This is a genomic window from Microbacterium alcoholitolerans (assembly GCF_050408615.1).
Taxonomy (GTDB): Bacteria; Actinomycetota; Actinomycetes; order Actinomycetales; family Microbacteriaceae; genus Microbacterium.
This window is the reverse complement of record NZ_JBNTKD010000001.1, coordinates 621825-734813: the sequence shown is the minus strand read 5'-3', so window position 1 is coordinate 734813 and position 112989 is coordinate 621825. Positions and strand designations below refer to the sequence as shown.

Here is a 112989-nt window from a genome sequence, read left to right as displayed (position 1 = left end):
CGCGACCACTGCGCCTCGGCGAACTGGATGTCGCGGGCCGTGATGTCGTTGACCGCGGTGTAGCCCCACACGGCATCCAGTGCGTCTTCCGCTGCCACGTCCTTGGCGGGACGGCCGATGACCACGCCGAGTTCTGCCTCGTAGTCGATGGACTCGCTGAGCGAGCGCGGCCACGAGGTCGTGTGCCGGTGCCCGGTCAGGGAGTTCGGCCAGAGCGTGAAGACGGTCGGCGCGGTATCGGTCTTCAACCCGAGCTCGCTGGAGTGCGCCGCGTAGTTCAGTCCGACGGCGAGGATCGCGGGAGGTGCGATGACGGCCGAGCCGAAGGAGAATCCGCCGATCGGATGCCGCGGCGCGATGTCGTCGGCGAATGCGGCGCGCAGCCGGTCGAGCATCTCGTCACCGCCCTCGATCAGCTCCTGCAGCGTGCTGGGCGCGGGGGAGAGGAGGTCGCTGACGAGAATCGCGTCCTCACCGTCGATGACGGCCAGGTGCAGAGTCTCGGACGCATTGGTGCTCAGATGGGCGAACCGCATGCCTCTACGCTACCGGGCGGGATGTCGGAGTCGGTCGAGGCTCCCTCTAGGCTTTTCGCATGAGCTTTGGAGGACAGCCCGCAGCGGGCTTCGCGTCCGCCTTCGATCGGCCCGCCGCATACGCCCCGCCCGCGCCGCAGGCGCCGTCGCCGGCGCCGGCGATGCCCGCGCTGGTGCTGCCTGTTCGCAAGGGTCGCACCGTGTCGGTGTGGGTGTTCGGCGTGCTGGCGTTCGTGCTGATCGCGTTGATCGCCTACTTCGCGATGTTCATCGGCACCGGGGCATCCGTCATGGGGCTTCTTCTCGCGCTCGTGCCGCTGGGCATCGTGCTGCTCGGTGTGCGTCTGATCGATCGCTGGGAGCCGGAGCCGAAGAGCATGATCATCTTCGCCCTCGGCTGGGGTGCGGTCGTGTCGGTCGGCATCGCGCTGCTCGTGGACCTGTTGTTCGCTCTGTCGGTGGGGCCGCGCAGCGCCGTCTTCAGCGGCGTGATCCAAGCGCCGATCGTGGAGGAGATCGCCAAGGGCTTCGGAGTCTTCCTGATCTATCTGATCGGGCGTCGCGCCTTCGACGGGCCCGTGGACGGAGTCGTGTACGGTGCGCTGGTCGGCGCCGGGTTCGCCTTCACCGAGAACATCCAGTACTTCGGCGTGAGCCTGCTCGCCGGGGGAGCCGGCGAGCTCACGGTGACGTTCATCATGCGAGGACTCGTCTCGCCCTTCGCACACGCCATGTTCACTGCGCTCACGGGTTTCGCGATCGGCCTCGTCGCGCGTCGGAGTGCCAGTGCGGGGCAGGCGCTGGGTGCGGCTTCGATCGGTGCGATCGGCGCGATCCTGCTGCACGCGTACTGGAACGGCTCGTCGCTGCTCGGCGACTTCATCGTGCTGTACATCACGACCCAGGTCCCGCTGTTCGTCGGTTTCATCCTGGCGATCATCGCGTTGCGCCGGGAGGAGGCGCGGCTCACCAGGCAGCGGCTCGGCGAATACGCCGCCGCGGGCTGGTTCACCCCGCAGGAGGTCACAATGCTGGCGACGCCGGCGGGCCGGAAGGCCGGTCTGCAGTGGGCATCGGGTCTGCGCGGCGATCGCCGCGGCCTGATGCGCTCCTTCATCAGGGACGCCGCAGCCCTGGCCGCGGTGCGCCAGCGCGCGATCACCGGGCGCGACCCGCACGCCGCCGCGGACGAGTACGCGCTGCTGACCAGCACGCGTGCCACCCGCGCGCAGCTGCTGGCCTACTGACGAGCATCCGGTTCGGAGAGCGCACCGCTGAGTACAGACTCAGCGCCCGGTGCTGCGGCGATGCCTGCGAGTCTCCCGGGCGCTGAGTTGATCTACAGCCAGGGTGCACCGGTCCACTTCGGAAGTCAAGACTTCTGAGGGAAAGCCCAGGTCACATCGGCTCGACGATGACGTCCAGCGCCACACCCTCGCAAAACGTTCGCGGCAGTTCGGCGAGTCGTCCACCACGCACCGAGTCGCCGGTCGCGCATCGTGGGTCGGTTGACACCACGACCCGTCCGACGCCGTTCGTGAGCGTGACCTGCTGTCCGAGGGCGGCGAAGCGCGGCGTCAGCTCTCGCTCGACTTCGGCGACGAGCAGGTCGAGGCCTGCGACGCCGAGTGCGCGTCCGTCGGCGATCGCCGGCACGGCGATGGTGATCGTGTACTCGTCGCTGCAGAGGTAGTCGACGTAGGGGCCGGCGACGTGCGGGAGCAGGGTGCTCATGGGCACCCGGTACCACTCCAGTTCGCTGTAGTCGATGTACTCCTTGTTGATGCTCTGCGAAGCGAGCACGAGCTTGCGGGGCTCATCGCCCTGCCACCACGCGAGATGGCTGTGTGCATCGGCGAGCAGATCGAGCGCGGCGATGAAGCCGGCGCCGTAGACGGGCACGTCGGCGAGTCCCAGGGTGCGTGACGCATAGGGCTCGACGATGGCGTCGAGCCTGGCACGGGTGAGCGAGCCTGCGCGCAGGGCTTCGGAGAGCTGCTGCGCGCAGGGGTCGACCCACCCCAGCAGTGTCCTGATGGGGGAGCCGAAGTAGTCTTCGACGATGTTCGCCGCCGCTGATGCAGCGGTGGTGCTGGTCGTGGTCGGGGTGGTCATCGCGTCCTCCAGTGCACGTCGATGGATGCTGCGTTCACGATGAGCTCTCGGGTGAGCTCTGCAGGTGGATCAGGTCGTCTATCACGTCGGTGACCATGTTCTCGGTGCGGCGTCCGGCCTCATCTGGATCTCCCGCCTCAACGGCATCGATGATGCCGGTGAGGGTCTCGGCCTGCCGGCGGAGGCCCGGGGAGTCAGGGGCCGCGAGCCGCAGGTGCGGCGAGAACTCGGCCTGCAGCTTCATCTGCTCGCGCGTGAGGCGTGCGGACTGGCTGAGTGAGACCAGCTCGACCTGCACGTCATCGAGCACCTGCCGCTGCTGGTCGACGTCGAGATCCCCGAGTCGCTCGAGTCGCTGACGGACGCGTCGCGCCTCGGTGGGATCCGCGCGCCGCGCCGCGAGTCGCACGGCCGCGGCGGTGATCGCGGCGTAGTGCGCTCCCATGTCGCGCAGTGCTATCCGCGACGTGTTCATGAGCGCGGCGCGTGCGAAGGCGATCGGATCGGCATCCTCGACGACGAAGCTGCCGCCGTTGCGTCCGCGGCGGGTGATGATCAGACCACGGCTGCGCAGCGTCAGGAGCGCCTCCCGCACTGTCACCGGCGCCACGCCGAAGCTGCGGGCGAGCTCTGATTCCGACGGGAGCCGCTCTCCGGCGCGCAGGTGCCCGCGGTGGATGGCGTCGACCAGGCGGCGCTCGACGAGCTCGGCTCGACCCTCGTCGCCGATCGACTGGAAGAGCGCGCCGTGCAGGCGGTGCGGCTGACTGGGTCGCCGCTGCGATGCGTCCTGCGACGGAGACGTCAGCGATTCCATATCTGGATTCTGCCATCCGAACTCGATTCGGAAAAGAGTTGAAATATGTCATCTGGTTTTATATGTTTAGCGAATCCTTCCGAGTTCGACGGAGATCGAGGAGCACGACATGACCACTGCCGCACCGATGGCGCAGGCCGCGAACGGCGAGACCGCACAGCAGGGCAGCGTGTCGCTGCAGGCACTGACGAAGTCCTTCGGCGACTTCACCGCCGTTCGCGATCTCGACCTGCACGTCGCTCCGGGTGAGTTCCTCTCGATGCTGGGACCTTCCGGCTCCGGCAAGACGACCGTCCTGCGCATCATCGCCGGGTTCGAGGACGCGACGTCGGGAACGGTCCGCCTCTCCGGCGTCGACGTGACCCGCACACCGCCTCACGCCCGCAACGTGAACACCGTGTTCCAGGACTACGCACTGTTCCCGCACATGACGATCGCCGACAACGTCGGCTACGGACTCCGGGTGAAGGGGACGAGCAAGTCCTCGCGCATCGACCAGGTCGGCGAGTCGCTGCGCCGGGTGCGCCTCGACCACGTGGCCGACCGTCTGCCGCACCAGCTCTCCGGTGGTCAGCGCCAGCGGATCGCACTCGCACGGGCCCTCATCCTGCGCCCTCAGGTGCTGCTGCTGGATGAGCCGCTCGGTGCCCTGGACAAGCAGCTTCGCGAGCAGATGCAGATCGAGCTGAAGCAGATCCAGCGTGAAGTGGGGATCACCTTCATCTTCGTCACCCATGACCAGGAGGAGGCGCTGACGCTCAGCGACCGCGTCGCGGTCTTCAACAACGGCCGCATCGAGCAGGTCGGCAGCGCGCGCGACGTGTACGAAGAGCCGCAGACCGAGTTCGTCGCACGATTCCTCGGCCTGTCGAACGTCATCGGAGCGACCCTTGCAGAGGAGCTCACCGGGACCAGGCAGACCATGAGCATCCGTCCCGAGCGTGTCCGGCTGCGTTCGTCTGCAGAGGCGCTCACCGGCGGAGAGGTCGGCCTCGTCGGCACCGTCTCCGAGGTCGTCTACACCGGACCCGCGACCCGCTTCCTGATCACCACCGACGCCGGCATAGACCTGATCGCCGAGCAGCCCAACGCGCACGATGCCGCCGGCACGGCGCCCGCTCGAGGAGATCGGGTGCGCGTCACCTGGGATCCCGCGCACGCCGCACGCCTTCCCTGACCCCGCTGCACACGCACTTCAGATCACAGCACTTCAGATCACAGCACTTCAGATCACAGCACTTCAGATCACAAAGGAGAGATCACATGCGAAAGAAGATCCTGGCCGTCACGGCCATCACCGCGGCCGCCGCCATGGCGCTCGCCGGCTGTTCCGGAACGAGCGATGCACCCGCGGAGGGCGGGCTGTCGATCGACGTGCCGGACATCGAGATGATGTCCGAACTCGGCGACAACGAGAACGAGGTGAACATCGTCGCCTGGTCGGGTTTCGTCGAGCCTGCGTGGTCCGACACGTTCACCGAGCAGACCGGCTGCACCGTGAACCGCCGCATCGCCGGCACCAGCGACGAGATGGTGCAGCTGATGCGCACTGGTGACTACGACCTCGTCTCAGCATCCGGCGACGCGAGCCTTCGCCTGATCGCCGGCGGCGACGTGCAGCCGCTCAACCTCGATCTGATCCCGAACTTCGGCGACGACATCGTCGAGGGCATGAAGGGGCAGATCTACGACACCATCAACGGTCAGTCCTACGGCATCCCGATCGGTCGTGGTGCCAACATCCTGCAGTACAACAGCGAGGTCGTGACGGAAGAGCCGACGAGCTGGGATGTGGCATGGGAGAAGGACAGCCCGCATGCGGGCAAGATCATCGCCTATGACGCGCCGATCTACATCGCAGACGCGGCCGTCTACCTCATGTCGCATGAGCCGGACCTCGGCATCACCAACCCATACGCGCTCGATGAGGAGCAGCTGGCGGCGGCGATCGATCTGCTCAAGCAGCAGAACGAGATCGTGTCCGAGTACTGGGCCGACCCTGCGGCTCAGATCACGTCGTTCGCCGGAGGCACCACGGTGCTCGGCACCTCGTGGGAGGTGCTGCGCAAGCTCACCGAGGACGACAAGTTCAAGAGCGTGCTGCCCGAGGAGGGCTCGACGGGGTGGTCGGATGCCTGGATGCTGGCCACCGAGTCGAAGAACCCGAACTGCGCCTACGCGTGGATGGACTACGCGTCCGCGCCCGACGTCAACGGAGCCATCGCGATGAACTTCGGCATGGCTCCGGCGAACGCGGCGTTCTGCGAGACCGGTGACGAGGCCAAGGCGCACTGCGACTACTACAACGCCACCGACGAGGAGTACTTCAAGAACGTCTGGTTCTGGACCACTCCGATCGAGCAGTGCATCGATGGCCGCACGGACGTCACATGCACCAACTTCCAGCAGTGGACCGATGCCTGGATGACAGTCAAGGGCTGATCCGACGCATCCCGATGAACGAACCCGGGGCGGGGGAGAGATCTCCCGCCCCGGAACAACCCTCTCGAAGACGACAGGATCGACATGAAGCGCCGCACACGGGTCGCCGGTCTGCTGGCCCTGCCGATGACCTGGCTCATCGGCATCTACATCTTCTCGCTGGTGATGCTGCTGGTCACCGCCTTCTGGGTGACCGACCCCTTCACCTCCAAGGTCAAGCCCGGATTCACGCTGCGCAACTTCGAGCAGCTGATCGCCAACCCCGCTTATCTGTCGACGTCGGTGCGCACGCTCGGGATCGCTCTCGGCGTGACGGCACTGGCCATCCTCATCTCGGTGCCGCTGGGCATCTTCATGGCGAAGGTCGCCTCGCCGTGGTTGCGGGCGGTGCTGGCCGTCTCGATCACGCTCCCGCTGTGGGCCGGTTACCTGGTGAAGGTGATCGCGATGCGCATCACCTTCACCCAGGAAGGGTTCCTGAACTGGATGCTCGCGCCGTTCGGCATCGAGGGTCCCGGCTTCACGATCCTCACCGTGGTCCTCACCCTGACCTACCTCTGGCTGCCGTACATGGCGGTGCCCGTCTACACGGCCATCCGCCAGCTGCCGAACAACCTCTTCGACGCCTCGGCCGACCTCGGCGCGGGCTCCTGGCGCACGATTCGCACGGTCGTGCTCCCGCTGATCAAGCCCGCGATCATCGCCGGTTCGGTCTTCACCTTCTCGCTGAGCCTCGGCGACTACCTGGTGGCGAAGTTCGTCGGCGGCGACACGCAGATGATCGGCAGCGTCATCGCATCCAACATCAATCTGAATCCACCGCTCGCCGCGGCTTTCTCGCTCGTGCCGATCGCATTCGTCGTCATCTACCTGGTGAGCGTGCAGCGCACCGGCGCACTGGAAAGGATGTGAGTCGGCGATGTTGAGACTGTCGCGCACCTCCAAGATCGTCCTGGGGCTGATCGTCGCGATCATCCTCGCGTTCATGTACATCCCGCTGATGCTGGTGGTGCTGAACTCGTTCAACGCCGCGCGCATCGCAAGCTGGCCGGTGTCGAGCTTCTCAGTGGAGTGGTGGGGCAAGGCATTCACCAGCCAGCCCGTGCGCGATGCACTGCTGAACTCGGTGCTGGTCGCGACCGGCGCCACCGTGATCGCGCTGATCCTCGGCACGCTCGTCTCTTTCGCGCTGCAGCGCTACCGGTTCTTCGGCCAGCGAGCCGTGAACCTGCTGGTGGTGCTGCCGATCGCCCTGCCCGGCATCGTCACCGGTGTCGCGCTGAACAACACCTACAATCAGATGCTCGAGCCGATCGGCATCCAGGTCGGGTTCTGGGGCATGATCATCGCCCACGGCACCTTCTGCATCGTGATGGTCTTCAACAACGTGCTGGCGCGGCTGCGCCGGATGAATCCGAGCCTGGAGGAGGCGTCGAAGGATCTGGGCGCCACGCCGTGGCAGACCTTCCGGATGGTGACCTTCCCGCAGTTCCGCAGCGCTCTGGTCGCGGGTGCGATCCTCGCCTTCGCGCTCAGCTTCGACGAGGTGTACGTGACGATCTTCACCGCCCCGCCCGGTGTCGACACCCTGCCGCTGTGGATCATGAACCAGATGGCAAGGCCGAATGAGGCCAACGTCGTGAACGTGGTGGCGACGGTCGTGATCCTGCTGTCGTTCATCCCGGTGTGGGTGTCGCAGCGGCTGTCTCGCGACGTCAGCGAACGCGACTGAACGCGCGCGTCACGTTGACCGCGGCATGCGGATCGCGGTTGGATGTACTCATGACTGATCGCACAAAGCCCGAGTTCGACGCCCCCACCGGACCCGCCCCCACCGAGCTCGTCATCCGTGACCTGATCGAGGGCGATGGCGCCGAGGCGAAGCCCGGTGACACGGTCACCGTCCACTACGCCGGCGTCGAGTTCGACTCCGGCGAGGAGTTCGACTCGTCCTGGGGCCGGGGCGAGACTATCCAGTTCCCGCTGCGCGGACTCATCCAGGGCTGGCAGGACGGCATCCCGGGCATGAAGGTCGGCGGACGCCGCGAGCTGGTCATCCCGCCGCACCTGGCCTACGGCCCTGCTGGCGCCGGGCACTTCCTCTCCGGCAAGTCGCTCATCTTCATCATCGACCTGGTCGCGGTCGGCTGACGCGATCACCGCACTGACGAACCCCCTCCGCGCGCAGCGGAGGGGGTTTTCGCATGAATTCGCTCCTCGCGGGAATACATGCGTACGCATGCAAGTTATCCTCGTGTGAAGCGTGCAAGCGCCCGCCGACCACTATCTCGAGGAGAAGCAAATGACGATCGACATCCCTGGCTACCGCCCCGGCACCTGGGTTCTCGACCCCGCGCACAGCGAGGTCACCTTCAGCGTCCGACACATGATGATCTCCAAGGTGCGTGGCACCTTCGGCATCAAGAACGCAACGCTCATCGCTCCGGAGAACCCGCTGGAGGCCAAGGTCGAGGCGAACGTCGACGTGGCTTCGATCGACACCAACGACGAGGGTCGCGACGCGCACCTGCGCTCGGCAGATTTCTTCGACACCGAGAACCACCCGACCATGACGTTCGCCTCCACCGGAGCGCGTGTCGAAGGCGACGACTTCTTCATCGACGGCGACCTGACCATCCGCGGCGTCAGCAAGCCGGTGAGCTTCGAGTTCGACTTCGGCGGCTTCGGTCAGGACCCGTACGGCAACTACAAGGCAGGCGCGTCCGCGACGACCGTCATCAACCGCGAGGACTTCGGGCTCACCTGGAACGCCGCGCTCGAGACCGGTGGCGTGCTGGTGGGCAAGGAAGTCACCATCACCCTCGACCTGCAGGGCGCACTTCAGGCCTGATAACACGTTCCGCTGAACCCCGGGTCCCTCAGGGCTCGGGGTTCAGCGCGTCGTAGGCGCGGAAGCGCGGGCTGAGTCGCGCGAGCATCGCGGCCACCCCGATCACCAGGAATCCGCCGAGCAGCGGAGGGAACCACAGACTGGTCAGGGTCGCCAGTGTGCCGGCGTACAGTGCACCCACACGCGGCCCGCCGGCGACGACGATGATGAACACGCCCTGCAGGCGCCCTCGCATGGTGTCCGGCACGGCCGCCTGCATCATCGTGTTGCGATAGATGGAGCTGACGTTGTCCGCGGCGCCGGACAGCGCGAGGGCGACGCAGGCCAGCGAGATCAGCGCGACGTGGGGAGCGGCTTCGGATGCCGGTGGCAGGAAGCCCCCGATGAGGAGCACGGCACCGAACAGGGCGATGGCCGCACCATAGGCCTGCACCGCCCGCGCGATGCCGCGGCCGTGCCAGCGGTAGTGCACCACGCGCCCGGAGAACAGGCTCGATGCGAACGTGCCGACGGCCACCGCCGCGGTCAGGATGCCCGTGGTGATCGCCCCGCCGCCGAGCAGCACCGTCCCGAGCGCCGGGAACAGCGCCAGGGGCTGACCGAAGGTCATCGCCGTGATGTCGAGCAGGTACTGCATCCGGATGTTTCCCGCGCGTCGCAGGAACCGCCACCCGTCGACGAGTGAAGCCAGCCCCGGTCGCACGGTCGTGCCCTCCGGCAGCAGGCGCGGGAGAGTCCACAGGCCCAGGAACATCGACAGCATCAGGATCACGTCGATCGTGTACGTCCAGCCGAAGCCGGTGAGGGCGACCAGCGTCCCGGCGACCGCAGGTCCCACCATGACGGTGATGCCGAAGGCCACGCCGTTCAGGGCCGATGCCGCGGCGAGCTGATCGCGCGGGATCAGCCGCGGCACGATCGCGGTGCGCGTCGCCATCCCGACGGAGTTGGCCGCGGCGATGATCATGCTCAGTGCGTACAGCCACCAGATGGTCGCGGTGTGGGTCCAGGTGAGCGTCGCCAGCAGGACCGTGGCGCTGAAGGCCACCGTCGCGGCGATCAGAGCGACGCGTCTGCGATCGAATGCGTCCGCGAGCATGCCGCCGTAGAGGCCAGCGAGAATCATCGGCACCAGGCCCGCCACGGCGATCATGGAAACCGCGAACGTGCTGCGCGTCAGGTCGAACACGTGCAGCATCACTGTCACGATCGTCAGCTGACCGCCGATGCCGGCGAGGGCCGATCCAATCCACATCCGCGCGAAGGCGGGGCTGGTCTTGAGAGGGCCGAGATCGATCAGATGGCCGCGGGAGAACTGCACCTCATGAGGCTACCGGCCGCGGCTCAGCGGCGTCGCGGATGCTGGTAGGCTGTAGCAGTTGCCGTTTGATCGGCCGCGGATAAAGAGAGCAGACGCATTCGGCGTCCTGCACCGCGCAACAAGCAGAGAGGGGATCGAATCTATGGCACTGGAAGCAGACGTCAAGAAGGCGATCATCGAAGAGTACGCGACGCACCCCGGTGACACCGGATCCCCCGAGGTGCAGGTCGCAATGCTGACGCAGCGCATCAAGGACCTCACCGAGCACCTGAAGGACCACAAGCACGACCACCACTCGCGCCGTGGTCTGTTCCTGCTCGTCGGTCAGCGCCGTCGCCTGCTGGGTTACCTGCAGGACGTCGACATCAACCGTTACCGCTCGCTCATCGAGCGTCTCGGATTGCGTCGCTGAGACCAGCGTTCAATCGCGCAGAACATTCTTGAGAAGGCCGCCCCGAGGTATCGGGGCGGCCTTCGTCATTCCGGAGCCCGTTAGGCGCGTGCGCCCACCAGATCCGCATGGTGGATCGCCGCGACATCGGGGTGAGCACGCAGCCGCGACTTGAGGGCGTTCTCGCCGTAGAGGCTGTGGATCGGGTTGCCCGGATCCTCCGTCACGCCCCGAGCGTCCCGTGCGAGCTCCGCCGGCAGATCGATGAGCGGCAGTGTGCGATCCAGCGCCGGGTTGAAGAAGAACGGGATCGAGATGCGGTCGTGCGGTGCCCGCGGCGACACCACGCGATGATTCGTCGCTCGCAGATATCCACCGGTCGCGTACTCGAGCAGCTCGCCGATGTTGACCACGAAGGCGCCCGGCACCGGAGGCGCATCCACCCAGGCGCCGTCTCGCTCGACCTGCAGCCCGCCCTTGCCGGGCTCGACCCAGAGCAGCGTCAGGACGCCGGAGTCCTTGTGCGCGCCGACACCCTGCTGCGGCTCGGGATCGTCGGTGCCCGGGTAGCGGACGATCTTGATCAGCGTGGACGGCTCGCCGAAGTGGTCGTCGAAGTATCCGGCATCCGCCCCGAGCGACTGCGCCCACGCGCGCAGCAGCCGGCGGGAGATCTCCGACAGAGCTTCGTGCCATTCGCTCACGACCTCGCGCAGCTCCGGCTGCGCCGACGGCCACAGATTCGGACCGATCAGGCGTCGATAGCCCGGGCCACCGGCGACCGCTTCCCGCTCCGGACCGATGTCGATCTGCTCGCGCCAGTCGACGAGTCCCTTGGTGCGCTCACCGCCGACGCGCGTGTAGCCGCGGAAGTGCGGGCTCTTGACGTTCTCGATGGCGAGCTTGTCGGCTTCCGGCAGCGCGAAGAACGCGCGGGCGGCGCGATGAAGGCGCTCCTCGAGCCCGGCGGGGATGCCGGTGCCGGTGAGGTAGAAGAACCCGATATCACGGGTAGCGGTGCGCAGATCGTCGCGGAAGCGCGCAGCGGCGACAGGGCCGCGATCGAGCTGCGAAAGATCCAGAACAGGAAGGGTGAGATCGACCATGCGTCGACGGTAGATGCTGCGGCGCTCGCCGCACAGTAATGTTGCGCTGTCTTACCTCATCGGGGGCGTCGAGAGCCGGTTGGGTCGTTGCGGTGGCCACCTGCGACGACCGAGGGATCGGCGAACATCCACCGCGGTCGCGGCTCGATGAGCGGACGGAACAGCCGGCGAACCGGCTTGGAGGCGAGCAGGAAGGCCGTCGCGACCGACAGTGCCGTGACAGCGGGCAGCCAGAACCAGGTCGGATCCAGCCCGCGCAGGATGCCGGATTCCCGGAACGGGTAGAGCACGAAGGAATGCAGCAGGTAGACGTACATCGTGTACTGGCCGAGCGTGGTCCACCACTGGCCGCGGCGGGGGATCAGTGCGAAGAAGGACGCGCTCAGCAGCACGGCGAGCGCCATCACGGCCAGCCGCACGATGCCCGCCCACCACAGTCCGCCGTCGGTGAGATCGGCATAGGAGTCGTCGTAGAAGAACCATTGCCGCAGGTCGATCTCCCGCCAGACGTCGATCCAGCGCCAGACCACGAAGCACCAGCCCGCCAGAACAGCCAGGGCCGCGGCCCTCAGCCACCACGGCCGGTACTCGATCAGGCGGAGGCGCCGCACGATGTCGTGCTCGCTGAGCCACCAGCCGAGGGTGAAGAAGAACAGTAGGCCGAGTGTGCGCGACAGCGAGAAGGTGCTGTTGACGTTGCTCATGTAGCCGACGCCGATCGAGATCACCAGTGCCCAGGCCAGCGGCCAGCGAAGCAGCGCCAGATACGGCAGTACGAGGCGGAAGATTCCGAGTGCCAGGAGGAACCACAGCGTCCAGGAGGGTTGAGTGAGGTTCGGGTCGGCGCGTCCTTCGACGAGCCATTTCGTCAGCATCCACAGCGCTTCGAAGATCACGTACGGCACGAGGATGTCGGTGATCACGCGCGCCATCTGCCGCCGGTTCGGGCTCGTCGACTTGGAGAAGTACCCCGAGATGATGGCGAACGCCGGCATGTGGAATGCGTAGATCACCAGATAGAGCGTCTCGGAGATGGCCGAGTCGTAGGTGAGACGCTGGATGCCATGGCCGAGAACGACCAGTACGACGCAGGCGAACCTCGCGTTGTCCCAGAACGGGACGCGTCGCCGCGGGCGGGAGATCGCGCCCGTCGACGTGGTGGGAGGGTGCTGCTCGGTACTGCTCATCATCCGAGGCTACCGGCGGGAATAAGGTTGCGCCTATCACGTTCTATCAATTACATTCACCTGAATACAGCGGGTGCCACAGCACCCGGAGCGGAGAGAACATGAACGAGGGCGCGATGCAGTTCGGCATCATGTCGGTCAGCGACATCACGCAGGACCCCACGACGGGCATCACTCCAAGTGAGCGCGAGCGCATCCAGGCGACCGCGACGATCGCCAAGCACGCGGAGGAGGTGGGCCTCGACGTCTTCGCGATCGGCGAGCACCACAACCCGCCGTTCTGGTCCTCCAGCCCGACGACCTTCCTCGCCTATGTCGCCGCGCAGACCGAGAAGCTCATCGTCTCGACCTCGACGACGCTGATCACGACCAACGACCCGGTGCGCATCGCCGAGGAGTACTCGATGCTGCAGCACGTCTCCGGCGGACGCATGGACCTCATGCTCGGCCGAGGCAACACCGGTCCGGTCTACCCGTGGTTCGGTCAGGACATCCGCCAGGGGCTGCCGCTGGCGATCGAGAACTACGCTCTGCTGCGTCAGCTCTGGGACAACGACGTGGTCGACTGGGAGGGCAAGTTCCGCACGCCGCTGCAGGGCTTCACCTCGACGCCGCGTCCGCTCGACGGCGTCGCGCCGTTCGTCTGGCACGGCTCCATCCGCACGCCCGAGATCGCCGAGCAGGCCGCGTACTACGGTGACGGCTTCTTCGCCAACAACATCTTCTGGCCCAAGGAGCACTACCAGCGCCTCATCGAGCTCTACCGCCAGCGCTATGCGCACTACGGTCACGGCACCCCGGAGCAAGCCATCGTCGGAATCGGCGGGCAGGTGTTCATGGCCGCGAAGTCGCAGGATGCGATCGACCGGTTCCGCCCGTACTTCGACAACGCGCCGGTCTACGGCCACGGTCCGTCGATGGAGGACTTCACCGAGATGACGCCCCTGACGGTCGGATCGCCGCAGCAGGTGATCGACCGCTACGCCGCCATGCGAGAGACGTTCGGCGACTTCCAGCGTCAGCTCTTCCTGATCGACCACGCGGGTCTGCCGCTGAAGACGGTGCTCGAGCAGCTCGACATCCTCGGCGGCGAGGTGGTCCCGGTGCTGCGCAGGGAACTGGCGAAAGACCGGCCGGAGAGCGTTCCTGATGCCCCGACACATGCCGCCCGGGTCAAGGCCGTGTACGGCGACGGACCGTCGCGCGAAGCGCGCCCGGCCGCGAACCGCGGTGACAACCTCACGGCAGGCTCTCCCTACCAGGACGCGCCGGCACCCGCGGGATCGGCCTTCGGCCGCGCCGCCACTGGAAAGGACGCGTGACATGAGCGAGCGCCGCATCGCCGTCATCTCCTCGGGACTGTCGAACCCGTCATCCACCCGCATGCTTGCCGATCGCCTCTCCGCCGAGACGGCGAAGGCGCTGCTGGAGCGCGGTGTGCACGTGAAGGTCGACGTGATCGAGCTTCGGGATCTGGCTCACGACATCACGAACAACCTGCTGACGGGTTTCGCGCCGCCTGCCCTCGAGGCGGCCATCAACACCGTGGTCTCCTCCGACGGGGTCATCGCGGTGACGCCGATCTTCTCGACGAGCTACGCGGGCCTGTTCAAGTCCTTCATCGACGTGCTCGATCCGGATTCGCTCACGGGCAAGCCCGTGCTGCTGGGGGCGAACGCGGGCACGGCCCGGCATTCGCTGGCGATCGACTACGCGATCCGTCCGCTGTTCACCTACCTGCACGCCGAGCCCGTCTCGACGGGCGTCTTCGCGGCGTCGAGCGACTGGGGCGCCAACGCCGACCAGGTCGCGCCGCTGAGCAAGCGCGTCGAGCGCGGTGCGCGCGAGCTTGCCGAGGCGATCGCGCGTCGCGAACCTGCGAAGGATCAGGATCCGTTCGACCCCGCGAACTACCTGGGGGAGGGGCGCTCGTTCGGTCACCTGCTCGGCGGTCTCGCCGGAGAATGACCAGGAGCGTCACGACAGCGTGACGCGGCGCCCCCGGCGGTGGATGATGGGCAGATGGACATCGCAATCGCCGGGGGCACCGGAGTCGTGGGTGCGCACGTCTCGCGCATCGCTCAGCAGCGCGGTCATGCCGTGCGGACGCTCAGTCGCAGCAACGGCGTCGACGTGCGCTCCGGAGTCGGTCTCGAGGGTGCGCTGAGAGGTGCGGATGCTGTCATCGACGTCCTGAACATCACGACACTGAATGAGAAGCAGGCGACGAAGTTCTTCCGCACGACCACCGCCGCGCTGCTGGCGGCCGAAGATCGCGCAGGGGTCGCGCACCACATCGCGCTGTCGATCGTGGGGGTCGACCGGGCGCCGCACGGCTACTACGGCGGGAAGCTCGCACAGGAGAACGAGATCTCTGCAGGAGCAGTGCCGTGGACTGTGCTGCGCGCGACCCAGTTCCACGAGTTCGCGTCCCAGATGTACGCGCGAACCTCTCTCGGTCCGGTGCACCCGGTGGTTCGGATGCGCACCCAGCCGGTCGCCGTGACCGAGGTCGCGACCCGTCTCGTCGAACTGGCAGAGGGATCCGCGCAGGGACGATCGCGCGATCTGGCGGGTCCGCGCGAAGAGGACCTCGCAGACATGATGCGGGCTTGGGCGCGGCACGCCGGACGGGGCGGGTGGATGCCGCGCATCCCGATGCCCGGTGAGTTCGGGCGTGCCATGCGCGACGGTCTGCTGCTGCCGGGGCCGGACGCGCAGCGCGGGAGCGAGACGTTCGCGCAGTGGCTCTCGGCCCAGCCCGAGGGCTGAGCCGAGAGCGGGTCGGAAGGTGCGCTCAGCCGCTCTTGCGGCGGAACTCGCGCTTCATCTGCGGGGCAGCGGTCGCATGCACGGCCGAGTCGCCGTCCAGGTGAGCTTCGCCGCCTTGACTGCGCGCGTTCTTCTTGTCGAGCGCTTCCTTGAACTTGCGCTTCATCTCCTCGGTGGAGACTGCCTTGTCTTCGCTCATGCGTGTCAGCCTAGTCCGCCGCGCCCGCCGCGTCACGAACCCTGCCCATTGCCGCTCGGGTGCTTGACCCGGGCGACTGCTAGGCTGGACGCGGGAGCCTCTGGCATCCCATCAATTGCATATCTGCTTCACACGGAGCGGTCGGCTGAGAAGCTGGTCCCCTGTGGTGGGTTCCTCGTCGCACACGGCGCCGGGTGGTCTTCTACTGGTGGCCAGCGCAGGCGAGATTCGCGGGAATGCCCGCGCGCTTATATCTGTCCGCATCCGCTCCTTCGCGAGAACTCGCGCGCCATACGGGCGAGCGAGCCTAAACAAAGAAGGAGAGACCTCTTGGAAGGTCCTGAAATCACCGCAGCTGAGGCCGTTCTCGACAACGGCCGCTTCGGCACCCGCACCGTCCGCTTCGAGACCGGCCGCCTTGCTCAGCAGGCGCAGGGATCCGTCGCGGCATACCTTGACGACGAGACCATGCTCCTGTCGGCCACCAGCGCGGGCAAGCACCCGCGCGAGGGCTTCGACTTCTTCCCGCTGACGGTCGACGTCGAGGAGCGCTCCTACGCCGCCGGAAAGATCCCCGGCTCGTTCTTCCGCCGCGAGGGTCGTCCCTCCACCGAGGCGATCCTGGTCTGCCGTCTGATCGACCGTCCGCTGCGCCCGTCGTTCGTCGACGGCCTGCGCAACGAGGTCCAGATCGTCATCACGGTCCTCTCGATCGCCCCGGGCGAGTACTACGACGCGCTCGCGATCAACGCGGCATCCGCATCCACGCAGATCTCCGGGCTGCCCTTCTCGGGCCCGATCGCCGGTGTGCGCCTGGCGCTCATCCCCGGTCAGGGCGAGCACGCCGACCAGTGGGTCGCGTTCCCGAACCAGGCCCAGGTCGAAGAGGCCGTGTTCGACCTCATGGTCGCCGGCCGTGTGGTCAAGAAGGCCGACGGCTCGGAAGACGTCGCAATCATGATGGTCGAGGCCGAGGCCACCGAGAACAGCTGGAACCTCATCAAGGCCGGCGCCGTCAAGCCGAGCGAAGAGGTCGTCGCAGGCGGCCTCGAGGCAGCCAAGCCGTTCCTCAAGAAGCTCGTCGAGGCTCAGGCCGAGATGGCCGCGCACTCGGCGAAGGAGCCCGGCGTCTACCCGGTCTTCCCGGCATACGAGCAGGCCACCTACGACTTCATCGCAGCCTCGGCGGCCGCTGACCTCGAGAAGGTCTACCAGATCGCCGACAAGCAGGAGCGTCAGAGCGCCGACGACGAGGTCAAGGACCGCGTCAAGGCCGAGGTCGCCGCAGCGATCGAGGCAGGAACCCTTCCGGCGTCCGCCGCGGGTGAGGTCTCGGGCGCGTACAAGTCGGTCACCAAGGGCATCGTCCGCGGGCGCATCCTCTCCGAGGGCGTCCGCATGGACGGCCGCGGTGCGGCTGACATCCGCCCGCTGGACGCAGAGGTACAGGTGATCCCGCGCGTTCACGGCTCCGCGATCTTCCAGCGCGGTGAGACCCAGATCATGGGCGTCACCACACTGAACATGCTCAAGATGGAGCAGCAGATCGACTCGCTGTCGCCCACGACCAGCAAGCGCTACATGCACCACTACAACTTCCCGCCCTACTCGACCGGTGAGACCGGCCGCGTCGGTTCGCCGAAGCGTCGCGAGATCGGGCACGGCTTCCTGGCCGAGCGCGCCCTCGTGCCGGTGCTGCCCAGCCGCGAGGAGTTCCCCTACGCGATCCGCCAGGTGTCCGAGGCTCTCGGCTCCAACGGCTCGACGTCGATGGGCTCGGTCTGCGCCTCCACCCTGTCGCTGCTGAACGCCGGTGTGCCGCTGCGCGCCCCCGTCGCCGGCATCGCGATGGGCCTGGTCACCGATGAGGTCGACGGCGAGACCCGCTACGCGGCTCTGACCGACATCCTCGGTGCAGAGGACGCCCTGGGCGACATGGACTTCAAGGTCGCCGGCACCAGCGAGTTCATCACCGCGATCCAGCTCGACACCAAGCTCGACGGCATCCCGTCGTCCGTGCTCGGCGGCGCGCTCACGCAGGCTCGCGACGCTCGTCTGACGATCCTGAACGTGTTGAACGCAGCGATCGACGCACCCGACGAGATGGCGCCGACCGCACCTCGCGTGATCAGCGTGCAGATCCCGGTCGACAAGATCGGCGAGCTGATCGGCCCGAAGGGCAAGACGATCAACGCGATCCAGGACGAGACCGGCGCGCAGATCTCCATCGAGGAGGACGGCACCGTCTACATCGGCGCGATCGACGGCCCCTCGGCCGAGGCCGCTCGTGCACAGGTCAACGCGATCGCCAACCCCACCAACCCGGAGGTCGGCGAGCAGTTCCTCGGCACCGTGGTGAAGATCGCCAGCTTCGGCGCCTTCATCTCGCTGCTGCCGGGCAAGGATGGCCTCCTGCACGTCACGGAGGTGCGCAAGCTCGCCGGCGGCAAGCGTGTCGAGAACGTCGACGACGTGCTCTCGGTCGGCCAGAAGCTGCTCGTGCGCATCACCAAGATCGACGACCGCGGCAAGCTGTCGCTCGAGCCGGTGATCGAAGAGGCTTCAGCCGAGGCTGAGACTGCTGAGGCACCCGCCGAGGCGTGATCTGAACGGATGCCGGTGAACGGCATCCGAGGCCCGGATCCCCGCGACACTTCGCGAGGCTCCGGGCCTCGTCATATCCGATGTGATCAAACCGTTATAGGAAGTTCCTTCTCCGCGCCGTCATCATGCGCGGAGCACAGCACGACCTCGCTTACCCTCGAAGTACGCACCGGGGGGTGTGGCGATGTCGGAGCGATGATCCGCGGGGGTGAGACATGAAGCTATTCGGCGTAGGCGCGGCCGATCAGCGCTCGCGCCCTGGCTCCCTGTCGCAGGCCCACCCGTCCGCCCCGATTCCGGTGATCGGTCCTGGCGTGGGCGAGGCGATCCGGGTTCCGCTCGGCGACACCGGCCACCGCGTCTTCCCGCTGATGCTGGGCGCCGGCGAGTTCGGCTGGAACGTCGACCTCGAGACCAGCCACGGCATCCTCGACCGCTACGTCGAGTTCGGCGGCAACGCGATCCACACAGCCGACGGCTTCGCCGGAGGGCGGAGCGAGCACATCGTCGGGCAATGGCTCCGCTCGCGCGGCGGACGCGAGCGGATCGTCCTCGGCGCGCGGATCGGCTCGCACCCCGACAACCCCGGTCTCGGATCGATCAACCTCGTCCGAGCGGTCGAGGGCTCGCTGACGCGGCTGGGCGTCGAGCGGATCGACGTGCTCTATCTGGATGCGACACTCGACGGCACGACCCACCTCGAGGACACCCTTGCGACGGTCGAATGGCTGCGCGAATCCGGCAAGGTCGCGACACTCGGCGGCTTCCGCTTCGCGCCGGAGCGTCTCGTCGAGGCGCGGATCCTCGCCTCCGCGGGTTACCCGCGGATCGAAGTGCTCGACGAGCCGTACAACCTCGTCCGCCGCGACGGCTTCGAGGGCGACCTCCGCCTGGTCTCCACTGCGCAGGGCCTCGCAGTGACTCCGTCGCACGCGCTCGAGCACGGGTTCCTCTCCGGCCGGCACCGCCGCAAGTCCGGAGTCAGCGGAGCGCGCGGCGAGCAGCTCAAGAGCAGTCTGAACCGCCGCGGCATCCGCGTGCTGCGTGCGCTCGACGGCATCGCCGAGGAGCTCTCGGTGCCTGTCGCAGCCGTCTCCATCGCCTGGCTGCTCGCCCAGCGCAGCGTGGTCGCGCCGATCGTGAACGCGTTCGCGCCGCATCACGTCGAAGAGCTCATGCAGGGCGCAGGCATCTCGCTGCTGCGGTCCCAGGTGGCCGAGCTCACCCGTGCCGGCGACTGACTAAACTGGAGTCACCCCCGGTGCGGTGGGACGAATTGAGTGGGCTGTGACGCATTACATCTATCTGGTCAGACACGGTGAACATCAGGATGCCGAGCACGGTGTCGACGACGGCCCCCTCTCGCCACGCGGTGGGCGCCAGGCTGAGCTGATCGCCGACCGACTCTCCGGGCTTCCGCTGGACGCCGTCTGGCACTCTCCGCTGCTGCGCGCCGCCGAGACGGCGAGGGCGGTCGCGGCACGGCTGCCCTCGGTCGATCCGGTGCCCTCCGCGCTGCTGTTCGACTGCGTGCCGAGCGGGATGACCGAAGACGCCCCGACGGCCTATGAGTCGTTCTTCGGCTCGGTCAGCGACGCCGAGGTGGAGGCCGGTCGTGCGCAGATGGCGGATGCCGTCGGCGAGTTCCTACGGCGCAGGAACGGTGATGTGCACGAGGTGCTCATCACGCACAACTTCGTCATCGCCTGGTTCGTGCGCGAGGTGCTGGGTGCGCCGGACTGGCGGTGGATGACCCTGAACCAGGCGCACTGCGGCCTCACCGTCATCGCACAGAAGCAGGGCCGCCCGTGGACGCTGCTCAGCCACAACGATCTCGGCCACCTGCCGATGGAGCTGCGCACCGGGCTGCCGGAGGTCCCGCTGATCTGACACGTCGGCGTTCGCGCCGATCGGTCGAATCTAGACTGGGTTCATGACCACAAAGGTTGCCCTCGTCGGCGGTACAGGCAAGCTCGGACGCATCATCCACTCGGTGATCGACGAACTCGAGGGCTTCGAGGTGAGCGCGGTGCTCGGTTCGGACAGCGATCTCGGCGAGCTCGACGGCGCCGACCTGGTGGTCGACGCCTCGACGCCCGCGGTCAGCGTCGACGTCGTCCGCGCCGCGATCGATCGAGGACTGAACGTCCTGGTCGGGACCTCGGGCTGGTCGCAGGAGCGCATCGCACTCGTGCGACCGCTGGTCGCCGCAGCCGAGACCGGGATCGTGTTCATCCCGAACTTCTCGCTCGGCTCGGCACTCGGCTCTGCGCTGGCCGCCTCCGCGGCACCGTTCTTCCCCTCCGCCGAGATCATCGAAGCGCATCACGATCGCAAGATCGATTCGCCCAGCGGCACGGCTGTGCGCACCGCCGAGATGATGATCGACGCGCGCGACGAGCAGGGACCGTTCCAGGCACCGCACGTCGATCAGCGGGCGCGCGGTCAGCAGGTATCGAGCATTCCGGTGCACTCGCTTCGCCGCCCAGGGGTGATCGCCAGGCAGGAGGTCATCCTCTCGGGGGCGGGGGAGTCGCTGTCGATCGTGCACGACACGATCGATTCGGCGGCCGCCTATGCGCCGGGCATCCGACTCGCGGTGCCGTACGCTCGCGACGCGCGCGGAATCGTAGTGGGACTGGAGAGCCTGATCGACATCGGCATCGGAGCTCGTTCGTGACCTCGCGCGTCGGCGTCACCATCATGGGTGTCGCAATGCTCCTGTACATCGCGACGACCGTGTGGCTCGCTGTGATGTTCTTCAGCGTGGGCACCGCCCCCGGCATCGGGATGGGCGTCGCTCTGCTGGTCATCGCGCCCATCGGGGTGTGGGCGCTGGTCCGCGAGCTCATGTTCGGCTACGCGGCCGATCGCCTCGGCCGTGCGCTCGACGCCGAGGGCGGCATGCCCGAGGCGCCCGCCGAGCTGACGCCCAGCGGCCGCCTGCGTCGCGAGGACGTCGAGCCGCTCGTCGCCGAGTACTCGTCCCGGATCGAGGAGAATCCTCGGGAATGGCGCGCCCACTACCGGCTGGGAGTGGTTCAGGATGCCGCTGGGCGGCGGAAGGATGCCAGGGCAAGCATCCGCGAGGCGATCAGGCTGTCGCGCGCGCGGCCCTGATGCGACCCGGCCGCAGTCGTCGGATGTTCAGGCGAGACTCGCCTCGAGGGTGATGTCGATGCCCGCGAGTGCCTGCGACACCGGGCATCCGGCCTTGGCGCCCTCGGCGATCTCCTGGAACTTCTCCGGGGTGATGCCGGGGACCGTGGCGTTGACGTTCAGGTGGCTGCCGGTGATCCCCTTGCCGGGGGCGAAGGTCACCGAGGCTGAGGTGTTGACACGCTCCGGTGGGGTGCCGTTCTCAGCCAGCGCATGCGAGAAGGCCATGCTGAAGCACGATGCGTGCGCCGCGGCGATGAGCTCCTCCGGCGTGGTCGTCGTGTCCGACCCCTCGGAGCGAGCCTTCCAGTCGATGGGGAAGGTCCCGAGGTTCGAGGTCGAGAACGCGACGGTTCCGGAGCCCTCCATGAGGGAACCGGTCCAGGTGGTGGCGGCTTCGCTGGTGATGGGCATGATTCCTCCAGTGGTCGCATCTCGCGCAGGCGCCGCGGGTTCGCGTCGCCACGCCAGCCTATCGACGTGAGGTCGCGCGCGGTACTGCGACCAGGCGCTGCAGCAGCAGATACATCTGGCACCCGAGGCAGAACCCGAAGGCCGCATTGAGGAAGGCGGCGATGAAGGCAGCGGAGGTGGCGACCACGAGACCCAGCGGCACCCCGCCGAGGTGCAGCAGCAGACCGACCCCGACCACTGTGAGGCCGACGCCCTGCGCGAAGCGCGGCGGGCGGGGATCCTCGAGCTCCTGCGGTGCCGCCAGGCGAGGACGCACCACCCGGCGGTACAGCACGCTCCACGGCGACGTCGTGGGGGAGAGGACGCCCCACAGGAACAGCGCCGCGATCGCCAGGGTGAGCCAGAAGGCCGCGTCGTACGGATAGGGATCGGTGTCGAGCAGGCCCAGCAGGACGGCGATGAGCAGCAGGCCGGACGTGATCCAGGCGGCGAAGCGCGGTGCCCGGGGGTCGATGCCGGTGTGGTCGGTCATGATGCCTCCTGCGGGATGGGCTGCTCGGAGAGTGCCGCGGTCAGTTCCGCTCGCTGCGGAACGCCGACGAAGCGCGCGGCGACCGTGCCCTGCGCGCTGACCACGAAGGTCGTCGGGGTGGTGAGTACGCGATGCCTGGATGCGATGTCCGGGCGAAGGGTGAGGTCGACATCGACGAATTCGACGTCCGGATGCCCGGATGCGACGTTCTGCAGCATCCGACGCACCTGCGGGCAGCGCGAGCAGGTCTCGGTGCCGAACAGCACCACGGCGACGCGCCCCGCAGGCAGGCCGAGCGCGGTGGCGTCCACGGCGCCCCTCCCGCGTCTGCGCCGCCCGTCTCGCAGTCGCCACACGACGCCGGCGATCATCGCGACCGCGACGAGCACGGCGACGGTGAGCAGAGCGGAAGCGAGGGGCATCGTTCGAGGGTACGTCGCGCAAGGGCATCCAGCGGCGGATATGACGCAGGATGACACGCCGCATTCGGGCATCCGCCGGGTATCGTTGCTGGCATGAGCGCCGCCGTTCCCACGCCCTATGAAGATCTGCTCCGTGACGTGCTCGAGAACGGCACGCACAAGGACGACCGCACCGGCACCGGCACGACGAGCGTGTTCGGCCGGCAGATCCGCTTCGACCTCGCGCAGGGGTTCCCGCTGATCACCACCAAGCGGGTGCACTTCAAATCGATCGCGTACGAGCTGCTGTGGTTCCTCCGGGGTGATTCGAACGTGCGCTGGCTGCAGGAGAACGGCGTCACGATCTGGGACGAGTGGGCGGACGCCGACGGCGACCTCGGTCCGGTGTACGGCGTGCAGTGGCGCTCATGGCCGACCCCTGACGGCGGCAGCATCGACCAGCTCTCGCAGGTGATCGACCAGATCAAGCAGACTCCGGATTCCCGCCGCCTCATCGTCTCCGCATGGAATCCCGCCGACATCCCGGACATGGCGCTCGCCCCCTGTCACGCGATGTTCCAGTTCTACGTCGCCGACGGCAGACTCTCGTGCCAGCTCTACCAGCGCAGCGCCGACCTGTTCCTCGGCGTTCCGTTCAACATCGCCTCGTATGCGCTGCTGACGCTGATGGTCGCGCAGCAGACCGGCCTCGAGCCCGGCGACTTCGTGTGGACCGGCGGCGACTGCCACATCTACGACAACCACGTCGAGCAGGTGCGCGAGCAGCTCAGCCGTGAGCCGTTCCCGTACCCCGCGCTGCGCATCGAGCGCACGCCGGAGTCGATCCTCGACTACCGCTACGACGACTTCGTCGTCGAGGACTACCAGCACCACCCGGCGATCCGCGCGGCGGTGGCGGTATGAGCGCGGCACCTGTCAAACCGATGATGGCGGGACTCATCTGGGCCGAGGCTCACGGCGGCGTGATCGGCGCCTCCGGCGGGATGCCCTGGCATGTGCCGGAGGACCTGGCACACTTCAAGGAGGTCACCCTCGGCGCACCCGTCGTGATGGGGCGCAAGACCTGGGACTCGCTGCCCGAGAGGTTCCGTCCGCTGCCAGGGCGCGAGAACATCGTCATCACGCGGCAGCAGGACTGGACTGCTGAGGGCGCGCGGCGCGCGGCGAGCGTGCACGACGCGGTGCGCGGCCTCGACAGGGTGTGGGTGATCGGCGGCGCTGAGATCTTCGCCCAGGTGATCGCCGACGCGGACCGGCTCGAGGTGACCGAACTCGACCTCGATGTCGACGGTGATGCGTACGCCCCGCCAAAGACCGGCTGGCGGCTGGTCGACGAAGGCGAATGGCAAACCTCGCGGACAGGCATCCGCTACCGCTTCCTCGGATACGAGCGCTGATGCCGACCGCGCTCATCACCGGCGCCAGCGCCGGACTCGGGACGGAGTTCGCCCGCCAGCTCGCGGCCCGCGGCGGCGATCTCGTGCTCGTCGCCCGTGGCGCCGATGCTCTCGAAGAGCTGGCCGCGCAGCTGCGCACCCAGCACGGCATCGCGGTGGAGGTCATCACCGCCGACCTGTCGATCGAAACCGACGTGCAGCGCGTCGCGGAGCGGATCGCCGATTCCGGGCATCCGATCGACCTCCTGATCAACAACGCCGGTTTCGGACTGCCCCTCCACTTCGCCGACAACGACATCGACGACGAGGTGCGTCATCTGCGCGTGCACGTGGAGGCCGCGATGCGTCTGATGCACGCGGCGATCCGCGCGATGCGCGGACGCGGCGGGCGCATCATCAACGTGGCATCGGTCGCAGGGTTCATCTCACGCTCCACCTACTCCGCCTGCAAGGGCTGGCTGATCGGCTTCAGTCGCTGGGCGAACGCCGAGTACTCCCGCGATGGCGTCACGGTCACCGCGGTCTGTCCCGGCTTCACGCACACGACATTCCACGAGCGGATGGGCCTGCCTCCCGGCCAGGAGGGCATTCCCGGGATCATGTGGCTCGATGCGCCGGCCGTCGTGCGCGAGGGCCTGCGTGATGCCGCACGCGGCCGGTCGGTCTCGATCCCGTCGCTGCGGTACAAGGCGATCGTCATGCTGAGCAGAGTGCTGCCCGCGTCGCTGACGTCGGGCGTCGCGCGTCGCGGGCGGGTCTGACCTCATCATGCGCCATGCACGGGTCTCTGGGACGATCCGCGAAACGCTACGCTGAGAGGATGACGCACACGGACAATCCCTTCGGACAGGTTCTTGTCGCGCTGGTCACCCCCATGACCGCCGACGGTGAGGTCGACTGGCCCGCCGTCGAGAAGCACATCGATCAGGTGATCTCGGATGGCGCCGACGGCATCGTCGTCACCGGCACGACCGGCGAGACCTCCACCCTCACCGACGATGAGAAGCTGCGTCTGGTCGAGGTCGGCAAGGACGTCTCCGCCGGTCGTGCGAAGATCATCACCGGCGGCGGTTCGAACGAGACCGCACACGCCATCGAGCTGTACCGGGCCAGCGAGAAGGCCGGCGCCGACGGCATCATGATCGTCACGCCGTACTACAACAAGCCCACGCAGGCAGGCATCCTCACCCACTTCCGCCTCGTCGCGGATGCGACCGATCTTCCGGTCATCCTGTACGACATCCCGGGGCGCACGGGTGTGCCGATCAAGTACGAGACGATCCTGCGCCTTGCCAAGCACCCCAACATCCTCGCGATCAAGGACGCCAAGGGCGACTTCTCCGAGGTCAGCCGGGTGCTGAACCAGACGGACCTGATGTACTTCTCCGGAGACGACGCCAACGTGCTGCCGCACCTCGCGATCGGCGCCACCGGCATGATCGGCGTCACGGCGAACATCACCTCGGCTCCGTACCGCGCCATCATCGACGCCGTCAACCGTGGGGATCTCGCGGCAGCGACCGCCGAGCACAAGCGACTCGAGCCGCTCGTGCGCGCCGTGATGACCCACGTGCCGGGCACTGTGTCGGCGAAGTACATCCTGCACGGCCTCGGCCGCATCGGCAGCCCGCGCGTCCGACTGCCGCTGGTGGGCCCGGAGGAGTGGGAGGCCGCGATCATCGAGGACGAGCTCGCTCTCGTCACCGACGTGCCCGGCGCCGACTTCTCGAACTTCCGCCCCGACCGCAATGCAGCGGCCGGCGGCGCCCTGCCCAAGGTGCACGGCACCACACGATGAGCGCGACCATGCGCTGACAGTAGATCCCGGACACCAGGTGTCCGACGGAGGAGACATCCATGTCCATTCCCCTCGCCGCCCCCGAACCGCTCGCCCAGGGGACGCTGCGCGTCACCCCGCTCGGCGGTCTCGGCGAGGTCGGCCGCAACATGACGACCTTCGAGTTCGGCGGCAAGATCCTGATCGTCGACTGCGGTGTGCTCTTCCCCGAGGAGCACCAGCCCGGCGTCGACCTGATCCTGCCGGACTTCGAGCCCATCAAGGACCGGCTCGACGACATCGTGGGCGTCGTGCTCACGCACGGCCACGAGGACCACATCGGCGCGGTGCCGTATCTGCTGCGTCTCAAGAACGACATCCCGCTGATCGGATCGGGGCTCACCCTCGCGCTGGTCGAGGCGAAGCTCAAGGAGCATCGCATCAAGCCCTTCACGCTCACCGTGACGGAGGGTCAGCAGGAGAAGGTCGGCCCGTTCGATCTCGAGTTCGTCGCGGTGAACCACTCGATCCCGGATGCCCTTGCCGTTGCGATCCGCACACCGGCCGGACTCGTGCTGGCCACCGGTGACTTCAAGATGGATCAGCTGCCACTGGACGGCCGGATCACCGATCTGCGGGCGTTCGCGCGTCTCGGCGAAGAGGGAGTCGACCTGTTCCTGGTCGACTCCACCAATGCCGACGTGCCCGGTTTCACGCCCACCGAGCGGTCCATCGGACCCGTGCTGGACCAGGTGATCGGCAGGGCCCCTCGGCGGGTGATCGTCGCCAGCTTCTCGAGCCACGTGCACCGGGTGCAGCAGGTCATCGACGCCGCTCACTCGCACGGCCGGCGCGTCGCCTTCCTCGGTCGCAGCATGGTGCGCAACATGACGATCGCCGAGCAGCTCGGCTACCTGCACGTGCCCGACGGGGTGCTCATCGACTACAAGAAGGCGCGCGACCTGCCCGACGACAGGATCGTCTACATGTCGACCGGCTCGCAGGGAGAGCCGATGGCCGTGCTGAGCCGGATGGCGAACCTGGATCACGCCATCGAGCCGGGGGAGGGCGATACCGTCATCCTCGCTTCGAGCCTCATCCCGGGCAACGAGAACGCCGTCTACCGCGTGATCGACGGTCTGACGAAGCTCGGCGCCGATGTCGTGCACAAGGCCAACGCCAAGGTGCACGTCTCGGGGCACGCCGCCGCCGGCGAGCTGATCTACTGCTACAACATCCTGAAGCCGAAGAACGTGCTGCCGGTGCACGGCGAGTACCGTCACCTCATCGCCAATGCCAAGCTCGCTCAGGACACCGGCATCTCCGAGGAGCGCACCTTCGTGGGCGGCAACGGCATGATCGTCGATCTGCGCGACGGCGAGGCGCGTGTCGCCGGCCAGCTCGACATCGGCTTCGTGTACGTCGATGGATCGACCGTGGGCGGAATCACGGATGCCGACCTGAAGGACCGCCGGATCCTCGGTGAGGAGGGCTTCGTGTCCGTCATCGTCGTGGTCGACTCCACGACCGGCGACATCATCTCGGGGCCGGAGATCCACGCCCGAGGCGTGGCCGAGGACGACGCTGTGTTCGACGACATCACTCCGAAGATCGTCGCGGCGCTGAAGGAGGCCGCCGGCAACGGCGTGCGCGACAACCACGCGCTGTCGCAGATCATCCGACGCACGATCGGTCGGTGGGTGAACCAGAAGCTCCGCCGCCGTCCGATGATCGTGCCCCTCGTCATCGAGGCCTGACCCGCTTCCGCTGCACTTTCTGGCATCTGCGCCATCGATCGATGGCGCAGATGCCAGAAGCTGCAGCGGCGCCCGATCCCGCGGAAAGCCGCGTCATTGCGGCGGAACGTCGGAGCTCGGCCGTAGCCTGAGGGTTATGGCCAGGAGCACCACGAAGTCCGAGCGCGCGTCCGAGAGCGCCTCGTCGCGTCCGAAGCGGCAGACGACTCCGCGCTCGAACGCGAAGGCCGCGCCCGCGCCGAAGAAGTACATCGACGAAGCGGATCGACCGCCGCTCGTCGAGCGGATGTGGCTCGGTCTCGCGCATGGTGTCGGGGGGCTGTTCCGCGCCTTCGGCCCGGAGAACCTCGAGAAGGATCAGCGTCGCGACGGATTTCCGTTCCTGCTCGTGCTGCTCGCATGCGCCGGCGCGATGGTGGAGTGGTTCTTCATCGGCAACGAGGTCGCCCAGGCGATCAGCGCGTACACGTGGGGCGGCCTGGTCGGTCGCACGGCGTTCGTGCTCCCGGTGCTGCTCCTGCTGCTGGCGGGCTGGCTCTTCCGGCATCCGTCGTCGGTTCATGACAACGGGCGCATCGGGATCGGGTTCGGTCTGTTCGTGCTCTCGCTCGCCGGGATCTGCCACGTCGCCTCGGGAGAGGTCGACAAGCTCGGCGTCCTCGCGCGCCCGCAGCCCAGGGAGGGCATGCCGGAGCTCAGTGCCGCCGGCGGTCTGTTCGGATGGATGCTGGGCGATCCGCTCGCGTATCTGACTCCCGTCGTCGCCTATCTTGTCCTCGCCGTGCTGGCCGTTCTCAGCGTGCTGATCCTCACCAAGACGCCGCCGAACCGGATCGGCGAGCGTCTTGGCGACCTGTACGCGTGGATGTTCGGCGCGGAGCGCCCGATGCGACCGTCTGCGGTCGAGGAGCAGGTGGCGCCGGAGGAGAAGGACGACGCGCTGCCCTGGTGGCGCCGCAACAAGACCGGCCGCGAAGAGGACCCGGACGACGGCGTCGATTCGAAGGCGATCACGGCGTTGTTCGACGAGCCGAGTGACGAGCCGAGCAGCAAGGCGGCGTACGACCAGGCCGTCATCGTCGATGACAACCTGCACGACGCGGCAACCGAGGTGCTCACCGATGTCAGTGTGCTCACCAGTCAGCTCGACGAGACCAACACCACCGCTCTGCTCGACGACTCCGGCTCCACCGGCGAGCTGCCCGGCCTCGACGGTTTCGGCACCGAGGGCCCGGGCGAGAGCGGCATGCAGGCGCCGGCCGCTCCGTACGTGCTGCCGTCGCCCGGCGTGCTGAAGGTCGGACCCCCGCCGGTCGTGCGCTCCGACGCCACCGACCGCACGATCGAGCAGATCACCAGCGTGCTCGAGCAGTTCAAGGTCGACGCGAAGGTCACCGGCTTCTCGCGCGGCCCGACGGTCACGCAGTACGAAGTCGAGGTCGGTCACGGCGTCAAGGTCGAGAAGATCCTGCAGCTCAGCAACAACTTCGCCTACGCCGTGGCATCCAACGACGTGCGCATCCTCTCGCCGATCCCCGGCAAGAGCGCGATCGGAATCGAGATCCCGAACGTCGACAAGGAGACCGTCGCCCTCGGCGACGTGCTGCGCTCGGCGGCAGCCCAGAAGAGCACTCACCCGCTGACGATCGGCGTCGGCAAGGACGTCGGCGGCAACATCGTCGTCGCCAACCTGGCGAAGATGCCGCACCTGCTCGTGGCCGGCTCGACCGGGTCCGGCAAGTCGAGCTTCGTCAACTCGATGATCACCAGTCTGCTGATGAGAGCCCGTCCCGCGGACGTGCGGATGGTGTTGATCGACCCCAAGCGCGTCGAGCTCACCAGCTACGCCGGCGTGCCCCACCTGATCACGCCCATCATCACGAACCCCAAGAAAGCCGCCGAGGCGCTGCAGTGGGTCGTGAAGGAGATGGACATGCGGTACGACGACCTCGCGTCGTTCGGCTTCCGCCACATCGACGACTTCAACAGGGCCGTCCGCGCCGGCGAGGTGGAGGTCCCGCCCGGAAGCGAGCGCGTGCTCAAGCCCTACCCGTACCTGCTGGTCGTGGTCGATGAGCTCGCCGACCTGATGATGGTCGCCCCGCGCGATGTCGAGGACTCGATCGTGCGCATCACGCAGCTGGCCCGCGCATCCGGTATCCACCTCGTGCTCGCCACGCAGCGGCCGAGCGTCGATGTCGTCACCGGCCTGATCAAGGCGAACGTCCCCTCAAGGCTCGCCTTCGCGGTGACGAGCGTCACCGACAGCCGGGTCATCCTCGACGCACCCGGCGCCGACAAGCTGATCGGCCAGGGTGACGCGCTGTTCTCGCCGATGGGGTCGTCGAAGCCGTTCCGCCTTCAGGGCGCATGGGTGGACGAGAGCGAGATCTCATCCGTCGTCAAGCACGTCACGCAGCAGGCGCGCCCGGAGTACCGCCCCGATGTGCAGGAGTCCACGGAGGCGAAGAAGAAGGAGGTCGACGAGGACATCGGAGACGACCTCGAACTGCTTCTCGCCGCCGCCGAGCTGATCGTGTCGTCGCAGTTCGGCTCGACCTCGATGCTGCAGCGCAAGCTGCGAGTGGGCTTCGCGAAGGCGGGTCGATTGATGGACCTGCTGGAGTCCCGTGAGATCGTCGGACCCTCGGAGGGCTCCAAGGCGCGCGACGTGCTCGTCACCAGCGAGCAGCTGCCGAGCGTGATCGCCAAGCTGCGCGGCGACGACGTGCCCGCGCCTGCGGCCACGGCGTCAGCGCCGGCCGCCGCCGAGGTGGATCCCGTCGAGCAGCAGTTCCAGGGCCTCCCCGTCGTCGAGAGCGATGACGACGGTGATGAGGATGCCTGGGGCCTGACGGGGCGCGACTGATGGCGATCCCACGGCAGCTCCCCAACGCGATCACCGTCGCGCGCATACCGCTCGCAGTCGTCTTCTTCGTGCTCCTGCTGATCGCCGGCACTTTCGGCATGGACGATATCGTGATGCGCTGGGTGGCAGGCGTCCTGTTCGTGCTCGCGATCTCCACGGACTGGGTGGACGGTTACCTGGCGCGGCGGTACGACATCGTCAGCGACTTCGGCAAGCTGTGGGATCCCATCGCCGACAAGCTGCTCACCGGCTCTGGATTCCTCGGTCTCGCGATCCTGGGCGAAGTCGGCTGGTGGATCGTCATCGTCATCCTCATCCGCGAGTGGGGAATCACGATCCACCGGTTCATGATCGTGCACGAGCAGGTGGTCGCCGCGGCCTGGATGGGCAAGGTCAAGACGGTCGTCCAGGGCGTTGCGCTGAGCTGGGCGCTGCTGCCGCTTCATACGCTGATCGGGCTGTCCCCGTGGGTCATCGTCACGCAGGTGCTGATGATCGCGGCACTGGTCCTCACCGTCGCCAGCGGCGTCGACTACATCGTCGCCCAGGCCCGCGGGCGCAGGACCACGACGTGAACGATGCCGCCGCGCTCGTCGCGGCGCTGCGCGCGAAGGGCTGGACCCTCGGGATCGCCGAGTCGCTGACCGGGGGAGCCGTGGCCGCCGAGGTCGTCACGGTTCCCGGAGCGTCCGCGGCGCTCCTCGGCGCCGTCGTCGCCTACGCCACGCCGGTGAAGCACACCCTGCTCGCGGTGGATGCGGCTCTGCTCGAGGCGCACGGCCCCGTGCATCCCGAAGTCGCGCTGCAGATGGCCGATGGAGTGCGACGCGCCGTCGCGGTCGACGAACGCCCAGCGGATCTCGGCATCAGCACCACCGGAATCGCGGGCCCCGAGTCGCCGGACGGACAGCCCGTCGGCACAGTGCACATCGGCGTTGTCGCACCCGCCAGGCAGTTCCATCGCTCATACCGGTTCACCGGCTCACGCGATGAGGTGCGCTCGCAGGCACGGGATGCTGCGATCGCCGCCGCGCTGGACGCCGTGCGGGAATAGCTCGCGCCGATCGCGGGTTGTCTTCGATGTGCACATGCTCACAACTGAAGCACAGCGAGAAACAGTAGATTCAGCGGCAGCCAGTGGGGTTAGACTGGCGATCCACTCGGATGCGGATCCGAGGGACGTGATGGAGGGGAGGTTCCGATGATTCTTGTCAGACAGGAGATTGGCGACGTCCTGCGGGACTTCCGTTTGCAGAAGGGGCGCACGCTGCGCCAGGTCGCAGGAAAGGCCTCCGTCGCGCTCGGCTACCTGAGCGAAGTGGAGCGCGGGCAGAAGGAAGCCTCCAGTGAGATCCTCGCATCGGTCGCGGAAGCGCTCGACGTGCCGATCTCGACGATCATGCGCGAGGTCGGCGACCGCATCTCGGTGCTCGAGGGACTCAGCTCCTTCCCGGATGTCGTCCCCGACGACCTGGTCGCCTCGGTCGAGCCCGAGCTGTCGCTGCGCTGAGCGGCGGTTTCCCACGATGCGACGCAGCGAGTTCCTGCGCGCCGTCGACGACGAGTTCGGGCGGCGCGCCGACGCGCTGGTCAACGACCTCGTGCTCGGGGGGATCGGGATGACGGCGCACGATGCGTTGGATGCAGGCGTGCCGCCGCGGGAGATCTGGCTGGCGCTGTGCGTCGAAGCCGATGTCCCGGCGGAGAGGCGCTACGGCGTCGGGCGCATCGAGCCTCGCAAGAGCTGATCGAAAGTTCGCACGAATCGTCCGGCGTGTCGTCGAAGGTGTGTTCGATATGCGCGTATCGTTCTGCACAAGTGGTCTCGTTGAGATATCTGTCCACAGAAGTCGAGTTCGCCGAGCTGATGTCGGTGGCCCGTCCTACCGTGATGGATGTGGCACTGAGCCATGCGCCTTGTCGGAGAGTCGCCCCAGTCGGGGAGGCCGCGACAGCCTACAGGCGGCAGCATTCGACACATTGAGGAGCACGTCATGCCATCGACCGACGACCGCGAGAAGGCCCTGGATTCCGCACTCGCACACATCGAGCGACAGTTCGGCAAGGGATCGATCATGCGACTGGGCAGCGACGAGCGCGCGCCGGTCGAGGTCATCTCCACCGGATCCATCGCGCTGGACAGTGCCCTCGGCATCGGAGGACTGCCGCGCGGCCGCATCATCGAGATCTACGGGCCGGAGTCGTCGGGTAAGACGACGCTGACCCTGCACGCGATCGCCAACGCGCAGCGTGCCGGCGGCATCGCCGCGTTCATCGACGCAGAGCACGCACTCGACCCCGAGTACGCGCGCAAGCTCGGCGTCGACATCGACCAGCTGCTCGTCTCGCAGCCCGACACGGGTGAGCAGGCGCTGGAGATCGCCGACATGCTGATCCGCTCCGGTGCGATCGATCTGGTCGTGATCGACTCGGTCGCCGCACTGGTGCCCGAGGCCGAGATCAAGGGCGAGATGGGTGACTCGCACGTCGGTCTGCAGGCCCGACTGATGTCGCAGGCGCTGCGAAAGCTGACCGGTGGGCTGAACCAGACCAAGACCACGGCCATCTTCATCAACCAGCTGCGTGAGAAGATCGGCGTCTTCTTCGGCTCGCCGGAGACCACCGCCGGTGGTAAGGCACTGAAGTTCTACGCCTCCGTGCGCCTGGACATCCGTCGCATCGAGACGCTGAAGGACGGAACCGAGGCCGTCGGAAACCGCACCAGGGTCAAGGTGGTCAAGAACAAGATGGCCCCGCCGTTCAAGCAGGCCGAGTTCGACATCCTCTACGGCGTCGGCATCTCGCGCGAGGGCAGCCTGATCGACTTCGGTGTCGAGCACGGCATCGTGAAGAAGTCCGGCTCCTGGTACACCTACGACGGGGACCAGCTCGGTCAGGGCAAGGAGAACGCTCGCAACTTCCTGCGCAAGAACGACGACGTCGCCGCGGCGATCGAGACGCAGATCAAGCAGAAGCTCGGTATCGGCGTGAAGGCGGAAGCCGATGCTCCCGCTGATGAGCTCGCCGAGCGTCGCCCGGCCTGATCATGATTCGGCGTCGTTCGACCAGCGGGGTGAACCATGCAGGATAGGGGCGAGGAGGAGCACCTCGCCCCTGTCATCCCGCTTTTCGGCTCCGGTGCAGACGCCGGCTCTCAGGAGCGGCGTCCGAGCGCCCACCATCCCGCAGCCCGGGCCGCTGAGGCGCTGGCGCACGCCGAGCGAACGGCCGCCCTCCGCGCTGTCGGTCATCGGCCGGCAGCGTCAGGGGGCGACGTCGGCCCGGACGATGAGCCGACGCCCGATCCGGATGAGGTCCGCGAGCGTGCCGAGGCGGCCCTGGTTCGCAAGCTCAGGGCCAAGGCGCTCTCCCTCTCGGAAGCGCGATCGGTGCTGCGCGAACACGACCTCGACCGCGACGCGATCGAGGATGTGATCGACGACTTCAGTGCGCGCGGCTATATCGACGATCGAACCTTGGCGTCGCTGCTGGTGACTTCCGGCGTGGAGCGCAAGGGACAGGGGCGCATTGCGCTGGCGAGGTCGCTGTCACAGCGCGGCATCCCGCGCGAGATCATCGACGAGGCGCTCGAGGAGCTGCCTGATGACGATGCGGAACGCGCTCTCGAGTATGCGCGAAGCAAAGCACCGGGAATGAGTCGTCTCGAGCCGGACACGGCACTGCGACGTCTGCTCGGCCAACTCGCCAGGCGCGGATACGGCGGCTCTGTCGCGATGAACGCGGCCCGCACCGCACTGCGCGAGGCTGGGACCGGCCGCACCGGGGTGCGCTTCGTCGAATCCGACTGAGCGTCCTCGATGCCGGCCGGTCGCAACGGCTCGTAGAATGGCTTTCACCATGACTACTCCGCGCAGTGAACCGACGATCATCGCGCCCTCGGCGGCCGCGCTGGACGCCGACGGGGCCCGTCGATCGTACGAGGTGCGCACCTTCGGGTGCCAGATGAACGTGCACGACTCCGAGCGACTCTCCGGCTCACTGGAGAGTGCAGGCTATGTGAAGGCGACCGCCGGCGAGGAAGCCGACATCGTGATCATCAACACCTGCGCGGTGCGCGACAACGCCGCAGGCAAGCTCTACGGCACGCTCGGCCACCTCAAGTCGGTCAAGGACAAGCACGACGGCATGCAGATCGCCGTCGGCGGATGCCTCGCGCAGATGGATCAGCAGGCAGTGCTCGACAAGGCGCCGTGGGTCGATGTCGTCTTCGGCACCCACAACATGGGATCCCTGCCCGGACTGCTCGAGCGTGCCCGCCACAACGGCGAGGCCGAACTGGAGATCCTGGAGTCCCTCGAGGTCTTCCCCTCCACCCTGCCCACCAAGCGCGACTCCGCACACAGCGGCTGGGTGTCGATCTCGGTCGGCTGCAACAACACCTGCACGTTCTGCATCGTTCCGAGCCTGCGCGGCAAGGAGAAGGATCGTCGCCCGGGCGACATCCTCAACGAGATCCGCCTGCTCGTCGAAGACGGTGCGATCGAGGTCACACTGCTCGGCCAGAACGTGAACTCCTACGGCGTCGAGTTCGGCGACCGGCAGGCCTTCAGCAAGCTGCTGCGCGCCGCAGGCGAGATCGAGGGCCTCGAGCGCATCCGCTTCACGAGTCCGCACCCTGCGGCGTTCACCGACGACGTCATCGACGCGATGGCCGAGACGCCGAACGTCATGCCGCAGCTGCACATGCCGCTGCAGTCGGGCAGCGACAGCATCCTGCGCGCCATGCGACGTTCGTACCGCAGCACGAAATACCTCGGCATCCTCGACAAGGTGCGCGAGCGCATCCCGCACGCCGCGATCACGACTGACATCATCGTCGGCTTCCCCGGCGAGACCGACGAGGACTTCGAAGACACCATGCGCGTGGTCGAGGCCTCCCGCTTCTCGAGCGCCTTCACGTTCCAGTACTCCATCCGCGAGGGCACTCCCGCCGCGACGATGGAGAACCAGGTGCCCAAAGCGGTCGTGCAGGAGCGTTACAACCGCCTGATCGCCCTGCAGGAGCGCATCTCGCTGGAGGAGAACCAGAAGCAGGTGGGCCGCGAGGTCGACGTCCTCGTATCGGTAGGCGAGGGCAAGAAGGATGCCGAGACGCACCGCCTCACCGGCCGTGCGGAAGACAACCGCCTCGTGCACTTCGAGGTGACTCCCGGCTCCGAGCTGCCGCGGCCCGGTGACGTCGTCACGGTGAAGATCACTCACGGTGCGCCGTTCCACCTGCTCGCGGACGACCCGACCGGCGCCCCGCTGCGCATCCGCCGCACGCGCGGCGGGGACGCGTGGGATCGCGCCCAGGCCGAGACCTGCGGTGTGCCGGCTCCCGCCGACGCATCCGGTGCTCCGCGCGCCGTCTCGCTCGGCCTGCCCACCCTGCGTGTCGGAGTGTGACCTTCCTCAATCGCCGCCGACACCCCGTGCTGTCGTCGAGACCCCTGGCTGTGGACGCCGACAGGCGGGGGTCTCGACGGCACCTGGGGGTCTCGGCGGGAGTATCGCGATGACGCGGCGGCTCTGGGCGATGGTCGGCGCCACGGGCACCGGCAAGAGCGAGCTCGCGCTCGACCTCGCGCAGGCTCTGCGCACTCAGGGGAATGCCGCCGAGATCGTGAACGCGGATGCCATGCAGCTGTACCGCGGCATGGACATCGGCACTGCGAAGCTGTCGGTCGACGAGCGTCGTGGCATCCCGCATCACCTCTTCGACGTCCGCGAGGTGACCGATGAGGCCGCCGTCGCGTGGTACCAGCCGATCGCCCGCGGGGCGATCGCCGACATCCATGCGCGCGGGGGAGATGCGATCCTCGTCGGCGGGTCGGGACTCTACGTCTCGAGCGTGATCTTCGACTTCCGCTTTCCGCCTCGGGATGCCGCAGTGCGCACCCGTCTGGAAGCCGAGCTCGAAGAGCAGGGCGCCGGTGCGCTCTTCGCACGGGTGCAGGCACTGGATGCATCGACCGCCGCGCGCATCGATCCGAAGAACGGGCGCCGTCTTGTGCGCGCACTCGAGGTGCTGGAGCAGGGCGGGGCGACGCACGGCGCCGTCCTCCCGGATCAGCCGGTGCTCTGGCATCCCGACACCCGGATCATCGGGCTGCACACCCCGAGAGACGTCCTCGTCGAGCGGCTCGATCGCCGCGTCGAGCGGATGTGGGCGGATGGGATGCTGGATGAGGTCGCGTCTCTGCGCAAGCTGGGGATCGAAGACGGCGTCACCGCGGCCCGAGCGATCGGCTATGCGCAGGCTCTCGCGCAGCTGCGCGGCGAGAAGAGCGAGTCGGATGCCATCGCCGAGACCCAGGCGCTGACGCGGCGCTACGCACGACGACAGGTCTCTTGGTTCAAACGGTATCCGGGAATCGAATGGCACGAGCCGCCGATCGGGGCCTCGACGCTGCTGGACTGACCGGCTCCAGAATCGAGTGGATCCGCAACCACGATGACGGCTGGGACTGCGCGTCATCGGGTGCTTCGTCCTGAATAGACTTGCGGCATGGTCGCATTCACCAAGGGACACGGCACCGGCAACGACTTCGTGATCATCGAGGACGTCGACGGCGCTCTCGAGCTCACCTCGACTCAGGTCCAGGCCCTGTGCGACCGGAACTTCGGCGTCGGCGCCGATGGCGTGCTGCGCGTCGTTCGCTCGTCCGCCATCCCGGAAGGCGCAGCAGCCCTGGCGGAGGAGCCGGATGCCGAGTGGTTCATGGACTACCGCAACGCGGACGGCACTGCTGCGCAGATGTGCGGCAATGGCATCCGCGTCTTCGTGCACTACCTGCTGCGTTCCGGTCTCGCGAATCTCGAGGCGGGCTCCACGCTGCCGATCGGCACCCGCGCCGGCGTGCGTGACGTGATGCGCAGCGAGACCGGATATCAGGTCGACATGGGGCGCTGGCATCTGGCCGGCGGGGAGCCCCTGGCTCGCGCAGCGGGCCTGTCGGTCGCACGTCCGGGCCTCGGGATCGATGTCGGCAACCCGCACGTGGTGGTCGCACTGGCATCCGATGAGGAGCTCGACGATCTCGACCTGAACCCGATGCCCATTCTCGAGCCGGCGCCGACCGGCGGGGCGAACGTGGAGTTCGTCGTACCTGCGGAGCCCCTGGTGCGCGACGGCGTGGGACAGGTCCGCATGCGAGTGCACGAACGCGGTGTCGGAGAGACGCTCAGCTGCGGCACCGGAGCGGTCGCCTCGGCGCTCGCCGTACGGCATTGGGCCGGCACGCGTGCGCCGAGCCAATGGCGCGTGGAGGTGCCTGGGGGAGTGCTCGGTGTCCGCATGTTCCCGGCCGAGGACGGCGAGCATGTCGGACTGTCGGGCCCTGCTCAGCTCGTCTACCGCGGCGAGATCGACCTGGCCTGAAGCGTCGCGACCGGAGAGGCTGAGCGCGGTCGTGCCGACTCAGTCCGGGAGGTCGACCGGCGCGGTCGGCGGATTGCCGTGCCTGCGCACGCGAAGCACCCGGTAGCCCTTGCCCGTCGCCGCCCGGAACACGCTGTATCCCGGCGTGAACCGCGTCGCGAGCCAGCGCTGCAGCGAGTCCGATCCGAGGTTCCGCTGCACGACCAGCCACGCGTCGCTGTGCTCGTCCAACCGCGGGATCCAGCGCTCAAGCATGCTGTGCAGCTCGTTCTTGCCCACGCGGATGGGCGGGTTCGAGCGGATCGTGCGGAAGCGCACGCTCTCGGGAACATCGTCGGGGAGTACGGCGTTGACATTGGTGAGCCCGAGAGCTGCGGCGTTGCGTCGCGTGAGGTCGAGCGCGCGCTCGTTCACGTCCACCGCCCAGATGGTCGCGTGCGGCGCCCGCAGGGCCATCGTGAGACTGATCGGACCCCACCCGCATCCGAGGTCGAGGAAATCGCCCCCGGGCGGCAGTGGGGGCATGTTGGAGAACAGCACGGACGTCCCGGCATCCAGTCGGTCCGGGCTGAACACGCCACCCGCGGTGGTGAGTTCGAGATCACGTCCGGCGAGATTCACCTGGATCGTCCGAAGATTCTCTGCACTTGCGGGGGTAGCGCTGAAGTAATGGTCGGACGCCATGCAGTGAGCGTACCGGACAGCGCGGGCTAAGGTTAAGGCTCCATTGGAGAGAGGGTAGAGTTCACCACCGGATGACGAACACGAACGACGACAAGAACGCACAGGATGCGCTGGATCGCGTCCTTGCCAACGCCGAGCCTCGCGCTGAGGTGCGCACGTTCGGTGCGGCCCAGGCGCTGCAGGATTCCGCCACGGCGACGCACACCGCCGCCGATGGCGCGCAGTGGGACCTGGATGACCGGCATGCGCTGCGCCGTGTCGCAGGACTGTCCACCGAGCTCGAGGACGTCACCGAAGTCGAGTACCGCGAACTGCGGTTGGAGAACGTCGTGCTGATCGGCGTGTACCCGCAAGGCGCGCAGGACGACGCCGAGAACTCGCTGCGTGAGCTGGCCGCCCTCGCCGAGACCGCCGGAGCCGTCGTGCTGGATGGGCTGCTGCAGCGACGTCCGCATCCAGACCCCGCGACCTATCTCGGTCGCGGCAAGGCCCAGGAGCTGAAGGACATCGTCGCCGCCGTCGGCGCCGATACCGTGATCGCCGACACCGAACTCGCATCGAGTCAGCGCCGTGCGCTCGAGGACGTCGTGAAGGTGAAGGTCATCGACCGCACCACCGTGATCCTGGACATCTTCAGCCAGCATGCGAAGAGTCGCGAGGGCAAGGCCCAGGTGGAACTCGCGCAGCTCGAGTACCTGCTGCCGCGCCTGCGCGGCTGGGGTGAGTCGATGAGCCGTCAGGCCGGTGGCCAGGTGGGCGCCGGCGGCGCCGGCATGGGCTCGCGCGGTCCCGGTGAGACGAAGATCGAGCTCGATCGTCGTCGCATCCGCACGCGCATGGCGCAGCTGCGCAAGCAGATCCGCGACTTCGCTCCGGCGCGCGACGCCAAGCGCGCCGAGCGCAAGCGGAACACCATCCCGTCAGTTGCGATCGCCGGGTACACGAACGCCGGCAAGTCGAGTCTGCTCAACGCGCTCACCAGCGCGGGCGTGCTCGTCGAGAACGCCCTGTTCGCGACGCTGGATGCCACGGTTCGCCGGTCCGAGACCGCCGATGGCCGCGTGTACACGCTCACGGATACCGTCGGCTTCGTGCGCAACCTCCCGCACCAGCTCGTCGAGGCGTTCCGCTCGACGCTGGAGGAGGTCGGGCAGGCCGATCTGCTCGTGCACGTCGTCGACGGCTCGCACCCCGATCCGTCCGCGCAGCTGCAGACCGTTCGCGATGTGATCGGCGATGTGGGCGGACGCGACATCCCCGAGATCGTGGTCTTCAACAAGGCCGACCTGGTGACCGAGGACGAGCGGCTTGTGCTGCGTGGCCTCGCTCCGAACGCGCACTTCGTGTCGTCGCGCACGGGAGAGGGCGTCGAGGAGCTGCGGGCGACGATCGAGCGGATGCTGCCGATGCCGGCGGTCGAGGTTCGCGTGCTCGTCCCGTACGACCGCGGCGACCTGGTCGCCGCGGTGCACGAGACCGGCGTGCTGCTCTCGGCTGAGCACGAGGAGGGCGGCACGGCCGTGCACGCGCACGTGTCCGAGCGCCTCGCGGCCGAGCTGGCACCCTTCGCCGTCGCCTGAGCGGCCCGCTGCGGCGTCAGCTGGCTGAGAAGCGGCCTTCGACGGTTGCCGAGACGGTGATCTCCTCGCCCTGGAACTCCAGAGCGGGGGCACCGGTGGCCTCCATGGCCATGTCGCGCATCATCACGGCCTTGGGCATCGGCCCCGAACCGGCCGAGATCAGTCCGCGGTCGGCGATCTCGAGCGGTGTGACGTTCTGCAGTCCCAGCGCCTCCGCGTACGCGCGGGCGCGCGAGACCGCGACGCCGACGGCCTGCGCCGCCACTTCTCGCTCCACCTCGCGCTCGGTGTCGGCGGTGAGGTGCCAGTCGATGTGCCCGATCGTGATGCCCTCTGCGACCGAGAGGTCGGTGACCCAGACCGACATCTCCGAGAAGTCCGCGAAGGTCGCGGTGAAGTCGATGCTCGCGCGATACACGGGGGCGAGGCGCTTGCCTTCGGCGTTCCACGGCCGGTCGGCGTAGACGCTCATCCGCTGGCTGGTCCATTCGGTGACGCTGCCGGACTCCTCACGCGATGCGATGCCGTCACGCACCGGGGCGGATGCGGCAAGCGTGCGCTCGACGACGTCCGCTCGGTCTGGTCCGTCCAGGGCGATGGACAGGTGAAGCGTGGCCCGCTCCGGTGCCACGCGCAGCTCGTGCTCGCCGCGGACGGTGATGATGACTTCGCTCATGGGTGCGACTGTACGACACCTCGGTGACACCGCGGTGCAGGAATAGCATCGGGGCCGGATCCGTTGTACTCTTTGATGCTCGGGTGCACGTGCATCCGACTGGTAATTCCACAGTGTGACAGCGGCTCCTTCGAAAGAAGGTCCACGGGGCTGATCGGTTTCGACGGCGCCTGTGTATCGACGAGAAGCGGGCCGAGGATGCAGGGTTATCTCGTGAACGCTCCCTGCAAAACCATAGTTGCCGAATCCAAGCGCAACGACTTCGCCCTCGCTGCATAAGCGAGCCCGATAGTCCGTCAGACCGTATGTGATCCCGATACGGACCCTGGCGTCATCTAGGGATCTTGCTGCGTGACGGCGTCTGGACGTCTCGTGGGACTCTTCCCAGGCTGGGCTCGTCGACTTAGGTGTCTGTGACAAAGGTCGGAGCCGAGCAGAACGCTTTCACAGACTGCGCCCGGAGAAGACGTGGATTAACAGCGTCGGACGGGGGTTCGATTCCCCCCAGCTCCACCAACCGCTGTCACAGCGACGAAGGCCCGCCTCCCATGCCCAGCATGCGGAGGCGGGCCTTCTCATCGATATCTCTCGAGAGCAGGCGATCGTGAGCAGAACTGCCACATCACGCACCGGCGAGCGCCGGCATCGTGTCCGCGCGATCATCCGGTGGACGCTCGCGGGACTGCTGGTGTTCTCGGGGCTGGGGCATCTGTCCTGGGCGCGCCGCGGCTACCGTGTGGCCGTGCCCGACTGGGTCGTCGAGATTGGCCGGACGGACAAGGATGCCGTCGTGGTCGCCTCCGGCGCCGTCGAGGTCATGCTAGGCGCCGCGCTGGTGGCGCTCCCTGGCGAGCGGAGCAAGGTGGGCGCTGGGGTCGCCGCATTCTTCCTTGCCGTGTTCCCGGGCAATCTGCACCAGTGGCGGACAGGAAGATCCGCTCCGCTGCTGCGCACGGATCGGGCGCGATTCATCCGCCTCTTCCTGCGGCCTGTGCTCATCGTCGCAGCGCTGTGGAGCACGAGACGGGACTGAGGGTCAACCCCGCGACTGCAGCCCGTTCAGCGCGACGGTGACGATCTCGGTGCCCAGCAGCTGCGGATCCACCGGGCCGTCCGGGCGATACCACTCGACGACCGAGTTGATCATGCCGAAGATCAGACGCGTCGCCACGCCGGCATCCAGGTCCGTGCGCACCAGACCCTCGTCCTGAGCCTCGCGCACCAGACCTGTCACTGTGTGATCGAAACGGCGCCGACGGTCCAGTGCTGCCACTTCGATGTCGCTGTTGCCGCGCAGGCGAAGCAGCAGCGTCACCTGCGGCTGCTTTGCGGTGAGCACGCGCACCGCGCCGTCGATGATGGCCGTCAGACGCTCTGCCGCTGTCGGGCGCCGCTGTGCAGCATCCAATGCCTCCTCAAGACCTCCCAGTGCCTCTTCCAGCGCGATCTCGAGGATCTGCGCCTTGGAGTCGACGTGATGGTACAGAGCGGACTTCGTCACGCCGAGCCGGCGGGTGAGATCCGAGACCGATGTCGCGTCGTACCCCTGCTCGTTGAACAGCTCGACACTGATGCGGATCACGTCGTCGCGGTCGTGGCCGGGGCGCCCACGACGGACGGGAGGGGTGTTCGTCACGACCATCGGATCCTCATCGGCATGCTCTCCAACCTACTCCGGGAGGCTCCGGCGTCGATCGGCACCGCGGGGTGTCGCGAGGTGGGTAAGCTGGAGAGGTTATCCGACGTTCTGGAGGCTTTCGACGTGGTCGACTTCATCGTGTTCCTGGTTCTGTTCCTCGGCGGGTTCGTCCTGTTCGGGATCTCGCACGAACTGCCGACGGGTCAGGGCCTTGCGTTCACTGCCGGGATCCTGCTGGTCAGCCTCGCGCTCGCCTACGTCATGCGCCAGCGCGGCTCCGCAACCAAGCGCTCCGACAACTGGAACCGGCGCCAGCAGTGACCACAGGGCGTCGCCGTTGTCGCGGCGACGCCACCAGGGCCTGCATCATCTCTTCACGTCGATGAGAAGCAGGCCCTGTTTCGTGTCCGCGAACTTCACCCATCCGTCGCCGAACTCGTAGGTCATCCCGAACCCGTCCGCGTCGGTGGCGATCGCGTACGCAGGATCCTCGGTGAAGTAGGTGTGCGCATCCTGCGTCGAGCGGAGCCACCCGTCGCGGGTCAGCCCCGCCATGGCGGCATCCGCCTTCGCGTCGTCGATGGCGCCCCAGGCGTACATCTGACCGTGATCGGATGCTGTGGTGAAGTCCGCCCACATGCACATCAGCCCGTCATCGACGATGGTCTCGCCGATGTGGAATTCCTCCTGCACGGAGGTCCACCCCTGCGACGTCAGCGCTTCGACGATGCCGTCGGACACGATGGTGTCGCAGGTGAGCTCGGCATCGGGCTGCGGCGTCGGCTCCTTCTGCGGGTCATCCGCGACGGTCGTGGGCGGCGGTGCGGCCGGCTCAGCGGCGGGTGACGTCGGCGGCGACTGCGGCTGCGCCGCGTCAGCGCCGCAGGATGCCAGCATCAGGGAGGTCAGCAGCACGCCGACGGCAAGGGGGTAGCGGGTTCTCATAGGACTCGTGGGGGGAGGAGTGTGCGCGCGCGTCTCAGGAGCTGCGCACGTCGCGGAACAAGGTCAGGAACTTCTCGTGCAGAATGCCGTTGGTGGCGAGCGCGGAGAGCGCCGAGAGCGTCTCCGTGCCGTCGAATGCCGTCATCCGGCCCCCGGCTTCGCGGACGATCGCCACGGCGGCCGCGATGTCGTACTCCTTGACATCGAACTCGGCGACCATGTCGATTCGTCCTTCGGCCAGGAGCATGTAGCTGAACACGTCGCCGTACGCGCGGTCGCGCCAGACGCGGTCGGCGAGGGCGATCAGCTCCGCCAGCCTTCCGGCATCCGACCACTGGGCGATGCTCTGAAAGCTCACGCTCGCATCGTCCAGTGAGTCCACGGCGGACACCGCCAGGCGGCGAGGCTCCTCCGCAGTGGCCGTCCATGCTCCCAGGCCCGTCGCTCCCCACCAGCGACGACCGAGTGCGGGCATGCTGACGACACCGACCTGCGGTACGCCGTCGACAGCGAGGGCGATCATCGTTCCCCACAGCGGCACACCGCGAAGGAAGTTCGCCGTGCCGTCGATCGGATCGATGATCCACTGCCGATGCGCATCGCCTTCGGCGCCGAACTCTTCACCGAAGATGCCGTCGTCCGGCCGCTCCGCGGTGAGCAGATCGCGTATGGCGCGCTCGGTCGCGAGGTCCGCGTCGGTCACGTGCGAACGGTCGGCCTTGAGCGACACCCGCAGGTCTGCGGAGTCGAAGCGCGACAGCGACTGCCCGTCAGCGGCATCGGCCAGACGCAGTGCGAGGGCGAGGTCAGCGGAGAGGTCTGTGGCTGCGGGGGAGACGGTCACCTGACCAGGATAGACGCGGAATTCCGGGGCGATCGGCGAGAACGCGCCCGAGATGATCATGATTTGGCGCGGCCCCGCACCGCTGGTAATGTAATTCCTCGGCCGGGGAAGTTTTCCGGTCATGCGCCTCTAGCTCAATCGGCAGAGCAATTGACTCTTAATCAATGGGTTCAGGGTTCAAGTCCCTGGGGGCGCACGGATCAGCCTCGGAATCTCTCGCCAGATTCCGGGGCTTTTTCGCGTCACGGAGCGATGTTCACGATCCGGTCACGTTCCGCGAATCACGAGCGCCGCGGCCTCCTGCACCGTCTCGACCAGATGCACGTGCTCCTGCATCGGTCGTCCCTCCGCCAGCGCCCGCAGCAGCGGCCAGGCCGGGAGCTCCTCGGTCCAGTAGCGCCGACCGACCAGCACCATCGGCGCGATCGATGACTCATCGGCGTAGTAGTTCTCGCAGGCGTCCTGGAAGATCTCCTGCACGGTTCCGCCGGCGCCGGGCAGGAACACGATCCCGCCCTGGCAGATCTCCAGCAGGATCGCCTCGCGCTGCGCATTGTGGAAGTACTTCGCAACTGCGCTGGCGAACGCGTTGGGCGGCTCGTGGCCGTAGTGCCAGGTCGGGATGCCGAGGGAGTCGGCGCCCTGCGGGAACCGCTTGCGCACCGCGAACGCGGCATCCGCCCACGCTCCGACGCTCGGTGCGAAGCCCGGCACAGCGGCGAGAATGTCCAGCGCTTCCGTCAGGGCATCCTCGTCGTAGCCCGCGAGGTAGCCGCCGAGGTTCACCGCCTCCATCGCGCCAGGTCCGCCGCCGGTGGCCACGGTGTGGGTCCGCGACAGCATCCGACCCAGCACGGCGCCATCGGCGTACGTGCGCTCTCCGCGCGCTGCTCGGTGCCCGCCCATCACGCCGACCAGGCGGCGGCCGCGCACCCAGGTCTCCAGCGCGATGCCGATGCTGTGGTCGTGCAGCGCCTGTGCGAGCGCGGCGTCCCGGCTGCTCTCGCGCTGCGACCACGCATAGGTCTTCGCATCGATGCTGTGCGTGTATCCGGTGGTGCCGAACAGCTCGTCCGGCGTGTACAGCGTCGTCCGGTACGTGTCGATGGGGGCATCCGGCACGGACGGGAACACGACGGCTCCACGCGCTCGGATCGACTCCTCGTCCTCGATGCCCAGATCGCACCGCAGGAACAGCGCTCCGGTCACGTCGACAGAGCGCAGCGCCTTGCGTCGATCGGTGAGATCGAGCGAGCGCAGCCGCCATCCCGACAGCGAGCGGACGCCATACGACAGCCTGCGATCGAAGTCCTCCAGGGAATCGACGTCGACGACGCCACCGCGTGTTCTTCTCATGGAGACGACCCTAAGCGCAGGGGCCTCTTCCGTCCGGCGCGCAGCGGTGAGAACATGGCGAGAAGGAGGCCCCCATGATCGATCTCGATGACATCGACACAGACGAGGATGGTGCGCTCACCGCCACCGCGGAACTGCCAGGCGGTCGCCGCGTCACCGTGGAGTATGAGTTCGATGAGGAATTCGACCGCGACGAGGACGGAGACGGCTCGGACGAGGACGATGAGGACGAGCCCTTCGAGCGCGAGGACCTGCCGAACATGGACGCCATGCAGGCGACCGTCCAGCATGCGCTGGCACGGCTGACCGGCGAGATCCTGGACGCGCGGGAGCGGGAGGTTGCCGAACAGCTCACCGACGCGGCCTACGAGGACGATGACGACGTCGATCTCGATGCGGAGCTGCAGGCGCTGAGGGAGGACGTCGCGCTCGACGGCGTGATCGTCTTCGGCGATGGAGGGCTGACCCTGCTCTATCTCGCGCCGGAGGAGTACCCCGACCTGATCATCTACTGTCTGCTCGACGAGGATCTGGAGATCGACGACCTGATGGTCGAGTGAGACTCGCGCGCACTCGCGCGCCTCATGCGACCCGGATGGTCTCGCCGTCGGTGAGGCCCTCCAGCTGCGCGAAGGTCAGCGGCATGACGGTCTCCGGCGTGCCGCCGGCGGTCCAGACCTCGTCGAACGCGCGCAGATCTTCGTCGAGGTAGGCGCGCAGGCGGGTCGGATGCCCGATGGGCGCCACCCCGCCGATTGCCTGACCGGTGGCGCGTCGCACGACGGCTGCCGGCGCCATGCCGACCTCCTGCGCACCGATGCTCTGTGCCAGCACGGCGAAATCCACCCGGTGCGCCCCGCTGGTCATCACCAGGATCGGTTCGTCGTCGGCCACCAGGACCAGGCTGTTCGCGATCGCCCCCACGTGGCATCCGATCGCCTCCGCCGCCAGAGCAGCCGTGCGCGCCGAGTCGGGCAGCACGACGATGCTGTTGTCGATGCCGGCGGCGACGAGCTGCTCGTGCACGATGCGGCTGCGGGCGGGAAGTGCTTCTGCTGGGGTCACGTCTCACGGGCTCCTTCGCTCGGATGCCGCTCAGGCGGCGTCTCCCATGAGGATAGCTTCAGAAGCCAGGTCAGCGACGGGTTCCGGCGATGCGCGAGGAGAGCTGGTGGGCGTGCGCGAGCAGCGTGCGGCCGAGCTGTGGCAGACGATCGGGCCCGAAGCGGAACTCGACCCCGGTGAGGCTCAGCGCCCACTCGGGCCGGCCTTCTCGGTCGAAGACCGCGGCGCCCATGCCCCAGGACCCCTCGACGATCAGTCCGGGGTTGACGGCGTAGCCGCGTGACTTGGTCTCCTGCAGGCGCTTGCGCAGCCGACGCTCGCCGTGGGCGCGTCCCCAGCGCTCTTCAAGCTCGGGGTGACGCTCGAGATAGGCATCCACATCGTGGTCAGGCAGGAACGACAGGATCGCGAGACCGGCGCTGGCGACGCCGAGGGGGAAGCGAACGCCCTCGCTGAGCACGAACGAGCGGATCGGAAAGGATCCCTCCTCGCGCACGAGGCACACGGTCTCGTCCGCCCGGCGGGTGGAGAGGAAGGCGCTCTCCTCGGTCTTCACCGCCAGAGAGCGCACGATGTCGCGGGAGAGCGCCGTCACGTCGTATCGCGATGCGGCGACGGTTCCCATCAGATACAGCTCGGGTCCCGGCATCCATCGTGCCGTGGTCTCGTCCTGGTCGACCAGCCCCTCCACGCGCAGGGCGGTGAGCAGCCGGTGGGCGGTGGAGCGACTGAGCTCGGCGTCCTTCGCCAGCGTCTGCAGCGATGCGCCCTCCGCGGATGCGGTCACCAGACGCAGCAGCGAGGCCGCGCGCGCGATCGCCTGGGCGCCGGGAACCGTGCGGCGGCGGGCAGCAAGCGATTCCATAATGTGGACGGTACTCGGATCAGATGCCACATCGCAAGCATCCGCTTGCCGCGCGGGATCGGCGGGCGGATGCTGGAGGAGAACCACACGAAGGAGTGCCCTGTGATCGACAAACAGTTCGCATCTGCGGCGGAAGCCGTCGCCGACGTCCCGGATGGCGCATCGCTCGCCGTCGGAGGATTCGGTCTCTCAGGCAATCCGATGCACCTCATCGCGGCGCTGCACGCCCAGGGCACCACGGACCTCAGTGTCGTCAGCAACAACTGCGGCGTGGACGACTGGGGGCTGGGCATTCTGCTCGGCGCGCAGCGCATCCGCAAGATGACCTCGTCCTATGTCGGCGAGAACAAGGAGTTCGAGCGGCAGTTCCTCGAGGGCGACCTCGAACTCGAGCTGACCCCTCAGGGCACCCTCGCCGAGAAGCTCCGCGCCGGCGGGTCGGGCATCGCGGCCTTCTTCACGCAGACCGGCGTCGGCACGCAGGTCGCCGAGGGCGGACTGCCGCGGCGCTACAACGCGGACGGCTCGATCGCGGTGGCGTCCCCGGTCAAGGAGGTGCGCAGCTTCGACTTCCACGGCGAGCAGCGCGACTTCGTGCTCGAGGAGTCCATCACCACCGACTACGCTCTGGTGCACGCGCTCAAGGGCGACCGTCACGGGAACCTGATCTTCAACAAGGCGGCCCGCAACTTCAACCCGCTCGCCGCGATGGCCGGCCGGATCTGCATCGCCCAGGTGGAGCAGCTGGTCGAGCCGGGCGAGCTCGATGCCGACAGCATCCACCTGCCCGGCGTCTTCGTGCACCGCGTCGTCGAGGTCGGCGGCGACATCGATAAGCGCATCGAGCGCCGCACCGTCCGCACCCAGGGAGGGAACTGACATGGCACTCACGCGTGATCAGATGGCGGCTCGCGCCGCGCAGGAGCTCACCGACGGCTCGTATGTCAACCTGGGCATAGGTCTGCCGACGCTCGTCCCAAACCATGTGCCTGACGACGTCACCGTGGTGCTGCAGTCCGAGAACGGCATCCTCGGAGTCGGCCCGTACCCGACCGAGGAGAACGTCGACCCCGACCTCATCAATGCCGGCAAGGAGACGGTCACGCTGCTTCCAGGGGCGGCCTTCTTCGACTCCGCGACCAGCTTCGGCATGATCCGCGGCGGCAAGATCGATGCGGCGATCCTCGGTGCGATGCAGGTCTCGGTCGGCGGCGACCTCGCGAACTGGATGATCCCCGGAAAGATGGTCAAGGGTCCGGGTGGCGCGATGGATCTCGTGCACGGAGCCGGCCGGCTGATCGTCCTGATGGAGCACGTCGCCAAGGACGGCTCTGCGAAGATCGTGAACGAGTGCTCGCTGCCCCTCACCGGCAGGGGAGTGGTCGATCGCATCATCACCGACCTCGCCGTCATCGACGTCACCGACGACGGACTCATCCTCGTCGAGACGGCGCCGGGCGTGAGCGTGCAGCAGGTCGTCGACGCGACCGAGCCCGCACTCGCCATCTCTGAGACGCTGAAGGAGAGATCATGAGCGACATCGTCATCGTCGCGGCCGCGCGCACCCCGCAGGGCCGGCTCAAGGGGCAGCTTGCCCCGTTCACGGCGCCGCAGCTCGGTTCCCTCGCGATCCGCGGGGCTCTCGAGCAAGCGGCGATCTCACCGACCGATGTGGATGCCGTGATCATGGGGCAGGTGCTCGCGGCAGGCTCCGGGCAGAACGCCGCGCGGCAGGCCGCAGTCGGCGCCGGCATCGGCTGGGACGTGCCGGCGAGCTCGGTCAACAAGGTGTGCCTGTCAGGTCTGACCGCCATCATCGACGCCGCGCGCATGATCCGCACCGGCGACGCAACGACCGTCGTCGCCGGCGGCATGGAGTCGATGACCCGGGCGCCCCACCTGCTGATGGGCTCCCGCGACGGCTGGACGTACGGCAGCGTCGAAGTGCTCGACCACATGGCGTACGACGGTCTCACGGACGCTTACGATCGCGAGAGCATGGGCGCCTCCACCGAGCGCCACAACCCGCGGTACGGGATGACCCGCGAGATCCAGGACACAGTCGCAGCGCTTTCGCACCAGCGCGCCGCCGCCGCACAGGACAGCGGCATCTTCGACGCCGAGATCGTCGAGGTCTCGGTTCCTCAGCGCAAGGGCGATCCCATCGTCCTGACCAGGGATGAGGGCGTGCGACCCGACACCACCGTCGACTCGCTCGCGAAGCTGCGTGCGGCGTTCGCGGAAGGCGGCACGATCACCGCGGGCAACGCATCGCAGATCTCGGACGGCGCCTCGGCGGTCATCGTCACGACGCGCGAGAACGCGGATGCCAAGGGTTGGCCGGTCCTCGCAGTGATCGGCGCCAATGGACAGACCGCAGGGCCGGACAACTCCCTGCAGGCGCAGCCGTCACGTGCGATCGAGCGCGCCCTCGAGAAGCAGGGCATCGCGGCATCCGATCTCGATCTCGTGGAGATCAATGAAGCGTTCGGCGCCGTCGTGGCGCGCTCCCAGCAGGAGCTGGGTCTTTCGAGCGACATCGTCAACGTGCACGGCGGCGGCATCGCCATCGGGCATCCGATCGGCGCCAGCGGCGCGCGGCTGGTGGTGCACCTGGCGCACCAGCTCGCCAAGCGCGGTTCGGGAGCCGCAGTCGCCGCGCTGTGCGGTGGCGGCGGTCAGGGCGAGGCGCTCATCCTGACCCGCTGATCGACTCGAGGGACACGCGACTGCCCCGATCCTGAGCACGTGCTCGGGGTCGGGGCGGTTCTGCATCAGCGCTGCTTGGCGATGCGCTTCACCTCGTCGCGGCGCTTCTCGCGACGATCCTTCTTGTCCGGCTTCGGCGCGAACGGTGAGTCGGCCGCGACCGGCAGTCCCTTGTCCTGACGGCGCATGTCCTTCACAGCGCCGATCGCCAGTGCGAGCGTGATCGCCCAGCTCACCCAGGCGAGCACGGCCCGCCAGGTGAACTGCTGGCCGCGTGAGCCGCGCAACAGGGTCACGCCGGTGGTGACGGCGCTGAAGAGTCCGGTGCGAAGGAGATAGCGCATGCCTCCACGCTATCCGAGTGCGCGGATTACTCCGGTAGGGTTGACAGCAGATCCTGCTGTGTATCTACCGGCCGTCGACTCCTCGACGGATATCGGCGGCACCTTATCCCCGCGCGATGCGCGTGTGAGAGCCATGACACAGAACTCCTCCTCGGCGCCCGGGCTTCTGAAGCTCGTCGGCGTCCCGTATTTCGTCGTCGCGTTCATCGCGCGACTTCCGTTCGCCATGATGGTCGTCGGCGTGCTGACGATGGTCGTCACGGCGCGCGGCTCGCTGTCGCTCGGCGGCCTCGCATCCGCCGCGGTCGGAGCGGGCACCGCCCTGATCGGGCCGTTCCTCGGCGCCGCCGCCGACAGGTACGGCCAGCGCCCTGTGCTCATCGTCTCGGCGGTGCTGAACGCCGCGATGCTCGCCGCGTTCGCGGGCGTCGTCTACAGCCCGCTCGGCGAGGCCGTCGTCCTGGTCGCCGGCTTCGCGATCGGCGCCACCGCGCCGCAGGTGTCGCCGATGTCGCGTTCGCGTCTGGTCACCATCATCGACGATCGGATGCTGCCCGCACAGCGGGTCAGGACGACATCGGCGACCATGTCGTACGAGTCCGCCGCCGATGAGACCGTGTTCGTGTTCGGTCCGTTCCTGGTCGGGATCCTGGCATCCTTCATCGCACCGTGGGCGCCGATCGTGCTCGCCTCGCTGCTGACGTTGATCTTCGTCGGCGCGTTCGCGCTGCATCCGACCGGACGGCACGTCTCAGCATCCCGCGGCGTCGACGGCGCGGCGCCCTCTGCCGTGTCGGAGCTCTTCCGCATCCGTCTGCTCGTCGTCGTCCTCGGCATCTTCGGGGTCGGCCTGCTCTTCGGCGCGACGCTCACCTCGCTCACCGCGTTCATGGCCGATCGAGGCGCCGCAGAGCAGGCCGGTCTGCTCTACGGCGTGATGGGGATCGGCTCCGCGATCCTGGCACTGGGCGTCGCCTGGCTGCCGCCGCGCTTCACACTGGCCGCGCGCTGGCTGGTGTTCGGGAGCATCCTGCTCATCGGCGCCGGGCTGGTGGCGACCGCCTCGTCGGTCGGGATGATGATCCTCGCGCTCGCCATCATGGGGATCGGGGTCGGCCCGACGCTGGTCACCCAGTACAGCCTCGGTGCTGCGCGGAGCCCGCTCGGACGCTCTGCCACCGTCATGACGATGCTGGGCTCGGGTGTCGTGGTCGGCCAGGCGCTCGCGTCAGCCGTGACCGGCGAGCTCGGCGAGAGCATCGGCACCGCAGCGGCTCTGCTGATGCCGCTCGTCGCCGCCGGGATCGTCTTCGCCACGGGGCTCGCGAATCGCCTGATGACGCCGATCCAGCGGTGACCGTGCGCACTCGGTAGCCTGGAGGGACCGAGCAGAGGAGTCCCCGTGACCGCCGCAGAGTTCGTCGTCGTCGCCAATCGTCTTCCGGTCGACCGGATCATCACACCCGAGGGCGAGGAGATCTGGCGCACGTCACCCGGTGGTCTTGTCGCTGCTCTCGAGCCGATGATGCGCAGCGTCGACGGCGCCTGGGTCGGCTGGGCCGGGCAGGCCGATCTCGACATCCCGCCCTTCGAGGCCGACGGCATCCGCCTGCTGCCCGTGGTGCTCAGCGAGCAGGAGGTCGAGGAGTACTACGAGGGCTTCTCCAACGACACGATCTGGCCGCTGTACCACGATGTGATCGCACCGCCGCAGTACCACCGCGAATGGTGGGAGGCGTACGTCACGGTGAACCTGCGCTTCGCTGAAGCGGCGGCATCCGCAGTCGCGGAGGGCGGCACGGTGTGGGTGCACGACTATCAGCTGCAGCTCGTGCCCGAGATGGTGCGCAGCCTGCGCCCGGACGTCACGATCGGGTACTTCCACCACATCCCGTTCCCGGCTCATGGCCTATACGCCCAGCTGCCGTGGCGCGATCAGGTGCTGCGCGGTCTGCTCGGAGCGGACGTGATCGGGTTCCAGCGCGCGCAGGATGCGGCGAACTTCCTCGCGGCGGCCAAGCGCCGGCTCGGCCACGAGACGAAGGCCACGACGATAACGCTGCCCGATGGCCGCACGCCGCTGGTGAAGGCCTTCCCGATCTCGATCGACACGACGCCCTACCGCGAGCTTGCGCAGCGGCCGGACATCCGGGCACGAGCGCTGGAGATCCGTGAGGGACTCGGCAACCCGAAGCGCATCCTGCTCGGCGTCGACCGGCTCGATTACACCAAGGGCATCCGGCACCGCATCAAGGCCTATGGCGAGCTGCTCGATCAGGGGCGCATCTCTGTCGAGGACGCCGCTTTCATCCAGGTCGCGAGCCCCAGCCGTGAGCGCGTGGACGCCTACATGCAGCTGCGTGACGAGGTCGAACTCGCCATAGGACGCATCAACGGCGACCACGACACGCTCGGCCATACCGCGATCCGCTATCTCCATCAGGGCTTCCCGCGCGAGGAGATGGTCGCCATGTATCTCGCGGCCGACGTCATGCTCGTGACGGCACTGCGAGACGGCATGAATCTCGTCGCCAAGGAGTACATCGCCACGCGCGCCGACAACCGCGGAGTGCTGGTGCTCAGCGAGTTCACCGGCGCGGCGGACGAGCTGCGTCAGGCGGTGCGCGTCAATCCCCACGACATCGAGGGGATGAAGGATGCCATCATGAGCGCCATCGAGATGCCGCGTCACGAGCAGTCCAAGCGCATGCGCTCGCTGCGCAAGCGCGTTCTCGAACACGACGTCAACGCGTGGTCGCGCTCATTCCTGACGGCGCTCGAACACGCCGGACGCCACCGGAGGGGAAGCCGATGACCCGCTCCTGGGATCCGGCGGCATCCGACCCCGCCGTCTCGGCGATCGCGCGCACGCCCCGTCTGCTGGTCGCGCTCGATTTCGACGGCACCGCCTCAGAGCTCGTCGCCGAACCGATGACCGCGCGCGCCGTGCCGGCCGTGGCGGATGCCGTCGACCGGCTCGCGTCGCTGCCCGACACGACCGTCGCGTTCGTCTCCGGCCGCAGCCTGGTGCATCTGCGCGAGATCGCCGAGCACACCGACTCCTCGCACATCGTGCTCTCCGGCTCGCATGGTGCGCAGTACTGGTATCCCGGGCACGGGGAGCAGGACGTCGAGCCGACGGCCGAGGAGCAGTCGCTGCGCGATGCGCTTATCGACGAGCTGGCGCCGCTGATCGCCGAGTTCCCGGGCGTCGAGGTGGAGAAGAAGACCTTCGGCATCGGCATCCACGGCCGGCCGGCGACGCCGGAGGTGGAACAGGCCGCGTTCTCGCGCGTTGACGAGGTGTTCGCGCAGCGCGCGCGGCACTGGCGGCGCCGCACCGGGGACCGCATCCTGGAGTTCTCGTCCCGCGCCGAGGGCAAGGACACCGCGATCGCCGCGCTGCGCGAGCGAACCGGAGCGACCGGCGTGCTGTTCGCCGGCGACGACGTCACCGACGAGGACGCCCTGCGCGCTCTCGGCCACGGCGATCTCGGGGTCCGCGTGGGTGCAGGCGAGAGCGCGGCGGCCATTCGTGTGGAGAACCCACAGCAGATCGCGGCACTCCTGGTCGTCATCGCGGAGGAACGGGCCGCCAGTCGGGAATAGACTGCCCTCATGTCCTCCCGTGAAGCTCATTCCGGCGCGCCCGCCGGATCCGCAGATATCGATATCAAGCCACGCAGCCGAGTCGTCACCGACGGCATCGAGGCGACCACGTCGCGCGGCATGCTCCGTGCCGTGGGCATGGGCGATGCTGACTGGGACAAGCCTCAGATCGGCATCGCGTCGAGCTGGAACGAGATCACCCCGTGCAACCTGAGCCTCGACCGGCTCGCGCAGGGCGCCAAGGAGGGCGTGCACTCGGGCGGCGGCTATCCGCTGCAGTTCGGCACCATCTCGGTGTCCGACGGCATCTCGATGGGCCACGAGGGCATGCACTTCTCGCTGGTGTCGCGCGAGGTCATCGCCGACTCCGTCGAGACGGTCATGATGGCCGAGCGCCTCGACGGCAGCGTTCTGCTGGCGGGATGCGACAAGTCGATCCCCGGCATGCTGATGGCCAGCGCACGCCTGGGTCTGTCGAGCGTGTTCCTGTACGCCGGCTCCATCGCGCCCGGCTGGGTCAAGCTCTCGGACGGCACCGAGAAGGAGATCACCATCATCGACTCGTTCGAGGGTGTCGGCGCCTGCCGTGCCGGTCGGATGACAGAAGAGGACCTCAAGCGCATCGAGTGCGCGTTCGCGCCGGGTGAGGGCGCCTGCGGCGGCATGTACACCGCCAACACGATGGCATCCGTCGCCGAGGCGCTGGGTCTGAGCCTGCCGGGCTCCGCCGCACCGCCCTCGGCCGACCGGCGCCGCGACTACTTCGCGCACCGCTCCGGCGAGGCCGTCGTCAACCTGCTGCGCCAGGGCATCACCACGAAGGACATCCTGACCAAGGAATCGTTCGAGAACGCGATCGCACTGGCGATGGCGCTCGGCGGATCGACCAACGTCGTGCTGCACCTGCTCGCCATCGCTCGCGAGGCCGGCATCGAGCTGAGCCTGCACGACTTCAACCGCATCGGCGACAAGACGCCGCACATCGCCGACATGAAGCCGTTCGGCAACTACGTCATGAACGACGTCGACCGCCACGGCGGCATCCCGGTCGTCATGAAGGCGATGCTCGACGAGGGGCTCATCCACGGCGACGCGCTCACCGTCACCGGCAAGACCGTCGCCGAGAACCTGCGCGAGCTGAACCCGGACCCGGTGGACGGCGACGTCATCCACACCTTCGACAACCCGATCCACGCCTCCGGCGGAATCACGATCCTGCACGGCTCGATGGCACCCGAGGGCGCCGTGGTGAAGTCGGCGGGCTTCGACGCCGATGTCTTCGAGGGACCGGCTCGCGTGTTCGAGCGCGAGCGGGCGGCGATGGATGCCCTTGCCGAGGGCAAGATCAACGCGGGCGACGTGGTGGTGATCCGCTACGAGGGTCCGAAGGGCGGGCCCGGCATGCGCGAGATGCTCGCGATCACGGGTGCCATCAAGGGCGCGGGCCTCGGAAAAGATGTACTACTCTTGACGGACGGACGATTCTCAGGCGGCACAACCGGCCTGTGCATCGGCCACATAGCACCCGAAGCGGTGGACGCAGGTCCTATCGCCTTCGTGCGCGATGGTGATCTGATACGGGTCGATATCGCGGCTCGCTCCCTCGAGCTACTCGTCGAGGAGGCAGAGCTGAACTCCCGCCGCTCTGGCTGGGAGCCGCTTCCCCCGCGCTATACCCGTGGCGTCCTCGCCAAGTACTCCCGACTCGTGCGCTCCGCTGCGGAGGGCGCGACGACCGGTTGAGTACGGGTTCGCGGACATTCGACTCGACGATCATCAAGGACTGACATGACTGCTGATTCCGCTCCGGCCGTGCCCCGGCCACCCGCACGCGCCTCCTCGGCGCCCGAGATCTCGGGAGCCGAGGCGGTCGTCCGCTCACTCGAGAACCTCGGGGTGACCGACGTCTTCGGCATCCCCGGCGGTGCCATCATGCCGGTCTACGACCCGCTGATGGACGCCTCGGGGCTCCGCCACGTGCTCGTCCGCCACGAACAGGGCGCGGGACACGCAGCCGAGGGCTACGCCTCGGCGACGGGCAAGGTGGGTGTCTGCATCGCGACGTCCGGTCCCGGCGCCACCAACCTCGTCACCGCCATCGCCGATGCGTACATGGACTCGGTGCCGCTGGTCGCGATCACCGGCCAGGTGTTCTCCACGCTGATGGGCACGGATGCCTTCCAGGAGGCGGACATCGTCGGCATCACGATGCCGGTGACCAAGCACTCCTTCCTGGTGCGCCGTGCCGAGGACATCCCCGGAGCGCTCGCAGCCGCGTTCGAGATCGCCTCGACCGGCCGCCCCGGTCCCGTGCTCGTGGACATCACGAAGGACGCGCAGCAGGATGTCGTCCCGTTCAACTGGCCGCCCAGGATCGACCTGCCCGGCTACCGTCCGGTCACCAAGGCGCACGGCAAGCAGATCCAGGCTGCCGCGGCGCTGCTCGCCACGGCGAAGAAGCCCGTGCTGTATGTGGGCGGCGGCGTGATCCGCGCTCACGCGGCGCCGGAGCTGCTCACGCTGGCGGAGTCCACCGGCGCTCCGGTCGTGACCACGCTGATGGCGCGCGGCGCATTTCCCGACTCGCACCCGCAGCATCTCGGCATGCCGGGCATGCACGGCACGGTGCCGGCGGTGCTGGCGCTGCAGGAGTCGGACCTCATCGTCTCGCTCGGTGCGCGGTTCGATGACCGGGTCACCGGGAAGGCCGCGCTGTTCGCGCCGGGTGCGAAGGTCGTGCATGTCGACATCGACCCCGCTGAGATCTCGAAGATCCGCACGGCGGACGTGCCGATCGTGGGCGATGTCCGCGATGTGCTCGTCGACCTCGACACCGCGTTCCGCGGGGTGACCGCCGGAGCCAAGCCCGACACCGAGGAGTGGTGGTCGTACCTCGACGGGCTGAAGTCGGAGTTCCCCCTCGGCTACGCCCCGACCGAGGACGGCCTGCTCGCGCCGCAGTACGTGATCCAGCGCATCGGCGAGCTGACCGGCCCCGAGGCGATCTACGCCGCCGGCGTCGGCCAGCACCAGATGTGGGCGGCTCAGTTCATCAAGTACGAGCGCCCGAACTCCTGGCTGAACTCCGGCGGGGCGGGCACGATGGGCTATTCGGTCCCGGCCGCCATGGGCGCCAAGGTCGCCGAGCCCGACCGCGTGGTCTGGTCGATCGACGGCGACGGATGCTTCCAGATGACCAATCAGGAGCTCGCCACCTGCGCGATCAACAACATCCCGATCAAGGTCGCGATCATCAACAACTCCTCGCTCGGCATGGTGCGTCAGTGGCAGACCCTGTTCTACGACGGACGCCACTCGAACACCGACCTCAACACCGGGCACGGAACCGCGCGCATCCCCGATTTCGTCAAGCTCGCCGAGGCCTACGGCTGCCTCGCGATCCGGGTGGAGAAGGAGGAGGACGTGGATGCCGCGATCCAGACCGCCCTGGAGACCAACGACCGCCCCGTCGTGATCGACTTCGTCGTGAGCGCGGATGCCATGGTCTGGCCGATGGTGCCTCAGGGCGTCAGCAACAGCTACGTCCAGTACGCACGTGACCACGCGCCCGCGTTCGATGAGGAGATCTGAGCCATGTCGACACACGTGCTGAGCCTGCTGGTGGAGAACACCCCTGGTCTGCTGACCCGCGTCGCCGGCCTCTTCGCCCGTCGCGGATTCAACATCGAGTCGCTCGCCGTCGGCGTGACGGAGGTGCCCGGCATCTCGCGGATCACCGTCGTCGTCGACGTCGACGCCCTCCCGCTCGAGCAGGTCACGAAGCAGCTCAACAAACTGGTCAACGTGATCAAGATCGTCGAACTCGAGTCCTCGTCGTCGGTGCAGCGTGAGCACATGCTCGTCAAGGTCCGCACCGACAACAACACCCGCTCGAACGTGCTGGAGGTCGTGAACCTCTTCCGAGCCTCGGTGGTCGACTACGCGCCCGATGCTCTGGTGATCGAGGTCACCGGGGATCAGGGCAAGGTGCAGGCGCTGCTGAGGGCACTCGAGCCGTTCGGCATCAAGGAGCTGGCACAGTCGGGTCTGCTCGCCATCGGCCGCGGCGGCAAGAGCATCACCGAGCGCGTCCTGCGCGGCTGACCCACCGAAACTTCACAAACCACAACCAAGGAGAAACACACCGTGAGCACCGAGATCTTCTACGACGACGACGCTGACCTCTCGATCATCCAGGGCAAGAAGGTCGCGATCGTCGGCTACGGCTCGCAGGGGCACGCACACGCGATGAACCTTCGCGATTCGGGCGTCGAGGTCACGATCGCCCTCAAGGAGGGCTCGAAGTCGATCGCCAAGGCCGAAGAGGCCGGCTTCCCGGTCAAGAACGTCGCGGACGCGACGGAATGGGCCGACGTCATCATGATCCTCGCGCCGGACCAGCACCAGCGCACCATCTACAACGAGTCGATCAAGGACCGCCTGACGCCGGGCAAGGCGCTCGCCTTCGCGCACGGCTTCAACATCCGCTTCGGCTACATCGACGCGCCCGAGGGCGTCGACGTGATCCTCGTCGCGCCGAAGGCTCCCGGCCACACCGTGCGTCGCGAGTTCGTCGCCGGCCGTGGCATCCCGGACATCATCGCCGTCGAGCGCGATGCCTCCGGTTCCGCCTGGGCGCTGGCGCTGTCGTACGCGAAGGCGATCGGCGGCACCCGTGCCGGCGTCATCAAGACGACCTTCACCGAAGAGACCGAGACCGACCTGTTCGGCGAGCAGGCCGTGCTGTGCGGTGGCGTGAGCCACCTGGTGCAGGCCGGATTCGAGACGCTGACCGAGGCGGGCTACCAGCCGCAGATCGCCTACTTCGAGGTGCTGCACGAGCTGAAGCTGATCGTCGACCTGATGTGGGAGGGCGGCATCGCCAAGCAGCGCTGGTCGATCTCCGACACGGCCGAGTTCGGTGACTACGTCTCTGGGCCGCGCGTCATCGATGCGAGCGTCAAGGAGCGCATGCAGGGCGTGCTGGCCGACATCCAGTCGGGCGCGTTCGCGAAGCGCTTCATCGACGACCAGGACAACGGCGCCGAGGAGTTCCTCGCCCTTCGCGAGAAGGAGCAGGGCCACCCGATCGAGGTGACCGGCAAGGAGCTGCGCTCGCTGTTCGCGTGGAAGCAGGCCGACGAAGACTACGTCGAGGGCTCGGCCGCTCGCTGACCCTCCGCTCTCAAGAACGGGCGTCCCTGATCGGGGCGCCCGTTCTTCTTTTCACGCGCACTTCTTTGCACCCGCACAGACATCCGATGTCTATGCCAGACTTGAGTCATGCGACAGCAATGGTTCGATGACGCCCGTTTCGGCATGTTCGTGCACTTCGGAATCTACAGCGTGGCGGCGCGCCATGAATGGGTGCAGAACTACGAGCGCCTCACCGAGGAGGAGTACCGTCCCTACTTCGCGAACTTCGATCCCGATCTGTTCGACGCCGGTGAGATCGCGCGCACGGCGAAGGCGTCGGGGATGGGCTACGTCGTGCTCACGACCAAGCATCACGACGGGTTCTGCCTGTTCGACACGAAGCTCACCGACTTCACCTCCGTCACGGCGTGCGATCGCGATCTGGTCCGCGAGTACGTCGACGCGCTGCGCGCAGAGGGACTGAAGGTGGGGTTTTATCATTCGCTGATCGACTGGCGCCACCCCGACTTCACCATCGACTGGGTGCACCCGCGCCGCGACGATGAGAATGCCGCAGCGCTGAACGAGGGCCGCGACATGGACCGTTACCGGGCTTACCTTCACGGGCAGGTGCGTGAGCTGCTGACGAACTATGGCGAGATCGACTACCTGTTCTTCGACTTCAACTACCCCGAGCACAAGGACGGCTGGGACGGCAAGGGGCCGAAGGAGTGGGGTTCTGAGGAGCTGCTGGCCATGTGCCGCGAGCTGCAGCCGAACATGCTCGTGAACGACCGGCTCGGCATCCCCGCCGATTTCGTCACCCCCGAGCAGTACCAGCCGACGTCGCCGCTGATGGCCGATGGCGAGGCGCAGGTGTGGGAGGCCTGCCAGACGCTGAACGGCTCATGGGGCTACCACCGCGACAACACGGAGCAGAAGTCATCCACGCTGCTCGTGCAGATGCTCGCTGATTCCGTGTCGATGGACGGCAACATGCTGCTGAACATCGGACCGGATGGGCGTGGCGCCATCGCACCGCGCGACGCGCGCACCCTGCGGGAGATCGGCGAATGGATGCGATTGCATCGCCAGGCGATAGTCGGCGCGGGCCACGCGTCGTTCAGCCCGCCACGCGAGGGCGTCTACACGCGCCGCGGCGACAAGCTCTACCTGCACCTGTTCAGCTGGCCACTCGGCTTCGTGCACTTGCCCGAACTCGCGGGCGAGGTCTCATTCGCCCGCCTGCTGAATGACGGCTCGTGGCTGAAGACCTCGGTGACAGACCCGGATCAGCAGGCATCGCACATGACGCCTGCCGGCGAGGCGTCGGGCACGCTGACAATGCACCTGCCGGTGCGTCGTCCCGACGTGCTGGTGCCCGTGATCGAGCTCACACTGGCTGCGGGCGAGCAGCTGCTCAGGTGATCGACGTCGCGATCTCGACGTTGTCGAGCGCGAACCGTGCTGCGCCGTGCAGGATCGCATCGGCGCCGGTGACAGCCGCTTCGATGCGCAGCGTCTGCGTGGCCAGAGGATGGCAGGCTTCATAGACCCGGCTGCGCACCGCGGCGATGAATGGCTCGGATGCGCTCATGCTGCCCGTGAGGAAGACGGCGTGAGGGTTGAAGAAGTTCACGACGCCCGACAGCGCCTGGCCGAGGTGCGTTCCGGCGGTGCGCACGAGTGTCGTCGCGACGGGATCTGCATCGCGGGCCAGCATCAGCACATCCGTCGTCGTGGTGACGTCATCGCGGCCGCGTTCGTGCATCTGGCGCACCAGGCTCGCGCCGCTCGCGACCGTCTCCAGGCAGCCGGTGTTGCCGCACGAGCACGGGATGTCGCCGCTCCCGTCGATGCGGGTATGCGTTATGTCGCCGGCAGCCGACGTCGCGCCACGATGCACATCGCCGGCGACGATGAGCCCACTGCCGATCGCCGTGCCGGCCTTGACGGTGATGCTGTGGCCGGTGGAGCCGAACTGTGCACGGTGCTCGCCGAGCGCGGCCAGGTTGGCGTCGTTGTCGACCATGACGGGTACACCGAGGCGCTCCCGCAGGCGCTCACCGACGCGGAAGCCCGGCCAGCCCGGCATGCGCGACGGCTGGTCGACGGATCCGGTGCGGACGTCGACGGGGCCGGGCAGACCGACTCCGACAGCGTGCAGCTGCTGGCCTTCGGTGAGCTCGCCCAGGACGGCGCAGATCGCGTCCAGGGTCGGCGCGGGCCCGTCGGCGAGATCGATGTCGAGGGTTCGGGTGAGCTCCAGCGCGCCGCTGAGCCCGTGCCTGCCGATCCGGGCGTGACCGCCGCCGAGGTCCACCGAGAGGATCACGCCGCCGTCCGGCGCGATGCGCAGAACGCGCGGTCGTCGTCCGCCGCGGGACGCTCCGTCGCCGGCTTCCTGCAGCAGACCGGAATCGAGCAGCGTCTGCACCCGCAGGCCGACGGTCGACGGGGCGACTCCGAGGTGTGCGGCGAGTTCGCTGCGTGAACGTGCTTCACCGCGTGCAACGAGATCGAGGATCTGTCGTGCGGCGGCATCTTCCGCGCGATCAGTGGCTGTGCTCATGGTGTCGCTTTCTGGGGCCGGTGCTCGTCAGATTATCGGGAACACCGGTCCCCGCGTTCGAGCGGGAAAGATCGGATGTTCAAGTTGCGGCGCGATACGAATTATGACAGCGTATCTTCGTACAACGAGACACTAAGTTGTTTCGACTCCCGAATCAAATCACTTTTCCGCGAGGAGACATTCAATGAAGAAGATGCGTGTGGGCGCAGTCGTCGCAATCACCGGCGTCGCAGTCGCACTGACTGGCTGCAGCAGTGCAGGCGGCGGTGGCGGAGCAGCGGACGGTGACACGATCGTCGTGGACATGTGGGCCGGCAGCGAGGATGACACTGCCGCGCTTCAGGCCCAGATCGACGTCGTGAAGGAGCAGAACCCCGACATCAAGGTCGAGCTGCGCACGGCTCCCTGGGGAGACTTCTTCACGAAGCTGACCACGAACATGGCATCCGGCAACATGGCCTGCGTGACGGGCATGAACTCCGGCATGCTCGCCAGCTACACCTCGGGCTTCGCAAAGCTCACCGACGACGATCTCGCAACGGCAGGGCTTGAGGCATCCGACTTCGCCGAAGGCAGCCTCGACATCCTCTCCAACAAGGGCGAGCTGTACGGCCTGCCGTTCGACGTCTCGACCATGCTCGCGTACTACAACGAGGACCAGCTCACCGCAGCGGGCGCCGACATCCCCGAGATCGGCTGGTCGTTCGACGACTTCGAAGACATCGCCAAGACGGCGACCACCGGTGGCAAGCACGGCTTCGGCATCGGCATGGGCGACTTCCAGTGGCAGGCGCTCCCGATCGCGAAGAGCGGCGTGCAGCCGGTGTCGAAGGACGGCACCCTCCAGCTCACCGATCCGGCCTTCGTCGAAGCGGCGGAATGGTATGCCGGCCTGGTGACCGACCAGAAGGTCGCGGCGCCCGTGGCATCCGCTTCGGACGGCGGCTGGGGCGAGAACCAGTTCACCAGCGAGAACGCGGCGATGGCGGTGGACGGCACCTGGAACGCCGTCGGCTACCTCGACAACGAAGCCGGCTTCAAAGCCGGGCTGGTCCCGCTGCCCGCGGGCGAGAACGGCGACCTCAGCCTCATCCTCGGCTCGGGCTACGGCATCGCCGAGGGCTGCGAGAACAAGGAGGACGCGCTGAAGGTGCTCGGCTCGCTGCTCAGCAAGGACTCGCAGGACTACATCGCCTCGTCCGGCCGCAGCTACCCGGCGCGTGCCGAGAGCCAGCCGCTGTACTTCGAGTCGATCGATGAGGAGCACCGCGAGCAGGTCAAGGCGGCATTCGACGCGGCGTTCGCGAACGTCGAGGGCCAGTACGTCTCCGACAACTGGGCCAAGGTCGGCACGTTCATCCAGCCGTCCCTGGTGAGCGTCTACAACGACCAGGAGCCGATGACGGCTGTGCTCGAGTCGGCTCAGCAGCAGTTCGGCAACTGACAACCACACCCCACAGAAACAGCGAGAGATGACCATCACGAATGCGGCGAAGCGCCGCTCGGGGTCGCTCACCAAGGTCGAGGCGCGCCAGGCGCTGGGTTTCGCAAGCCCAGCCCTGGTGGGCCTCGCCCTCTTCACGATCGTGCCGGTCGTCTTGTCCATCGCGATGAGCTTCTTCGACTGGCCGACCTTCGGTGAGCGCACCTTCAACGGCGGAGCGAACTACCTGCGCCTCTTCGAGGACCCCAACTTCCTGCCTGCGCTGTGCAACACCCTCGTGTTCACGCTGCTGTACGTGCCGTTGAGCGTCGTGTTCTCGCTCGCCCTCGCCATCGGTCTCGGTCCGCGCATTCGTGGTCGCGGTGCGCTGCGCGTGCTGTTCTTCATTCCGGTCGTCACGCCTATGGTGGCCAACGTCCTCGTCTGGAAGATGCTGCTGCAGCCGCAGGGACTCTTCAACGGTCTCGCGCAGAGCTGGTTCGGCGTCGAGCTGCCGAACTTCCTCGCCGACAAGAACTGGGCGATGATCATGGTCGTCATCATGAGCGTCTGGCAGGGCATCGGCTACAACATGCTGATCTTCTCGGCCGCGCTGGAGCAGCTGCCCGAGAGCGTCATGGAAGCCGCGAGCATCGACGGTGCCCGAGGCCTGCGCATGACGTGGAGCATCATGGTGCCGATGATCTCCCCGGCGATCTTCTTCGCCACCATCATGACGATGATCACCTCGCTGCAGGTCTTCGTCCAACCGCAGATGCTCACCGGAGGCGGACCCGGCAACGCCACACTTCCGCTGGTGATGTGGATCTACAACCAGGGCTTCAAGTTCCAGGACCTCGGCCTCGCCGCCGCGGGGGCGTGGATCCTGTTCGCGCTGATCATCACGGTCACCGCCATCCAGTTCAAGGCGCAGAAGAGGTGGGTGCACTATGAGCACTGACATTGCAGAATCCGCCACCCGCGCGCTGATCGCCGTCGACGGTGACGAGCACGTCGAGGTTGAACGGCGGACAGGACGAGCACCGATGACACCGTGGGCACGGGTCCGCCTCGTCCTCGCCCACGTCACGATCTACATGGCCGCGGCGCTGTTCATGCTGCCGCTGGTGTACGCCTTCTTCTCGGCACTCAAGCCCAACGGCGAGATGTTCGCCATGCCGCCGTCGCTGTTCGGCTCGGAGATCCGGTGGTCGAACTTCGCCGAGGTGTTCGAGTTCGGCCCGTTCTGGACGTACATCGGCAACTCGCTGTTCACCTCCGTCGCCGGCACACTGGTGGTGCTGGTCGTCTCGACGACGGCGGGCTACGCATTCGGACGGCTGCGCTGGAAGGGCCGCGACGCCGTATTCGTGCTCTTCCTGGCGACGCTCATGGTGCCCGCCGAGGTGCTGGTCATCCCCATGTTCCAGGTGATGCAGTGGTTCGGCTGGGTCGACACGTACCAGGCCCTGATCTTCCCGTTCGCGTTCGGCGCCTTCGGCACGTTCCTGATGCGGCAGTTCTTCCGTGGCATCCCGTACGAGCTCGAAGAGGCCGCCCGCGTCGATGGCGCAGGGCCGCTGCGCACCTTCCTGCAGATCATCCTCCCGCTGTCGAAGTCAGCGATCGCAGTGCTCGCGGTCTTCACCTTCCTGTCGTTCTGGAACGCCTATCTGTGGCCTCTCATCGTCACGGTCGACTACAACACGCTCGGCACTCTGCCCGTCGGTCTGGCGAGCTTCTCCGGGCTGACCGGCACCCGCTGGGACCTGCAGATGGCAGCATCCATCATCTCGATGATCCCGACCACGCTTCTCGTGATCGTGCTCCAGAAGCACCTGGTCAAGGGCATCGCCATGGCCGGCCTCGGAGGGCGCTGAGTTCACGATGACACATCATCAGGGCACAACCATGCCCGCCGGGGACGACTCCGTCCTCGTCGGGATCGACATCGGCGGCACCAAGATCGCGGTGCTGGTCTGTGACGATGAGCGACGCGTCCTGCGCCGCGGCGAGGTGGCGGCACCCGCCGCCGAGGGAGGTCGGGCGATGGCGGACGCTGCGGCCGCACTGGTGCGCACCCTCACCGACGGATTCACCGTGCGTGCGGTCGGCGTCGGGGCGGCCGGCGTCATCGACCACGACACCGGTACGATCCGCGCCGCATCAGCGACGTTCACCGACTGGGTGGGATTCCCTCTCGCAACCGAGCTGGCTCAGCGGCTCGGCTGCGCGGTCACCGTCGAGAACGACGTGAACGCGTTCCTGCTCGGCGAGGCCGAGGATCAGGAGAGCGACGTGCTCGGCGTCATGCTCGGCACCGGCGTCGGCGGGGCACTGATCATGCGGGGTGAGCTTCGCCGTGGGCCGCATGGCGCGGCCGGAGAGATCGGGCACACTCCCGGATATAGCGACCTGGTGTGCACGTGCGGTCAGACCGGGCATCTCGAGACGCTCGCCTCCGGCACGTCGATCGCTCGGCGGTACGAGCAGCGTGCCGGACGCAGCGTCGGGGGTTCGCGGGAGGTCGCGGATCTGGCCGATGCCGGCGACGCGGATGCCAAGGCGGTGTTCCGCGACGCGGGCCGGGCGCTCGCCCTGGCATGCTCGAGTGCCGCGACGCTGCTTGACGTGTCCCAGGCGGTCATCGGCGGCGGCGTCTCACACGCGTGGCATCTGCTGCAGCCGGGTATCGACGACGCGCTTCGCACGGACGCGCCCATCACGGGCATCCCGCTGCAGATCCGTCCTGCGACGCACGGTGCCGATGCCGTCGCCCTCGGGGCGATCGCATCCGCACGCACTCTCGCGCTTGCCCCCGTGGCCTGATCCGTTCCGAGTAGAAAGAGAATCATGACCGACCTTCTCGACGCCAGCCAGATCTGGATGGGGCCACTGCCGGCGCGGCACGCGGATGGTCTTGCCGTCCCGCGCGTCGGCATCGCCGGAATCTCCATCGAATCCAGCACCTTCTCGCCGCACGTCTCGGGCGACGAGGCGTTCACGATCCGGACCGGCGACGACCTCATCGGGTACTACCCGTTCCTCGATGATGGGCGAGAGCTTCGTGAGGCCGCGCAGTGGACGCCGATCTATCACGGTCGATCGCTGCCGGGTGGTGCTGTGGCACCCGAGACCTACCGCCGGATGAAGGATGCCATCGTGAACGGCATCCGCGACAGCATCCAGCAGTCCGGTCCCTTCGACGGCTTCTTCTTCGACATCCACGGCGCGATGAGCGTGATCGGCATGCAGGACGCCGAGGGCGATCTCGCGAAGGCCGTCCGCGAGGCGCTCGGGCCCGACACGCTCATCTCGTCCTCGATGGACCTGCACGGCAACGTGTCGGAGGTGCTGCGCGATGAGGTCGACATGCTCACCTGCTACCGCATGGCTCCGCACGAGGACTGGCTGAACACCAAGGAGCGCGCGGTGTGGAACCTGCTCGCGCGCCTGCGCGGTGCGCATGGCGCCGACCCGCTGCTGCGCCGCCCGCAGCGGGCATGGGTGCCTGTGCCGGTGCTGCTGCCCGGCGAGAAGACCAGCACGCGTCTTGAGCCCGCGGCAGGCATCTACGCCGAGCTGCCGGGCATCGAGGCGATGGACGGAGTGATCGACGCGTCGATCTGGATCGGCTACGCCTGGGCGGATGAGCCGCGCTGCCAGGCGTATGTGATGGTGATGGGCGACGACGAGCGCGTCATCGCCCGCGAGGCCGAGCGCGTGGCGCGGATGTTCTGGGACGCGCGCGAGGACTTCGTCTTCGTCGCGCCCACCGCCACGCTCGAAGGCGCGCTCGCGAAGGCGCTCGCACCGGACGCGGCCCGCCCGTACGTTATCTCGGACTCGGGCGACAACCCGACCGCCGGGGGAGCGGGTGATGTCACCTGGACGCTCACCGAGCTGCTGAAGCGCCCCGAGCTCGTGGACGGCTCGCGCACGACCCTGGTCGCGTCGATCTTCGACGCGGATGCTGTGGAGGCCGCTCGTCAGGCCGGCGTGGGCGCGTCGGTGTCGCTCATGGTCGGCGCCCGCGTCGATTCCGGTCCGGCCGGGCCGGTGCAGATCACCGGTGAGGTCTTCTCGCTCACCGAGGGGGATGCCGATGCCGGACCGCAGGCGGTCATCGTCGTCGGCGGCCTGCATGCGATCATCACCTCGCGTCGCAAGCCGTTCCATCACCTGGATGACTTCCGCATGCTGGGGCTGGATCCCGAGGCGGCCGATATCGTCGTGGTGAAGATCGGCTACCTGGAGCCGGAGCTGTACGAACTCGCGGCGGACTGGACGCTCGCCCTGACCCCGGGCGGCGTCGACCAGGATCTGCTGCGCCTCGGCCATCACGACCTCGCGCCGGGCGTCTACCCGTTCGACACCACCGGCAACCCCTCACTCACAGCGCACGTGAGCCGACGACAGGAGAGCTGAGCATGCTGAACTTCGAGACCCGCACCGGCCCCGACTTCGGCGCCGCCGCACCGACCTACCCCGCGCAGGGGGTGCCGGAGTGGTACCGCGACGCGAAGCTCGGCTTCTTCGTGCACTGGGGGCTCTACTCGGTGCCGGCCTGGGCCGTGCAGCACGGCGAGGGAGTGAACATCCCCGCCGAGGACGCCTACGCCTGGCATCAGTACGCCGAGTGGTACGGCAACACCGTGCGCATCGCCGGAAGCCCGACGTGGGAGCGGCACCAGCAGGTGTACGGCCCTGGCACCTCGTACGAGGATCTCGCCGACCTGTGGGATGCGTCGGCGTTCGACGCGGATGCGTTCGTCGGCGAACTCGTCGGAGCGGGAGCCAAGTACGTGATCCCGACCACGAAGCACCACGAGGGATTCTGTCTGTGGGACACGGCGACCACGGGCTTCAACTCGGCTGCCCGCGGACCGAAGCGCGACCTGATCGGCGAGTTCCATGACGCCACCCGTCGCGCCGGCGCGAAGTTCGGCGTCTACTACTCCGGCGCCCTCGACTGGCACGTGAGCGACTTCCCGCCGATCGAGTCCGACACCGATCTGTTCCGCTTCCGCCGGCACGACGAGCACTTCTCGCGTTACTCCGCCGCGCAGCTGGACGAGCTGGTCGAGCGGTTCTCGCCGGACGTGCTCTGGAACGACATCGAGTGGCCAGACGGCGGCAAGGGGAACGACGAGTACGCCGTCGCGGCACTGCTGAACCGCTATTTCGACGCCGTTCCCGAAGGCGTCGTCAACGATCGCTGGGGCGTGCCATACCACGGGTTCCTCACGCGCGAATATCGCCACATTCCCGGCATCCTCGAGCAGCCGTGGGAGTCCACGCGCGGTCTCGGCTACTCGTTCGGCTTCAATCAGGCCGAGGACGACCGCCACTCGCTTTCGGGCGAAGAGCTGATCCGGATGCTGGTCGACGTCGTCTCGAAGAACGGGAACCTGCTCATCAACGTCGGTCCCGCGGCCGACGGCTCGATCCCCGATCTGCAGCTCGCAGCGATGCGCGCGATGGGCGCATGGCTCGGCGAGAACGGCGACGCGATCTACGGCACGCGGCCGTGGATCCGCTTCGGCGAGCCACTCGCTCCCGTGAGGTACACGGCGTCATCGGCCGGCGTGCACGTGCACGCGATCGATCCGTCTGCCGGTGAGGTGCCGCTGCCGGCGGAACTGGCCGGCCGCGACGCCCGCTGGGCGGACGGCTCGGTCGCCGAGGTCGCTCCGACGCCCAACGGTGTCGGCTCGCTGGTCATCCCCGACCGGCTGCGCGGCTCGGCCGTCGCCGTCGCCACAGTCGCGTGACGTCACTCGTGCAGCTCGAGATCGCCGTACAGGATGCCACCGGCGCCCGCACCGCATTCACCGCGGGCGCGGACCGGGTGGAGCTGTGCCAGGGCCTCGCCGAGACCGGTGGCCTCACGCCGTCGGCGGGCACCATCGACGCCGTACTCGACGCGGCCGGCAGCGCAGAGCGGGTAGCTGTGCTCGTTCGGCCACGCCCCGGTGGCTTCGTGTATGACGCGGACGAGATTGCTCTGGTCGCCGCCGACGTGCGGGAGATCGTGCGCCGTGGCGCGGGCGGAGTGGTCGTCGGGGCGCTGGATGCCGACGGTCGGATCGATTCCGAGGCGATCAGACGCTGGATCGATGCCGCGCAGGGCGCCGAGGTCACCTACCATCGCGCGATCGACACACTCGACGATCCGGTGACGGTGATCGACGAGCTGGCAGAGCTCGGCATCCGCCGGGTGCTGACCAGCGGCGGCGCGACGCGCAGCATCGACGGGCTGGGGACGATCGATGCGCTCGTGGGCCAGTCCGACGGGCGGGTGCAGATCATGCCGGGCGGGGGAGTGCGCGTGGAGGACATCCAGGCGCTCGCCTCTGCAGGGGTGGACGCCGTGCACCTGTCCGCCCGCCGTCGCTCACGCGACACGTCGCCCAGCGGCCCCGGCGGGGGTGCTGCCGGCTTCGATGTGACCGATTCCGAGATCGTCGCTGCGGCACGTGCCGCCCTCACGCGGGCGATCTCCCGCCCGTAGCGGCGACGCCGCTCACTCGCCCGCGGGCGCGTCCTCGATCTCGATCGGGGCCTCGCCGTCGGTCCACACCGGCGCAGGCAGCGTCACGGCCTCACCGGCCTGGATCGCGCGCAGGGCGTCGGTGATCTCGTCGGAGTTCTCCGGAACGGGCTGGCCGCACTTCTGCAGCTCCGAGACGAACTTCAGCGTGAGACGGCTCTTTCCGGCCTCCACGGCCTCGGCCGTGGTGCCGTACTGGATCTCGCTGCCGGTCTGGATGTCCGAGACTGTGTCGCACACGTGGTACACCTCGCCTCCGGCCACCCAGGTCACCTCGTCCGCGCCCAGCAGCATGATCACGGCCGACTGGTCGGCGGTGTACTGCTCGACCGACGGCGGGTCGAAGTCAGTGCCGATGAACACCGCGACCGCCGCGAGCACGATCCCCAGGATGCCTGCGGTGGCCTTCTGGCCCTTGTCCATGTCCTTGTTCAGGAAGATCAGGATCACCAGAGGCAGGAAAGCGATGATCGCGATGATCGCGCCGAGCTGGTTCTGCACGAAGAAGCGCACCTTGTCGGATCTGCGGGCGGGGTCGAGGCGGTTCGCCTTCTTCCACAGCACCGATCCGGTGATGGCGAGAGCGGCGATCACGACGAGCATCACCAGCAGCGTGATGAAGGCCCATTGCGGGAAGACGACCGACGCGCCCTGCTCCTGCACGAGACCGGTGTCAGGATCGCGGACGAGCTTTCCGCCGTCGCCGACGACCTCGCGCTGCGGCAGCAGCCAGAATATGGCGACCGCTTCGCCGGCGATGGCGATGATCCACAGCGTCATGGCGATCCATCGGAAGGTCGTCGCCTTCTTCTTGCCCGCGGCGGTCGGGGTCCATTCCCGTGCGCCTCCGCTTACCGGTTCATCGGAGCGGACGGTCTTCTCAGCGCTGTCGGCCACGCTTGCCTCCCAGGTGGTGTCGGCTCTGAGCCTAGTGGGCGACCGCGCGCGTCGTCGGTACTCTGGAACCATGAGTTCCGACCCCGAGGACGACGCCCTCAGCTGGGAAGGCGACGACGCACTCGATGCGCGACGCACCTCCCCACGCCCGCAGAAGCAGCACGACATCGCGTCGCCCGTTGACAAGCAGGCGGATGCCATGGCGCCGGCCTCCATCGACGCTCAGGTCGTGGCATCCGATGTCGACGTATCCGCCACCGACGCGACTGACGAGGACGACGCCTATCAGGGCACCGGCACCGCCGCATTGGTCGGCCTGGGCATCCTCGGCGGGATCTATCTGCTCTACACGGTCGGCTGGTTTCTCGGCGGCGCGGGGATGCAGGCCAAGGCGATGTTCATGCTGCCGGCGCCGCTGTACCTCGCGAGCCTGTGGATCGCGATCCTGGCGCCGGGCCTGTGGTTCGCGAGCGCGCTGGTGCTCACCCGCGGCGCCAAGACCTGGGTGCGCTTCACCGCACTCATCGTCGGAGCGCTGCTGCTGGTGCCGTGGCCCTTCGTCGTCGCCGGGGGAGGAGCAGCGCTGTGACCGACACCGCTCCATCGCGCGCCGCGATCGCATCCAGCCTGATCCGCGGCTTCCTCACCGGCCTGTTCGGGCTCGCCTACGCCTTCATCGTCTGGAACGCCACCTTCTACGTGATCCAGATGGCGCAGGCCGGTCTCAGCGGATACGGCTGGGTCGTGCTGCTCATGCCGGTCATCGTGCCGATGATCGTCTTCGTGGTCGCTCTCGCCCTCACCAGAAGGCGCTCGCTGGGTGTTCTCGTGCTGGTCATGTCCGCCGGGCTCGGACTCAGCGCGGTGTTCTGGCTCGACACTCTCAGCTACGCGCTGCGCAACGGCGCGTCGCTGCTGAGCTGAGTCCATCGCACGGCGTCCCACCGTCATCCGGCGCCGGCGCGCTGCGGTAAAGTGTGTCCCGATCGCGCCCCGACGGTGTGCGGCGCATCGGCTGAACTCACCCTGCCGCGCTGCCCCGAAGGATACCTGTGCCGAATCAGACTGCCATCAAGCCCGTCGTCCTCCTCGCCGAGGTTCTCTCGCCCGCGACGATCGAGGCGCTCGGGCCCGATTTCGACGTCCGCGATGTCGACGGCACCGACCGTGAGGCGCTGTTCGCCGCCCTGGCCGACGCGGACGCCGTGCTCGTGCGCTCCGCGACGCGCATCGACGCCGAGGCGCTCTCGCACGCCCCCAGGCTGAAGGTCGTCGCCCGCGCCGGCGTCGGGCTCGACAACGTCGACATCAAGGCCGCGACGACCGCGGGCGTCATGGTCGTGAACGCGCCCACGTCCAACATCGTCTCGGCGGCAGAGCTCACGGTCGGTCACATCCTCAGCCTCGCCCGTCGGATCCCCGCCGCGCACGCCTCGCTCTCGCAGGGCGCATGGAAGCGCAGCTCGTTCACCGGCGCCGAGCTCTTCGAGAAGACCGTCGGCATCATCGGCCTCGGGCGGATCGGCGCACTCGTCGCCGCACGGCTGAACGCCTTCGACATGCGCGTGATCGCGTACGACCCCTACGTCACCAGTGCGCGCGCCCAGCAGCTCGGCGTGCAGCTGGTCACGCTCGAAGAGCTGGTCGCCGAGGCCGACTTCCTCACGATCCACATGCCGAAGACCCCCGAGACGACGGGGATGATCGGCGCCGAGCAGTTCGCCGCCATGAAGCCGACCGCTTTCGTCGTCAACGTCGCACGCGGAGGCCTCATCGACGAGGCGGACCTGCACGAGGCGCTCGTCGCAGGCGAGATCGCGGGTGCGGGTCTGGACGTGTTCACCTCGGAGCCGCCCGCTGAGGACAGCACTGCGCGCGCATTGCTCGACCTGCCGAACGTCGTCGTTACCCCCCACCTCGGTGCCAGCACCGAGGAGGCGCAGGAGAAGGCCGGCGTGTCCGTCGCCCGGTCGGTGCGTCTCGCGCTCGGCGGAGACCTGGTGCCCGATGCCGTCAACGTCGCCGGCGGCGTCATCGACCCGTACGTGCGACCCGGCATCGCCCTGGTCGAGAAGCTCGGCCAGATCTTCTCCGCACTCGCCCAGGCGCCGCTGACCAGCCTCGACGTCGAAGTGCACGGCGAGCTGAACAACTACGACGTCAGCGTGCTGCGCCTCGCAGCGCTGAAGGGCGTGTTCACCAACATCGTCAGCGAGACGGTGTCGTACGTGAACGCTCCGCTGCTGGCGGAGCAGCGCGGCGTCGCCGTCCGCCTGCTGCAGGACGAGATCAGCGAGGAGTACCGCAACGTCATCACGCTGCGCGGTGCCCTGTCGGACGGCTCGCAGCTCGCGGTGTCCGGCACCCTTACCGGTCCGAAGCAGATCGAGAAACTCGTCGCGATCAACGAGCACGCGATCGAGCTGCCGATCGAGAAGCACCACGTCGTCATGCTCTACACCGACCGCCCCGGGATCGTGGCGGTCTATGGTCAGAAGTTCGGCGACGCCGGCATCAACATCGCGGGCATGCAGATCGCACGCCAGGCTGCCGGCGCGCAGGCGCTCAGCGCCTTGACCCTCGACTCGCCCGTCTCTGACGAGTTGCTCGAGGACGTCAGCGCCGCCATCGAGGCGGATCTGTTCCGTCAGATCGAGATCACCGAGGTCTGATCCCTCAGTCGTCAGACGCGGGCTCGGGCGTCACGAGAGCCCGCGTCGCGGCGTTCTGCACGAGCTCGACGAGCTGAGCGAGAGCCGCGCCGGTCGGCACGAGGTCGCCGAAGGGGCGCGGTTCGTCACCGGGGCTCATCAGCGAGTTGTTGAAGTAGAGGCCGTCGCTGAGCAGCATCACCAGATCGAGGGCGGTGTCGTCGCGGACGTGCGGGCGGATCGCCTCCGCCCACAGCCGGCGGGATTCGCGCAGAGCGTCGGATGCGGCGGTCGATCCGCCCTGTGCGAGACGGGTGACGGCGATGAGTGCCCTGTCCAGTGCGTCGTCCTCCATGACGGAGGTGCGCACATAGTAGGCGACCGGCCCTTCGGATGATCGACGCATCCGCGCGACGTCCTCGTCGGTGAGGGCCATCAGTCGCTGGATGATGCCTGCGACCAGATCTTCCTTCGAGGCGAAGTGGTAGAGCAGTCCGCCCTTCGAGACGCCGGCTGCCTTGGCCACGGCATCCAGAGTCGCGGCGCGCTCACCCTCGGCGATGAGGATGCTCTCGTAGGCATCGAGTACGCGCTCTCGGGCGAGCGGGGGACGGGCCATGTCTTCTCTCCTCGGCGTGCGATTCTGTGGACTGCTGTGTTACTGTACCATCCGGACGGTTCAGTAATCGAAAGGCTTCTCATGTCGACCGCGACGATCCGACTCTCCGCCGAGGACGGCCCGCGCGCAGGCATCCGAGGCTGGGCGGCCCTCGCCGTGCTCATGCTTCCGGTGCTGCTGGTATCGGTGGACAACACCGTGCTGAGCTTCGCGCTGCCCGAGATCTCGCTGGCGTTGCGCCCGACAGGGGCGGAGCAGCTGTGGATCATCGATGCGTACTCGCTCGTGCTCGCCGGCCTTCTGGTGACGATGGGCGTGCTGGGGGACCGCTTCGGGCGACGAAGGATGCTGTTCATCGGCGCCACCGGATTCGCGGTCGTATCCGTGCTCGCCGCCTTCGCCCCGTCGGCGGGAATGCTCATCGCCGCCCGCGCCGCGCTCGGCTTCTTCGGTGCGATGCTGATGCCGTCGACCCTGTCGCTGCTGCGCACGATCTTCCCCAACCGCGATCAGCGCAGGCTCGCTATCGCCGTCTGGGCATCCGCGTTCTCGGCAGGATCCGCGCTCGGCCCGGTGGTCGGCGGCTTCCTGCTCGAGCACTTCCCCTGGGGATCGGTGTTCCTGATCGCCGTGCCCGTGCTGATCCCGCTGCTCATCGGCGGATACTGGCTGCTGCCCGAGAGCAAGGACCCGAACCCGGGCCGGATCGACCCCCTGGGCATCCTGCTGTCGATGGCGGCGATGATCCCGGTCGTCTACGCGATCAAATCGTTCGCGGTCGACGGCCCGAACCTCCTCGCCGCAGCTCTGGTCCTCGTCGGCGCGGCCATGGGATACTTCTTCGTGCGTCGCCAGCTGCGCGCTGACGTGCCCATGCTCGACATGCGACTGTTCCGACGTGGCGGCTTCAGCGGAGCGATCCTGGTGAATCTGCTCAGCGTCATCGCGCTGGTCGGCTTCCTGTACTTCGTGCCGCAGCAGCTGCAGCTCGTGCTGGGACTGTCGCCGATGACCGCGGGGCTCGCCCTCGTGCCCGGTATGTCGATGATGATCGTCGCGGGGCTCAGCGTCGTCCCGATCTCTCGCAGGATCCCTCCGCACATAGTCGTGCCCGCCGCGCTGACGCTGTCCGTGCTGGGCTACGTGATCGTCGCGGCGACCGCGCAGCTGAACAGCGTCGCCTGGCTGATGGTGGCGTTCGTCGTGCTCGGCATGGGCATCGGGGCTGCCGAGACGATCTCCAACGAGCTGATCCTCGCCCACGCGCCCCCTGCGAAGGCGGGGGCCGCCAGCGCCGTATCCGAGACGGCCTACGAACTCGGCGCCGTGCTCGGCACTGCAGTCCTCGGCGGCATCATCACGGCTTTCTACCGCGGCGCGCTCGTCGTGCCCGACGGCGTGCCTGCCGAGGCCGCCGCGCAGGCGCGCGAGACGCTCGCCGGCGCCTACGCCGCGGCGCACGACCTGCCGGATGCCCTCGGGCAGACCCTCTGGCATGCCGCAGCGCTCGCGTTCGACAGCGGGATCGTCACGACGTCACTGATCGGCGCGCTGCTCGTGGCATCCGCCGGCGTGATCGCGGCCACGACCCTCCGGCCTCCGCGCCGGAAGCCGTCGCGCTGACATCCGTCATGCGGTGACTCGGCCCGCCGCTACGCTGGGAACAGCGTCTGTGGCGACCCGCGCCGCGGACGGTCGTGTGGAGCAAGGAGACTCATGTCGCGCGTCGTCAAGCTGGCACTCATCCCCGGAGACGGAATCGGCCGCGAGGTCACCGAGCAGGCCGAGCGAGTGCTCGACGCCGCCACCGCCGACAGCGAGGTCACGTTCGAGAAGACGCGATTCGCCCTGGGCGCCGACCGCTACCTCGAAACCGGCGAGACGCTGAGCGATGAAGACCTCGCGGCGATCAGCGCGCAGGACGCGATTCTGCTGGGCGCTGTCGGCGGCACACCGGGTGACCCGCGGCTGAAGGACGCCAACATCGAGCGCGGGCTGCTGCTCAAGCTGCGCTTCGCACTCGACCACTACGTCAACCTTCGTCCGTCGAAGCTGTTCGCCGGGGCCCCCGGTCCGCTCGCCGCGCCGGGCGAGATCGACTTCGTCGTGGTGCGCGAGGGCACCGAGGGTCCCTACGTGGGCAATGGCGGCAGCATCCGCACCGGCACCCCGCATGAGATCGCGAACGAGACCAGCGTCAACACAGCTTTCGGAATCGAGCGGGTCGTCCGCTACGCGTTCGACCTCGCCGAGCGCCGCCGCAAGAAGCTCACGCTGGTGCACAAGACCAACGTGCTCGTGCACTCGGGGGCGATCTGGAAGCGCCTCGTGGATGCCGTGGCATCCGAGCACCCGGATGTGGCCGTAGACTACCTGCACGTCGATGCGGCCACGATCTTCTTCGTGACAGACCCCTCCCGCTTCGATGTGATCGTCACCGACAACCTCTTCGGCGACATCCTCACGGATCTGGCAGGCGCCGTCACCGGCGGCATCGGCCTCGCAGCGTCGGGAAACATCAACCCCGACGGCGCCTTCCCGTCGATGTTCGAGCCGGTGCACGGCTCCGCACCGGACATCGCCGGTCAGCAGAAGGCGGATCCCACGGCCGCGATCCTCTCCGTCGCGATGCTGCTCGATCATCTCGGGCTGCGCGAGGAGGCATCCCGCCTCCAGCGTGCGGTCGAGGCCGACATCGCGAGCCGTGACACCGCCCGCACCACGAGCGAGACCGGCGACGCCATCATCGCTCGACTGCAGGCGTAACCTGACATTACGCGCACCGCGCAGCATCGACATCGCTGCAGCATCGACAGAGGACAGACATGACCGACACCGCCACGACCACCGACACCGCGGAACTCGCATTCGCGGTGACGAAGAACCTTGCGGCCAAGAACCCCGCGCAGCGCGAGGAGATCCTGCAGAATCCGGGGTTCGGCACCAGCTTCACCGACCACATGGTCGACATCTGCTGGTCTGAGAAGGGCGGCTGGCACCGTCCGCGCGTGCAGCCCTACGGCCCGATCTCTCTCGACCCCGCCGCAGCGGTGCTGCACTATGGGCAGGAGATCTTCGAGGGGATCAAGGCGTACCGGCACGCCGACGGCTCGGTGCACACGTTCCGCCCCGATCGCAACGCTGCTCGTCTGCAGCGCAGTGCCCGGCGCCTCGCGCTGCCGGAGCTGCCGACCGAGTACTTCCTGCAGTCGCTGCGCGAGCTGATCGCCGTCGACGGCGCCTGGGTGCCCTCGGGTGCGGACCAGAGCCTGTACCTCCGGCCGTTCATGTTCGCCAAGGAGGCGTTCCTCGGCGTGCGGCCCGCGAAGAAGGTCGCGTACTACCTGATCGCCTCGCCGGCCGGCGCGTACTTCACCGGCGGAGTGAAGCCTGTGCGCATCTGGCTCTCGAAGACCTACGCCCGAGCGGGCAAGGGCGGCACGGGAGCTGCGAAGACCGGTGGCAACTACGCATCGAGCCTGCTCCCGCAGGCCGAGGCATCGGCGCAGGGCTGCGATCAGGTCGTCTTCCTCGACGCCGACGGCAACGTCGAAGAGCTCGGCGGCATGAACGTCGTCTTCGTCTACAAGGACGGGCGCGTCGTGACCCCGCAGTCCGCCAGCATCCTCGAGGGCATCACCCGCGACTCGCTGCTGCAGCTCGCTGAGGATCGCGGCCTTACGGTCGAGCGTCGGGCGGTCTCGCTGCAGGAGTGGCGCGACGGCGTGGCATCCGGCGACATCGTCGAGGTCTTCGCGTGCGGCACCGCCGCGGTCGTCACCCCGATCGGTGCGCTCGTATCGGACGAGTTCGAGGACGAGCAGCCTCTGGGCGAGCTGGCCATGGCGCTGCGCGAGGAGCTCACCGACATCCAGTACGGCCGCCGCGAGGACAAGCACGGCTGGCTGACCCGCCTCGACTGACCTGCGTTCTCCCTCTCTTTTCGCCGACACCCCCAACTGTCGCCGACACCCCCAGGTGCACGCGCCGGCAGCTGGGGGTGTCGGCGGCAAGTGGGGGTGTCGACGCGCGGCACTCTTTCTGCACAGAACGCGGAACCGGGCGGTCGGCCAGATTTCCTGTGGATAGAGCCGGATTCGCACGTCCGGCCGGGCATTGTGTGGTCATGCGCCGCCGTATCGACATTCACGAGGCACGGGCCATGCTGCTCTCCCGGCAGCAGTTGCTGGGATCGGGCATCACCGAACGTCAGTTGGGTGCGGACCTCGCCGCGAACAGACTCATCCGCCTGCACCGCGGGACTTACGTCTCGGCGAAGCAGTGGAATGAGCTCTGGTGGGAGGGGCAGCATCTGTTGAAGGTCCTCGCCGTGCATGCCGCCAGCTCGGGCAGCGGCCCGGTGTTCACACACGCGTCAGCGGCAGTTCTCTGGGGCCTGCCCCTGTATCGCATGGGCGAGATGCCCGTGCAGGTGCTCGTGCAGGGGCGCCGCCACAGTCGCGTCATCGCGGGGGTCGTCCGGCGAGACATGCAGGTCGATGAGGACGACATCGTCGAGGTCGACGGGATCCGCGTCACATCTCTGATCCGCACCGTGATGGACGTCGCGCGCACCTGCCCGTTCACGACAGCCGTCGGCTGCGCGGACGCCGCGCTGCGTCGCGCAGCTGTCACCGGGTACATCGTGGATGCCGACGCCGAAGCGCAATGGCGTGAGGATGCCGGCAGGGTCGCCGCACCGGGACTGCGTGGTGTGCGACAGGCGCGCCGAGCGCTGGAATTCGCGGATGGCCGGGCGCAGCTGCCGGGCGAGAGCGTCAGCCGGGTGCATCTGCACACTCTCGGATTCTCGGGCTACGACCTGCAGGTGCCGGTCACCGGCTCGGCGGGGGACCAGTACTGGCTGGACTTCGCCTTCCCGAGGGCGCGGACGTTCGGAGAGTTCGACGGTGAGGGAAAGTACACCGATCAGTCTCTGCGAGTCGCGCCGTCGGCGCACGAGGCTGTGCTCAACGAGAAGAATCGCGAAGACGACGTGCGCGGTGTGACAGGTTGGCGATTCGCCCGCTGGGGTCACCAGCACATCCGCACCGCGGATGATCTTGGCTGGCGCCTTGCCGCCTTCGGCCTCCGCCCGCACGGTTGACGCCATCGGCGCATCCGCCGACACCCCCACGTCTCGCCGACACCCCCGGGTACGGGCGGCGGCAGCTGGGGGTGTGGGCGGCAGCTGGGGGTGTGGGCGGCAGCTGGGGGTGTCGGCGGCGGGAGAAAGGGGCGAGCACCCCGCAGGCCACAGGATGGCTAGGCTGTTCGGGTGAAGATCGCGCGTTTCAGTCACAACGACGGCATCCGCTACGGCATCCTCGATGACGGGGATCTGGTCGTGCTCGAGGGCGACCCGATGTTCGCCGGCTACGAGCCCACGGGCGAGCGCGTCCCGCTCGCCGATGCGGCCCTGCTGGCGCCGGTCATCCCGCGCTCGAAGGTCGTCTGCGTCGGCCGCAACTACCACGATCATGCTGCGGAGTTCGGCAACGTCGCTCCCGAGGAGCCGCTGCTGTTCCTCAAGCCGAACACGTCCGTCATCGGCCCCGGCGACACGATCGTGCGCCCCGAGATCTCGGAGCGCATCGAGTTCGAGGGCGAGCTGGTCGCGGTGATCGGACGCATCGCCAAGAACGTGAAAGCGGCGGATGCCCTCGACTACGTCTTCGGATACACCGTCGGCAACGACGTCACCGCTCGCGACCTGCAGCGCAAGGACGGCCAGTGGACGCGGGGCAAGGGCTTCGACACGTTCTGCCCGCTCGGTCCGGTCATCGAGACCGCACTCGATGTCGACGGTGCCCGGATCGAGACGCGCGTGAACGGCGAGGTGCGACAGCAGGCGCCGCTCACCGACATGATCCACTCCGTCGCGGGCATCATCGAGTACGCATCGGCGGTTTTCACGCTGCTGCCGGGTGACGTGATCATGACCGGCACCCCGGCGGGGGTCGGCGAGATCGTCGCAGGCGACACCGTCGAGGTCGAGGTCAGCGGCATCGGAATCCTGCGCAACGCCGTGCGCGACGCGGCGCCGACTTCGTGAGTGCCGTCACCTCGGACTCCCTGCGTGCGGTGCAGCGCCGCACAGTCCTCGTCCTCTCGGTCGGACAGGTCCTGGGCGGCATCGCCTTCGGGGCCACCGTGTCGCTCGGAGCCCTGCTCGCCGCCGACCTGTCGGGCGACGACGCGCTGTCCGGCCTGGCGACGGCGTCCGTCACCCTTGGCGCTGCTGCATTCGCGATCCCTCTGGCGCGCTTCGCAGCCCGCCGCGGCCGCCGCCTGTCGCTGACCGCCGGCAACCTGCTCGCTCTGCTCGGCGTCGGGATCGTCATCCTCGCCGCCGCACTGCGGATGTTCCCGCTGCTGCTGGTCGGGATCATCATGATCGGCATGGGCAACGCGGGGAACCTGCAGTCCCGCTTCGCGGCCACCGACCTCGCCGCTCCCGAGCACCGCGGCCGCGACCTGTCGATCGTGGTGTGGTCGACGACGATCGGCGGGGTGACGGGTCCTCTGCTGCTGACGCCGGGTGAGGTGCTCGGGCAGGCGATCGGCATGCCGCCGCTGACTGGCTCGTACTTGTTCTCGCTGGTGGCGCAGGCGGCCGCTCTCGTGCTGTATCTCGTAGCGCTTCGTCCGGACCCGCTGCTGACGGCGCTCAGCCTGGCCGCCCTGCCGTCGAAGGCCGCCGTGCTCGGCGCGAGCGTCGACCATCCGGTGAGCGCCCGCTTCGCGGTCTTCGCCGTGTCCGGATCGCACGCGGTGATGGCATCCGTCATGGCGATGACGCCCATCCACCTTTCGCACATGGCTCACGGCGCCCACGGCGGCGCACCGAGCAGTGCGGATGTGACGCTGCTGGTCGGCGTGACCATCGCCCTGCACGTGGCCGGCATGTACGGACTGTCGCCGGTGTTCGGCATCCTCGCCGACCGCTGGGGGCGCGTGCGCGTCGTGCTGCTCGGTCAGGCGATGCTGGCGGCGTCGCTGCTCACCGCGATCTTCGCCGGCGAGCATGCTGCGGGCGTCATGGTCGCGCTGGTGCTGCTGGGACTCGGCTGGAGTGCGGCGACAGTGGCAGGCGCGGCGCTGCTGACCGAGTCGTCGACTGTCGAGATGCGCCCGCGCCGGCAGGGTGTCAGCGACTCGCTGATGAGCCTCACCGCCGCTGTGGGCGCGGCGGGTGCCGGCATCGTGCTCACCGAGTTCGGCTACGGCGGGCTCGGCGCCGTCGCGCTCGTCATCGTCATCGCGATCACAGTGCTCTCGCCGCTCGGGCGGATCAAGGCCGCCGTGTGAGCTGGGCCGGCACCGGCGAGGCCTACGCAGCCTCATACGCGCGACTGTGCGCCGGCACGGGGGAGACGATGCGGGAGCTCGCAGGGGCTCCTGCCGGTCGCTCGCTCCTCGACGTCGGTGCCGGTGAGGGCACGCTCGCCGCAGCGTGGTCGGATGCCGGCTGGCAGGTCACGGCCTGCGAGCCCGAGCCCAGCATGCGTGCAGTGGTGCAGCGACAGCATCCGTCACTGACGATGGCGGCGGATGCTCTGCCCGCGCTGTCGTTCCCCGATGGTGCGTTCGACGTCGTCGTCGGGAACTTCGTGCTCAACCATCTCGACGACCCGCGCGCGGGCGCCGCAGAGCTGCGCCGGGTCTCGAGCGCCGCGGTGATCGCGACGACGTGGACGGCATCGCCGTCGTCGCTGTGGGCGGATGTCACCGCTCGCGCCGGCCTCACGCCGGTGAGCGGCCGCCGCCTTCCCGTCGACAAGGACTTCGAGCGGTCCGCCCCCGGATTCGATCGGATGCTGCGCGATGCCGGCTGGGAGCCGGATGTCACGGAGTTCACCTGGACGTGGCATCCGACAGCGGATGCGCTGTGGGAGTCGGTCGCCGGGGGAGTGGCGGGGGCCGGCGCGTTCTATGCGACGCTGTCGGATGCCGACCGCGAGCGATTCCGGCGGGCGTTCGATCTCATCGTCAACGAGCAGGGCGAGGGCGGCGTGCTGCCGCAGACCCAGACGGCGGCTATCGCGGTGCACCGGGCGCGCTGACCGCCGGTAGCGGGCATCCGCCACGGCTAGAATCGAGGGGATATGGCTACCGTGCATCCTCTCACCACCACCGCCACCGGATCCGACGTCCGTGTGCGCTTCTGCCCCTCGCCGACCGGCCTGCCCCACGTCGGCATGGTGCGCACGGCGCTGTACAACTGGGCGTACGCGCGTCACAACGGCGGCAAGCTGATCTTCCGCATCGAAGACACCGACGCCGCGCGTGACAGCGAGGAGAGCTTCCTGCAGCTCGTCGACGCACTCACCTGGATGAAGATCGACTGGGATGAGGGCGTCGAGGTCGGCGGTCCGCACGCACCCTACCGGCAGTCCGAGCGTCACGACATCTACCGCGGCGTGATCGACAAGCTCCTGGCATCGGGCGCGCTGTACGAGAGCTATTCGACGGCTGAGGAGATCGACGCGCGCAACGAGGCGGCGGGGCGGGCCAAGCAGCTCGGCTACGACAACTTCGACCGCGACCTCACCGACGAGCAGAAGGCCGGCTTCCGTGCCGAGGGCCGTCAGCCCGCGCTGCGCCTGCGCGTGCCGGACGAGGACCTCACCTACGTCGACCTGATCCGCGGCGAGGTGACCTTCCCCGCAGGATCCTTCCCCGACTTCGTCGTGGTGCGGCCGAACGGCGTGCCGCTGTACACCTTCGTCAACCCGGTCGACGACGCGCTGATGGGCATCACCCACGTGCTGCGCGGTGAGGACCTCATGCCGTCGACCGCCCGTCAGCTGGCGCTGTACGACGCGCTGATCCAGGCAGGCGTCACGACTTTCGTGCCGCGCTTCGCGCACATGCCGCTCGTGCTCGGCGAGACCGGCAACAAGAAGCTGTCCAAGCGTGACCCGCAGGCCGACCTGTTCCTGCACCGCGAGCGCGGCTTCATCCACGAGGGACTGCTGAACTATCTGGCGCTGCTGGGCTGGTCGATCGCGGCCGACCGCGACGTGTTCTCACTCGAGGAGTTCATCGAGGCGTTCGACATCGCCGATGTCAACCCGAACCCCGCCCGTTTCGACCAGAAGAAGGCCGAGTCGATCAACGGCGACCACATCCGGATGCTCGACGGCAAGGACTTCGCCGAGCGGATGCTGCCTTACCTCGCCCAGGCCGGCGTGTTCGGCGGCGAGCCGACGCATGAGCAGATCGTGCTCGCGTTCCGCGCCGCCCCGCTGGTGCAGGAACGCATGCAGCTGCTGGGCGAGGCGCCCGGTATGCTCGGCTTCCTGTTCACCGACGAGCTCGAGTACCAGGCGGATGCCATGAAGGGCCTGCCGGCGAACGCCGCCGACGTGCTCCGGGCCTGCGTGAGCGCGCTGGAGCCGGTCGAGGACTTCACCCCTGATGCCATTCAGACCGCCCTCTCGGCGGAGCTCGTCGAGAAGCTCGAGCTGAAGCCGCGCGTGGCCTACGGCCCGCCCCGCGTCGCCCTGACCGGGCGCCGCGTGTCGCCGCCGCTGTTCGAGTCGATGGAGCTGCTCGGCAAGGACGAGACGCTGCGCCGGCTGCGCGCGCTTGCTGATCACCTGGCGTGACACGCGGGGCGACGGATGCCGTGATGCCGGCCGCTGAGAGTGACGTCATCCTCGGCGAGCTGGGAGTGCTGCTGCTGGAGTGCGGCACATCGGTGACCGATGTGCGCGGCACCCTGGAGCAGGTGGGCCGGCGGGCGACGCCCGGGGCATCCACCGAGTTCGCGATCCTGCCCGAGATGGTCATGGTGAGCCGGGCGGGGGCTGCGTCCGCCACGACGACGGTCATCGGCAAGGGCGAGGCGCTGACCTTCCGCCAGTCCGCACGTGCGAGTCGGCTCGTGCGCGAGGTGGAACGGGGCGACGTGCCGCTGCCGGACGTGCCGCGCCGGATCGCGGCGATCCGGGCTACGCCGAGGCGTCACCCGGCGATGCAGAATCTCATCGGCTGCGGGCTGCTCTCGCTGTCGCTGGCCATGCTCTTCCGGTGCCCGTGGTGGGCGATCCTGCTCGCGCTGCTGGTCGGCGCGCTCGTCGGCGGGCTCACGATGGTGATGATGCGCGTGCGCGCCGCGGCCGCGATCGCGCCATTCGTGTCCGCGTTCATCTCGACGATCCTCGTCGGCTGGGTCGCGAGCACGCTGGAGCTCGGGCCGGTGCCGCTTTTCGCAGTCTGTGCGCCGATCGCGATCCTCGTACCCGGCGCGCTGATCACCAACGCGCTTCTCGAGCTGACCTCCACCGACATCGTCACCGGGGCGTCGCGTCTGATGTACGGGCTGATCATGCTCGCGTTCATGGCGGCCGGGGTGTACTCGGGTGCAGCCATCACCGGGCTTCGGATCGACTCGGCATCCGCCGCTCTCGTCGGAGAGGCGGTGCAGCTGTCGACCGATCACGCCGGCTGGGATGCTCTGCCGCCGCTGTGGATGTCGTGGATCGCCGTGGGCGTGCTGGCGATCGGCATCGGGCTGGCGTTCGGATCGGGGTTCCGGCTGACGGTGGTGTGCGTGGTGGTGATGACCGGCACCTATGCCGTGCTCGCGCTGTTCAGCCCTCAGTTGGGCAGCATCGTCGCCACCGGCGTCGCGGCCGCTGTGCTGTTCGTCGCGGCTCGTGTGCTGGAGCGCGTGACGCTCGCGGTGCCCGCCACGGTGTCGTTTCAGCCGGCCTTCCTGCTGCTCGTGCCCGGCACGATCGGTCTGGTCTCGCTGGCGAGTTTCGACGCACAGGTGTTGGTGTCTGCGCCGATGATGTTCTTGAGCCTGTGCATCGGCACGAAGGTCGGCGCGCTGCTCGCGGATATCGCCCGCATAACGCGCTCCGCGGTGTTCCTGCGCTGGGTGAAGCCGGTGCGCATGGGCGAGCTGTGAGGTCGCGCCGCCCGCAGAGCGCGCGACGTTAGCGACCGACTCTCGCTTCTTCAACCCCCTCAGCCGCCGGCTGCGACGCCGTAAGACTTGCTGCTGAAGGGCAGATCCCGACACCGCGGACCCGCAGGAGCAGCGGGTGGAAGTGGACGATGAGGAGGGCTGAGCTGTGGAAACGCCGGTATTCCGTGCGCCGATGCGATCGCGCGAGGATGACGTGCCGCATGGCGCCGCGGCCGACAGGGCGCTTGAGCAGGCCGTGTGCGGAATCGGCGGACGCCTCACTCCGTCACCCGCATCACTGTCGGACGCGCTCACGGCGGCTGACGCGACGTACGGCGAGCGCATCGCGCGACGCCTCGAGCGATTCGCCGCGGCCGCGCGAGGCTCGTTCGTATGGACGCGCGACACGTACGGATGGTTCTGGCTCGGAAGACTCAGCGGGGCGTGGCGCTACGATTCGAGCGCTCCGGCATGGGTCGTCGACCTCGTCCACGTCCGATCGTGCGAGTGGATACCGGACCCGATCCCGGATCAGGAGGTGCCGCTGTCGGTGCAGCGCGCCTTCGCGCGCGGTGGTCGCAACTGGCAGCAGATCCGCGCCACCGACGCTGCGCCGGCGAGTGCGCGCGTCTGGTCACGACATCGCCCGGATGCTCCCGCTCACGTGATCCGAGTGGTGGGGTAGACGTCCCGGATGTGCTCGACGAAGTAGCGACCTCTGCTGTCGGCATTCATCAGTGCACGATGAACCGAATGTGGCACCGCGTGATATCGGTAGACCTCGCCGCTGACGAACTCGATCTCCAGAAGCGCCAGATCGTCGCGGTAGCCGACGGACCGCAGGGCCGAAGAGTCGATCGCGACGCGTTTCATGCCGTCATCCGCCTCGTACCGAGGATGCCCCGGTCCGGATGCTGCGCGGTCGGTCGCTGTTCACCAGGCCATCGTATTGGCGGCAGCCGAGCGGCGCCACGCCCGGACAACCCGTGTCGATTCGCCATCCGGAGTGAGCTCGGGTAAGCTTGTACCTCGGTGCGAGGCCACGGTTTCGCCCTTGGGGTATGGTGTAATTGGCAACACGGCTGATTCTGGTTCAGTTGTTCTTGGTTCGAGTCCAGGTACCCCAGCCAGACGAACGTTACTCGAACCATGGTCAAATGAACTGGCTATGGGACTTACAGAACTCCCCGCTTTCGAGCGGGGAGTTCTTGTTTTTCGCGACGTGTCGGGCACTGTCGCGCCCTGTATCGCGCTGTTGAGTTGGCGGACGGCCTGGTTGCCGCTGTGGCGTTCTGCGGCCACGTCGAGGCCGTCGTCGCCGAGGTATACCGAAAGACTCTCGAAGTACGCGAGAAGGAGGTCACGACGCACCGTATCGGATGCGCGCTTGTATAGTTCACCGGGCTCGGAGAGCAAGTCGATAAACGCCAGCGCGGTCTCGGCTCCATGGCTCAGGCGCTCAGTGGTGATCTCTAGTTTCTCCTTCAGCGATTCCTTCTGGAGCGTTGTGTTTTCGATCCGCTCTCGGATCTTTGAGATAGGCAGCGTTCCCGTTGCGGCGAGCTCGATAAGCCGTTCTTCCTGCGCCTCCAGCTTGTCGAGCTGCTTTCGGAGCCGGGCCTTTGCATCACGATCCTCCGCGAGCAGGTTGTGGATGGCTCCTTCGATGGCGTTGCGCATGCCATCGAGCATGTCGGGCGCGAGTCGTTCGCCGGCGACCACCTCCACGAGCTTGTCCTCGATCTGTTCCACCCGAATCCACGGCATCGAGCACTGCTTGCGCTGCTTGGCTGCGCACACCAGGTACTCGTAGATGCCGCCGTTGCCATTAATCTGGCTGTACACCAATCGACTCGCCCGTCCTGCGTTGAGGCAGTGGCCGCACTGCAACATGCCTTTCAGATAGTGAAAGTGGAGGATGTCGCGATCGCCTTGGCGTTTGCGCTGATCCAGGATCTCTTGCACCTTGAGGAATGTCTCCTTGGTCACGAGCGGCTGATGCCGTCCGACGTAGAGCTTTCCCTTGTACCGCATGACTCCGGTGTAGTACGGGTTGCGCAGTATGAGTGCGAGGCGGCTAATGCTTACCGACTGTGCTGGTCGCGATGGCGAAGGACGGGTGGTCAGGCCATGTTCGTTAAGCAGGTCTCGAAGCTGAGCGATTGAGTAGCGCCCCGTTGCATACTGCTCGAAGGCAAAGGTCACGAGCGGTGCCCGCTCGGGGTCGATGTCGATGGTGTTCACCAATCGTCCGCTGAACTCCTTGCGGACGTTCAGGTATCCGAGCTTCGCTCGCCCGACCGTCCCGCCCTGCTCTACCTTGTGCGCCATCTTCACCTTGACGTCCTCGCCGTTCATGCGCACTTGGACTTCGTTCATGACGTCGGTGATGGCTTCCATGGCGTCCGCCATATAACCTTCGCCGAACTCTTCTTTGGCTGAGATCAGACGGACGCCGCGCTCCAAGAGCTGGCGCTTCGTGATTGCAGCGTCGGTAAAGTTGCGGAATACGCGCGAGCGCATGTAGATGACGACGTACTTCACCTCGGGATGCGCTTCGACGTAGCGCAGGAGCTTCTTGAACTCGGTACGTTTTGAGATCGTTTGAGCAGATTGTCCGGGCTCAACGAACTCGCGGGCGACAGTGGCGTGGAGCTCGCGAACCTTGCGCATCGCTTCCACGCGCTGCGTCGCGATGCTGTTGCCGTCCTCGTCCAGGTCGGCAGCGGTATGGAGTTGCCGCGGTGTCGATACGCGCAGGTAGACAACCGCTTGTGCAGGGCCAAACGTGAAGTCTTCTTCGGCATGTGCCGATGGTGACGAGAGTAGATGCTCGAGTCCGTCGAGTGAGTTTGCGATGGGCGCGGGATGCGCTGATTCCGGGCTTTCAAGGGCCATGACGTGGATACCTCCGATTAGGTCCTCCGGATTAACCCTCTCTTCGGCCTGGAAGTCCAGCCCGTCGGGCGACTGCGCGCTGTTTTCGGACCCATTTCCGGGGGTCGCGTCACCGATGTACTTATTACCTCGCGGTTCGTGAGAACTCATGCCCTACCTCGCTTCTTCGTGCTGGCCCATGCCTTCTAATCCGGATCACGTTTCGCGGACCCCCGTGCCCGTGCGCGTCGTTCACGTGACGAGTCATACTCGTCCTGAGCGAAGCGAATCAGCGCTCTCGCCAGCCGATGGACGTCAGGCTCTTCGCGCCATACGCCGACGATCTCGATGGGGCGAGAAGTAAGAACGGCCCCGCCTGTGGGTGCTGGTTTGCGTGGGCATCCGCGACCGCGGGGTACGTCCCCTTTACGTGGCGAAGGCATAGATTTTGCCCTCCAACTCGACGAGGTCGTAGATCACGCGAAGTCGGTCAATGAGCGGTTTGAAGTTCCACTCAAGCGCGTCCTCTTCGATGCCGTGATCGATACGCCAGTCCGCAAGTGAGTCTTCCCAGTCCTCGAGCGGACTCAGAGCGCGTAGCGCGTCTTCCTCGTTTGCATACGTGCCGCCGTATGTCTCGTGCATCGACTTCAGAAGGTTCGGGCTGGACGCGTCCACGTTCGGCAGCCGCAGGAAGGCTTCCAGCTTGGGACTGTTCGTGAGGCCCATCTGGAACAGTTGTTCGGTCAGACTGTCGAGCCTGGCCGAGTCGAACGAGGCGGGTATGCGCAGGAGGTACGGCGCACCTTGGACGTCGAGTTCGGTCGTGATAAGGAGTCGGTCGAGCTGCGGCGGCAGATGTTCATTCATGAACTGCCGGCCGCTGCCGGTGTTCTCTCGCTGAACTAGGTAGGTGCCAAACCAATTGATCCATTCCCTTGTGACTTCGTCGGCGCGTTCGTTGTTGAAGAGCGCGAGGTACTCGTCGCGCAGGTCGACGTACATCCCTTCGCCCGTGCGTCCGTAGTCGGCCAGGTGGGAGTCGCGTCCGTAAGCGCGGCCGAGGACATGGGCGATCATGCGAGCCGTGCCGTCCTCGATTTCAGTGCGTTCGGTGAGCGCTTGCGCGATACCGTCGCCGACCCGCTCGAAGAATCGATGCTGGGCGACTTCGAGTCGGCGCCAGTCAGGGACTTCGAGGTTCGTGATCGAACGAACTTCGGGTGTGGCAAGAGGGTCGCGTTCGTTCATGACCGTCCTCCTGCCGTGGCAAGGATGAAGCGTCCGAGCGCATCGACCCAGCCTTCTTGCTCGAGCGGCACTTGAAGTTCGTTTAGCTCCACGAGGGCGGCTTGCGGCGAAAGTTCGCCCGTGGCGGCGAAATGCTCGAGCGTGCTGCCCGGCCCGCCGTGCAGGCTGGCAGCGATGAGCCGGGCCAGCGTTTCCGATCGGGCTTCGCGGTCCATGGCGAGGCCGATCTCGACGAGTTGCCTCGCGTTCTCTGTTTCGTCGCGACCAAGCGCGGTGGCGATTGATGTGTTCATGTCTTCCTCCTTTCGGTTAGGTGTTGACGGGTGTCGGATACGGGGCGAGCTGACGGTTCATCGAGTCCGTCGTGATGATCCAGAACAGTTCAGATGCGAGGTGGGCGTCGGCATCGACGGCGCTTCTGATGCGCGCAGCTCGAAGTGGATCGGGAACTACCCAGACAACCGCGGGGAACAGGCTCCGCTTCTCCTGCTCGATGCCCGTGGCCGCATAGCGCTGGTAGATGCGGCACTTGCGGAGCACCGCGGGCAGGTGTTCGGTACCGCGGTCGATCTCGACGAATGAATGGGTTTCGGTGTGCGCATCGGCAGTGACGACGAGCAGATCGGGCTTGAGCGAGATAGCGGTCGAGCTGCCGCTGGTGAAGGTGCGCCAGCAGGCCGGTTCCAGTTCGAGCTCGAGGAGTTCGAAACGACCGGCGCTCGCTTGCTCGATGAGGTTGACCGCGGCGTCGGCAACGGCCAGCGTGTGGGACAGGAAGGTGCGCCCAGGTTCCTCGTAGCGTCGCCGTTTCGGGTCGCCGCGTCGGGCGCGTAGGAAGCGATCTCCGGCTGGTCCGAGCTGCCAGACAATGAGCGCCGAACCGTGTTTGATGCCGCCGATGCGTCTGGCCAGCCGTCCGATCACGCCGAGCTGTTCGAGGCGATTCAAGATCCGCGTCGTGCCCCGCGTCGCGCTGCTGACGGTGGCGTGGCTGCCAAGCGGGGCAGCCGGAAGGTGGAGCCGCTGGAGCTGCCGGGTGGTGAGGAAGCGGAACCGTTCGAGGTCGTCGAGGACGCGGATATCCCGGTCCGAGAGGTGCATCTCGAGGGCCACTAGACTCAGCGCGCTCATGGCTGTCCCCTTCGGCTCGGAGGGCGAAGATCCGCTGCAACGCAGCGGGAGTCCCATCCAGGGGACGGCCGAGGTCGCCGGAACAGGGGCGGACGCTGCGGGGCTTCGTAGTGGTGAGATGAACGACGACCGGAATAGCGGGCGGAACACCCGCGCCAGATGGAGCCCCTCATGACCGCCTCGCTTTCTGATGCGACGTGGTCGCTGGCTTCGGGGATGGAGTCTGGTCAGGAGCAGACGTCTCATCGGGCGGTAGCGCCCCAAATTGGCGGCGGCTCTCGTCGCGGATGATGTCGCCTGCGCGGGTCTCGGGAAGCGGTGGCAGCACTTGGGCGGAGCACCACTCCGTCGTGGTGCCTCCAGCCATAAGGCGGGCGTAGACGTTGTGCTTGGGGAGCGCTTGGAAGTCTTCGGCTCGCAGGACCGGGGTGAGCTTGGCCATGTCCGCTGCGTCGGCGGACTCGAGGGCAAAGCTGATCTTGGTGCGTGCGTTGGCATCGAGGCCAGCGCGCATGAGTGGCGGTAGTTGGCTGCGGAACTGATGCGCCGCGTGCAGACCGACCCCGTAGGAACGGAAGACGCTCATGGCATTCTCGATCGGCGTGGGTAGGTGGAGATACTCCTGCACCTCGTCGATGAAGATCATCCCGGGGCGCTTCATCGGGTCGCGTTCGCGAGCGCGCTCGGTCGTGGCCAAGAACAGTTCCGCGACGATCAGGCTGCCGAGTAGTTTCGAGGCGCCCTCCCCGAGGAGTGTGTCGTTGAGCGGTACCAATACGGTCTTGCGCTCTCGGAAGATGTCGCGGAGTCGGAAGCGTGGCTGGGATTGACCCAGCACGCGAACCAGCGGTTTTCGCATCACGATTTTGCGGAGCTTATTGAGGATCGGAGCGGTCACGGCGGCGCGCTGCGCGGGCCGCATGGCTTCGAATTCTTCCCAGAAGGCGGTCAGAGTGGGGTCGTCTTGGACAGCGGCGATGACGGGCCGACGGAACGCTGCGTCGGTGAATAGCCGTGGGAGGTCGATGAGCGTGTAAGGCTCGCTTCGCTTCTGTCCGGCACGCGCCATGGATAGAAGGGCGCCTTGCGCTTGATACTCGGTGCGTGGCCCCCAGCCATCGTGGAAGATGGCAGCGAAGGCAGCGAGGACGCCGTCGACCACGACGTCGGGGTCACGGTCACCGACGTCGAGCGGGTTGAAGCCGACGGGAGCTTCTTCGTCGGTGGCGTCGAGCACCACGATCTGCCCCGCCGCTTCGGCCGGCGCGGTGGCGAGGATCCGATCGATGAGTTGTGTCTTGGGTTCGATGACGCAGCAGGCGCGGCCGGCCTTGATGTCATCGATGACCAGATGCTCCAGGAGAGTGGACTTGCCGGAGCCGGTCGGTCCGAGAAGCACCGTGTGGGTCAGCCGACTCTGCGGGTCAAGTCCGACTAGACGCTCGGGCCCGGGAGCTGTTCCGACCGCGAAGACGCCTTCGGTGCGCGAGACGATTTCCGGCACGGGCAATAGGCGCGGGTGGACGGCGGGTGCTCCTGGGTAGTCCCGTTCGCCGAGCGGCCAGCCCAGCAGGGGCGCGAGCTCGCTGGCCAGTAGCCGCAGTCGTGCACCCGGCCCGAGTCGGCTTGCCTTCCACCTGGCGGGTGTGTCCCGTACCAGTGAGAACTGGACGCCGGGACTTTCGAGCTGCTGCAGTGCGCCGAAGAGCTCCCATACCAGGGCGGAGCGTCGCTTAACGGTCTGCGCGGTGACTCCAATGCGGATGGTCGCGTCGAAACGGACATGCGCGGCGTGGGCTTGCAGGCGCTTGCGCGTATCGGGTGAGGCAGCGCGGACGCCGTCGAGCACCCGAGAACCCAGCGGCTGTAGCGGATCGCTCGGCGTCGGGGTGACCTGCTGCGGACGGTGGGCGGTACCGAGCACGAGCTGCAGAGCAAGCACCTCTTCGTCGCGCCGACTGGCGAGCGCTTGGTAGATGCCGCTCACGACCTGCTCTGGATCGACCTCGGCCAGCGGTAGGCCGCCTGGGCGGGCGGTTACGCGGCTCACAGCGGCCACGTCCGCCCGCGAGGCGGCCACAAAGCGGAGGCCCGGCACATGGCCGCCGAGGAGGCGCTTCAGCCGGTGAACGGCCGTTGGGGCGCAGCCGAACATCACGATCACACCATCGGCGCTGGCTTGAAGCTCGAAGACGATCGGGCGCGGCACGTCGCCGGACGCGAAGCGCACCAGCATGACCGCCAGCGTCCATGCGCTGAGCGGACGCTGCGGGTGCAGGCGGGTGTAGACGAACGGCTCAGGCATGACCGTCCTCCTTGTCTGCGTGCGCCTCCTGTTCCTGTTGAGCGGCGGCTTCGAGGCGCGCCTGCTCGAGGCCGGCTGCGGTGATGATCTTCGCGACGCGCTCAGGTCGCAGATCGTGGTTGAGTTCCGAGAAGACCCAGACGCGTCTTCCTTGGGTTTTGCGATAGCGGCGTTGACCGCGGGCATGACTACACATGCGTGAACCTCCTTCCCACCTCGGCTTTGGGTTCGCGTATCGGTCGCGGAAGGACGCTGGAATCGCCGTAGGCATAAGCCTGTTCGGCGCATTTCGACCTGTTATGAACTCGAACGTTCGATTTGTCAAGCGTTTTGAAGGGCCGTTGTGCATTCCACAACGACATGACAGGGGTGAACGTGCTTGTGCTTTTCATCGCCCACCCCACCAGTAGCGGTACGCCCAGACGGCGGCACACAAGACGAGTGCGAGCATGCTTATCAGCACGACCCAGCCCCAGAACTGTGCCAGGAGTTCGAGCGCGAGCCAGAGGGCAACAATGCCGCCGAGGATCAGCAAGCAGGCGCGAAAGAAGCGCTGCACGATGCCCGGGGGAGAGTCGTCGGCCATCACGCATCACCAGCCCCTGTCTGGATCGGTCCGTCTTGCCGGGCGAAATCGCTGGGTACCGGGTAGCCCGGGATTGAGATGTCGGACTCGATCTCATTGCCCCAGACGCTCCAGTCGGCGAGGCTGTTGGGCCGACGGCGAGCGAACAGCTCCAAGTACGGGCCGTCGAGCACGCGCTCGATGAGCGGAATCATCTCTTCGGGCTTGTGCGAATGATCCTGGCGCGGGAACAGCAACGTTGAGCGTTGGCCACGGAACTTGAAAGGAGCCTTGCCGCGCACACCATGGAGCAACAGCTCATGACTGCCACGGAAGTAGTTCCCCAACCCCATGAAGTACTTGTCCCAGACGGCGTTCGTCTTGTACTCGAAGCCCCAGTCCTGCATAAGCTCGAGGGCTGCCGGGAGCGCGGCGTTCGTCGTCCAGAGCAGCAGCGTCGCGTTGTCGGCCGCGAGATCGGCAACCGGCATCGCCTTCAAGCGGTCGATGGTCATGAGGTCGTAGTGCTGGGCGGCACCGCGGGCACCCTTCTGCTGGATATCCCAGGGCGGATCGGCATAGATCACCGCGAACTTCTTCTGATCGCTGGTTGTGCTTGTCATGTCAATGAACTCCTTTCTCCGGCCCGGTTCGGAGGTTTCCGGGCGTGACGATGTCTGGTTATGCGCCTTCGGCTCAGGGCTGTCAATCTTCTAGTCGCGTTCGTTGTCACGAACACAACAGCCGCTTTCGTGCCGGAACTGTGGTCGGGCTATCCGTTCGGGTGGTCGTGCCCGCCGCTTCGGGCGACGGGCACGACCTGGCCTCACTCGTCTTGGCAGATGGTCAGAACGGTTTCGCGCATCATGAGCAGCAGTACGTGATGCTTCATGAGCTCGTCCTCTGATTCGTGCGCGAACACCGCGCCGGGGACGTAGAGGTACCGGACTGGGGCCTGCTTCAACATCCGGGCCATGACGGCCAGGCGCCGATCCGAGTCACCCGGGTCGGGACCGACGGCGAAGAGGATCTGAGTGAGGGTGCGCTCGTCTTCATCGATTGCGTCGCGCACGACCCGCTCTTGGTCCTCTTCCGTCTGTCCGCCCAGGGTGTCGGGGGCGCGTCGGTCGTCCATGCTCCGGATCCAGAGGATGGCACCGGCCTCCTCCCTCGCGTTTGGTGTTGGTGTTGGTGTCGGTGTCATATCTCCTCCTTCGTGAGGTCTGACAGCGGGTACTGTCTGTTCAGTTGTGTTAGTTCCTCGCCCTGGGGCGAGGTCTGGGCGCTGGCGGAAAGCAGAGCGAACCATGCTCGCCGCCAGCAAGCCTCAGGAATCGGTTGGACGCTCGGGTACCTTGCCCGAGGCCAGGTACGACTCCCGGATCAGTGCTTTGCGGGCCTCGTGCGCCTCGGCTCCCAGTGCGTCGGCGAGACGCAGGATCGTGCCGCGAAGCTCGTTCTGCTTGCGGTCGAGTTCCGCCTCGATCCGGTCGCGTCGAGCGCGTCGCCAGTGGGTGATTCGCTTCGTCAGCCATTCACCTCCCGTCACCACGCCGACGCCGGTGTATCCAACGGCAGCGACGGTTCCGACGAGACCGAGTACGGCGAGTGCGAGCAGACCGGCCAGCATCAGTTCCACCGCCGAACCGCTGCGGCAGCGCCGATGGCGTAGCTATCGACGATCTCGCGATACCGGGCTTCACCGAGCGGTGCAACCCGGAGGCAGTGTTCTTCGAGTGCCGAGAGTGCACTGACGTGCTCCAACGCGGTATGCGTGAGCATGGCGCGCGCATCCTCGTGAAGCTTCGCCATGACCGCTTGGGCCTGCGCACGCTCGATCTCGCGCCGCACCTGGCGCTGAATGCCCAACGACATGCTGCCGAGTTGACGGGCTTCCATCTGGTTCCCGGTGGCGGGAACCAGTCCTTGTGTGATGTTCATGATGCTCCGTTGTGTTCGGTCTATGCGACGAGCCGGTTTGCTTCGTCGGAGAGAGTGGAACAGAGAACGGCTTGCGTATCGCTCGCGTCTTTGTGGCGAAAACTGTGCAGGTTATCCACAGGCTGGTTCGCGCTCTGCCAGGCGGGTATCAGACGTGACCTCTATGCCGTCTCCGGTCTCGTTTCTGAACCTGTTCAACGCGCTAAAAGGTGGATACACTCAGGCCACCGGAGAACACCTGTCTCCGCATGGCACGCCGCAAGTCCAAGGCAGAAAGCGAGGTGTAGGCCCAGAACCACGGCAGGTATGAAGCCAATGGCTGAGTGTCCGATCCGATGTGCATTCAGCCGTATGAGGCACGAAGTGAAAATACGATTTCGGTGACTCATCTCACCGGCGAGGATGCAAGAAGAGAAGCGAGGTGAACCTCGCCCCTCACCAGAGATGATCGAGGTGGCGCTGACCTCACTTTTACGCTCCGGCGCTCAAGCAAGGCACATCGGTCGCGTCGCCCCCCAACTAGGGAGGTGGATCAGTGAAGACCTAGACGACAGCGATGCTCCGACACCAGGCATCCGATGGATTCATGCAGAGAAGCGCCTGCGCATCTTCGTTGAGGAAGAAGCTAGTCCGTTCTATCGGGAACGGCTGCTCATCATGCTTGCCTTCCGCCCCGGCCTGGAAGGCACGAAGATGACGACGCGCGCCGAAGCTGCCGCGAGAACCTGCGACTGGACGAAGTGGGAAGGAGTGAGCTGGCATCACTATCGGTACCGCATGCTCCCAGACGAGATCCGCGGCCTTGCAGACCGGATGTACGAAAGGCTCGTGATGGAAGCGGAGGTTCCCGAGGCGGCGCAGTAGCGCCAGCGTGTCAGCTGCCGAGCTCGTTCGAGGGGAGTCGACGGGTGAACGTTTGCACACCCTTGACTTCATTCCGCTCATGCTTCATAGTCGTGCGCAGCAATGCGGCACCAGGAACGACCGTTACAAACTCTGAACTCGTCACGACGGGGATTTACCATCGTCGAATTGTTGATCTTCGTCGTCATTGCCGTCCTCGCGGCCATCACGATCGTCGCCTATAACGGCGTCAGATATTGGGTTCCGGGGCGCTAGATAGATCTGAGCCCACGTTTGCGCTCGAGACTTCAATTTCGCAACGACCCGGTGAGCTCAGCCAACACCTTCTCGACCGTCTCACGCTTGTCGTAGGGTCCAGGCATCCTAAATACCTGCGCGCCCCATAAGGTGCGCTTCTCTTGCATTCCCGACCGGCCTTCGACACCGAGCAGCTCCTTGACCGGATGGCGGAAAACGCAGATGACAAGGCCAACATTTCGGGCGCTCAAGTTGTCGGCGAGCAGCCGAGAGCCGTAAGCGATCTCGGCCTTTGTGACGCCCCCTTCGCCCGTCGTCGGGCGCTTGACGACATCGGTGAAGCCCACACCTGACGCAAGCGCCGCTTTCTCAAAGTGCCGGCCACCTGGCAACTCAAAGAGCCCGGTTGCGGCGAGCTTTCGCAGCTGTCCTTGGCCTGCCCTGCCTTGGTAATAGTGCCCGGCTTCGACGCTGGTTGGTGCCGGGTTGAGGCCGACGATCATGGCTCTGGGGTTGTCGGGCCAGATGTCTGCGAGCGTCAGGATTTCTTGGCCCATCCAGGTGGTGCGCTCCTGGTAGCCGATCAGCTCGCTCATCGCGCTACTCGCACAACAAGGTCTGCAGCGAGAAGCTCCTCGACAGCGGCGCGGATGTCCGCTTCATCCTCGTAGGCATCCTTGTACGGGTTCACCGGCCGTCCTCGCTCGGCGAGAAGCAGGGCAAGGACTCCCTTTGCCATCAGCGAAAGGTCGGGATCCGCGAGCAGGTGTTCTGGAATCGGAGTGCAACCAGGTTCATCGCGAAGTGGCCATACGCCTCGAGCTGCGATCCAGTCGTCCATGGGAGTCACGTTACTGGTCTCCCACTCAGGAGTTCCAAGCGCGTCGCAGCACGTTCTCGAAGAACACGTCGGTATTGAAGCTGTAGCCCGGTACGGCTGGCGATGGGTCTGCTTCAACTGTCACTTCGAGAAGGGCCAGCACTTTCTTGGCATGAGAGTCATCACGTCGAACCCGCACGTCCGCCGCTTTAAGACGCGCGTTGAAGCGCTCCTTGCGCTCGGATTGAAGACGCCGCCAGAGGCCGTTCCAATCCTGCTCGTCGTCGGCAAGGAGTTGAGGGTCGGCCGGTTGGACTCGCGTCTTCATGAATCCCTTCAGAAGCCGCTTGCTGTTCTCACTGGCGGGCACGAAGTTCTGCGCAGTCTTCTTGTGATGGCAATCGAGGCATAGAAGCTGGAGGTTCTCGAGATCGTCGGAGTTGCCTTGGATGTGATCGACCTCGGCTCCGGTCTTACCGCACTGCTGGCAGCGTCCGCTGTCGCGAACGCGCACTTCTGCCCGAAGCTGCGGCGTGAGCTGTCGCCCCAGAGAGCGGTATCCGCCGACAAGCAGGAAGGCGTTCTTCGTCTGGATCGCGAGCTGGACATCGGGATCGGTGAAGCGGCCATCGCGGAACACGCGCCGCAGGTAGCGCACGTGAGCGGCGACTTCTTGACACCACGTTGAGCAGTACAGCCCCTGGATATCGATGGGAAGCTCGGTGAGGCAGTTGGCGCAGTGATCATCCCTGAAGAACCGCGGATGCGGCACGTCGATGACGAAGGGCGGCTCCATGTCCGTCACCCTACCGATAATGGACTCGTGGCAGTCGAAAAGAAGCTCACCCCGCAGGCCTTGGTGAAGGCGGGGCTCAACAAAGCACTCGAGGCGCAGTACCCGATTGCGGTCGAGAACGTTGCGCGTCTCCGACGCGTTCATCCCCACAAGTCGCCAGCCGAGCTGATCTCATTTCTAAACAAGGTGTATTTGGGGGCAGTTACTACGACCGGCGCGGGAGCGGGCGCGGCCGCGATTGTTCCAAACGGATGGGTGCAGGTGCCGGTCGCGGCGGCAGATCTCCTTGCTTTTCTCGAAGCATCGGTCCTCTACGTGTTGTCAGTTGCCGAGATCTACGGCGTCGATGTCGAAGACACCGAACGGCGTAAGTTTCTCGTAGCCGCGGCCTTAGTGGGTAACTCCGCTATGACCGCCACCGTAGACCCGCTGCTGGCGCGCACTGCTCCGTACTGGAGTAAGAAGATTATCCAGTCGATCCCGATGTCGACGATCAAAGCAGCGAACAAGGTACTGGGTCCCAACTTCATCACGAAGTACGGCACGAAACAGGGCCTGCTCGTGCTGGGCAAGCAGATTCCGATGGCAATCGGCGTCGTGGTCGGCGCGGGGGGCAATCACGCTTTCGGATGGCTCATCATCAAGGCTGCGCGGAAGAACCTCGGAACTGCACCCACCTCATGGGACGAGCGCGGCGAGGAGGAACTACTCGTCGTAAGCGAGGGTGGTTCGGACGACTGACCGCTCGCACTCCGGCGCCCGCTGATCACTGTATCCAGTGTGGAATGCGCTCTTTCCACCCCGACCATTCGCGGTAGCCAGGATCAGGGCGCTCACTCTGGGGGCAGTGGCGGGCGGACCGGGTCTGACTCCTTGACGTCTTGTTCTGCCCACTCCAGATAGTTCTGCAGTAGCTCGTGGTGTTCGTTTCGGTGCGCCGGTTACTGAGCCCAGTCTGACCAAACGTTTGTATTCGAGTTGTATGCGGAGGAGAAGCTGCGCGGAAGCCCAAATCCGTCGCACGTACTCAGATGCTCATATATTGGTAGATACGCGGTACCTCTGTCTGTAAGGCCATCCATAGAACTGTATTCGTAATAGCGTCCCGACCTGCTGTGGGCCAGTATCCGAAATTCGGATGAACCGGTAACATTGTCCGGTCCGCTGCAATATGCCAACGTGTTGGGGGAATCGTCGTAAGCACGATGGGCGAGTTTAATTTGAACTTCTGGAAAGTTGGTGCTCGCTCCGGTCCATGTCGATCCGTCCGTAGTAACTCGACCCCCAGCAGGATAGCTTCCGGTTCGCGCATGCACTAGCTGAACTTTACGCGCGAGATTCGATAAATCGGCCTGCACTGCAGAATCATTTGCAGTGTTTGAGATACCGTTATACGCGACTATGGTGATTGCTGCGAGGATGGCGATTACAACAACGACAATCAAGAGTTCAACTATCGTGAATCCTTTGGTCGCTCTTAAGCCGCGCACTCGAATCGAATGCTCAACAAAATCAAAACTGGTGCGTGATGCCTTTCGCGCCATAACTGCGCATGACTATGAACTATGAGCGCAATCTGTTCAAGACTTCGCGCGCCGTAGTTTTTACAACAATTGCGAACAGAAGATTGACGCCCGAAACCATCGGTTCATAATCGGCCCTGTTCCTCGTCGGCCTGCGGCTTGTAGGAGAACCACCTGGTTCGCCGGCCGCTCCCGATGAGGAGGCTCAGCATGGCTGAGAACAAAACCGCCGAAGTGCCAGCCACGGCACTCGGCCCGATCCGCCCACTATCGGTGCGGATCACAGACGGACTGCGGGCGCAGCTGGAAGTGATAGCCCAGCTCAACGACCGCTCCGTCACCGAAGAGATCCGAATCGCCCTCGAGGCCTGGGTCGAATCCAGCAGGTCCGACCCGAAGGTGCTCGCCAGGGCCGAATCGGTACGCGCCGAGATCGAACGCGAAGCGAAGACCAAGCAAAGCGCGATCGAGGCCATCTTCGGCGGCACCGGAGCGAAATCTCCTCGTGCCAAGTCAGGCCCTGCCTGACGACACAAGCTCCCTCTGGACTGGGGAGCGGAGGGGCGGCTCGTCCAGGGATTGCAGTGCGCGGCCAGCGCGCTCTCCCCGGGCGACTGCCCTCAACAACCCTGTCCTCGTTACTGCCCCGCGGCTTGTCAGAGAACCACAGAGTTCTCGGCCGCGATAACAGTAAGGAGGTGGGAACGATGGTCACTACGATCGTCATCCCGCATGACCCAACTGACGCGCTCCGGATGCAGGAGCTCGCCAGCATCGGAGACTTCCAGGAAGTGACTGGTGGTTTCCTCGAGCCGTACGAAGTGACGGCGCTCGGCATCACGTTCTGGACGAACGAGGCGCTGCCCCGTGAGCACGGAGCGCTGAACGCCCGAGCGACGGCACTGTATTGGTACTACAACGCGGGCGCGGAGTTGCCCAGTGTGATCCTCGGCGACGTGGTGATCTCGGGTAACGCCGAGCACTTCGGTGGCGCGGATGTTCCGGACCACGTCGTCTACGGCTTGATGCGTCGCCACCGATTTGTGGTGCAGGTCAGCCGCAACGACGACAACCGCTGGAACGACACTTTCGCACGTTTCGGCAACATCTACGACGCTGCGATGTGGTGCATGTTGTTCGCCCGTTCGTTTCAACGTGGCTCGGCCTTCCGCATCCAAGCAGAGGCATCCCGAAGCACCGATGCTCTGTTCGAGGACGAATCATGGTGACCGGAATCGTCGTCCCGGCTAACGACAAACACCTGCTCGAGCAACGCGAATTCGCGGGCTGGACGACTACCGCGAGGCGGTCGATGGGTGGGTCGAAGCGGTCGATGTGCTCGACCTCGGCATAACCATCTATGTCAACGAGGAGGGGTTGCTCCGGCACCTGCCGTTCAACAGCCGCGCTTCGTTCCTGTGGTGGTACCACGCCCCTGCCGTGCGCCTAAAGGCGGTGCTCGTTGGCGACGCGGTGATCGTGGGGCTTCCTGGGCGAAACGGTGAAAGCACTGACGTGCCCGCTGCCGTGCGCGACCTGTTGCTCACGCCGGCGGTCTATCGTGTCGAAGTTCGCACCACCGACGATCGTAAGTGGCACGGCAACCAAGCGACGTATCCCGAGTACGCGGAGGCGGTCGTCTGGGCGATGCTCACGCTCGAACGATGGATGCTGGCCGAAGATGTTCGCGTCCTGCCGGTTGAGAGTGCCAGCAACACTCGGGGAGCGGCGTAGCCCGCTTCCCTCACCTATCCGCTAAGGCGGCGACTGCCCAGCTTCGAGAGCCTCATGGCCTCGCCTGGAGTGGTCGCCGCCTATTCTCTTGCTCTCGCACGATCTATCGGTTCGCAGATGCCGTTGCGCACATGATGCTCGCAGTCACCACGCCGCGGCACGCACACGTACTGACACGGGTGGTCCGAGCGCCCTGCCAGGATGAGGTCTATGGAAGTGGAAGCGCTGGCGGTATCCAAGATCCAGAGCATGGTTGCGCGTTGCCCGCACTTGAAGCCGATCATTGCGTCGAACGACAAGACGCCATTCACGGATGGGCACATTGACGTGTACAGCGGCATCGGTCGTAAGAATGATGACTGGCGAGGCCGGGTGTCGGTCCAGGTTAAGGGGCGCACCCGCACCGGGAAGCTGAAAGAGCAGCTCACTTTCGGGATTGATCCCGTCGCTCTGCGCGGGTTCCAGAAGGACTCGGGTGTCCTCTATTTCTACGTTGCCGTCGATCGCCAGGGGCACTGTTCGCCGTACTACGCCCTACTGTCGCCCTTTACCATCGAGCACTATCTCCGCAACGCTCCCGAGGGACAGAAGGTCTCGGTGGCGTTCAAGAAGTTCCGCAACGATCCGAGCGAGATCGAACGCATTGTCGGGCTCGCGCTGAAGACGAAGGAACAGCGAACCTCGATGGGGTTCGACCCCGTTCTGCTCGAGAAGATGCAGTCACTCACTGTGCACTCCACCACCGATCTGGATCTGACATCTCCGGTGCTGCTCATGCCGGGCGAGATTGACTTCGCGCTGGAAGTTACGACTGAAGGCGGAATGTCGCTGCCGCTCGGGGGAGCGGTGCGCATCGTTCCGCAGGAGTACATCGAGCACGAAGCAAAGTTCGTGCTCGGCGGTGGCCCAGTCGTCTACGACGATGTCACCGTCCGTCGGCTCGACGAGAGATCGGTCGAGGTGCGGCTGGACGAGGGTCTTCTACTGGTCTTCACCTCGACCGAAAAGCAACAACAAGTCACAATCAATTTCACGGCCCCGAGCAACTTTGCGAAGCGCCTGCGAGCGACCGAATTCCTCGCCGAGGTCGTGGCGCGCGGAGAACTTGAAGTAAACGGCAGTGTCGCATCGCTCGGCAGTACCGCAGATGGGAGCTGGGATGCCGAGCTGAAGGACCAGCGGGCGTTCTTGCGAGAGTTGCAAGAGGTGTTCAATCGTCTCGCTGTAGATGCCAATTTGGTGGAGTTCGACGAACTCGGCGACGAACAAGTTCTGAACCTTCAGAACCTGCATCGTGCTTTCATTCGGGGTGAAGAACCCTACAACGAGGACGGCGAGCTCGCGCGCGGACTTATGGATGTCGGCCCGTGGCTCCTGATGATCCTGGTTACGCCCGGCAGCGCTCCGAATCGATGGCGATACGTGGATCCGTTTGACCCCGCTGCCCCGCACATGCTCCGTTGGAGCGCGGACGAAGAGTTCGAGCGAGATGCCATACCGGTGACCGCCTACGACGTTGTCGAGCAGGACGAACTCCCCAGAATCCTGAATCTCAGGCTCGACTCGATTGTGAGCGCGTACGAGGCGATCGCTGATGCGGAACGCACGCTGAGTCTTGCGAACCAACGCGTTCTGGGCTTGATCCTGGCCGCCGACGCGTGCAAGCAACGCGAGGAAGAGTTCCTCCGCGCGGCGGAGACACTTAATGAATGGGTGATCTCGATCGAGGGTGAGAAGGCCGTGCATCTCATCAACCGTTGGCAGATCCTCTGGCGCAGAGGCTCCTTGACGAACGAGCAGCGCGAGTCCATTCGTGCGATGAAACGGAAGATGACGCGCAGTGCCGACGTGATGGCACAAGAGGCAGAGCTGGCCTGCGCATTGCTGAGCGGCGACGATGGCGAAGTGGACTTCCTCGTCGATCAAATGACGGACGACCAGATTCGGACTGTGCACACTTGGCCGATCTGGAGACTCCGAGTGGAGGCAACGGCGACCCCGATCGCGTGAGGAAGGCCACGCAGCGGCAACCACTCTTCACGAAAACCCCAGATTATGCGATAATTCAGCATAGATCGCAGTGTCTGGTTGAGTTCATGATCTCCCGACTGCATTGTTCGTCGCAGCGATGAGGCGGCGCGGCACTGTAGCAGTGTCTGTGCTCTCCAGTAGCGTGAAACACGGACTTCAAGACAACTGTAAGCACGCCTGCGCGCGTGAAGGAGCGAACGCCTAGCATGACAACATCAGTACCCGGAGAGACTCCCGACGACAAAGAGCGCTTGCTCATGCAGCTCCGTGATCTCGTGCCTAGTGCCTTCCTCGATGGCGAGCTTGATCGCGACGCGCTCCTCGGCGCGCTCGAGCTTGGTAACGAGGAATCCTCGCCTTTCGCTTTCAGTTGGCCCGGCATCGAAGCGGCGCGCCAAGACGCACGTGCGGCGACGTCGGCCACGCTTGCGCCCGATGAAGCTGCCTCGGTCAACTGGAAGACCGCAGGTGATGTTCTCATTGAGGGCGACAACCTTCAGGTGCTCAAGCTTCTGAAGAACGGCTACTCTCGCGCCGTCAAGCTGATCTACATCGACCCCCCGTACAACACGGGTGACACGTTTACCTATAACGATGACTTCGCGGTGCCGGAGCGACAGTATCTCGCTGAGACCGGTCAGGTCGATGAACAAGGCAACGCGATGACCAGCCGTATCGAGACCGGCGGTCGCAAGCACGCTCCGTGGTTGACCATGATGTTCCCGCGGCTCACGCTCGCTCGCCACTTGCTCCGTCGTGACGGAGTGATTCTCGTTTCGATCGACAACAACGAAGTCCATCACTTGCGGCTTCTTCTCGATGCGGTGTTCGGCGCCGAGAACTTCGTCGACATGATGACGTGGCGCGGCGCACGGAAGGGCGATTCCAAACTGACCAGTGGCGGCCAGGATTACATCCTCGTCTACGCACGCGATCTGTCGTACCTGAAAGCAAACGACGTTCGCTGGCGTGAGAAGAAGGAGGGCCTCGATCCGATCTATCGGAAGGTTGAGGACTTGCGGGCGGCGCACGGCTCCGACTACGACACCATGACGAAGGAACTGCGCGCGTGGTACAAGTCATTGCCAGAGGGTGACCCGTCGAAAGACCACGATTACTACAGTCGCGTTGACGAGCGCGGAATCTGGTTCCCCGACAATATCTCGAGTCCGAACTACCGCGAGAACCTGCTGTACGACTGGAAGGGGTACAGCCCTCCGGCTAAGGGATGGCGCTACGAGCGCGCGACGATGGAGAAGCTCGACGCCGACGGACGCCTCGTGTACCCGGAGGACAAGAGCAAACGGGTCCAAATAAAGTCCTACTTGCATATGCGCGAGAAGTGGGCGCCCGCTTCGGTCTTTTATCGTGACCGCCGCGGCGCATCGTCGAGCCTCGACAAGCTCATGGGGGCGAAGGTATTCGACGACCCGAAGAGTACTGACGTGCTCGCTCGCCTCTTCCATTCTCTTACCGACGACGGTGACCTGATCCTCGACTTCTTCGCGGGATCTGGCTCCACCGGCCAAGCTGTGTGGGAGCAGAACCCGAAGGACGACAAGACTCGGCACTGGATCCTGGTGCAGGTTCCCGAGAAGCCCGACGCGTCCGAGGAATCGGGCAAGAACGCGCTGGCTGCGGGTTACGAAACGATCTTCGAAGTCACCGCAGAACGCCTGCGCCGCGCCGCGAAGCACCTCCAGCAGGAGACGAACGGCGCACGTGAGCTGGGCCTTCGCATATTCCGGACTCGCCCGACGAATCTCGTCATCGACAAGCCAATCGTGGCGACCGCAGAACTCACGAGCCGTGACTACCTCACGCGCGTGCTCGACTACACCGCCGGCTCCCCGGTCGTCGACGACGCGAATCCCCTCGATGTGGCTTGGGAAGTGGCGCTCAAGACCACCCGCACACGGCTCGACGCCACCGTTACTGAGCACGTCCTCGATGGCGTGACAGTGTACGAATTCACTCCTGCAGTCGGTGATGCTACTGGTCGACTGTTCGTCTCGTTGGATGCATTTGCGCTGGCGACTGCCGATGCGCTCGGCCTCGCCGACACGGACACGTTGATCGTGCGCGGGGATATGGTCGATGATTCCGTGACGCTTACGCTGGCTCCGCGCCTGCAGTCTCAACTTATTCTTCTGGAGCGGGTGCCTCGTGAAGTTTCGCTTTGAGGATCAGCCGCACCAGTCTTCGGCCGTAGCGGCGGTCGTTGATCTCTTTGAGGGTGCTCTGATTCCGCCGCGCGACACGCTCGCGGGGCAAGCGCCTGGTGCCGATGGGCATAAGGGGTTTGCGCTGGATCTCGATCTCTTGGTCGAGAATCTTGAAGCGGTCACCAAGCGAGAGGGCGTCCCGGAGCAGACCAAGCTCGAACTTCTTGCTGAGACTGACCTTCAGGAGCATGGTCGCGAGTTTCCAAACTTCTCGGTCGAGATGGAGACCGGCACGGGAAAGACGTACGTCTATATCTCGACCGCTCTTCGCTTGGCAGAGCTGTATGGTCTCCGCAAGTTCGTCATCCTGGTGCACTCCATTGCGATTCGCGCCGGGGTTGTCAAGACGTTCGAACAGACCGAAGAGCACTTCCGCCTGAAGTATCCGAGTGTGCCGTACAAATGGGGTGTGCTGGGGGAGACCTCGGCGCTGAGCGACTTCTCTGAACCATCTGGCACGGTGCAGTTTCTCGTTGCGAGCGTCCAAGCGCTCGACAAGCCGGACAAGAACACTCTGTACTCAAGCGCCGAGCAGCCCCAGCTTTGGGGCGAGGCACTGAGTGGCGTTCAGCAGATCGCGAAAGCTCGCCCGGTTGTTCTCATCGATGAGCCTCAGAACATGGCGACGAAGCTTCGTCGCCAGGCGATTGCAACACTGAACCCGTTGGTGGCGCTGCGCTACAGCGCCACGCATAAGGAGCCTTTCAACCTCATTCACCGGCTGGGGTCGAAGCAAGCGGCGGAGGCCGGTCTCGTTAAGCGTGTGTCGGTGAAGGGCATCGTCGCGGGTGAGGACGGTAAGCCGTACGTTCGCATCGACAAGCTGCGCAGCATTAGCAAGCGGCTGATGGCCGAAGCGGTCATCGACAAGTCGGGCGGTGAGCGGGGCCCGATCGTGCTCCAGAACGGCACCGATCTGTTCGAAGAATCGGGAGAGCTGCCACAGTACCGTGGCCTGGTGGTCGAGAGTTTGGAGCGTAAGCCCGATCGCGTCGTGTTCGAGAATGGCCTCATCGTGCAGGTCGGCCAAGAGACCGGTGTCGATCAACTCGCAGTCTGGCGTGATCAAATACGTCACACAATTCGTACGCACCTCGCCCGCCAATCGCAGATCGACTCGATCGGTCACGACGTCAAGGTGCTGTCCCTCTTCTTCGTGGAGCGCGTCGCTGACTACGTCGGTGAAGATGAGGTGCTGCCATCTCTCTTCGACGAACTCTTCCGCGAGGAGTGGCTGCGAGCTGGCAATACCGAGGACCGGATGCCAGACCCCGCGGCGCTTCGCGTGGCCTACTTCCCTTCGACGAAGACCGGCATTCTCAAAGACACTTCCGGACGCGCGTCCGACGCCGAGCTGGAGGGCCGTGCCTATCAAGAGATCATCGCCAACAAGGAGCTGATTCTTGACCGCGCCAATCCTCGGGCGTTTATCTTCTCGCACTCAGCGCTTAAGGAAGGTTGGGACAACCCCAACGTCTTCCAGGTCGGTTTCCTGCGTCACACGCGCTCCGAGCTTGAGCGTCGTCAACAGATTGGACGCGGGCTGCGTATCCCCGTCGATCAGGGCGGCCGTCGCGTCATGGACCCGGCAATCAATCGTCTGACGCTGATCGTTGACGAGGGATTCAGCGAGTTCCGCGATGGGCTCAACGCCGAGTACGCTGCCGCCGGTGGTGGGACCGATGACGCCGGACCTGAAGTGGACAACGCCGATCACGAAGTTACTGTCAGGCGTCGCACCGCGCTCTTCGAGAGCCCTGAGTTCGCTGAACTGTGGAGCCGAATCCGGTATCGAGCACGGTATCGCGTCACAGTGGAACCGCAGACGCTTCGCGAGGTCGTTGCCGCGTCCGAGCACCTTGAGGAGCTGAAGTTCATCCAGCTTCGAGCCAACGTCGTGCAGAGTGCAGACCTTGTCTACGACGACGAAGGCAACGTCATCACGGACGACAAGGCGGTGGCTGAGTCGCGCGGCGAACGGATCCATATCGAGGGCCAACGACTGCCGGACGTCGTGGCGCTTATCGAGGATCAGCTGCAGTACGGCAAATTTCCGCTCCAACTCACTCGGCCTACCCTGGCCGGCATCGTGCGTGAGATCGTTGAGTACCCTGACCGCGACTACGGACGGTATGTGCTCGATGACCCTGAGCGCTGGGCGCGCATCGTGGCAAACGCGATCCGCATCGAAACCATCGACCAGATGGTGAGCGGGATTACCTACGAGCCTCTGGACGAGAGCACGGCGTGGGATGCCAATGTGGTCTTTCTCGAAGCTGAGACCAAGTATCCGCAACAAGCACAGCCGGGCAATCTCGACCCGAAGAGCGGCGTCGTGGCGGCACCCGCGGACGGCACCAACCTCTATGACTATGTCGACTACGACAGTCATGTTGAGCGTTCTTTTGCGGCGCAGCTCGAAGCAAATCGCGAGCACGTGAAGCTGTTCACCAAGCTTCCTCGCCGATTCAAGGTGCGGACGCCAGTCGGTGAATACTCACCGGACTGGGCCGTTGTCTACGACGAGGATGGCACTCGGCGCCTCTACTTGGTGCGTGAGACGAAGGACACCCGAAACCTCGACGACCTCGACTGGGACGAAGCGATGCGCATTCGGTTCGCAAGACACCACTTCGACGCGGCACCGATCGGACCGGTGGACTACGAATACACGACCGACACCCATGGGCTGGTCGTGGAACGATCAAACGCCTCACCCGAAGGAGCTGATATATGAGGCTCGTGAAAGCCGCGATCAATGGGTTCGGTCGCTTGGCGGAAGGAAAGATCAACCTCGACAACAAGGTGATCGCCATTGTTGGTCCAAATGAGGCTGGAAAGACCACTCTGCTGCGCGCCCTTGCGTTCATCGACAACAGAGCCACTCTCTCAGCATCAGAGCGGTCTCGCCATCTGAACGTGCCGGACGACGCCACGGTCGTGAGCGTTCAGTATCTACTCGATAAGGAAGATCAGAGCAGCGTCGTTGAATTCGACCTCGAGGACGCTCCGACGTCTATATGGCTGTCGCGCACGGCATCCAGCGACCCGAAACCTCATCTTCGCGTCGAGCCCGCGCCGCGTAAGGCAATCGCCCCTCTCGAGAAGTCGGTGAAGGCGCTACGCACGGCCGCCACCAAGAGGACGTTCGCACAGCTTGACTATCAGGCGCCTGGGCCTGACGAAGAAGGAAACGAGGTGCCAGTCGATGAAGCGCACGCCGCTCTTCGAAATCAGGCTGAGTCCACGATTGCGACCCTCTTCAACGACATAGAACTCGATGGAATCGTAACCGCGACGTCGCGGCACGCAGGCCCTCTACGTTCCATCCGCGATGCGGTCACGAAGTATGGGCTCACTCCGCCGTTGGCCGACGCGCTCTCAGCCATTCTCAATTGGATCGACCGGGACGATCCGACTGCCGCTGTCGCGCAGGCTCTCTACGACCGCACGCCCAACATCCTCATGTTCAGCGAAGCCGATCGAACGCTCGCATCGACGCATACGCTGAGCGACGAGTTGGTGGCGACTCCGCCCGCGTCATTGGCGAATCTCGTTGGGATGGCTGGGCTCGACCTCCGAGCCCTGTGGGCGACCTTTACCAGTGGCGATGAGGGCGAGCGTGAGACGCTCATCGACGAAGCTAATCGCGTGCTCGCAGCCAAGTTCAAGGCTGCATGGAAGCAGTCAAAGATAACGGTCGTCCTGAAGACTGAGCGGACGGTGCTGTCCATTCGCATCAAACAGGATGACAAGCGGATCACTCAGTTCGATGAACGAAGCGCCGGTCTCAAGATGTTTGTCGCTCTCGTTGCGTTCTTGGCAGTTCGCGAAGAGATCACGCCGCCCGTGCTCCTGATCGATGAGGCTGAAACGCACCTCCATATCGACGCGCAAGCTGACCTCGTGAATACGTTCATGACGCAGCAACAGGCTGCGAAGGTGATCTACACCACGCACTCGCCCGCGTGCCTTCCGCCAGATCTCGGCTCCAATATCCGTGCCGTCGTCCCCGACTCCGAGCACGAGTATCGCAGCGTGATTCAAGGCAGCTTCTGGCACGGCGCGGCCGGCTTCTCACCGCTCATGCTTGCGATGGGAGCCGGTGCAGCTGCGTTCTCCACTGCTCGATACGTCGTACTTGGTGAGGGTGCATCCGAGATGCTTCTGCTGCCGAGCCTGATCAAGTCCGCGATCAACGTGCCCGACCTTGAGTACCAGGTCGCACCCGGACTCTCCGAAGTCCCGCCGGACATGTACCCCGAGCTCGATCTTGCGGGAGCAAGGGTCGCGTACGTTCTTGATGGTGACAAGGGTGGCAGGGATCGCAAGTCTGCGCTTGTTTCAGGCGGAGTTCCATCAGACCGCATCGTCACGCTTGATGCGCTGACGCTGGAGAACCTCCTCGACGCAGAGTCGTACCTGAAAGGTGTTCGCCTTCTCCTCGCAGAATGTAACCCTGACACCGTAATCCCCGCACTTCCGGACCTTCCCGAACCGACAGCGGAAGTTTGGCCAACCGTCCTCGGTCGGTGGGCGGACGGACACAACCTCAAGATGCCAGGCAAGCGAATCGTCGCTAGTCGACTCGTCGAGGATGGCCTCGCCGTCCCGAGCACATACGGCACACCGGTACTTCGAAGGCTTCACGACGACCTCAATGCGGTGCTCAAGCGATCCGCTTCGTCGCGAGCTAACGACCCGTCGGGCGCCGAAGCGTAGGGCCAATACGGACACTGCCCTGACACTGCGCTCACGGTGCAAAGGCGTCAAGCCCGATCCCCGAGTTCATGCTTGACGCGTCGCACCACGCTGTCATACTCAAGGACAATATGACGATGAAGCCCGTGCCAGAGGAATATCTATACGATTACGCAGGTGTCTGCTGGTGGTGTGGCGATGCGGCGAACAGCCGTGAACACAAATGGAAGAAGTCTGAGATCAAGGCGATGTACGGCCTCGCAGGGTCAGACTCCTACCCACTCGTCTGGATCGATGACAGTGGTAATTTCAAGACCGTTCAGGGGCCGGATTCAGACGCCCTGAAGTTCGAGAAATCGCTCTGTCAGAACTGTAACAACGCCAGAAGTCAGAAGTTTGATCTTGCGTATGATCGATGGATCCGTTTCCTGGTCGCAAACTACGAGCAGATCATCGAGTCCCGGGTCGTCAACCTGTGTGATGCAATCGGCCAAGCGGGAAGCGAGTCGCGACTCGATCTCGCAAGATATTTCGCCAAACACATCGGCTGTCGAGTCGCCGACAAGGCTGGCAGAGTGCCTGAGAGCCTTATCGCGTTCTTGAACGGTGAATCAGAGAGTTCAGCCTTCGCCTGGACGGAACTCAGCGTCAGTAGTTCGGCGCTAGAGAATCACGAAGTCACTCGATACAGGCTGGGCATGCAACAGACGGTTGCCAACTACTCCCATCAGAGTCGGTCTCTGTCGTCGCTCAAAGGGGCCCTGCTACACGGGGCGTTGCAGCTGATCTGGGACATCAACCTCGACCCGAATCGCCAAGACAGTGGCAGCGGTATAGTCACCCAAGACGTGTACATGCTTCGCGATGTCGACGAGGATCTGTACGAGCACCAATTCCTGGTTATCTAGTTCTTACGGCGCGGTGCGCTCACTCGCATCTCGAGACCGCGCCGACGAAGCGCCCGCAGTACTCTGTTGATGTACCGATGGTGTGATTGGCTGCTCTTGACGTCTCACACCTACGCGTCATAATCAGAAGCATCATGTCGATGCCCCAACAAACTCAACAAGTAGATGCTGCAGTGCCGAGCGAGTCTCTCCACGTCCGAATCGCGAACTGCAACAACCTTGACAGCGCTGAGATCACGCTCGCCAAGTCGGCCCTGAACATCAAGTACGGGCCCAACGGCATCGGCAAGAGCACCATCGCTCGAGCTCTTACTCTTCGCGCTGACGGTGACGACGCGCTCAAAGCTCTGACGCCCTTCAAATACCGCGATGGGACGGGGCACCCTCAACCGTCCGTCGAAGGCGCCGACGACATCAGGAGTGTCCTGACGTTCGACGACAGGTATGTTTCACAGTTCGTCTTCCAGCAGGACGAGGTTTTGAAGAATAGCTTCGAAATCTTCATCAACACGGCGGAGTACCAGGCCGGCAATGACGAGATCGAAGAGCTGTTCGCGGCGCTGCAAACGACCTTCGTGGAGCAGGAAGAGTTTGACAGTGCCGTTCATGCGTTCACTCATCTTTGCGACGTCTTCGGAGTTACGAAGACGGGCGTTCTCTCGAAGAGCACGAAGGGCTACAAGGCGATGGCCGTCGGCGGGAAGTTGCAGAACATCCCTGAGCCGCTGAAGGGCTACAAGGGCTTCTTGCAGAGCGACGATCCTGCCAGCTGGGTGGCTTGGCAGGCGAAGGGGAAGAGCTTCCTCGAGCTGTCGGACAACTGCCCGTTCTGCTCCGTCGATAGCGTCAATAAGGGCACGGCGGAGCTTGTCTCGAAAGAGTACGAGACGGCTACGGTCAAGAACATGAGCCAGCTCCGGGCTGCAATCGAGACGGCCGGCCACTACTTCGACCCGTCCTACTTGGCGCAGCTGAGCGAGATGCTGACCCTCATCACGGAGCCCAAGCCCGAGCAGCTCCAGTTCCTCGCGACCCTTCGCGGCGAAGTGGAGGTCTTCCTCAATCGCCTCAAGACGCTTCGGGGACTTGCCTTCCATACGCTCCGCGACGAGGAGAAGGTCGACGAGTATCTCTCCGGACTGAAGATCAATCTTGGGCTGCTGCGGTCTCTCAACTCCGAGACGACCCGATCTGTCGTTGAACTCATCAATTCTAAGCTGGATGAAGTGGCGTCGCGAATCTCAGTGGTCAAGGAGCGAATCGGGCAACAACGCGGCCGGGTGAAGCGCCTGATCGAAGCGAATCAGAGCCAGATCAACTCCTTCCTGGGATCTGCAGGGTACCGCTATCAGGTGTCAATTGAGCCCAGCGACGATTCGTACCGAATGCTTATCCAGCACCAGGACCTACCAGGCCACCTCGGGGCGGCCAATAGCCATTTGAGCTATGGCGAGCGCAACGCCTTCGCTCTTGTGCTCTTCATGTATCAGGTGCGGCGCGAACAGCCTGACCTCGTGGTCCTGGATGACCCTGTATCGAGCTTCGACGACACGAAGAAGTTCGCGATCCTGCATGAGCTCTTCCGTGGCAAGAACAGCATCCGCGACCAAACGACCTTGATGCTGACGCACGATCTGGAGCCGGCCATCGACATCGTTCGGCTCTCGACCAGACGGCTCTTCGCCACGGCGAAGCCCGTCGCTCACTTCCTCACCAGCAAGCGTGGGACGATCACCGAGAAGCCGATTGCCAAAGACGACCTCAAGACTTTTGGCGAGGTCTGCGACGCTAATATTGCCGCGGCGAGCGATGACATCATCAAGCTCATCTATCTGCGTCGCAAATTCGAGATTCTGGGCATCAACGATGCCAGCACGGACGTGCTTTCGAACTTGTTCCATCTTCGCGTCGTGCCGGACCGCCCGATCGGGGGCGGT

General features: G+C 66.2%; 113 protein-coding genes, 2 tRNA genes, 1 other RNA gene and 2 pseudogenes (2 of these 118 running past the window's edge). 81 read left to right on the top strand and 37 right to left on the bottom strand.

The window, feature by feature from the left end:
* On the bottom strand, positions 1–536 hold the 5' portion of the coding sequence (locus ACQUSX_RS03605; RefSeq protein ID WP_428905594.1) for a fumarylacetoacetate hydrolase family protein. Its footprint begins 334 nt before the window's first position; the window shows 536 of its 870 coding nt (coding positions 1–536); it begins with the start codon at positions 534–536; the stop codon falls past the left edge of the window.
* A 59-nt stretch (positions 537–595) separates the two neighbouring features.
* Between ACQUSX_RS03605 and ACQUSX_RS03600 the strand changes: the two genes are divergently transcribed.
* Complete coding sequence (locus ACQUSX_RS03600; RefSeq protein WP_428905593.1) at positions 596–1783, top strand: PrsW family intramembrane metalloprotease; 1188 nt, start codon at positions 596–598, stop codon at positions 1781–1783.
* A 151-nt stretch (positions 1784–1934) separates the two neighbouring features.
* Here ACQUSX_RS03600 and ACQUSX_RS03595 read toward each other — a convergent pair whose 3' ends face one another.
* Both ACQUSX_RS03595 and ACQUSX_RS03590 read right to left on the bottom strand, forming a co-directional pair.
* Positions 1935–2651 (bottom strand): cache domain-containing protein, encoded by a 717-nt coding sequence (locus tag ACQUSX_RS03595; RefSeq protein ID WP_428905592.1) that lies wholly within the window; start codon positions 2649–2651, stop codon positions 1935–1937.
* Between the two features lie 34 nt (positions 2652–2685).
* Positions 2686–3468, bottom strand: coding sequence for a FadR/GntR family transcriptional regulator (locus ACQUSX_RS03590; RefSeq protein ID WP_428905591.1), 783 nt, complete (start codon positions 3466–3468; stop codon positions 2686–2688).
* A 109-nt stretch (positions 3469–3577) separates the two neighbouring features.
* Here ACQUSX_RS03590 and ACQUSX_RS03585 point away from each other — a divergent pair, with 109 nt between their 5' ends.
* The 6 genes from ACQUSX_RS03585 to ACQUSX_RS03560 all read left to right on the top strand — a co-directional run bounded on the left by ACQUSX_RS03585 (position 3578) and on the right by ACQUSX_RS03560 (position 8761).
* Positions 3578–4645, top strand: a complete 1068-nt coding sequence (locus ACQUSX_RS03585; protein ID WP_428905590.1) for an ABC transporter ATP-binding protein — start codon at positions 3578–3580, stop codon at positions 4643–4645.
* 86 nt (positions 4646–4731) lie between these two features.
* Positions 4732–5910: an extracellular solute-binding protein gene (locus ACQUSX_RS03580; RefSeq protein WP_428905589.1), complete on the top strand. Its 1179-nt coding sequence runs from the start codon at positions 4732–4734 to the stop codon at positions 5908–5910.
* Positions 5911–5994: 84 nt separating this feature from the next.
* Positions 5995–6822 (top strand): ABC transporter permease, encoded by an 828-nt coding sequence (locus tag ACQUSX_RS03575; RefSeq protein ID WP_428905588.1) that lies wholly within the window; start codon positions 5995–5997, stop codon positions 6820–6822.
* Between the two features lie 7 nt (positions 6823–6829).
* Positions 6830–7642, top strand: a complete 813-nt coding sequence (locus ACQUSX_RS03570; protein WP_428905587.1) for an ABC transporter permease — start codon at positions 6830–6832, stop codon at positions 7640–7642.
* 50 nt (positions 7643–7692) lie between these two features.
* The gene (locus tag ACQUSX_RS03565; RefSeq protein ID WP_428905586.1) at positions 7693–8061 is read left to right on the top strand and encodes an FKBP-type peptidyl-prolyl cis-trans isomerase; all 369 of its coding nucleotides are present in this window, start codon (positions 7693–7695) and stop codon (positions 8059–8061) included.
* A 151-nt stretch (positions 8062–8212) separates the two neighbouring features.
* Positions 8213–8761, top strand: a complete 549-nt coding sequence (locus ACQUSX_RS03560) for a YceI family protein (protein ID WP_428905585.1) — start codon at positions 8213–8215, stop codon at positions 8759–8761.
* A gap of 28 nt (positions 8762–8789) precedes the next feature.
* On the opposite strand, the gene ACQUSX_RS03555 is transcribed toward ACQUSX_RS03560, so the two are convergent.
* The gene (locus ACQUSX_RS03555; RefSeq protein WP_428905584.1) at positions 8790–10082 is read right to left on the bottom strand and encodes an MFS transporter; all 1293 of its coding nucleotides are present in this window, start codon (positions 10080–10082) and stop codon (positions 8790–8792) included.
* A gap of 142 nt (positions 10083–10224) precedes the next feature.
* On the opposite strand from ACQUSX_RS03555, the gene rpsO reads away from it, so the two are divergent.
* Positions 10225–10494: a 30S ribosomal protein S15 gene (gene rpsO / locus ACQUSX_RS03550; protein WP_241925812.1), complete on the top strand. Its 270-nt coding sequence runs from the start codon at positions 10225–10227 to the stop codon at positions 10492–10494.
* A gap of 80 nt (positions 10495–10574) precedes the next feature.
* Here rpsO and ACQUSX_RS03545 read toward each other — a convergent pair whose 3' ends face one another.
* Positions 10575–11579: an isopenicillin N synthase family dioxygenase gene (locus ACQUSX_RS03545; RefSeq protein ID WP_428905583.1), complete on the bottom strand. Its 1005-nt coding sequence runs from the start codon at positions 11577–11579 to the stop codon at positions 10575–10577.
* Between the two features lie 56 nt (positions 11580–11635).
* On the bottom strand, positions 11636–12766 hold the full coding sequence (locus ACQUSX_RS03540) for an acyltransferase family protein (protein ID WP_428905582.1): 1131 nt from the start codon (positions 12764–12766) through the stop codon (positions 11636–11638).
* A gap of 101 nt (positions 12767–12867) precedes the next feature.
* Between ACQUSX_RS03540 and ACQUSX_RS03535 the strand changes: the two genes are divergently transcribed.
* The 3 genes from ACQUSX_RS03535 to ACQUSX_RS03525 are packed head-to-tail and all read left to right on the top strand — an operon-like array spanning position 12868 to position 15538.
* Positions 12868–14088 carry an LLM class flavin-dependent oxidoreductase gene (locus ACQUSX_RS03535; protein WP_428905581.1) on the top strand — a complete coding sequence of 407 codons (1221 nt, stop codon included), beginning with the start codon at positions 12868–12870 and terminating at the stop codon, positions 14086–14088.
* A 1-nt stretch (position 14089) separates the two neighbouring features.
* Positions 14090–14734 carry an FMN reductase gene (locus tag ACQUSX_RS03530; protein WP_428905580.1) on the top strand — a complete coding sequence of 215 codons (645 nt, stop codon included), beginning with the start codon at positions 14090–14092 and terminating at the stop codon, positions 14732–14734.
* Between the two features lie 54 nt (positions 14735–14788).
* Positions 14789–15538: an SDR family oxidoreductase gene (locus tag ACQUSX_RS03525; RefSeq protein ID WP_428905579.1), complete on the top strand. Its 750-nt coding sequence runs from the start codon at positions 14789–14791 to the stop codon at positions 15536–15538.
* A gap of 25 nt (positions 15539–15563) precedes the next feature.
* Here the strand turns inward: ACQUSX_RS03525 and ACQUSX_RS03520 are convergent, their stop codons facing one another.
* Positions 15564–15737: a DUF5302 domain-containing protein gene (locus tag ACQUSX_RS03520; protein WP_428905578.1), complete on the bottom strand. Its 174-nt coding sequence runs from the start codon at positions 15735–15737 to the stop codon at positions 15564–15566.
* Positions 15738–16067: 330 nt separating this feature from the next.
* On the opposite strand from ACQUSX_RS03520, the gene ACQUSX_RS03515 reads away from it, so the two are divergent.
* The 5 genes from ACQUSX_RS03515 (at position 16068) to ACQUSX_RS03495 (ending at position 21461) form a co-directional block, all read left to right on the top strand.
* Entirely contained in the window at positions 16068–18341 is a 2274-nt protein-coding gene (locus tag ACQUSX_RS03515) for a polyribonucleotide nucleotidyltransferase (protein ID WP_428905577.1), read from the top strand.
* Positions 18342–18556: 215 nt separating this feature from the next.
* Entirely contained in the window at positions 18557–19582 is a 1026-nt protein-coding gene (locus ACQUSX_RS03510; RefSeq protein WP_428905576.1) for an aldo/keto reductase, read from the top strand.
* A gap of 46 nt (positions 19583–19628) precedes the next feature.
* Complete coding sequence (locus ACQUSX_RS03505; RefSeq protein WP_428905575.1) at positions 19629–20231, top strand: histidine phosphatase family protein; 603 nt, start codon at positions 19629–19631, stop codon at positions 20229–20231.
* Positions 20232–20274: 43 nt separating this feature from the next.
* Positions 20275–21021 (top strand): 4-hydroxy-tetrahydrodipicolinate reductase, encoded by a 747-nt coding sequence (gene dapB, locus ACQUSX_RS03500; RefSeq protein WP_428905574.1) that lies wholly within the window; start codon positions 20275–20277, stop codon positions 21019–21021.
* Positions 21018–21461 (top strand): tetratricopeptide repeat protein, encoded by a 444-nt coding sequence (locus ACQUSX_RS03495; protein ID WP_428905573.1) that lies wholly within the window; start codon positions 21018–21020, stop codon positions 21459–21461. Before dapB ends, ACQUSX_RS03495 begins: the two co-directional genes overlap by 4 nt.
* A gap of 27 nt (positions 21462–21488) precedes the next feature.
* On the opposite strand, the gene ACQUSX_RS03490 is transcribed toward ACQUSX_RS03495, so the two are convergent.
* From ACQUSX_RS03490 to ACQUSX_RS03480, 3 genes are read right to left on the bottom strand one after another with little or no spacing between them, the layout of a single operon-like run.
* Positions 21489–21914: an OsmC family peroxiredoxin gene (locus ACQUSX_RS03490; protein WP_428905572.1), complete on the bottom strand. Its 426-nt coding sequence runs from the start codon at positions 21912–21914 to the stop codon at positions 21489–21491.
* A gap of 58 nt (positions 21915–21972) precedes the next feature.
* Positions 21973–22446, bottom strand: coding sequence for a DUF4395 domain-containing protein (locus tag ACQUSX_RS03485; protein WP_428905571.1), 474 nt, complete (start codon positions 22444–22446; stop codon positions 21973–21975).
* Positions 22443–22868, bottom strand: coding sequence for a thioredoxin family protein (locus tag ACQUSX_RS03480; protein ID WP_428905570.1), 426 nt, complete (start codon positions 22866–22868; stop codon positions 22443–22445). The genes ACQUSX_RS03485 and ACQUSX_RS03480 overlap by 4 nt, the downstream gene beginning before the upstream one ends.
* A gap of 93 nt (positions 22869–22961) precedes the next feature.
* Between ACQUSX_RS03480 and ACQUSX_RS03475 the strand changes: the two genes are divergently transcribed.
* The 15 genes from ACQUSX_RS03475 (at position 22962) to dapF (ending at position 38052) form a co-directional block, all read left to right on the top strand.
* Positions 22962–23771: a thymidylate synthase gene (locus ACQUSX_RS03475; protein WP_428905569.1), complete on the top strand. Its 810-nt coding sequence runs from the start codon at positions 22962–22964 to the stop codon at positions 23769–23771.
* Positions 23768–24265 (top strand): dihydrofolate reductase, encoded by a 498-nt coding sequence (locus tag ACQUSX_RS03470; protein WP_428905568.1) that lies wholly within the window; start codon positions 23768–23770, stop codon positions 24263–24265. The genes ACQUSX_RS03475 and ACQUSX_RS03470 overlap by 4 nt, the downstream gene beginning before the upstream one ends.
* Positions 24265–25026, top strand: coding sequence for an SDR family NAD(P)-dependent oxidoreductase (locus ACQUSX_RS03465; RefSeq protein ID WP_428905567.1), 762 nt, complete (start codon positions 24265–24267; stop codon positions 25024–25026). Before ACQUSX_RS03470 ends, ACQUSX_RS03465 begins: the two co-directional genes overlap by 1 nt.
* Before the next feature lie 59 nt (positions 25027–25085).
* Entirely contained in the window at positions 25086–26063 is a 978-nt protein-coding gene (gene dapA / locus ACQUSX_RS03460) for a 4-hydroxy-tetrahydrodipicolinate synthase (protein WP_428905566.1), read from the top strand.
* Between the two features lie 59 nt (positions 26064–26122).
* Positions 26123–27799 (top strand): ribonuclease J, encoded by a 1677-nt coding sequence (locus ACQUSX_RS03455; protein WP_428905565.1) that lies wholly within the window; start codon positions 26123–26125, stop codon positions 27797–27799.
* A gap of 136 nt (positions 27800–27935) precedes the next feature.
* Positions 27936–30668, top strand: coding sequence for an FtsK/SpoIIIE family DNA translocase (locus tag ACQUSX_RS03450; protein WP_428905564.1), 2733 nt, complete (start codon positions 27936–27938; stop codon positions 30666–30668).
* Positions 30668–31243 (top strand): CDP-diacylglycerol--glycerol-3-phosphate 3-phosphatidyltransferase, encoded by a 576-nt coding sequence (gene pgsA / locus ACQUSX_RS03445; RefSeq protein ID WP_428905563.1) that lies wholly within the window; start codon positions 30668–30670, stop codon positions 31241–31243. The genes ACQUSX_RS03450 and pgsA overlap by 1 nt, the downstream gene beginning before the upstream one ends.
* A complete protein-coding gene (locus ACQUSX_RS03440; protein WP_428905562.1) occupies positions 31240–31722 on the top strand; it encodes a CinA family protein in 483 nt (160 codons plus the stop codon). The genes pgsA and ACQUSX_RS03440 overlap by 4 nt, the downstream gene beginning before the upstream one ends.
* Positions 31723–31869: 147 nt before the next feature.
* Positions 31870–32178, top strand: coding sequence for a helix-turn-helix domain-containing protein (locus ACQUSX_RS03435; RefSeq protein ID WP_428905561.1), 309 nt, complete (start codon positions 31870–31872; stop codon positions 32176–32178).
* 16 nt (positions 32179–32194) lie between these two features.
* Positions 32195–32416 (top strand): DUF3046 domain-containing protein, encoded by a 222-nt coding sequence (locus ACQUSX_RS03430; protein WP_428905560.1) that lies wholly within the window; start codon positions 32195–32197, stop codon positions 32414–32416.
* Positions 32417–32662: 246 nt separating this feature from the next.
* Positions 32663–33712, top strand: coding sequence for a recombinase RecA (gene recA / locus ACQUSX_RS03425; protein ID WP_428905559.1), 1050 nt, complete (start codon positions 32663–32665; stop codon positions 33710–33712).
* Positions 33713–33748: 36 nt separating this feature from the next.
* The gene (locus tag ACQUSX_RS03420; RefSeq protein ID WP_428905558.1) at positions 33749–34477 is read left to right on the top strand and encodes a regulatory protein RecX; all 729 of its coding nucleotides are present in this window, start codon (positions 33749–33751) and stop codon (positions 34475–34477) included.
* 49 nt (positions 34478–34526) lie between these two features.
* Positions 34527–36077 carry a tRNA (N6-isopentenyl adenosine(37)-C2)-methylthiotransferase MiaB gene (miaB, locus tag ACQUSX_RS03415; protein ID WP_428905557.1) on the top strand — a complete coding sequence of 517 codons (1551 nt, stop codon included), beginning with the start codon at positions 34527–34529 and terminating at the stop codon, positions 36075–36077.
* A 109-nt stretch (positions 36078–36186) separates the two neighbouring features.
* Positions 36187–37092, top strand: a complete 906-nt coding sequence (gene miaA, locus ACQUSX_RS03410; protein WP_428905556.1) for a tRNA (adenosine(37)-N6)-dimethylallyltransferase MiaA — start codon at positions 36187–36189, stop codon at positions 37090–37092.
* 87 nt (positions 37093–37179) lie between these two features.
* Positions 37180–38052, top strand: a complete 873-nt coding sequence (gene dapF, locus ACQUSX_RS03405) for a diaminopimelate epimerase (RefSeq protein WP_428905555.1) — start codon at positions 37180–37182, stop codon at positions 38050–38052.
* 39 nt (positions 38053–38091) lie between these two features.
* Here dapF and ACQUSX_RS03400 read toward each other — a convergent pair whose 3' ends face one another.
* A complete protein-coding gene (locus tag ACQUSX_RS03400; protein WP_428905554.1) occupies positions 38092–38736 on the bottom strand; it encodes a class I SAM-dependent methyltransferase in 645 nt (214 codons plus the stop codon).
* Between the two features lie 71 nt (positions 38737–38807).
* Here ACQUSX_RS03400 and hflX point away from each other — a divergent pair, with 71 nt between their 5' ends.
* A complete protein-coding gene (gene hflX, locus ACQUSX_RS03395) occupies positions 38808–40316 on the top strand; it encodes a GTPase HflX (RefSeq protein ID WP_428905553.1) in 1509 nt (502 codons plus the stop codon).
* A 16-nt stretch (positions 40317–40332) separates the two neighbouring features.
* On the opposite strand, the gene ACQUSX_RS03390 is transcribed toward hflX, so the two are convergent.
* The gene (locus ACQUSX_RS03390) at positions 40333–40992 is read right to left on the bottom strand and encodes an SIMPL domain-containing protein (RefSeq protein WP_428905552.1); all 660 of its coding nucleotides are present in this window, start codon (positions 40990–40992) and stop codon (positions 40333–40335) included.
* A gap of 146 nt (positions 40993–41138) precedes the next feature.
* Here ACQUSX_RS03390 and ssrA point away from each other — a divergent pair.
* Both ssrA and ACQUSX_RS03380 read left to right on the top strand, forming a co-directional pair.
* Positions 41139–41508, top strand: a transfer-messenger RNA (tmRNA) gene (gene ssrA, locus ACQUSX_RS03385).
* A gap of 85 nt (positions 41509–41593) precedes the next feature.
* Complete coding sequence (locus ACQUSX_RS03380) at positions 41594–42025, top strand: DoxX family protein (protein ID WP_428907579.1); 432 nt, start codon at positions 41594–41596, stop codon at positions 42023–42025.
* 3 nt (positions 42026–42028) lie between these two features.
* Here ACQUSX_RS03380 and ACQUSX_RS03375 read toward each other — a convergent pair whose 3' ends face one another.
* A complete protein-coding gene (locus tag ACQUSX_RS03375) occupies positions 42029–42628 on the bottom strand; it encodes a TetR/AcrR family transcriptional regulator (protein WP_428905551.1) in 600 nt (199 codons plus the stop codon).
* A gap of 21 nt (positions 42629–42649) precedes the next feature.
* Here ACQUSX_RS03375 and ACQUSX_RS03370 point away from each other — a divergent pair, with 21 nt between their 5' ends.
* Positions 42650–42952, top strand: a complete 303-nt coding sequence (locus tag ACQUSX_RS03370; protein WP_428929946.1) for a hypothetical protein — start codon at positions 42650–42652, stop codon at positions 42950–42952.
* A 45-nt stretch (positions 42953–42997) separates the two neighbouring features.
* Here the strand turns inward: ACQUSX_RS03370 and ACQUSX_RS03365 are convergent, their stop codons facing one another.
* Positions 42998–43576: a hypothetical protein gene (locus tag ACQUSX_RS03365; protein WP_428905549.1), complete on the bottom strand. Its 579-nt coding sequence runs from the start codon at positions 43574–43576 to the stop codon at positions 42998–43000.
* A 34-nt stretch (positions 43577–43610) separates the two neighbouring features.
* Complete coding sequence (locus ACQUSX_RS03360) at positions 43611–44420, bottom strand: inositol monophosphatase family protein (RefSeq protein ID WP_428905548.1); 810 nt, start codon at positions 44418–44420, stop codon at positions 43611–43613.
* A 123-nt stretch (positions 44421–44543) separates the two neighbouring features.
* Between ACQUSX_RS03360 and ACQUSX_RS03355 the strand changes: the two genes are divergently transcribed.
* Positions 44544–44616, top strand: a tRNA-Lys gene (locus ACQUSX_RS03355).
* Positions 44617–44687: 71 nt separating this feature from the next.
* Here the strand turns inward: ACQUSX_RS03355 and ACQUSX_RS03350 are convergent.
* Positions 44688–45776, bottom strand: a complete 1089-nt coding sequence (locus ACQUSX_RS03350) for an LOG family protein (RefSeq protein ID WP_428905547.1) — start codon at positions 45774–45776, stop codon at positions 44688–44690.
* A gap of 74 nt (positions 45777–45850) precedes the next feature.
* Here ACQUSX_RS03350 and ACQUSX_RS03345 point away from each other — a divergent pair, with 74 nt between their 5' ends.
* Complete coding sequence (locus tag ACQUSX_RS03345; protein WP_428905546.1) at positions 45851–46336, top strand: hypothetical protein; 486 nt, start codon at positions 45851–45853, stop codon at positions 46334–46336.
* 22 nt (positions 46337–46358) lie between these two features.
* On the opposite strand, the gene ACQUSX_RS03340 is transcribed toward ACQUSX_RS03345, so the two are convergent.
* Both ACQUSX_RS03340 and ACQUSX_RS03335 read right to left on the bottom strand, forming a co-directional pair.
* Complete coding sequence (locus tag ACQUSX_RS03340; RefSeq protein ID WP_428905545.1) at positions 46359–46841, bottom strand: YbaK/EbsC family protein; 483 nt, start codon at positions 46839–46841, stop codon at positions 46359–46361.
* Between the two features lie 70 nt (positions 46842–46911).
* Entirely contained in the window at positions 46912–47706 is a 795-nt protein-coding gene (locus tag ACQUSX_RS03335; protein WP_428905544.1) for an IclR family transcriptional regulator, read from the bottom strand.
* 102 nt (positions 47707–47808) lie between these two features.
* Between ACQUSX_RS03335 and ACQUSX_RS03330 the strand changes: the two genes are divergently transcribed.
* The 3 genes from ACQUSX_RS03330 to ACQUSX_RS03320 are packed head-to-tail and all read left to right on the top strand — an operon-like array spanning position 47809 to position 50415.
* The gene (locus tag ACQUSX_RS03330) at positions 47809–48585 is read left to right on the top strand and encodes a CoA transferase subunit A (protein ID WP_428905543.1); all 777 of its coding nucleotides are present in this window, start codon (positions 47809–47811) and stop codon (positions 48583–48585) included.
* Between the two features lies 1 nt (position 48586).
* Entirely contained in the window at positions 48587–49240 is a 654-nt protein-coding gene (locus ACQUSX_RS03325) for a CoA transferase subunit B (RefSeq protein WP_428905542.1), read from the top strand.
* Positions 49237–50415 carry an acetyl-CoA C-acetyltransferase gene (locus ACQUSX_RS03320; RefSeq protein WP_428905541.1) on the top strand — a complete coding sequence of 393 codons (1179 nt, stop codon included), beginning with the start codon at positions 49237–49239 and terminating at the stop codon, positions 50413–50415. The genes ACQUSX_RS03325 and ACQUSX_RS03320 overlap by 4 nt, the downstream gene beginning before the upstream one ends.
* Before the next feature lie 65 nt (positions 50416–50480).
* Here the strand turns inward: ACQUSX_RS03320 and ACQUSX_RS03315 are convergent, their stop codons facing one another.
* Entirely contained in the window at positions 50481–50759 is a 279-nt protein-coding gene (locus tag ACQUSX_RS03315; protein WP_428905540.1) for a hypothetical protein, read from the bottom strand.
* Between the two features lie 133 nt (positions 50760–50892).
* Between ACQUSX_RS03315 and ACQUSX_RS03310 the strand changes: the two genes are divergently transcribed.
* The 8 genes from ACQUSX_RS03310 to ACQUSX_RS03275 all read left to right on the top strand — a co-directional run bounded on the left by ACQUSX_RS03310 (position 50893) and on the right by ACQUSX_RS03275 (position 60932).
* The gene (locus ACQUSX_RS03310; protein ID WP_428905539.1) at positions 50893–52116 is read left to right on the top strand and encodes an MFS transporter; all 1224 of its coding nucleotides are present in this window, start codon (positions 50893–50895) and stop codon (positions 52114–52116) included.
* 45 nt (positions 52117–52161) lie between these two features.
* Complete coding sequence (locus ACQUSX_RS03305; protein ID WP_428905538.1) at positions 52162–53574, top strand: alpha,alpha-trehalose-phosphate synthase (UDP-forming); 1413 nt, start codon at positions 52162–52164, stop codon at positions 53572–53574.
* Entirely contained in the window at positions 53571–54368 is a 798-nt protein-coding gene (gene otsB / locus ACQUSX_RS03300) for a trehalose-phosphatase (RefSeq protein WP_428905537.1), read from the top strand. Before ACQUSX_RS03305 ends, otsB begins: the two co-directional genes overlap by 4 nt.
* Before the next feature lie 9 nt (positions 54369–54377).
* Positions 54378–56111 carry a dihydroxy-acid dehydratase gene (gene ilvD, locus ACQUSX_RS03295; protein WP_428905536.1) on the top strand — a complete coding sequence of 578 codons (1734 nt, stop codon included), beginning with the start codon at positions 54378–54380 and terminating at the stop codon, positions 56109–56111.
* Between the two features lie 45 nt (positions 56112–56156).
* Positions 56157–57959, top strand: a complete 1803-nt coding sequence (locus ACQUSX_RS03290) for an acetolactate synthase large subunit (protein WP_428905535.1) — start codon at positions 56157–56159, stop codon at positions 57957–57959.
* A 3-nt stretch (positions 57960–57962) separates the two neighbouring features.
* Complete coding sequence (gene ilvN / locus ACQUSX_RS03285; protein WP_428905534.1) at positions 57963–58472, top strand: acetolactate synthase small subunit; 510 nt, start codon at positions 57963–57965, stop codon at positions 58470–58472.
* A 42-nt stretch (positions 58473–58514) separates the two neighbouring features.
* The gene (gene ilvC, locus ACQUSX_RS03280; RefSeq protein ID WP_428905533.1) at positions 58515–59543 is read left to right on the top strand and encodes a ketol-acid reductoisomerase; all 1029 of its coding nucleotides are present in this window, start codon (positions 58515–58517) and stop codon (positions 59541–59543) included.
* Between the two features lie 108 nt (positions 59544–59651).
* Positions 59652–60932, top strand: a complete 1281-nt coding sequence (locus ACQUSX_RS03275) for an alpha-L-fucosidase (RefSeq protein WP_428905532.1) — start codon at positions 59652–59654, stop codon at positions 60930–60932.
* Here the strand turns inward: ACQUSX_RS03275 and ACQUSX_RS03270 are convergent.
* Positions 60925–62076, bottom strand: a complete 1152-nt coding sequence (locus ACQUSX_RS03270) for an ROK family transcriptional regulator (protein WP_428905531.1) — start codon at positions 62074–62076, stop codon at positions 60925–60927. The genes ACQUSX_RS03275 and ACQUSX_RS03270 overlap by 8 nt on opposite strands.
* A 184-nt stretch (positions 62077–62260) precedes the next feature.
* On the opposite strand from ACQUSX_RS03270, the gene ACQUSX_RS03265 reads away from it, so the two are divergent.
* From ACQUSX_RS03265 to ACQUSX_RS03235, 7 genes are read left to right on the top strand one after another with little or no spacing between them, the layout of a single operon-like run.
* Positions 62261–63520, top strand: coding sequence for an ABC transporter substrate-binding protein (locus ACQUSX_RS03265; protein ID WP_428905530.1), 1260 nt, complete (start codon positions 62261–62263; stop codon positions 63518–63520).
* 28 nt (positions 63521–63548) lie between these two features.
* On the top strand, positions 63549–64460 hold the full coding sequence (locus ACQUSX_RS03260; protein WP_428905529.1) for a carbohydrate ABC transporter permease: 912 nt from the start codon (positions 63549–63551) through the stop codon (positions 64458–64460).
* On the top strand, positions 64450–65379 hold the full coding sequence (locus tag ACQUSX_RS03255) for a carbohydrate ABC transporter permease (protein WP_428905528.1): 930 nt from the start codon (positions 64450–64452) through the stop codon (positions 65377–65379). Before ACQUSX_RS03260 ends, ACQUSX_RS03255 begins: the two co-directional genes overlap by 11 nt.
* A 7-nt stretch (positions 65380–65386) precedes the next feature.
* Entirely contained in the window at positions 65387–66328 is a 942-nt protein-coding gene (locus tag ACQUSX_RS03250) for an ROK family protein (RefSeq protein WP_428905527.1), read from the top strand.
* A gap of 24 nt (positions 66329–66352) precedes the next feature.
* Positions 66353–67927, top strand: a complete 1575-nt coding sequence (locus ACQUSX_RS03245; RefSeq protein WP_428905526.1) for a M81 family metallopeptidase — start codon at positions 66353–66355, stop codon at positions 67925–67927.
* 2 nt (positions 67928–67929) lie between these two features.
* Entirely contained in the window at positions 67930–69273 is a 1344-nt protein-coding gene (locus ACQUSX_RS03240) for an alpha-L-fucosidase (protein WP_428905525.1), read from the top strand.
* On the top strand, positions 69270–70013 hold the full coding sequence (locus tag ACQUSX_RS03235; protein ID WP_428905524.1) for a copper homeostasis protein CutC: 744 nt from the start codon (positions 69270–69272) through the stop codon (positions 70011–70013). Before ACQUSX_RS03240 ends, ACQUSX_RS03235 begins: the two co-directional genes overlap by 4 nt.
* A 12-nt stretch (positions 70014–70025) precedes the next feature.
* Here the strand turns inward: ACQUSX_RS03235 and ACQUSX_RS03230 are convergent, their stop codons facing one another.
* Entirely contained in the window at positions 70026–70949 is a 924-nt protein-coding gene (locus tag ACQUSX_RS03230) for a hypothetical protein (RefSeq protein ID WP_428905523.1), read from the bottom strand.
* A 70-nt stretch (positions 70950–71019) separates the two neighbouring features.
* Here ACQUSX_RS03230 and ACQUSX_RS03225 point away from each other — a divergent pair, with 70 nt between their 5' ends.
* The 3 genes from ACQUSX_RS03225 to serA all read left to right on the top strand — a co-directional run bounded on the left by ACQUSX_RS03225 (position 71020) and on the right by serA (position 73621).
* Complete coding sequence (locus ACQUSX_RS03225) at positions 71020–71538, top strand: hypothetical protein (protein WP_428905522.1); 519 nt, start codon at positions 71020–71022, stop codon at positions 71536–71538.
* On the top strand, positions 71535–71873 hold the full coding sequence (locus ACQUSX_RS03220) for a hypothetical protein (RefSeq protein WP_428905521.1): 339 nt from the start codon (positions 71535–71537) through the stop codon (positions 71871–71873). Before ACQUSX_RS03225 ends, ACQUSX_RS03220 begins: the two co-directional genes overlap by 4 nt.
* A 128-nt stretch (positions 71874–72001) precedes the next feature.
* Positions 72002–73621, top strand: a complete 1620-nt coding sequence (serA, locus tag ACQUSX_RS03215; protein WP_428905520.1) for a phosphoglycerate dehydrogenase — start codon at positions 72002–72004, stop codon at positions 73619–73621.
* Positions 73622–73625: 4 nt separating this feature from the next.
* Here the strand turns inward: serA and ACQUSX_RS03210 are convergent, their stop codons facing one another.
* A complete protein-coding gene (locus tag ACQUSX_RS03210; RefSeq protein WP_428905519.1) occupies positions 73626–74219 on the bottom strand; it encodes a TetR/AcrR family transcriptional regulator in 594 nt (197 codons plus the stop codon).
* Positions 74220–74300: 81 nt separating this feature from the next.
* Between ACQUSX_RS03210 and ACQUSX_RS03205 the strand changes: the two genes are divergently transcribed.
* The 10 genes from ACQUSX_RS03205 (at position 74301) to ACQUSX_RS03160 (ending at position 85828) form a co-directional block, all read left to right on the top strand.
* Positions 74301–75842: an MFS transporter gene (locus ACQUSX_RS03205; RefSeq protein ID WP_428905518.1), complete on the top strand. Its 1542-nt coding sequence runs from the start codon at positions 74301–74303 to the stop codon at positions 75840–75842.
* A 93-nt stretch (positions 75843–75935) separates the two neighbouring features.
* Positions 75936–76985, top strand: a complete 1050-nt coding sequence (locus ACQUSX_RS03200) for a 3-isopropylmalate dehydrogenase (protein ID WP_428905517.1) — start codon at positions 75936–75938, stop codon at positions 76983–76985.
* 59 nt (positions 76986–77044) lie between these two features.
* Positions 77045–78142 (top strand): branched-chain amino acid aminotransferase, encoded by a 1098-nt coding sequence (locus tag ACQUSX_RS03195; protein WP_428905516.1) that lies wholly within the window; start codon positions 77045–77047, stop codon positions 78140–78142.
* Positions 78143–78345: 203 nt separating this feature from the next.
* Positions 78346–79326 (top strand): hypothetical protein, encoded by a 981-nt coding sequence (locus ACQUSX_RS03190; RefSeq protein ID WP_428905515.1) that lies wholly within the window; start codon positions 78346–78348, stop codon positions 79324–79326.
* 171 nt (positions 79327–79497) lie between these two features.
* Positions 79498–80274, top strand: a complete 777-nt coding sequence (locus ACQUSX_RS03185) for a fumarylacetoacetate hydrolase family protein (protein WP_428905514.1) — start codon at positions 79498–79500, stop codon at positions 80272–80274.
* A complete protein-coding gene (locus ACQUSX_RS03180; protein WP_428905513.1) occupies positions 80271–81530 on the top strand; it encodes an MFS transporter in 1260 nt (419 codons plus the stop codon). The genes ACQUSX_RS03185 and ACQUSX_RS03180 overlap by 4 nt, the downstream gene beginning before the upstream one ends.
* Positions 81527–82285, top strand: a complete 759-nt coding sequence (locus ACQUSX_RS03175; protein WP_428905512.1) for a class I SAM-dependent methyltransferase — start codon at positions 81527–81529, stop codon at positions 82283–82285. Before ACQUSX_RS03180 ends, ACQUSX_RS03175 begins: the two co-directional genes overlap by 4 nt.
* A 42-nt stretch (positions 82286–82327) precedes the next feature.
* Positions 82328–83833, top strand: coding sequence for a glutamate--tRNA ligase (gene gltX / locus ACQUSX_RS03170; RefSeq protein ID WP_428905511.1), 1506 nt, complete (start codon positions 82328–82330; stop codon positions 83831–83833).
* 23 nt (positions 83834–83856) lie between these two features.
* Complete coding sequence (locus ACQUSX_RS03165; RefSeq protein WP_428905510.1) at positions 83857–85143, top strand: threonine/serine exporter family protein; 1287 nt, start codon at positions 83857–83859, stop codon at positions 85141–85143.
* Positions 85144–85336: 193 nt separating this feature from the next.
* A complete protein-coding gene (locus tag ACQUSX_RS03160; protein WP_428905509.1) occupies positions 85337–85828 on the top strand; it encodes a GAF domain-containing protein in 492 nt (163 codons plus the stop codon).
* On the opposite strand, the gene ACQUSX_RS03155 is transcribed toward ACQUSX_RS03160, so the two are convergent.
* Positions 85804–86016 (bottom strand): KTSC domain-containing protein, encoded by a 213-nt coding sequence (locus tag ACQUSX_RS03155; protein ID WP_428905508.1) that lies wholly within the window; start codon positions 86014–86016, stop codon positions 85804–85806. The two genes, ACQUSX_RS03160 and ACQUSX_RS03155, sit on opposite strands and share 25 nt — an antisense overlap.
* A 182-nt stretch (positions 86017–86198) precedes the next feature.
* Here ACQUSX_RS03155 and ACQUSX_RS03150 point away from each other — a divergent pair.
* Positions 86199–86273: transfer RNA gene (locus ACQUSX_RS03150), tRNA-Gln, on the top strand.
* A gap of 646 nt (positions 86274–86919) precedes the next feature.
* On the opposite strand, the pseudogene ACQUSX_RS03145 reads toward ACQUSX_RS03150, so the two are convergent.
* The 5 genes and pseudogenes from ACQUSX_RS03145 to ACQUSX_RS03125 all read right to left on the bottom strand — a co-directional run.
* Positions 86920–88041: pseudogene (locus ACQUSX_RS03145) on the bottom strand (recombinase family protein); the annotation flags it as partial.
* 405 nt (positions 88042–88446) lie between these two features.
* On the bottom strand, positions 88447–89271 hold the full coding sequence (locus ACQUSX_RS03140; protein WP_428905507.1) for a hypothetical protein: 825 nt from the start codon (positions 89269–89271) through the stop codon (positions 88447–88449).
* Positions 89268–89564, bottom strand: a complete 297-nt coding sequence (locus ACQUSX_RS03135; protein WP_428905506.1) for a hypothetical protein — start codon at positions 89562–89564, stop codon at positions 89268–89270. The genes ACQUSX_RS03140 and ACQUSX_RS03135 overlap by 4 nt, the downstream gene beginning before the upstream one ends.
* A gap of 16 nt (positions 89565–89580) precedes the next feature.
* Positions 89581–90402 carry a replication-relaxation family protein gene (locus ACQUSX_RS03130; protein ID WP_428905505.1) on the bottom strand — a complete coding sequence of 274 codons (822 nt, stop codon included), beginning with the start codon at positions 90400–90402 and terminating at the stop codon, positions 89581–89583.
* A gap of 169 nt (positions 90403–90571) precedes the next feature.
* Entirely contained in the window at positions 90572–92707 is a 2136-nt protein-coding gene (locus ACQUSX_RS03125) for a type IV secretory system conjugative DNA transfer family protein (RefSeq protein WP_428905504.1), read from the bottom strand.
* Between ACQUSX_RS03125 and ACQUSX_RS03120 the strand changes: the two genes are divergently transcribed.
* Positions 92706–92909 (top strand): hypothetical protein, encoded by a 204-nt coding sequence (locus ACQUSX_RS03120; protein ID WP_428905503.1) that lies wholly within the window; start codon positions 92706–92708, stop codon positions 92907–92909. The two genes, ACQUSX_RS03125 and ACQUSX_RS03120, sit on opposite strands and share 2 nt — an antisense overlap.
* Before the next feature lie 186 nt (positions 92910–93095).
* On the opposite strand, the gene ACQUSX_RS03115 is transcribed toward ACQUSX_RS03120, so the two are convergent.
* From ACQUSX_RS03115 to ACQUSX_RS03095, 5 genes are all read right to left on the bottom strand, one after another.
* A complete protein-coding gene (locus ACQUSX_RS03115; RefSeq protein WP_428905502.1) occupies positions 93096–93293 on the bottom strand; it encodes a hypothetical protein in 198 nt (65 codons plus the stop codon).
* Positions 93293–93895 (bottom strand): MT-A70 family methyltransferase, encoded by a 603-nt coding sequence (locus ACQUSX_RS03110; RefSeq protein ID WP_428905501.1) that lies wholly within the window; start codon positions 93893–93895, stop codon positions 93293–93295. The genes ACQUSX_RS03115 and ACQUSX_RS03110 overlap by 1 nt, the downstream gene beginning before the upstream one ends.
* Before the next feature lie 203 nt (positions 93896–94098).
* Positions 94099–94407, bottom strand: coding sequence for a hypothetical protein (locus tag ACQUSX_RS03105; protein ID WP_428905500.1), 309 nt, complete (start codon positions 94405–94407; stop codon positions 94099–94101).
* Positions 94408–94599: 192 nt separating this feature from the next.
* Positions 94600–94911 (bottom strand): hypothetical protein, encoded by a 312-nt coding sequence (locus ACQUSX_RS03100; RefSeq protein WP_428905499.1) that lies wholly within the window; start codon positions 94909–94911, stop codon positions 94600–94602.
* A complete protein-coding gene (locus ACQUSX_RS03095; protein ID WP_428905498.1) occupies positions 94902–95213 on the bottom strand; it encodes a hypothetical protein in 312 nt (103 codons plus the stop codon). Before ACQUSX_RS03095 ends, ACQUSX_RS03100 begins: the two co-directional genes overlap by 10 nt.
* 402 nt (positions 95214–95615) lie before the next feature.
* On the opposite strand from ACQUSX_RS03095, the gene ACQUSX_RS03090 reads away from it, so the two are divergent.
* Complete coding sequence (locus ACQUSX_RS03090) at positions 95616–96077, top strand: hypothetical protein (protein ID WP_428905497.1); 462 nt, start codon at positions 95616–95618, stop codon at positions 96075–96077.
* Positions 96078–96364: 287 nt separating this feature from the next.
* Here the strand turns inward: ACQUSX_RS03090 and ACQUSX_RS03085 are convergent, their stop codons facing one another.
* From ACQUSX_RS03085 to ACQUSX_RS03075, 3 genes are read right to left on the bottom strand one after another with little or no spacing between them, the layout of a single operon-like run.
* A complete protein-coding gene (locus ACQUSX_RS03085) occupies positions 96365–96910 on the bottom strand; it encodes a uracil-DNA glycosylase family protein (RefSeq protein WP_428905496.1) in 546 nt (181 codons plus the stop codon).
* Positions 96907–97155 carry a hypothetical protein gene (locus ACQUSX_RS03080; RefSeq protein ID WP_428905495.1) on the bottom strand — a complete coding sequence of 83 codons (249 nt, stop codon included), beginning with the start codon at positions 97153–97155 and terminating at the stop codon, positions 96907–96909. Before ACQUSX_RS03080 ends, ACQUSX_RS03085 begins: the two co-directional genes overlap by 4 nt.
* Positions 97156–97180: 25 nt before the next feature.
* Positions 97181–97930 (bottom strand): HNH endonuclease, encoded by a 750-nt coding sequence (locus tag ACQUSX_RS03075; RefSeq protein ID WP_428905494.1) that lies wholly within the window; start codon positions 97928–97930, stop codon positions 97181–97183.
* A gap of 27 nt (positions 97931–97957) precedes the next feature.
* Here ACQUSX_RS03075 and ACQUSX_RS03070 point away from each other — a divergent pair, with 27 nt between their 5' ends.
* Positions 97958–98671: a hypothetical protein gene (locus tag ACQUSX_RS03070; protein ID WP_428905493.1), complete on the top strand. Its 714-nt coding sequence runs from the start codon at positions 97958–97960 to the stop codon at positions 98669–98671.
* A gap of 200 nt (positions 98672–98871) precedes the next feature.
* Here ACQUSX_RS03070 and ACQUSX_RS03065 read toward each other — a convergent pair whose 3' ends face one another.
* On the bottom strand, positions 98872–99474 hold the full coding sequence (locus tag ACQUSX_RS03065) for a prepilin-type N-terminal cleavage/methylation domain-containing protein (RefSeq protein ID WP_428905492.1): 603 nt from the start codon (positions 99472–99474) through the stop codon (positions 98872–98874).
* A gap of 189 nt (positions 99475–99663) precedes the next feature.
* Between ACQUSX_RS03065 and ACQUSX_RS03060 the strand changes: the two genes are divergently transcribed.
* From ACQUSX_RS03060 to ACQUSX_RS03020, 9 genes and pseudogenes are all read left to right on the top strand, one after another.
* Positions 99664–99981 (top strand): ribbon-helix-helix domain-containing protein, encoded by a 318-nt coding sequence (locus tag ACQUSX_RS03060; protein ID WP_428905491.1) that lies wholly within the window; start codon positions 99664–99666, stop codon positions 99979–99981.
* Positions 99982–100151: 170 nt separating this feature from the next.
* Positions 100152–100682 (top strand): hypothetical protein, encoded by a 531-nt coding sequence (locus ACQUSX_RS03055; RefSeq protein ID WP_428905490.1) that lies wholly within the window; start codon positions 100152–100154, stop codon positions 100680–100682.
* Positions 100683–100725: 43 nt separating this feature from the next.
* Positions 100726–101187 (top strand): annotated as a pseudogene (locus ACQUSX_RS03050) (DUF3846 domain-containing protein); the annotation flags it as partial.
* Between the two features lie 210 nt (positions 101188–101397).
* Entirely contained in the window at positions 101398–103197 is a 1800-nt protein-coding gene (locus tag ACQUSX_RS03045; protein ID WP_428905489.1) for a hypothetical protein, read from the top strand.
* A 227-nt stretch (positions 103198–103424) separates the two neighbouring features.
* Complete coding sequence (locus tag ACQUSX_RS03040) at positions 103425–105401, top strand: site-specific DNA-methyltransferase (protein WP_428905488.1); 1977 nt, start codon at positions 103425–103427, stop codon at positions 105399–105401.
* Complete coding sequence (locus ACQUSX_RS03035) at positions 105385–108180, top strand: restriction endonuclease (RefSeq protein WP_428905487.1); 2796 nt, start codon at positions 105385–105387, stop codon at positions 108178–108180. The genes ACQUSX_RS03040 and ACQUSX_RS03035 overlap by 17 nt, the downstream gene beginning before the upstream one ends.
* A complete protein-coding gene (locus ACQUSX_RS03030; protein WP_428905486.1) occupies positions 108177–110165 on the top strand; it encodes an AAA family ATPase in 1989 nt (662 codons plus the stop codon). Before ACQUSX_RS03035 ends, ACQUSX_RS03030 begins: the two co-directional genes overlap by 4 nt.
* 116 nt (positions 110166–110281) lie before the next feature.
* Positions 110282–111052, top strand: coding sequence for a hypothetical protein (locus ACQUSX_RS03025; RefSeq protein WP_428905485.1), 771 nt, complete (start codon positions 110282–110284; stop codon positions 111050–111052).
* Between the two features lie 134 nt (positions 111053–111186).
* Positions 111187–112989 carry the 5' portion of an AAA family ATPase gene (locus ACQUSX_RS03020; protein ID WP_428905484.1) on the top strand. It continues 348 nt past the right edge of the window, so the window shows 1803 of its 2151 coding nt (coding positions 1–1803); it begins with the start codon at positions 111187–111189; its stop codon lies off the right edge, out of view.

Bases quoted from the DNA above. Each gene is read 5' to 3' on its own strand.
- ACQUSX_RS03600 (WP_428905593.1), top strand. From the start codon at position 596: ATGAGCTTTGGAGGACAGCCCGCAGCGGGCTTCGCGTCCGCCTTCGAT.
- ACQUSX_RS03595 (WP_428905592.1), bottom strand. From the start codon at position 2,651: ATGACCACCCCGACCACGACCAGCACCACCGCTGCATCAGCGGCGGCG.
- ACQUSX_RS03590 (WP_428905591.1), bottom strand. From the start codon at position 3,468: ATGGAATCGCTGACGTCTCCGTCGCAGGACGCATCGCAGCGGCGACCC.
- ACQUSX_RS03585 (WP_428905590.1), top strand. From the start codon at position 3,578: ATGACCACTGCCGCACCGATGGCGCAGGCCGCGAACGGCGAGACCGCA.
- ACQUSX_RS03580 (WP_428905589.1), top strand. From the start codon at position 4,732: ATGCGAAAGAAGATCCTGGCCGTCACGGCCATCACCGCGGCCGCCGCC.
- ACQUSX_RS03575 (WP_428905588.1), top strand. From the start codon at position 5,995: ATGAAGCGCCGCACACGGGTCGCCGGTCTGCTGGCCCTGCCGATGACC.
- ACQUSX_RS03570 (WP_428905587.1), top strand. From the start codon at position 6,830: ATGTTGAGACTGTCGCGCACCTCCAAGATCGTCCTGGGGCTGATCGTC.
- ACQUSX_RS03565 (WP_428905586.1), top strand. From the start codon at position 7,693: ATGACTGATCGCACAAAGCCCGAGTTCGACGCCCCCACCGGACCCGCC.
- ACQUSX_RS03560 (WP_428905585.1), top strand. From the start codon at position 8,213: ATGACGATCGACATCCCTGGCTACCGCCCCGGCACCTGGGTTCTCGAC.
- rpsO (WP_241925812.1), top strand. From the start codon at position 10,225: ATGGCACTGGAAGCAGACGTCAAGAAGGCGATCATCGAAGAGTACGCG.
- ACQUSX_RS03545 (WP_428905583.1), bottom strand. From the start codon at position 11,579: ATGGTCGATCTCACCCTTCCTGTTCTGGATCTTTCGCAGCTCGATCGC.
- ACQUSX_RS03540 (WP_428905582.1), bottom strand. From the start codon at position 12,766: ATGAGCAGTACCGAGCAGCACCCTCCCACCACGTCGACGGGCGCGATC.
- ACQUSX_RS03535 (WP_428905581.1), top strand. From the start codon at position 12,868: ATGAACGAGGGCGCGATGCAGTTCGGCATCATGTCGGTCAGCGACATC.
- ACQUSX_RS03530 (WP_428905580.1), top strand. From the start codon at position 14,090: ATGAGCGAGCGCCGCATCGCCGTCATCTCCTCGGGACTGTCGAACCCG.
- ACQUSX_RS03525 (WP_428905579.1), top strand. From the start codon at position 14,789: ATGGACATCGCAATCGCCGGGGGCACCGGAGTCGTGGGTGCGCACGTC.
- ACQUSX_RS03520 (WP_428905578.1), bottom strand. From the start codon at position 15,737: ATGAGCGAAGACAAGGCAGTCTCCACCGAGGAGATGAAGCGCAAGTTC.
- ACQUSX_RS03510 (WP_428905576.1), top strand. From the start codon at position 18,557: ATGAAGCTATTCGGCGTAGGCGCGGCCGATCAGCGCTCGCGCCCTGGC.
- dapB (WP_428905574.1), top strand. From the start codon at position 20,275: ATGACCACAAAGGTTGCCCTCGTCGGCGGTACAGGCAAGCTCGGACGC.
- ACQUSX_RS03490 (WP_428905572.1), bottom strand. From the start codon at position 21,914: ATGCCCATCACCAGCGAAGCCGCCACCACCTGGACCGGTTCCCTCATG.
- ACQUSX_RS03485 (WP_428905571.1), bottom strand. From the start codon at position 22,446: ATGACCGACCACACCGGCATCGACCCCCGGGCACCGCGCTTCGCCGCC.
- ACQUSX_RS03480 (WP_428905570.1), bottom strand. From the start codon at position 22,868: ATGCCCCTCGCTTCCGCTCTGCTCACCGTCGCCGTGCTCGTCGCGGTC.
- ACQUSX_RS03475 (WP_428905569.1), top strand. From the start codon at position 22,962: ATGAGCGCCGCCGTTCCCACGCCCTATGAAGATCTGCTCCGTGACGTG.
- ACQUSX_RS03470 (WP_428905568.1), top strand. From the start codon at position 23,768: ATGAGCGCGGCACCTGTCAAACCGATGATGGCGGGACTCATCTGGGCC.
- ACQUSX_RS03465 (WP_428905567.1), top strand. From the start codon at position 24,265: ATGCCGACCGCGCTCATCACCGGCGCCAGCGCCGGACTCGGGACGGAG.
- dapA (WP_428905566.1), top strand. From the start codon at position 25,086: ATGACGCACACGGACAATCCCTTCGGACAGGTTCTTGTCGCGCTGGTC.
- ACQUSX_RS03455 (WP_428905565.1), top strand. From the start codon at position 26,123: ATGTCCATTCCCCTCGCCGCCCCCGAACCGCTCGCCCAGGGGACGCTG.
- ACQUSX_RS03450 (WP_428905564.1), top strand. From the start codon at position 27,936: ATGGCCAGGAGCACCACGAAGTCCGAGCGCGCGTCCGAGAGCGCCTCG.
- pgsA (WP_428905563.1), top strand. From the start codon at position 30,668: ATGGCGATCCCACGGCAGCTCCCCAACGCGATCACCGTCGCGCGCATA.
- ACQUSX_RS03435 (WP_428905561.1), top strand. From the start codon at position 31,870: ATGATTCTTGTCAGACAGGAGATTGGCGACGTCCTGCGGGACTTCCGT.
- ACQUSX_RS03430 (WP_428905560.1), top strand. From the start codon at position 32,195: ATGCGACGCAGCGAGTTCCTGCGCGCCGTCGACGACGAGTTCGGGCGG.
- recA (WP_428905559.1), top strand. From the start codon at position 32,663: ATGCCATCGACCGACGACCGCGAGAAGGCCCTGGATTCCGCACTCGCA.
- ACQUSX_RS03420 (WP_428905558.1), top strand. From the start codon at position 33,749: ATGCAGGATAGGGGCGAGGAGGAGCACCTCGCCCCTGTCATCCCGCTT.
- miaB (WP_428905557.1), top strand. From the start codon at position 34,527: ATGACTACTCCGCGCAGTGAACCGACGATCATCGCGCCCTCGGCGGCC.
- miaA (WP_428905556.1), top strand. From the start codon at position 36,187: ATGACGCGGCGGCTCTGGGCGATGGTCGGCGCCACGGGCACCGGCAAG.
- dapF (WP_428905555.1), top strand. From the start codon at position 37,180: ATGGTCGCATTCACCAAGGGACACGGCACCGGCAACGACTTCGTGATC.
- ACQUSX_RS03400 (WP_428905554.1), bottom strand. From the start codon at position 38,736: ATGGCGTCCGACCATTACTTCAGCGCTACCCCCGCAAGTGCAGAGAAT.
- hflX (WP_428905553.1), top strand. From the start codon at position 38,808: ATGACGAACACGAACGACGACAAGAACGCACAGGATGCGCTGGATCGC.
- ACQUSX_RS03390 (WP_428905552.1), bottom strand. From the start codon at position 40,992: ATGAGCGAAGTCATCATCACCGTCCGCGGCGAGCACGAGCTGCGCGTG.
- ACQUSX_RS03370 (WP_428929946.1), top strand. From the start codon at position 42,650: ATGCTCTCCAACCTACTCCGGGAGGCTCCGGCGTCGATCGGCACCGCG.
- ACQUSX_RS03365 (WP_428905549.1), bottom strand. From the start codon at position 43,576: ATGAGAACCCGCTACCCCCTTGCCGTCGGCGTGCTGCTGACCTCCCTG.
- ACQUSX_RS03350 (WP_428905547.1), bottom strand. From the start codon at position 45,776: ATGAGAAGAACACGCGGTGGCGTCGTCGACGTCGATTCCCTGGAGGAC.
- ACQUSX_RS03345 (WP_428905546.1), top strand. From the start codon at position 45,851: ATGATCGATCTCGATGACATCGACACAGACGAGGATGGTGCGCTCACC.
- ACQUSX_RS03335 (WP_428905544.1), bottom strand. From the start codon at position 47,706: ATGGAATCGCTTGCTGCCCGCCGCCGCACGGTTCCCGGCGCCCAGGCG.
- ACQUSX_RS03325 (WP_428905542.1), top strand. From the start codon at position 48,587: ATGGCACTCACGCGTGATCAGATGGCGGCTCGCGCCGCGCAGGAGCTC.
- ACQUSX_RS03320 (WP_428905541.1), top strand. From the start codon at position 49,237: ATGAGCGACATCGTCATCGTCGCGGCCGCGCGCACCCCGCAGGGCCGG.
- ACQUSX_RS03315 (WP_428905540.1), bottom strand. From the start codon at position 50,759: ATGCGCTATCTCCTTCGCACCGGACTCTTCAGCGCCGTCACCACCGGC.
- ACQUSX_RS03310 (WP_428905539.1), top strand. From the start codon at position 50,893: ATGACACAGAACTCCTCCTCGGCGCCCGGGCTTCTGAAGCTCGTCGGC.
- otsB (WP_428905537.1), top strand. From the start codon at position 53,571: ATGACCCGCTCCTGGGATCCGGCGGCATCCGACCCCGCCGTCTCGGCG.
- ilvD (WP_428905536.1), top strand. From the start codon at position 54,378: ATGTCCTCCCGTGAAGCTCATTCCGGCGCGCCCGCCGGATCCGCAGAT.
- ACQUSX_RS03290 (WP_428905535.1), top strand. From the start codon at position 56,157: ATGACTGCTGATTCCGCTCCGGCCGTGCCCCGGCCACCCGCACGCGCC.
- ilvN (WP_428905534.1), top strand. From the start codon at position 57,963: ATGTCGACACACGTGCTGAGCCTGCTGGTGGAGAACACCCCTGGTCTG.
- ACQUSX_RS03275 (WP_428905532.1), top strand. From the start codon at position 59,652: ATGCGACAGCAATGGTTCGATGACGCCCGTTTCGGCATGTTCGTGCAC.
- ACQUSX_RS03270 (WP_428905531.1), bottom strand. From the start codon at position 62,076: ATGAGCACAGCCACTGATCGCGCGGAAGATGCCGCCGCACGACAGATC.
- ACQUSX_RS03265 (WP_428905530.1), top strand. From the start codon at position 62,261: ATGAAGAAGATGCGTGTGGGCGCAGTCGTCGCAATCACCGGCGTCGCA.
- ACQUSX_RS03260 (WP_428905529.1), top strand. From the start codon at position 63,549: ATGACCATCACGAATGCGGCGAAGCGCCGCTCGGGGTCGCTCACCAAG.
- ACQUSX_RS03255 (WP_428905528.1), top strand. From the start codon at position 64,450: ATGAGCACTGACATTGCAGAATCCGCCACCCGCGCGCTGATCGCCGTC.
- ACQUSX_RS03250 (WP_428905527.1), top strand. From the start codon at position 65,387: ATGACACATCATCAGGGCACAACCATGCCCGCCGGGGACGACTCCGTC.
- ACQUSX_RS03245 (WP_428905526.1), top strand. From the start codon at position 66,353: ATGACCGACCTTCTCGACGCCAGCCAGATCTGGATGGGGCCACTGCCG.
- ACQUSX_RS03240 (WP_428905525.1), top strand. From the start codon at position 67,930: ATGCTGAACTTCGAGACCCGCACCGGCCCCGACTTCGGCGCCGCCGCA.
- ACQUSX_RS03225 (WP_428905522.1), top strand. From the start codon at position 71,020: ATGAGTTCCGACCCCGAGGACGACGCCCTCAGCTGGGAAGGCGACGAC.
- ACQUSX_RS03210 (WP_428905519.1), bottom strand. From the start codon at position 74,219: ATGGCCCGTCCCCCGCTCGCCCGAGAGCGCGTACTCGATGCCTACGAG.
- ACQUSX_RS03205 (WP_428905518.1), top strand. From the start codon at position 74,301: ATGTCGACCGCGACGATCCGACTCTCCGCCGAGGACGGCCCGCGCGCA.
- ACQUSX_RS03200 (WP_428905517.1), top strand. From the start codon at position 75,936: ATGTCGCGCGTCGTCAAGCTGGCACTCATCCCCGGAGACGGAATCGGC.
- ACQUSX_RS03195 (WP_428905516.1), top strand. From the start codon at position 77,045: ATGACCGACACCGCCACGACCACCGACACCGCGGAACTCGCATTCGCG.
- ACQUSX_RS03190 (WP_428905515.1), top strand. From the start codon at position 78,346: ATGCGCCGCCGTATCGACATTCACGAGGCACGGGCCATGCTGCTCTCC.
- gltX (WP_428905511.1), top strand. From the start codon at position 82,328: ATGGCTACCGTGCATCCTCTCACCACCACCGCCACCGGATCCGACGTC.
- ACQUSX_RS03165 (WP_428905510.1), top strand. From the start codon at position 83,857: ATGCCGGCCGCTGAGAGTGACGTCATCCTCGGCGAGCTGGGAGTGCTG.
- ACQUSX_RS03160 (WP_428905509.1), top strand. From the start codon at position 85,337: ATGCGATCGCGCGAGGATGACGTGCCGCATGGCGCCGCGGCCGACAGG.
- ACQUSX_RS03155 (WP_428905508.1), bottom strand. From the start codon at position 86,016: ATGAAACGCGTCGCGATCGACTCTTCGGCCCTGCGGTCCGTCGGCTAC.
- ACQUSX_RS03140 (WP_428905507.1), bottom strand. From the start codon at position 89,271: ATGAACGAACGCGACCCTCTTGCCACACCCGAAGTTCGTTCGATCACG.
- ACQUSX_RS03135 (WP_428905506.1), bottom strand. From the start codon at position 89,564: ATGAACACATCAATCGCCACCGCGCTTGGTCGCGACGAAACAGAGAAC.
- ACQUSX_RS03130 (WP_428905505.1), bottom strand. From the start codon at position 90,402: ATGAGCGCGCTGAGTCTAGTGGCCCTCGAGATGCACCTCTCGGACCGG.
- ACQUSX_RS03120 (WP_428905503.1), top strand. From the start codon at position 92,706: ATGACCGTCCTCCTTGTCTGCGTGCGCCTCCTGTTCCTGTTGAGCGGC.
- ACQUSX_RS03125 (WP_428905504.1), bottom strand. From the start codon at position 92,707: ATGCCTGAGCCGTTCGTCTACACCCGCCTGCACCCGCAGCGTCCGCTC.
- ACQUSX_RS03115 (WP_428905502.1), bottom strand. From the start codon at position 93,293: ATGGCCGACGACTCTCCCCCGGGCATCGTGCAGCGCTTCTTTCGCGCC.
- ACQUSX_RS03110 (WP_428905501.1), bottom strand. From the start codon at position 93,895: ATGACAAGCACAACCAGCGATCAGAAGAAGTTCGCGGTGATCTATGCC.
- ACQUSX_RS03105 (WP_428905500.1), bottom strand. From the start codon at position 94,407: ATGGACGACCGACGCGCCCCCGACACCCTGGGCGGACAGACGGAAGAG.
- ACQUSX_RS03095 (WP_428905498.1), bottom strand. From the start codon at position 95,213: ATGAACATCACACAAGGACTGGTTCCCGCCACCGGGAACCAGATGGAA.
- ACQUSX_RS03090 (WP_428905497.1), top strand. From the start codon at position 95,616: ATGCAAGAAGAGAAGCGAGGTGAACCTCGCCCCTCACCAGAGATGATC.
- ACQUSX_RS03085 (WP_428905496.1), bottom strand. From the start codon at position 96,910: ATGAGCGAGCTGATCGGCTACCAGGAGCGCACCACCTGGATGGGCCAA.
- ACQUSX_RS03080 (WP_428905495.1), bottom strand. From the start codon at position 97,155: ATGGACGACTGGATCGCAGCTCGAGGCGTATGGCCACTTCGCGATGAA.
- ACQUSX_RS03075 (WP_428905494.1), bottom strand. From the start codon at position 97,930: ATGGAGCCGCCCTTCGTCATCGACGTGCCGCATCCGCGGTTCTTCAGG.
- ACQUSX_RS03065 (WP_428905492.1), bottom strand. From the start codon at position 99,474: ATGGCGCGAAAGGCATCACGCACCAGTTTTGATTTTGTTGAGCATTCG.
- ACQUSX_RS03060 (WP_428905491.1), top strand. From the start codon at position 99,664: ATGGCTGAGAACAAAACCGCCGAAGTGCCAGCCACGGCACTCGGCCCG.
- ACQUSX_RS03045 (WP_428905489.1), top strand. From the start codon at position 101,398: ATGGAAGTGGAAGCGCTGGCGGTATCCAAGATCCAGAGCATGGTTGCG.
- ACQUSX_RS03040 (WP_428905488.1), top strand. From the start codon at position 103,425: ATGACAACATCAGTACCCGGAGAGACTCCCGACGACAAAGAGCGCTTG.
- ACQUSX_RS03030 (WP_428905486.1), top strand. From the start codon at position 108,177: ATGAGGCTCGTGAAAGCCGCGATCAATGGGTTCGGTCGCTTGGCGGAA.
- ACQUSX_RS03025 (WP_428905485.1), top strand. From the start codon at position 110,282: ATGAAGCCCGTGCCAGAGGAATATCTATACGATTACGCAGGTGTCTGC.